The sequence below is a fragment of the Curtobacterium sp. AC268 genome (genome assembly GCF_979258745.1).
On sequence record NZ_OZ409878.1, the window covers coordinates 3,183,339 to 3,298,681 of the forward strand.

At 71.8% G+C, this 115,343-nt stretch carries 93 protein-coding genes, 4 tRNA genes, 1 pseudogene and 1 riboswitch (2 of these 99 cut by a window edge); of the genes and pseudogenes, 63 read left to right on the forward strand and 35 right to left on the reverse strand.

The window, feature by feature from the left end:
• Together ACZZ9K_RS15165 and ACZZ9K_RS15170 are read left to right on the forward strand one after the other, a co-directional pair.
• Window positions 1–3,131, forward strand: partial view of a PD-(D/E)XK nuclease family protein gene (locus ACZZ9K_RS15165; RefSeq protein WP_463444487.1) — the 3' portion only. 25 nt of this gene lie to the left of the window's left edge; the window shows 3,131 of its 3,156 coding nt (coding positions 26–3,156); its start codon lies off the left edge, out of view; the stop codon is at window positions 3,129–3,131.
• Window positions 3,128–6,421 (forward strand): UvrD-helicase domain-containing protein, encoded by a 3,294-nt coding sequence (locus tag ACZZ9K_RS15170; RefSeq protein ID WP_463444488.1) that lies wholly within the window; start codon window positions 3,128–3,130, stop codon window positions 6,419–6,421. The genes ACZZ9K_RS15165 and ACZZ9K_RS15170 overlap by 4 nt, the downstream gene beginning before the upstream one ends.
• 439 nt (window positions 6,422–6,860) lie before the next feature.
• Here the strand turns inward: ACZZ9K_RS15170 and ACZZ9K_RS15175 are convergent, their stop codons facing one another.
• Window positions 6,861–7,859: a phosphotransferase gene (locus tag ACZZ9K_RS15175; RefSeq protein WP_111090644.1), complete on the reverse strand. Its 999-nt coding sequence runs from the start codon at window positions 7,857–7,859 to the stop codon at window positions 6,861–6,863.
• Between the two features lie 116 nt (window positions 7,860–7,975).
• Here ACZZ9K_RS15175 and nudC point away from each other — a divergent pair, with 116 nt between their 5' ends.
• Both nudC and ACZZ9K_RS15185 read left to right on the forward strand, forming a co-directional pair.
• Complete coding sequence (nudC, locus tag ACZZ9K_RS15180) at window positions 7,976–8,911, forward strand: NAD(+) diphosphatase (RefSeq protein WP_440227646.1); 936 nt, start codon at window positions 7,976–7,978, stop codon at window positions 8,909–8,911.
• Window positions 8,908–10,674 carry an ATP-dependent helicase gene (locus tag ACZZ9K_RS15185; protein WP_185974128.1) on the forward strand — a complete coding sequence of 589 codons (1,767 nt, stop codon included), beginning with the start codon at window positions 8,908–8,910 and terminating at the stop codon, window positions 10,672–10,674. The genes nudC and ACZZ9K_RS15185 overlap by 4 nt, the downstream gene beginning before the upstream one ends.
• On the opposite strand, the gene ACZZ9K_RS15190 is transcribed toward ACZZ9K_RS15185, so the two are convergent.
• Complete coding sequence (locus ACZZ9K_RS15190) at window positions 10,565–11,422, reverse strand: TOMM precursor leader peptide-binding protein (protein WP_463444489.1); 858 nt, start codon at window positions 11,420–11,422, stop codon at window positions 10,565–10,567. The genes ACZZ9K_RS15185 and ACZZ9K_RS15190 overlap by 110 nt on opposite strands.
• A gap of 60 nt (window positions 11,423–11,482) precedes the next feature.
• Window positions 11,483–12,901 (reverse strand): zinc-dependent metalloprotease, encoded by a 1,419-nt coding sequence (locus tag ACZZ9K_RS15195; protein ID WP_071246537.1) that lies wholly within the window; start codon window positions 12,899–12,901, stop codon window positions 11,483–11,485.
• A gap of 152 nt (window positions 12,902–13,053) precedes the next feature.
• Here ACZZ9K_RS15195 and ACZZ9K_RS15200 point away from each other — a divergent pair, with 152 nt between their 5' ends.
• The 4 genes from ACZZ9K_RS15200 (at window position 13,054) to ACZZ9K_RS15215 (ending at window position 18,408) form a co-directional block, all read left to right on the forward strand.
• Entirely contained in the window at window positions 13,054–14,163 is a 1,110-nt protein-coding gene (locus ACZZ9K_RS15200; RefSeq protein WP_463444490.1) for a YlbL family protein, read from the forward strand.
• Between the two features lie 165 nt (window positions 14,164–14,328).
• On the forward strand, window positions 14,329–17,316 hold the full coding sequence (locus ACZZ9K_RS15205) for a UPF0182 family membrane protein (protein ID WP_463444491.1): 2,988 nt from the start codon (window positions 14,329–14,331) through the stop codon (window positions 17,314–17,316).
• A gap of 63 nt (window positions 17,317–17,379) precedes the next feature.
• Window positions 17,380–17,456, forward strand: a tRNA-Met gene (locus ACZZ9K_RS15210).
• A gap of 112 nt (window positions 17,457–17,568) precedes the next feature.
• A complete protein-coding gene (locus ACZZ9K_RS15215) occupies window positions 17,569–18,408 on the forward strand; it encodes a carbon-nitrogen hydrolase family protein (RefSeq protein WP_463444492.1) in 840 nt (279 codons plus the stop codon).
• Between the two features lie 32 nt (window positions 18,409–18,440).
• Here the strand turns inward: ACZZ9K_RS15215 and ACZZ9K_RS15220 are convergent, their stop codons facing one another.
• Window positions 18,441–19,649, reverse strand: coding sequence for an aminotransferase class I/II-fold pyridoxal phosphate-dependent enzyme (locus tag ACZZ9K_RS15220; RefSeq protein WP_463444493.1), 1,209 nt, complete (start codon window positions 19,647–19,649; stop codon window positions 18,441–18,443).
• A 191-nt stretch (window positions 19,650–19,840) separates the two neighbouring features.
• On the opposite strand from ACZZ9K_RS15220, the gene ACZZ9K_RS15225 reads away from it, so the two are divergent.
• The 5 genes from ACZZ9K_RS15225 to ACZZ9K_RS15245 all read left to right on the forward strand — a co-directional run bounded on the left by ACZZ9K_RS15225 (window position 19,841) and on the right by ACZZ9K_RS15245 (window position 26,053).
• Window positions 19,841–21,805, forward strand: coding sequence for a S1C family serine protease (locus tag ACZZ9K_RS15225; RefSeq protein WP_463444494.1), 1,965 nt, complete (start codon window positions 19,841–19,843; stop codon window positions 21,803–21,805).
• A 183-nt stretch (window positions 21,806–21,988) separates the two neighbouring features.
• Window positions 21,989–23,032 carry a glycosyltransferase family 2 protein gene (locus tag ACZZ9K_RS15230; RefSeq protein ID WP_110860507.1) on the forward strand — a complete coding sequence of 348 codons (1,044 nt, stop codon included), beginning with the start codon at window positions 21,989–21,991 and terminating at the stop codon, window positions 23,030–23,032.
• A 4-nt stretch (window positions 23,033–23,036) separates the two neighbouring features.
• Window positions 23,037–23,858: a CDP-alcohol phosphatidyltransferase family protein gene (locus tag ACZZ9K_RS15235; protein ID WP_027464591.1), complete on the forward strand. Its 822-nt coding sequence runs from the start codon at window positions 23,037–23,039 to the stop codon at window positions 23,856–23,858.
• Between the two features lie 44 nt (window positions 23,859–23,902).
• Window positions 23,903–24,778, forward strand: a complete 876-nt coding sequence (locus tag ACZZ9K_RS15240; RefSeq protein WP_138803468.1) for a glycosyltransferase family 2 protein — start codon at window positions 23,903–23,905, stop codon at window positions 24,776–24,778.
• Between the two features lie 42 nt (window positions 24,779–24,820).
• A complete protein-coding gene (locus ACZZ9K_RS15245; RefSeq protein ID WP_138802750.1) occupies window positions 24,821–26,053 on the forward strand; it encodes a CDP-glycerol glycerophosphotransferase family protein in 1,233 nt (410 codons plus the stop codon).
• Between the two features lie 47 nt (window positions 26,054–26,100).
• Here the strand turns inward: ACZZ9K_RS15245 and ACZZ9K_RS15250 are convergent, their stop codons facing one another.
• From ACZZ9K_RS15250 to ACZZ9K_RS15265, 4 genes are all read right to left on the reverse strand, one after another.
• Entirely contained in the window at window positions 26,101–26,403 is a 303-nt protein-coding gene (locus ACZZ9K_RS15250; protein ID WP_071405447.1) for a hypothetical protein, read from the reverse strand.
• A gap of 116 nt (window positions 26,404–26,519) precedes the next feature.
• Window positions 26,520–27,290 (reverse strand): ABC transporter ATP-binding protein, encoded by a 771-nt coding sequence (locus tag ACZZ9K_RS15255; protein ID WP_071405446.1) that lies wholly within the window; start codon window positions 27,288–27,290, stop codon window positions 26,520–26,522.
• On the reverse strand, window positions 27,290–28,114 hold the full coding sequence (locus ACZZ9K_RS15260; RefSeq protein WP_463444495.1) for an ABC transporter permease: 825 nt from the start codon (window positions 28,112–28,114) through the stop codon (window positions 27,290–27,292). The genes ACZZ9K_RS15255 and ACZZ9K_RS15260 overlap by 1 nt, the downstream gene beginning before the upstream one ends.
• 43 nt (window positions 28,115–28,157) lie before the next feature.
• Window positions 28,158–28,853 (reverse strand): phosphocholine cytidylyltransferase family protein, encoded by a 696-nt coding sequence (locus tag ACZZ9K_RS15265; RefSeq protein ID WP_110862735.1) that lies wholly within the window; start codon window positions 28,851–28,853, stop codon window positions 28,158–28,160.
• A 297-nt stretch (window positions 28,854–29,150) separates the two neighbouring features.
• On the opposite strand from ACZZ9K_RS15265, the gene ACZZ9K_RS15270 reads away from it, so the two are divergent.
• From ACZZ9K_RS15270 to ACZZ9K_RS15280, 3 genes are read left to right on the forward strand one after another with little or no spacing between them, the layout of a single operon-like run.
• Window positions 29,151–30,383 carry an ABC transporter ATP-binding protein gene (locus ACZZ9K_RS15270; protein ID WP_463444496.1) on the forward strand — a complete coding sequence of 411 codons (1,233 nt, stop codon included), beginning with the start codon at window positions 29,151–29,153 and terminating at the stop codon, window positions 30,381–30,383.
• Window positions 30,359–31,930 (forward strand): ABC transporter permease, encoded by a 1,572-nt coding sequence (locus ACZZ9K_RS15275; protein ID WP_463444497.1) that lies wholly within the window; start codon window positions 30,359–30,361, stop codon window positions 31,928–31,930. Before ACZZ9K_RS15270 ends, ACZZ9K_RS15275 begins: the two co-directional genes overlap by 25 nt.
• 54 nt (window positions 31,931–31,984) lie before the next feature.
• On the forward strand, window positions 31,985–32,245 hold the full coding sequence (locus tag ACZZ9K_RS15280) for a DUF3039 domain-containing protein (RefSeq protein ID WP_123313364.1): 261 nt from the start codon (window positions 31,985–31,987) through the stop codon (window positions 32,243–32,245).
• Window positions 32,246–32,438: 193 nt separating this feature from the next.
• Here ACZZ9K_RS15280 and ACZZ9K_RS15285 read toward each other — a convergent pair.
• A pseudogene (locus ACZZ9K_RS15285) lies at window positions 32,439–33,734 on the reverse strand (nicotinate phosphoribosyltransferase); the annotation flags it as partial.
• Window positions 33,735–33,843: 109 nt separating this feature from the next.
• Here ACZZ9K_RS15285 and murI point away from each other — a divergent pair.
• From murI to rdgB, 3 genes are read left to right on the forward strand one after another with little or no spacing between them, the layout of a single operon-like run.
• Window positions 33,844–34,689: a glutamate racemase gene (murI, locus tag ACZZ9K_RS15290; RefSeq protein WP_027464600.1), complete on the forward strand. Its 846-nt coding sequence runs from the start codon at window positions 33,844–33,846 to the stop codon at window positions 34,687–34,689.
• Complete coding sequence (rph, locus tag ACZZ9K_RS15295; protein WP_463444498.1) at window positions 34,686–35,423, forward strand: ribonuclease PH; 738 nt, start codon at window positions 34,686–34,688, stop codon at window positions 35,421–35,423. Before murI ends, rph begins: the two co-directional genes overlap by 4 nt.
• Window positions 35,420–36,013, forward strand: a complete 594-nt coding sequence (gene rdgB, locus ACZZ9K_RS15300; RefSeq protein ID WP_027464602.1) for an RdgB/HAM1 family non-canonical purine NTP pyrophosphatase — start codon at window positions 35,420–35,422, stop codon at window positions 36,011–36,013. The genes rph and rdgB overlap by 4 nt, the downstream gene beginning before the upstream one ends.
• A 120-nt stretch (window positions 36,014–36,133) precedes the next feature.
• On the opposite strand, the gene ACZZ9K_RS15305 is transcribed toward rdgB, so the two are convergent.
• The 3 genes from ACZZ9K_RS15305 to ACZZ9K_RS15315 all read right to left on the reverse strand — a co-directional run bounded on the left by ACZZ9K_RS15305 (window position 36,134) and on the right by ACZZ9K_RS15315 (window position 38,570).
• Entirely contained in the window at window positions 36,134–36,841 is a 708-nt protein-coding gene (locus tag ACZZ9K_RS15305; protein ID WP_434770328.1) for a DedA family protein, read from the reverse strand.
• A 144-nt stretch (window positions 36,842–36,985) separates the two neighbouring features.
• Window positions 36,986–37,066, reverse strand: a tRNA-Leu gene (locus ACZZ9K_RS15310).
• Window positions 37,067–37,283: 217 nt separating this feature from the next.
• The gene (locus ACZZ9K_RS15315; RefSeq protein WP_463444499.1) at window positions 37,284–38,570 is read right to left on the reverse strand and encodes an MFS transporter; all 1,287 of its coding nucleotides are present in this window, start codon (window positions 38,568–38,570) and stop codon (window positions 37,284–37,286) included.
• Window positions 38,571–38,626: 56 nt separating this feature from the next.
• Between ACZZ9K_RS15315 and mnmA the strand changes: the two genes are divergently transcribed.
• The 9 genes from mnmA to ACZZ9K_RS15360 all read left to right on the forward strand — a co-directional run bounded on the left by mnmA (window position 38,627) and on the right by ACZZ9K_RS15360 (window position 51,881).
• Window positions 38,627–39,733, forward strand: coding sequence for a tRNA 2-thiouridine(34) synthase MnmA (mnmA, locus tag ACZZ9K_RS15320; RefSeq protein WP_031259645.1), 1,107 nt, complete (start codon window positions 38,627–38,629; stop codon window positions 39,731–39,733).
• Window positions 39,734–39,799: 66 nt separating this feature from the next.
• On the forward strand, window positions 39,800–42,130 hold the full coding sequence (gene ligA, locus ACZZ9K_RS15325) for an NAD-dependent DNA ligase LigA (protein ID WP_463444500.1): 2,331 nt from the start codon (window positions 39,800–39,802) through the stop codon (window positions 42,128–42,130).
• A 435-nt stretch (window positions 42,131–42,565) separates the two neighbouring features.
• A complete protein-coding gene (locus ACZZ9K_RS15330; protein WP_463444501.1) occupies window positions 42,566–43,765 on the forward strand; it encodes an alpha/beta hydrolase in 1,200 nt (399 codons plus the stop codon).
• A 247-nt stretch (window positions 43,766–44,012) separates the two neighbouring features.
• Window positions 44,013–46,349, forward strand: coding sequence for a transglycosylase domain-containing protein (locus ACZZ9K_RS15335; RefSeq protein ID WP_463444502.1), 2,337 nt, complete (start codon window positions 44,013–44,015; stop codon window positions 46,347–46,349).
• Window positions 46,350–46,487: 138 nt separating this feature from the next.
• Window positions 46,488–46,787, forward strand: a complete 300-nt coding sequence (gene gatC / locus ACZZ9K_RS15340; RefSeq protein WP_017887005.1) for an Asp-tRNA(Asn)/Glu-tRNA(Gln) amidotransferase subunit GatC — start codon at window positions 46,488–46,490, stop codon at window positions 46,785–46,787.
• Window positions 46,788–46,798: 11 nt separating this feature from the next.
• Window positions 46,799–48,346, forward strand: coding sequence for an Asp-tRNA(Asn)/Glu-tRNA(Gln) amidotransferase subunit GatA (gatA, locus tag ACZZ9K_RS15345; protein WP_027464607.1), 1,548 nt, complete (start codon window positions 46,799–46,801; stop codon window positions 48,344–48,346).
• Window positions 48,346–49,851, forward strand: coding sequence for an Asp-tRNA(Asn)/Glu-tRNA(Gln) amidotransferase subunit GatB (gatB, locus tag ACZZ9K_RS15350; RefSeq protein ID WP_035807593.1), 1,506 nt, complete (start codon window positions 48,346–48,348; stop codon window positions 49,849–49,851). The genes gatA and gatB overlap by 1 nt, the downstream gene beginning before the upstream one ends.
• Before the next feature lie 111 nt (window positions 49,852–49,962).
• Complete coding sequence (locus ACZZ9K_RS15355; RefSeq protein WP_463444503.1) at window positions 49,963–51,162, forward strand: type III polyketide synthase; 1,200 nt, start codon at window positions 49,963–49,965, stop codon at window positions 51,160–51,162.
• Window positions 51,159–51,881, forward strand: coding sequence for a methyltransferase domain-containing protein (locus tag ACZZ9K_RS15360; RefSeq protein ID WP_111046336.1), 723 nt, complete (start codon window positions 51,159–51,161; stop codon window positions 51,879–51,881). Before ACZZ9K_RS15355 ends, ACZZ9K_RS15360 begins: the two co-directional genes overlap by 4 nt.
• 104 nt (window positions 51,882–51,985) lie before the next feature.
• Here the strand turns inward: ACZZ9K_RS15360 and ACZZ9K_RS15365 are convergent, their stop codons facing one another.
• Window positions 51,986–53,035: a zinc-dependent alcohol dehydrogenase family protein gene (locus ACZZ9K_RS15365; RefSeq protein ID WP_463444504.1), complete on the reverse strand. Its 1,050-nt coding sequence runs from the start codon at window positions 53,033–53,035 to the stop codon at window positions 51,986–51,988.
• Between the two features lie 80 nt (window positions 53,036–53,115).
• Here ACZZ9K_RS15365 and ACZZ9K_RS15370 point away from each other — a divergent pair, with 80 nt between their 5' ends.
• Both ACZZ9K_RS15370 and ACZZ9K_RS15375 read left to right on the forward strand, forming a co-directional pair.
• Window positions 53,116–54,081, forward strand: coding sequence for a DUF3097 domain-containing protein (locus ACZZ9K_RS15370; protein ID WP_463444505.1), 966 nt, complete (start codon window positions 53,116–53,118; stop codon window positions 54,079–54,081).
• A 410-nt stretch (window positions 54,082–54,491) separates the two neighbouring features.
• Window positions 54,492–54,806 (forward strand): hypothetical protein, encoded by a 315-nt coding sequence (locus ACZZ9K_RS15375; protein WP_463444506.1) that lies wholly within the window; start codon window positions 54,492–54,494, stop codon window positions 54,804–54,806.
• 302 nt (window positions 54,807–55,108) lie between these two features.
• Here the strand turns inward: ACZZ9K_RS15375 and ACZZ9K_RS15380 are convergent, their stop codons facing one another.
• Together ACZZ9K_RS15380 and ACZZ9K_RS15385 are read right to left on the reverse strand one after the other, a co-directional pair.
• Complete coding sequence (locus ACZZ9K_RS15380) at window positions 55,109–56,122, reverse strand: LacI family DNA-binding transcriptional regulator (protein WP_138802765.1); 1,014 nt, start codon at window positions 56,120–56,122, stop codon at window positions 55,109–55,111.
• Complete coding sequence (locus ACZZ9K_RS15385) at window positions 56,119–56,541, reverse strand: DUF3054 domain-containing protein (protein WP_221935163.1); 423 nt, start codon at window positions 56,539–56,541, stop codon at window positions 56,119–56,121. Before ACZZ9K_RS15385 ends, ACZZ9K_RS15380 begins: the two co-directional genes overlap by 4 nt.
• Before the next feature lie 125 nt (window positions 56,542–56,666).
• Between ACZZ9K_RS15385 and ACZZ9K_RS15390 the strand changes: the two genes are divergently transcribed.
• The 10 genes from ACZZ9K_RS15390 (at window position 56,667) to ACZZ9K_RS15435 (ending at window position 67,201) form a co-directional block, all read left to right on the forward strand.
• Entirely contained in the window at window positions 56,667–57,617 is a 951-nt protein-coding gene (locus ACZZ9K_RS15390) for a hypothetical protein (protein WP_138802767.1), read from the forward strand.
• A gap of 501 nt (window positions 57,618–58,118) precedes the next feature.
• Window positions 58,119–59,276, forward strand: a complete 1,158-nt coding sequence (locus tag ACZZ9K_RS15395; RefSeq protein WP_463444507.1) for an extracellular solute-binding protein — start codon at window positions 58,119–58,121, stop codon at window positions 59,274–59,276.
• Entirely contained in the window at window positions 59,273–60,307 is a 1,035-nt protein-coding gene (locus ACZZ9K_RS15400) for an ABC transporter permease (protein WP_463444508.1), read from the forward strand. Before ACZZ9K_RS15395 ends, ACZZ9K_RS15400 begins: the two co-directional genes overlap by 4 nt.
• Window positions 60,304–61,116: an ABC transporter permease gene (locus ACZZ9K_RS15405; protein ID WP_017886992.1), complete on the forward strand. Its 813-nt coding sequence runs from the start codon at window positions 60,304–60,306 to the stop codon at window positions 61,114–61,116. The genes ACZZ9K_RS15400 and ACZZ9K_RS15405 overlap by 4 nt, the downstream gene beginning before the upstream one ends.
• A gap of 26 nt (window positions 61,117–61,142) precedes the next feature.
• On the forward strand, window positions 61,143–62,219 hold the full coding sequence (locus ACZZ9K_RS15410) for an ABC transporter ATP-binding protein (RefSeq protein ID WP_463444509.1): 1,077 nt from the start codon (window positions 61,143–61,145) through the stop codon (window positions 62,217–62,219).
• Complete coding sequence (locus ACZZ9K_RS15415) at window positions 62,216–63,823, forward strand: inositol monophosphatase family protein (RefSeq protein ID WP_463444510.1); 1,608 nt, start codon at window positions 62,216–62,218, stop codon at window positions 63,821–63,823. Before ACZZ9K_RS15410 ends, ACZZ9K_RS15415 begins: the two co-directional genes overlap by 4 nt.
• Before the next feature lie 680 nt (window positions 63,824–64,503).
• Window positions 64,504–64,869, forward strand: a complete 366-nt coding sequence (locus ACZZ9K_RS15420) for a hypothetical protein (protein WP_463444511.1) — start codon at window positions 64,504–64,506, stop codon at window positions 64,867–64,869.
• Window positions 64,870–64,942: 73 nt separating this feature from the next.
• A complete protein-coding gene (locus ACZZ9K_RS15425) occupies window positions 64,943–65,296 on the forward strand; it encodes a hypothetical protein (RefSeq protein WP_463444512.1) in 354 nt (117 codons plus the stop codon).
• A 58-nt stretch (window positions 65,297–65,354) separates the two neighbouring features.
• Window positions 65,355–66,356, forward strand: coding sequence for an ATP-binding cassette domain-containing protein (locus ACZZ9K_RS15430; protein WP_463444513.1), 1,002 nt, complete (start codon window positions 65,355–65,357; stop codon window positions 66,354–66,356).
• Window positions 66,353–67,201, forward strand: a complete 849-nt coding sequence (locus ACZZ9K_RS15435; protein ID WP_051596514.1) for an ABC transporter permease — start codon at window positions 66,353–66,355, stop codon at window positions 67,199–67,201. Before ACZZ9K_RS15430 ends, ACZZ9K_RS15435 begins: the two co-directional genes overlap by 4 nt.
• 15 nt (window positions 67,202–67,216) lie before the next feature.
• Here ACZZ9K_RS15435 and ACZZ9K_RS15440 read toward each other — a convergent pair whose 3' ends face one another.
• Both ACZZ9K_RS15440 and ACZZ9K_RS15445 read right to left on the reverse strand, forming a co-directional pair.
• A complete protein-coding gene (locus tag ACZZ9K_RS15440) occupies window positions 67,217–67,879 on the reverse strand; it encodes a LuxR C-terminal-related transcriptional regulator (RefSeq protein WP_463444514.1) in 663 nt (220 codons plus the stop codon).
• Window positions 67,876–69,111, reverse strand: a complete 1,236-nt coding sequence (locus tag ACZZ9K_RS15445; RefSeq protein WP_463444515.1) for an ATP-binding protein — start codon at window positions 69,109–69,111, stop codon at window positions 67,876–67,878. The genes ACZZ9K_RS15440 and ACZZ9K_RS15445 overlap by 4 nt, the downstream gene beginning before the upstream one ends.
• 114 nt (window positions 69,112–69,225) lie before the next feature.
• Between ACZZ9K_RS15445 and ACZZ9K_RS15450 the strand changes: the two genes are divergently transcribed.
• The 4 genes from ACZZ9K_RS15450 to ACZZ9K_RS15465 all read left to right on the forward strand — a co-directional run bounded on the left by ACZZ9K_RS15450 (window position 69,226) and on the right by ACZZ9K_RS15465 (window position 74,021).
• Window positions 69,226–70,626, forward strand: a complete 1,401-nt coding sequence (locus tag ACZZ9K_RS15450; protein WP_463444516.1) for a PspC domain-containing protein — start codon at window positions 69,226–69,228, stop codon at window positions 70,624–70,626.
• An 11-nt stretch (window positions 70,627–70,637) separates the two neighbouring features.
• Window positions 70,638–70,961 carry a hypothetical protein gene (locus ACZZ9K_RS15455; protein WP_463444517.1) on the forward strand — a complete coding sequence of 108 codons (324 nt, stop codon included), beginning with the start codon at window positions 70,638–70,640 and terminating at the stop codon, window positions 70,959–70,961.
• A 154-nt stretch (window positions 70,962–71,115) separates the two neighbouring features.
• Window positions 71,116–73,017: an APC family permease gene (locus ACZZ9K_RS15460; protein ID WP_239001484.1), complete on the forward strand. Its 1,902-nt coding sequence runs from the start codon at window positions 71,116–71,118 to the stop codon at window positions 73,015–73,017.
• On the forward strand, window positions 73,014–74,021 hold the full coding sequence (locus ACZZ9K_RS15465) for a DMT family transporter (RefSeq protein WP_463444518.1): 1,008 nt from the start codon (window positions 73,014–73,016) through the stop codon (window positions 74,019–74,021). Before ACZZ9K_RS15460 ends, ACZZ9K_RS15465 begins: the two co-directional genes overlap by 4 nt.
• 70 nt (window positions 74,022–74,091) lie before the next feature.
• Here ACZZ9K_RS15465 and ACZZ9K_RS15470 read toward each other — a convergent pair whose 3' ends face one another.
• Complete coding sequence (locus ACZZ9K_RS15470) at window positions 74,092–75,774, reverse strand: long-chain-fatty-acid--CoA ligase (RefSeq protein WP_463444519.1); 1,683 nt, start codon at window positions 75,772–75,774, stop codon at window positions 74,092–74,094.
• 95 nt (window positions 75,775–75,869) lie between these two features.
• Between ACZZ9K_RS15470 and ACZZ9K_RS15475 the strand changes: the two genes are divergently transcribed.
• A complete protein-coding gene (locus tag ACZZ9K_RS15475) occupies window positions 75,870–76,796 on the forward strand; it encodes an oxygenase MpaB family protein (protein ID WP_463444520.1) in 927 nt (308 codons plus the stop codon).
• An 82-nt stretch (window positions 76,797–76,878) separates the two neighbouring features.
• On the opposite strand, the gene ACZZ9K_RS15480 is transcribed toward ACZZ9K_RS15475, so the two are convergent.
• From ACZZ9K_RS15480 to ACZZ9K_RS15490, 3 genes are all read right to left on the reverse strand, one after another.
• Entirely contained in the window at window positions 76,879–77,868 is a 990-nt protein-coding gene (locus tag ACZZ9K_RS15480; protein ID WP_463444521.1) for an aldo/keto reductase, read from the reverse strand.
• Window positions 77,865–78,431, reverse strand: coding sequence for a TIGR03086 family metal-binding protein (locus ACZZ9K_RS15485; RefSeq protein WP_027464629.1), 567 nt, complete (start codon window positions 78,429–78,431; stop codon window positions 77,865–77,867). The genes ACZZ9K_RS15480 and ACZZ9K_RS15485 overlap by 4 nt, the downstream gene beginning before the upstream one ends.
• A 660-nt stretch (window positions 78,432–79,091) precedes the next feature.
• Entirely contained in the window at window positions 79,092–79,652 is a 561-nt protein-coding gene (locus ACZZ9K_RS15490; protein WP_027464630.1) for a YceI family protein, read from the reverse strand.
• 199 nt (window positions 79,653–79,851) lie between these two features.
• On the opposite strand from ACZZ9K_RS15490, the gene ACZZ9K_RS15495 reads away from it, so the two are divergent.
• The 9 genes from ACZZ9K_RS15495 to ACZZ9K_RS15535 all read left to right on the forward strand — a co-directional run bounded on the left by ACZZ9K_RS15495 (window position 79,852) and on the right by ACZZ9K_RS15535 (window position 90,435).
• Entirely contained in the window at window positions 79,852–80,316 is a 465-nt protein-coding gene (locus ACZZ9K_RS15495) for a hypothetical protein (protein WP_463444522.1), read from the forward strand.
• A gap of 928 nt (window positions 80,317–81,244) precedes the next feature.
• Window positions 81,245–82,249, forward strand: coding sequence for an aldo/keto reductase family protein (locus tag ACZZ9K_RS15500; RefSeq protein WP_463444523.1), 1,005 nt, complete (start codon window positions 81,245–81,247; stop codon window positions 82,247–82,249).
• A gap of 217 nt (window positions 82,250–82,466) precedes the next feature.
• A complete protein-coding gene (locus tag ACZZ9K_RS15505; protein ID WP_463444524.1) occupies window positions 82,467–82,964 on the forward strand; it encodes a GtrA family protein in 498 nt (165 codons plus the stop codon).
• On the forward strand, window positions 82,961–84,496 hold the full coding sequence (locus ACZZ9K_RS15510; RefSeq protein ID WP_463444525.1) for a glycosyltransferase: 1,536 nt from the start codon (window positions 82,961–82,963) through the stop codon (window positions 84,494–84,496). The genes ACZZ9K_RS15505 and ACZZ9K_RS15510 overlap by 4 nt, the downstream gene beginning before the upstream one ends.
• Window positions 84,493–86,481, forward strand: a complete 1,989-nt coding sequence (locus ACZZ9K_RS15515) for an ArnT family glycosyltransferase (protein ID WP_463444526.1) — start codon at window positions 84,493–84,495, stop codon at window positions 86,479–86,481. The genes ACZZ9K_RS15510 and ACZZ9K_RS15515 overlap by 4 nt, the downstream gene beginning before the upstream one ends.
• Before the next feature lie 319 nt (window positions 86,482–86,800).
• Window positions 86,801–87,625, forward strand: a complete 825-nt coding sequence (locus ACZZ9K_RS15520) for a DUF4397 domain-containing protein (protein ID WP_176708366.1) — start codon at window positions 86,801–86,803, stop codon at window positions 87,623–87,625.
• A 99-nt stretch (window positions 87,626–87,724) separates the two neighbouring features.
• Complete coding sequence (locus ACZZ9K_RS15525) at window positions 87,725–88,879, forward strand: glycosyl hydrolase family 8 (protein WP_138802789.1); 1,155 nt, start codon at window positions 87,725–87,727, stop codon at window positions 88,877–88,879.
• On the forward strand, window positions 88,876–89,595 hold the full coding sequence (locus ACZZ9K_RS15530) for a class F sortase (protein ID WP_463444527.1): 720 nt from the start codon (window positions 88,876–88,878) through the stop codon (window positions 89,593–89,595). Before ACZZ9K_RS15525 ends, ACZZ9K_RS15530 begins: the two co-directional genes overlap by 4 nt.
• 45 nt (window positions 89,596–89,640) lie before the next feature.
• The gene (locus ACZZ9K_RS15535) at window positions 89,641–90,435 is read left to right on the forward strand and encodes a polyprenol monophosphomannose synthase (protein ID WP_138802791.1); all 795 of its coding nucleotides are present in this window, start codon (window positions 89,641–89,643) and stop codon (window positions 90,433–90,435) included.
• A gap of 147 nt (window positions 90,436–90,582) precedes the next feature.
• Here the strand turns inward: ACZZ9K_RS15535 and treZ are convergent, their stop codons facing one another.
• The 3 genes from treZ to glgX are packed head-to-tail and all read right to left on the reverse strand — an operon-like array spanning window position 90,583 to window position 97,063.
• Complete coding sequence (gene treZ, locus ACZZ9K_RS15540) at window positions 90,583–92,337, reverse strand: malto-oligosyltrehalose trehalohydrolase (RefSeq protein WP_463444528.1); 1,755 nt, start codon at window positions 92,335–92,337, stop codon at window positions 90,583–90,585.
• The gene (gene treY, locus ACZZ9K_RS15545) at window positions 92,334–94,835 is read right to left on the reverse strand and encodes a malto-oligosyltrehalose synthase (RefSeq protein ID WP_463444529.1); all 2,502 of its coding nucleotides are present in this window, start codon (window positions 94,833–94,835) and stop codon (window positions 92,334–92,336) included. The genes treZ and treY overlap by 4 nt, the downstream gene beginning before the upstream one ends.
• The gene (gene glgX / locus ACZZ9K_RS15550; protein WP_176708371.1) at window positions 94,832–97,063 is read right to left on the reverse strand and encodes a glycogen debranching protein GlgX; all 2,232 of its coding nucleotides are present in this window, start codon (window positions 97,061–97,063) and stop codon (window positions 94,832–94,834) included. Before glgX ends, treY begins: the two co-directional genes overlap by 4 nt.
• Window positions 97,064–97,191: 128 nt before the next feature.
• Here glgX and ACZZ9K_RS15555 point away from each other — a divergent pair, with 128 nt between their 5' ends.
• The 4 genes from ACZZ9K_RS15555 (at window position 97,192) to ACZZ9K_RS15570 (ending at window position 101,481) form a co-directional block, all read left to right on the forward strand.
• On the forward strand, window positions 97,192–97,512 hold the full coding sequence (locus tag ACZZ9K_RS15555) for a hypothetical protein (protein WP_027464636.1): 321 nt from the start codon (window positions 97,192–97,194) through the stop codon (window positions 97,510–97,512).
• An 83-nt stretch (window positions 97,513–97,595) separates the two neighbouring features.
• Window positions 97,596–97,707: riboswitch (TPP riboswitch) on the forward strand.
• On the forward strand, window positions 97,702–98,340 hold the full coding sequence (locus ACZZ9K_RS15560; RefSeq protein ID WP_027464637.1) for an ECF transporter S component: 639 nt from the start codon (window positions 97,702–97,704) through the stop codon (window positions 98,338–98,340). Its footprint overlaps the riboswitch before it by 6 nt.
• A gap of 2 nt (window positions 98,341–98,342) precedes the next feature.
• The gene (locus tag ACZZ9K_RS15565) at window positions 98,343–100,904 is read left to right on the forward strand and encodes an ATP-binding cassette domain-containing protein (protein ID WP_463444530.1); all 2,562 of its coding nucleotides are present in this window, start codon (window positions 98,343–98,345) and stop codon (window positions 100,902–100,904) included.
• Window positions 100,897–101,481 (forward strand): nucleoside/nucleotide kinase family protein, encoded by a 585-nt coding sequence (locus tag ACZZ9K_RS15570; RefSeq protein WP_266062865.1) that lies wholly within the window; start codon window positions 100,897–100,899, stop codon window positions 101,479–101,481. The genes ACZZ9K_RS15565 and ACZZ9K_RS15570 overlap by 8 nt, the downstream gene beginning before the upstream one ends.
• Before the next feature lie 109 nt (window positions 101,482–101,590).
• Here the strand turns inward: ACZZ9K_RS15570 and ACZZ9K_RS15575 are convergent, their stop codons facing one another.
• Entirely contained in the window at window positions 101,591–102,988 is a 1,398-nt protein-coding gene (locus tag ACZZ9K_RS15575; protein WP_463444531.1) for an MFS transporter, read from the reverse strand.
• Between the two features lie 102 nt (window positions 102,989–103,090).
• Between ACZZ9K_RS15575 and ACZZ9K_RS15580 the strand changes: the two genes are divergently transcribed.
• Entirely contained in the window at window positions 103,091–104,524 is a 1,434-nt protein-coding gene (locus ACZZ9K_RS15580) for an LLM class flavin-dependent oxidoreductase (protein WP_463444532.1), read from the forward strand.
• The gene (locus tag ACZZ9K_RS15585) at window positions 104,521–105,786 is read left to right on the forward strand and encodes an acyl-CoA dehydrogenase family protein (protein ID WP_463444533.1); all 1,266 of its coding nucleotides are present in this window, start codon (window positions 104,521–104,523) and stop codon (window positions 105,784–105,786) included. The genes ACZZ9K_RS15580 and ACZZ9K_RS15585 overlap by 4 nt, the downstream gene beginning before the upstream one ends.
• A gap of 29 nt (window positions 105,787–105,815) precedes the next feature.
• Here the strand turns inward: ACZZ9K_RS15585 and ACZZ9K_RS15590 are convergent, their stop codons facing one another.
• The 5 genes from ACZZ9K_RS15590 to ACZZ9K_RS15610 form a co-directional block, all read right to left on the reverse strand.
• The gene (locus tag ACZZ9K_RS15590; RefSeq protein WP_463444763.1) at window positions 105,816–106,160 is read right to left on the reverse strand and encodes a metallopeptidase family protein; all 345 of its coding nucleotides are present in this window, start codon (window positions 106,158–106,160) and stop codon (window positions 105,816–105,818) included.
• A gap of 180 nt (window positions 106,161–106,340) precedes the next feature.
• Window positions 106,341–106,416 (reverse strand) — tRNA-His (locus tag ACZZ9K_RS15595).
• Between the two features lie 75 nt (window positions 106,417–106,491).
• Entirely contained in the window at window positions 106,492–107,130 is a 639-nt protein-coding gene (orn, locus tag ACZZ9K_RS15600; protein ID WP_463444534.1) for an oligoribonuclease, read from the reverse strand.
• Window positions 107,131–108,040: 910 nt separating this feature from the next.
• Entirely contained in the window at window positions 108,041–109,282 is a 1,242-nt protein-coding gene (locus tag ACZZ9K_RS15605; RefSeq protein ID WP_463444535.1) for an MFS transporter, read from the reverse strand.
• Window positions 109,279–109,728, reverse strand: a complete 450-nt coding sequence (locus ACZZ9K_RS15610; RefSeq protein WP_463444536.1) for a MarR family winged helix-turn-helix transcriptional regulator — start codon at window positions 109,726–109,728, stop codon at window positions 109,279–109,281. The genes ACZZ9K_RS15605 and ACZZ9K_RS15610 overlap by 4 nt, the downstream gene beginning before the upstream one ends.
• A gap of 103 nt (window positions 109,729–109,831) precedes the next feature.
• On the opposite strand from ACZZ9K_RS15610, the gene ACZZ9K_RS15615 reads away from it, so the two are divergent.
• Together ACZZ9K_RS15615 and ACZZ9K_RS15620 are read left to right on the forward strand one after the other, a co-directional pair.
• Complete coding sequence (locus ACZZ9K_RS15615; protein ID WP_027464647.1) at window positions 109,832–110,122, forward strand: hypothetical protein; 291 nt, start codon at window positions 109,832–109,834, stop codon at window positions 110,120–110,122.
• Window positions 110,123–110,151: 29 nt separating this feature from the next.
• On the forward strand, window positions 110,152–110,412 hold the full coding sequence (locus ACZZ9K_RS15620) for a thioredoxin family protein (protein WP_027464648.1): 261 nt from the start codon (window positions 110,152–110,154) through the stop codon (window positions 110,410–110,412).
• Here the strand turns inward: ACZZ9K_RS15620 and ACZZ9K_RS15625 are convergent.
• Genes ACZZ9K_RS15625 through ACZZ9K_RS15635 form a run of 3 tightly spaced genes read right to left on the reverse strand, consistent with a single transcriptional unit; the run spans window position 110,356 to window position 113,617 of the window.
• Entirely contained in the window at window positions 110,356–111,960 is a 1,605-nt protein-coding gene (locus tag ACZZ9K_RS15625) for a DUF6716 putative glycosyltransferase (protein ID WP_463444537.1), read from the reverse strand. The genes ACZZ9K_RS15620 and ACZZ9K_RS15625 overlap by 57 nt on opposite strands.
• Before the next feature lie 26 nt (window positions 111,961–111,986).
• Window positions 111,987–112,859 carry an N-acetylneuraminate synthase family protein gene (locus ACZZ9K_RS15630; RefSeq protein WP_463444538.1) on the reverse strand — a complete coding sequence of 291 codons (873 nt, stop codon included), beginning with the start codon at window positions 112,857–112,859 and terminating at the stop codon, window positions 111,987–111,989.
• Window positions 112,856–113,617 carry an acylneuraminate cytidylyltransferase family protein gene (locus tag ACZZ9K_RS15635; RefSeq protein WP_463444539.1) on the reverse strand — a complete coding sequence of 254 codons (762 nt, stop codon included), beginning with the start codon at window positions 113,615–113,617 and terminating at the stop codon, window positions 112,856–112,858. The genes ACZZ9K_RS15630 and ACZZ9K_RS15635 overlap by 4 nt, the downstream gene beginning before the upstream one ends.
• A 152-nt stretch (window positions 113,618–113,769) precedes the next feature.
• Here ACZZ9K_RS15635 and ACZZ9K_RS15640 point away from each other — a divergent pair.
• Window positions 113,770–113,842: transfer RNA gene (locus ACZZ9K_RS15640), tRNA-Arg, on the forward strand.
• Between the two features lie 191 nt (window positions 113,843–114,033).
• Here the strand turns inward: ACZZ9K_RS15640 and ACZZ9K_RS15645 are convergent.
• Together ACZZ9K_RS15645 and ACZZ9K_RS15650 are read right to left on the reverse strand one after the other, a co-directional pair.
• Complete coding sequence (locus ACZZ9K_RS15645; protein ID WP_463444540.1) at window positions 114,034–115,194, reverse strand: hypothetical protein; 1,161 nt, start codon at window positions 115,192–115,194, stop codon at window positions 114,034–114,036.
• 89 nt (window positions 115,195–115,283) lie between these two features.
• Window positions 115,284–115,343, reverse strand: partial view of a hypothetical protein gene (locus ACZZ9K_RS15650; protein ID WP_017886047.1) — the 3' end only. 207 nt of this gene lie beyond the right edge of the window; the window shows 60 of its 267 coding nt (coding positions 208–267); its start codon lies off the right edge, out of view; its stop codon occupies window positions 115,284–115,286.

The window sequence follows — 115,343 nt, forward strand, 5'->3', positions numbered from 1 at the left end:
CTCCCGAGGACACCGGGTTCGCGCGCGCACTGGTCGACGACCCCTCGCAGGCCGCGGTGCTCGCGCTGCCGGACGGCCGACACGCAGCGGTGATCGGTGCGCCGGGCAGCGGCAAGACGACCACGCTCGCCCGGCTCGTCGCCGACCGGCTGACCCGTCCCGACGCGATCACCCTCGACGGGCACGCGACGGTCCTCGCCCTGACCTCTGCTCGGACGGCTGCAACGGCGCTGCGTGACCGGCTCGCGCGGGCGGTCGACCGGGTCGTGCCGGGTGCCCTCGCACGCACCGTGAACTCACTGGCGTTCCAGATCGTCACCCACGCGGCGTCGGTGCAGGGGCAGGAACCCCCGACGCTGCTGACCGGTGGGGAGCAGGACCGGATCATCGCCGACCTGCTCGCCGGGCACGAACTCGACGGCGCCGGACCGGCCTGGCCCGACCCGATCACCTCCGTGGTCCGGGAGCGAGCCGGGTTCCGCACCGCCCTGCGCGACGTCATGATGCGTGCGGTGGCCGCCGGCGTCGAACCCGACGACATGCGGGAACTCGGCGACGAGCTCGGACGGCCCGAGTGGCGGGCCGTCGGCGACTTCGTGGACGACTACCGGGCATCGGTCACCGCGTTCCGGCCGACCGGACTCGACTCCGGTGAACTCGTGGCGTACGCCACCGCCGCGGTGCTGCGGCACGAGCTCCCCGCCGGCATCGCCGCCCTGCGCCTGGTCGTGGTCGACGACACGCAGGAGCTGGTAGAGGGCGAGATCGCCCTGCTCGGGGCGCTCGCGCGCTCCGGCGTGCAGGTCGTGGCCTTCGGCGACCCGGACATCGCCGCCTCGGCGTTCCGCGGCGCCGAACCGGACGTGCTCGGTCGACTGGCCGTGCGACTCGGGGTCGACCGCGTCGACGAGCTGTTCCTCGGCGCGGTGCACCGGCACCCCGCCCCCATCCGCGCCCTGGTCACCGGCGTCACGGGTCGCATCGGCACCGCGGCGGCCGGTCGGCAGCGCAGCGCGTCGGCGGGCGACCAGGATGCGCGGTCCGACGCCGTCGTGCACCTCGAGGCCGCCAGCCGGTCCGCGCTCGTCGTGGCGATCGCCCGTCGACTGCGCGAACACCGGCTGCTCGACGGTGTGCCGTGGCACCGGATGGCCGTGGTCACCCGCAGCGGTGCTGCCATCCCCGAACTCGTTCGGGCACTCTCCGTGGCCGAGGTCCCGGCGACCGCCGGTGCCGCACCCGTCCGTCCGCGCGACGACTCCGCGGCGAGGGCGCTGCTCGACGCGGCCGCAGTGGCGCTCGACGTCCTGCCGCTCGACGCCGCCCTGGCCACCGCGTTCGCCACGGGGCCCCTCGGCGGGCTGGACACCCTGGCGATGCGTCGGCTCCGGCTCGCCCTGCGGCGCGAGGAGCTCGCGGGCGAGGGCAGCCGCACCGCCGACGAACTGCTGGTCGATGCACTCGGCGCACCGGAGCGCCTGGCGACGGTGGACGCCGGGTTCGCGCGACGGGCGACCCGGCTGGCCCGGAGCCTGGTGCAGGCGCGTGCCGACGCCCAGGCGGGATCGAGCATCGAGGAGATCCTCTGGGGCCTCTGGGAACGCAGCGGTCTCGCGAAGTCGTGGGGTGCCCAGTCCGCCGCCGGTGGGGTCGGCGCCGGGGAAGCCGACCGGCACCTGGACGCCGTCGTCGGCCTGTTCACCGCCGCCAAGCGCTTCGTCGAGCGCACGCCGGACGCCCCCGCGCGGGTCTTCGTCGACGACCTGCTCGGCGCGGACCTGCCAGAGGACTCGATCGGCCCCGACCGGACCGCCGGTCGGGTGAGGGTGCTGACGCCGTCGGCGACCATCGGACTCGAGTGCGACGTGGTCGTGGTGCTCGGTCTGCAGGACGGCGTCTGGCCGAACACCCGGGTGCGCGGCAGTCTGCTCGACCCGGACGGCTTGGTGCGCGCTGCTGCCGGGGTCGAGCGTTCGCCCATCGACGACCGTGCCGCCGTGGTCGCCGACGAACTCCGGCTGTTCGCCCGGGCCGTCTCGCGCGCCACCACCCAGGTCGTCATCGGCACGGTCGCGAACGACGACGAGTCGCCGTCACCCTTCGTCCGACTCGTCCCGGTGCCGCCGGACCGTCAGCCGACCGTCCACCCGCTGTCCCTGCGTGGGCTCGCCGGGTCGCTGCGCCGCCGGGTGGTGGGCTCCGGCGACCACGAGGCCGCGTCCGCGCTGGCCCGCCTGGCCGAGGCCGAGGTGCCCGGTGCGGCTCCGGACGAGTGGTACGGGCTCGCCGAACCGACCACGGACGACCCCCTGGTCGACCTCGACGCCGAGCCCGCCCCCGAGGTCGAGGGCGGCGAGCCGGTCGCTCCGGCCGTGTCGGTGTCGCCGTCGCGCATCGGCACCTTCGAGGAGTGCCCGGTGCACTGGTTCGCGCAGACCTTCGGCGGCGGTGCCCCGAGCCCGGCGATGGGCATCGGCACGATCGTGCACGAAGCGATGGAGCACGCCACCGAGATCGACGTCGAGTCGCTGTGGGAGCAGGTCGAGGCACGGTGGGACGAGCTCACCTTCGAGTCGCCCTGGGTCGCCGACCGCGAACGCGCCCGGACCCGGCGGATGATCGAGGGGCTGAGCGACTACCTCCGCACCTTCGCCAGTGCCGGCCGTCGACTGCTCGGCGCCGAGACCTCGTTCGCGCTCGTGACCGGCCCCGCCCGCATCCGGGGGAGCATCGACCGCATCGAGGTCGACCCCGAGGGCCGTGTCAGCGTCGTCGACCTGAAGACCGGCCGTTCGATGCCCAGCGAGAAGAACGACATGCCGGAACACCCGCAGCTCGGCGCCTACCAACTCGCGGTCGAGGACGGCGCGGTCGAGGGCGTGCCGGCGGGGTCGCCGATGACCGATGCCCGGCTGGTGTTCGTCCAGAACCCCCGCGGCGGACAGGCGTACTCCGAGCGGACGCAGCACGCGTTCGACGCCGAGGCGCGGGAGGCCTACCGCGAGCGGTTGCACGGGGTGGCGCGGGGCATGGCCGGCCGGACGTTCGTGGCGAACGTGGACGACCACTGCGAGAAGGCCCGGACCGGGGTCGAGTGCCGGATCCACGTGGTGGCGGAGGTGACCTGGTGAGCGACACCGCGGACACGACCGACACGGCGGACGCGACCGGCACGGCTGCTGCGGTTGACGCGGCCGACACGGCTGCTGCTGCGCCGCCCGTCATCCGGCACGGCGCCGACGCCCTCGCCGACGCCCTCGGCCGCCCCCGTCCCACCGCCCAGCAGCGCGCCGTCATCGAGTCGCCGCTCGTGCCGGCGCTGGTCGTCGCCGGAGCCGGCAGCGGGAAGACGGAGACGATGGCCTCGCGCGTCGTCTGGCTGCTGGCCAACGGACTCGTCCGACCCGACGAGGTCCTCGGACTGACCTTCACCCGCAAGGCCGCCGGCGAACTCTCCGTCCGCATCAACGACCGCATCCGCGCGCTCGAGGACGTCGGGCTGATCACCCCCGGGGACGCCTTCGAAGCGCCCACCGTCTCGACCTACAACGCCTTCGCCAACGCGGTCTTCCGCGAGAACGCCCTGCTCGTCGGGCGTGACGGCGAGTCCCAGGTGCTGACCGAACCCTCGGCCTGGCAGCTCGCCCGTCGCGTCGTGGTGGCCGCCCGTGACGACCGGCTCGCCGGACTCGACCGCGACGTCGACACCCTGACCGCAGCCGTGGTGGCGCTCGCCGGTGCCACCTCCGAACACCTCGTCGAGCCCGAGGACCTCCGCCGGTTCGCGATCGAGTTCTCCGAGTTGCTCGAACTCCCCGGCAACCGCGGCAAGCCGTACAGGGCGATCACCGACGCGGTCGCCGCGATCGGCGCCCTCGAACCCCTGGCCGACCTGGTCGCCGAGTTCCGGCGGCAGAAGGTCGACCGCGGGTTCGTGGAGTTCTCCGACCAGATCGCCCTCGCGCTCGCCGCGGCCGAGTCGGCCCCTCGCGTCGTCACCGACCTGCGTAGCCGGTACGGGGTGGTGCTCCTCGACGAGTACCAGGACACCTCGGTGGTGCAGACCCGGTTCCTCGCCCGGCTGTTCCGCGGGCACTCGGTGATGGCGGTCGGCGACCCGCACCAGTCGATCTACGGGTTCAGAGGTGCGAGTGCCGCGAACCTCGCCCGGTTCCCGCACGACTTCGGCGGCGACGAACACGGCGTGGCCGAACCCGTCACCTTCGCGCTGTCGACCAGCTGGCGGAACCCGGTGGACGTGCTCGCGGGGGCGAACGCGATCGTGGCACCGCTGTCCGAGGCGTCCGAGGTCGACGTCGAACGGCTCTCGGCCCGGCCGGGCGCGGACGCCGGCACCGTGCGGGTGGTGTTCCCGGAGACCCTGCCGGAAGAGGCCGACGAGGTCGCGGCGTGGTTCCAGGACCACCGCCGTCAGGACCCGACGGGCTCGATGGCGCTGCTGCTGCGCGCGCGGAAGGACCTCGCGGCGTTCACGGCGGCGCTCGGTGCCCGCGGCGTGCCGTACCACGTGCTCGGCACGGGCGGACTGCTCCAACGCCCGGAGATCGTCGACCTGGTGGCGTGCCTCCGGGTGCTGCACGACCCGGCGGCCGGCAACGACCTGATCCGGCTGCTCGCGGGTGCCCGGTGGCGGGTCGGGGCGGCGGACATCGTCGCCCTGCACCAGCTCGCCCGGTGGCTGTTCCAGCGCGACCACACCCAGCAGCGGCTCGACGACGACCTGACCGCGGCGTTCCGGGCGTCCGTTGCCGCCGGCGAACACGGGTCGATCGTCGACGCGCTCGACTTCGTCGCGACCGCGCCCGCCGAGCACGGCGCGCTCGAGGGCATCACCGCAGCTGGTCGCAGCCGGATGCGTGCGCTCGGCGGGCAGCTCGCGATGCTCCGGTCACGCGCGGGGAGCGACCTGGTCGACTTCGTGACGCTCGTCGTGCAGGAGATGCGGCTCGACATCGAGGTCGCCGCGCACGAACAGGGCAGCGGCGCCTACCTCGACGCCTTCATCAACGAACTCGCCGGCTTCGTCTCGACCGACGACCGCGCCGACCTCGGTTCGTTCCTCGGGTGGATCGACGCCGCAGCCCGGCGTGACGACATGGGCCCGCGGTCCGAGGAGCCCGAGGCCGGCACGGTGCAGATCCTGACGATCCACGGGTCGAAGGGGCTGGAGTGGGATGCCGTCGCGGTGCCCCGGATGGTCGAGGGCGGCCTGCCGGCACGCCCGCAGGAGGGCTCGTCCGGCTGGCTGGGGTTCGGCCGGCTGCCGTACGAGTTCCGCGGGGACGCCGCCGAGCTGCCACGACTCGCATGGCGCGGGCAGGAGACCCAGAAGGACGTCACCACGGCGATCGACGCCTTCAAGGAACAGGTGAAGGCCCGCAACGAGGACGAGGAACGCCGGCTCACCTACGTCGCCCTGACCCGTGCCAAGCACGACCTGCTGGTGTCCGGCTCGTTCTGGGCCGGCGGGGTCCGCCCCACCGAGCCGAGCCGCTACCTGCGCGACCTGGTGGACGCCGGCGTCATCGACGGTGCTGCGATCCCGGAGACGACGGTGCACGACGAGAACCCCATGGGGGAGAACGGCGCGACCCAGACCTGGCCGCACGTGCCGTTCGGGCAGCGTGCGCCGCGGGTCCTGGCCGCCGCGGAGCGGGTGCGGAACGCGAACCCCGGAGCGGCGGGGCGCTTCGCCGCCGACATCGACCTGCTGCTCGCCGAACGGCACGCCACCCGGAACGCGAAGCACTCGGTCGCCGTCCCGCACCGGGTGCCGGCGTCGGGCTTCAAGGACTACCTGACCGAACCCGACTCCGTGGCCGAGCGGCTCCGCCGGCCGATGCCGGAGCGACCGTACCGCGCGACCCGGCTCGGCACGCTCTTCCACCAGTGGGTGGAGCAGCGTGCGCGGAGCGGTGGCGCGCTCGAGACCCTCGACGTGTGGGACGGGGAGCTCGACCTCGATGTCGACGACCTCGCCGATGCGTCGCCGGACGCTGTGGTCACCGACGACGACGCTCGTCGACTCGCGGACTTCCAGGCGACGTTCGCCCGCTCCCGCTGGGCCGGGCTCACGCCGATCGAGGTCGAGCGCGAGATCCACATCCCGTTCCTCGGGCACAGCGTCGTCTGCAAGCTCGACGCCGTGTACGAGATCGACGGGCGTGCCGAGGTGGTGGACTGGAAGACGGGCAAGGCACCGTCCGGTGCGGACGACCTGGCCCGACGCACGCTGCAGCTCGCGCTGTACCGCGTCGCCTACGCCGAGTTCACCGGGCGGCCGCTCGACCAGGTCGACGCGGTGTTCTACTTCGTCGCCGACGACCTCGAGGTCCGTCCGACCGAGCTGCTCGACCGCGCTGGACTCGAGCGTGCGTGGTCGGAGGCCGTCGGCAGCTGACGTCCCGCGGAAGGCGCGTCGTGCTCGTGTCGTGCTCCGCCCGTGTCGTGCTGCGCCCGTCGCGCGTCGCGCGCTGCGCGCTGCGCGCTGCGTGCGAGGCGCGCCGCGCTCGTCGCGCGCTGTGCTCTGTCGCGCTGAGCCCGTGTCGAGCCGCGCCCGTGTCGTGCTCCGCCCGTGTCGTGTCGTGCTCCGCCCTGGAGGCCCGGTGCCGGTCCGCCGGGCCTGCACCGGGCCTCCAGGCGGTCGCTTCAGGTGCCCGCGCGGCCGTGACTGGTCACCACACCCCGCAGGACGCACAGCGAGTGGTCACAGACCGTCGGGTGGACACCCTGCGACCGACAGGTCGTGACCGCTCGGCGGAACTGAGCGGGGAGTCGTGACCACCGTGCGGCGGTGTGGACGAGAGGTGTGGGACGAGACGGTGCGGAACGAGACGGCGTCAGCCGTGACGGCGTTCGGTGGAGGACAACAGCTGCTCCACCTCGCCGATCTCCATCGTCTCCGGTGACACGGACTGCAGCGGTTCCGCACTCGGGGCGTGCACCGCGTCGACCAGGCGGTGCATCATCGAGACGGCGTCGTCGACGACCTCGGTGCTCTTCGCCTGCACGCCGTGCAGCAGCCAGTGCGCCGTCTCGAGCTCGTGGTGCACGCGCGCACGCTGAGCGAGCTGGCGGTCGCGTCCGCCGCCGTTCGCCTCGTAGGCGCTGAGGACGGTGTCGAAGGCGTCGCGGCGGCCGGCGAGCACCCAGGCGAGGTCCTTCGCCGGGTCGCCGAGCCGCAGCTCGCCCCAGTCGAGGACCCCGGTCACCGCATCGCCGTCGACGAGCAGGGCTCCGGTGCCGAGCGACCCGTGCACGACGGTCGGTGTGAACTGCCAGAGCTGCTGGTCGCGAGCGGCGCCCTCCCAACGTTCGACGAGCGCGGCGGGGACGAGCTTGGTCGCCACGGCGCGGTCCATCACCGAGACTGCGGACCGGAGCACCTCGAACGGCGTGAGCGAGGGCAGCCCGGCGTCGGAGACGAAGCTCGTCGGCAGCTGGTGGATCGAGGCGACGGCACGGCCGACGCTGGTCGCGAGGTCGGGACGCTCGACGAGCGACGCGAGGGTCGGGTGGGTCCCGGCCAGTCGGGTCGTGACGATGGCGCGCGTCGACCCGATCGGGGCCTGGCCGCGGTACTCGGCGACGCCGAACGGCAGCCGCGTGCGGATGCCGGCGCTCAGCGCACGGATGGCGACGAGGTCGGCTGACTGCCGGGCCTCGGCGCGCTGGTTCCGGGGGCGGCGGATGACGATCTCGGTGCCGTCGGCGTCGCGGAGGAGCGCCGACTCGTAGTCGCCGGCCGCGGCCGAGCCGAGCGTGCGCGTGCCCGTGACGAGGAGACCTGGAACGGCCGTCGTCGCCAACGCGGCTAGAGTGAACTGGGATCCCGCCATGCCCCTCAGGGTAGGCGCGTGACGCGTGCACGGCTGCACGCCACGCTGTTCGGCGGCCCGCACGCCCACCGCACGTCTCCTGCACGTCCGCACCCGATCCGAGGAGCTCTCCCGCCGTGACCGTCGAGTTCGCCGCCCGGCTCCCGCTCTCCCGCAACGAACTCGACCGCGACGCCGAGTTCCGCACGACCGACGACGTCGAGCGCGTCCTGCGCGAGGACGAGCACACCCGGTACCTGCCGGTGCGTGGTGCGGAGATGCTCCGGAACGCCGACGGCACCCTGCGCTTCGTGGCCGCGACGGAGATCCCGGTCGACACCGTGACCCTGTACCTCGGCCGTGCGGTGTCGGACGCCGCGGACGCCCCGGCGGGTACCCGCTTCGTCGCCGCCCTGATCGACAGCGCGACGGCCACCGCCATCGAACCCGACGACGACGCCTGGCAGAGCCTCCGGATGTTCGGCACCGAGCTCTCGCCGCGCGACCAGGGACTGGCGGTCGAAGCCGTGGCCATGGCCAACTGGCACGCCGTGCACGGCTTCTCGCCGCGCACCGGGTCGCCCACGGCTGTCGTCAGCGGCGGATGGGTCCGCCGCGACCCCGAGGGACACGACCTCTTCCCGCGCACGGACGCGGCGATCATCGTCGGGGTCGTCGACGCCGACGACCGGATCCTGCTCGGTTCCAATGCCGCGTGGGACGCCGACCGGTACTCGCTGCTGGCCGGGTTCGTCGAGCCGGGGGAGTCGCTGGAGGACGCCGTCCGCCGCGAGGTCTGGGAGGAGTCCGGCGTCCGCGTCGAGGAGCCCGAGTACCTCGGCTCGCAGCCGTGGCCGTTCCCCGCGTCGCTGATGGTGGGCTTCCGTGCCCGTGCAGCCGGCGGTGACCCGACGACCGCCCGCCCCGACGGCGTGGAGATCTTGGACGTCCGGTGGTTCTCGCGCGACGAGATCCGCGAGCGCGCCGGCGACACCCTGCTGCTCCCGGGACGCACCTCGATCGCCCGCGCCATCATCGAGGAGTGGTACGGCGGGCCGCTGGACCTGCCGTGAGCGTCGCCGGTCCGCGCGGCGCAACGGGCGCAGGGGCAGTCGAGCCCCGGCCGCCGTCGCCCGACGAACTGCTCGCCGCGCTCGACGCCGAGCAGCGGACGGTCGCCCGCACCCTGCTCGGTCCGGTCGCGGTGCTGGCCGGAGCCGGGACGGGCAAGACCCGTGCGATCACGCACCGGATCGCCTACGGGGTCGCCACCGGGACCTACGCCCCGAACCACGTCCTCGCGCTGACCTTCACGACCCGCGCCGCCGGTGAACTGCGGTCGCGCCTGCGCGCGCTCGGTGCCGGGACGGTCCAGGCGCGCACCTTCCACGCCGCGGCGATGGCGCAGCTCAGCTACTTCTGGCCGGACACCGTCGGTGGGCACGCCCCCAAGATCGTCGAGTCCAAGGGTCGGATGATCGCCCACGCCGCGGACACGGTCGGCATGCACGTCGACACCCCGGTGCTCCGTGACCTGGCCGCCGAGGTCGAGTGGCGCAAGGTGCAGATGCTCTCGCTCGACGAGTACGAGGCCGCCGCCGCGGGCCGGGTGATGCCGCGGGACACCACACCGCGCCGGGTCATCGACCTGATGAAGGCGTACGAGCGGTTGAAGGACGACCGACGGCAACTCGACTTCGAGGATGTCCTGCTGGCGACCCTCGGCATGGTCGAGTCCGAGCCCCGCGTGGCGTCGTACGTGCGGCAGCAGTACCGGTTCTTCGTGGTCGACGAGTACCAGGACGTCTCGCCGGTGCAGCACGACCTGCTGCGGGCCTGGCTGGGTGGCCGTGACGACCTGTGCGTCGTCGGCGACGCCAGTCAGACCATCTACTCGTTCGCCGGCGCCTCGAGCGACTACCTGCTCGGGTTCGGGTCGGAGTTCCCGCGCGGGTCGGTGCTGCGCCTCGAGCGGAACTACCGCTCCACCCGCGAGGTCGTGTCCGCTGCCAACACGCTGATGCGCGGCCAGCCCGGGGCACTCGACCTGGTGGCCCAGAGCCAGGAACCGGGCCCGGAACCGGTCGTGCTGGCCTGTGTCCACGACGGAGACGAGGCGCAGACCATCGCCCGCCGCATCGCCGAGCTCGTCGGAGCCGGAGCGTCCTACGGGGAATGCGCTGTGCTCTTCCGCGTCGGGGCGCAGTCCGCCGCGCTCGAGTCCGCGCTCGGCCGGAACGGCATCCCGTACCGCGTGCAGGGAGGTACCCGCTTCTTCAACCGCCCGGAGGTCAAGCTCGCCGTCCACCACATGCGCGGCGAGGCGATCCGGCAGACCGACGACGAGCTGACCCGACGGGTCCGGCTGGTGCTGCAGGTCAGCGGCTGGACGGAGACGCCGCCGGAGGGCACCGGCGCAGTGCGCGAGCAGTGGGAAGCGCTGCAAGCGATCATGGGCTTGGCCGAGGACGCCCCCGCCGGCACGACGATGCAGCAGTTCACCCAGGACCTGGTGGACCGTGCGGCGACCCACCACGAGCCCGAGGTCGACGCCGTCACGCTCGCGACGCTGCACTCGTCGAAGGGCCTGGAGTGGCCGCACGTGGTCATCGCCGGCGCCGCCGAGGGCCTCCTGCCGATCTCGCACGCGTCGACCGACACCGAGGTGGACGAGGAACGACGCCTGTTCTACGTCGGGCTGACCCGAGCCCGCCGATCCGTCACGATCACGTGGTCGCAACAGGGCTCCACGCGTGGGGGAGCCCGGGCTCCGAGTCGGTTCCTGGCAGCGCTCGGCACGCGCACCGCGGATGGGGTCGGACCGGCGAACGGCTGACCGACAGGTCGTCGCGCTCGAAGACGACCTGGTCGGGTTCGGCCTGTTGCGTCCGGAGCGGGAGCCGTTCCAGCAGCATCCGCGTCGCGGCGGCGGCCACCGCAGCCGCTCGCCACGGTGAGAGCGGTGCCGGGTGCCGGCCCCACACCTGGGCGGCGATGGCCGGCCAAGCCGGGTCGTCGTCGACGCGTGCGTACTCAGCGCACTGGAGGCACGGCCCGGCTCCCGGCACGACGAACGGACCGAGGCGGACGCGTCCGTCCCCGACGACGACCGCCAGGTGCGGCACACCCCGACGGGTCCACGCGGCGCGGAGCGCCGGGTCGACGACGTGGTCGGCCACCACAACGGCGAGGCGTGGTTCGGGCTCGGGCAGCACGATCGGTCCTCCGGCGGGTGCGGTGGTGCGGCTGACCGTCACGCCCTCGCCGGACAGGAACGCCGCCACGGTGTCGGCGAGGACACCGGCGCCGTGCACCTCGATGCGTTCGAGCGGTTCGGGCAGGACCTCGACCACCGCGGGCGACGCGGCACCGAGCACCCCGGCAGCACGTTCCGGGGAACACCCTGACGCGGTCGCGAGGCCGGACAGCACGTCGTGCCCGGTCTCTCGTCGGAGGCCGTTGAGGAACCGCTCTTCACCCGTGGTGGGCACCGCGACGACTGCGCGCGGGGGATCGACCCCGAGCTGGATCGTGGCGGGGTCACGCCAGACGAACTCGAGCGTCGGATCGATGCGGATGCCCATGACCCCACGGTGCCGGAGTGCGCGGCACGCGTGGGGTCACAAGAGGGATCTGTGGAGAACTCAGCGGGGCTGGTCGCCCGTGTCGTTCCCGGGCTCGTCGCCCGCTCCACCCTCGGGGTCGTCGGCCACGCGGCCGGACTCGTCCTCGTGCGGGCGCGCACCGGTCGAGTCGTTCAGCAGGTCCTCGAGGGCCTTGTCGAACGCGTCGTCCTCGTCGGTCTGGGACGGGTTCCGCAGCCGTGCGACGAGGGCGTCGGGTGCGTCGACGTCGTCCGAGGTCGGCACGAGGTCGAAGTGCGACCAGAGGGCGTCACGCTGCTCGGCACCGAGCTCGTCGGTCACCCGCTGCCACATCGCCGCGGCCTCACGCAGACGGCGCGGCCGCAGCTCGAGGCCGACGAGTGTGGCGAACGCCGACTCGGCGGGGCCACCGGCCGCACGGCGACGGCGCACCATCTCGGCGATCGCCCCGGCCTTGGGGAGACGGACGGTGGCAGCAGCGGTTACCGTGTCCACCCAGCCCTCGACCAGCGCGAGCATCGTCTCGAGCCGGGCGAGTGCGGCGTCCTGCTCGGCGGTGCGCGGCGGGATGAGGGCACCCGACGCGAGTGCGTCGCGCAGCTGCTCCTGGTTGGTCGGGTCGATGTCGGCCGCGAGTTCCTCGACGCGGTCGAAGGGGATGTGGATGCCCCGTGCGTAGTCCGTGATCGACGAGATGATGTGCAGCCGGAGCCACCGTGCCGACCGGAAGAGCCGGGCGTGCGCGAGCTCGCGGACCGCGAGGTAGATGCGGACCTCGTCCTCGGAGACGTCGAGGCCTTCGGCGAACTCGGCGACGTTCTGGGGCAGGAGCGCTGCGACCTGCTCGTCGAGGAGCGGCACGCCGACGTCACCGCCGGACACGACCTCCTTCGACAGCTGCCCGACGACCTGGCCGAGCTGGATCGCGAACAGCGCCCCGCCGATGCCGCGCATCGCCTTCGAGACGTCGCCGAGCATCGCCTTGAGCTGCTCGGGAGCGCGCTGGTCGATCGCCTCGGTCAGGGCATCGGCGATGCTGAAGGCCACCGGTTCGGCGATCTGCGTCCACACCGGGACGGTCGCCTTGGCCCACTGCTCACGCGTGTAGAGACTCGGGGTCGCGGTCAGTTCGGCGACGGTCGTGACCTCGTCGAGCCACAGTGCGGCGACCTGGAACGCCTGGTCGGCCGCCTGCGAGGTGGCCGGGTCGACGGGGTGGCCGCCGTCCCGAGCGATCGCGGTGGCGCGTTCGGCGGTGGCCGAGAAGTCGATGCCGTCACCGCCGGACTGGGCGGCGCGCTGGAGCTGGCTCATCAGGTTCGCCACGGAGGCCGGGTCGTTCGGCAGACCGGCGGCGCCGGCGAGCTGCGACGGGTCGATCTGCCCCTCGCCCGAGAGCAGCTTGCGCAGCATCTCCTGGAAGTCGTCGTCCGGCCCCGGCTGTGGTTCATCAGGCATGCCGACTACGCTAATCGCTGCTCACGGGGCCGCACCTGGGATGCCCCCGTGGGAACGCCCGAAGCGCTGCGCCCAGGGCGAACAGCCCCGTCGCGAGACGTGGGCGACCACCCTGCCGCCAGGCGCGGGTGCCCACCTCGGAAGGACCCCGCGTGACCCTCTTCGCCCCCGCGCCCCGTCGTCGCTCGCGTGCCCGGACCGTCGGGTGGGCGTTCCTGATCGGCGCGGTCGTCCTGGGCCTGTTGGCGAGCCTGCTGCCCAGCCCGTACCTCATCGAGGTCCCCGGGCCGGTCTACAACACCATCGGCACGCAGAAGCAGGGGACGGGCAAGGACGCGAAGGACGTCAAGCTCATCCAGGTGTCCGGCCACGAGACGTACCCGACGGCCGGTGCCCTCGACATGCTCACGGTCGGGATCCAGGGCGACGCCACGAACCGTCCGTCCTGGACCAGCGTCATCCGCGCGATCTTCACCAGGTCAGAGGCGGTCATCCCGGTCGAGGCGATCTACCCGAGCGGCACCACGACGGAGCAGGTGAACGAGCGGGACTCCGCCGACATGCAGGCATCGCAGCAGTCGGCCGTCGCCGCCGCGCTCATCCAACAGGGGAACGACCTGCCGACGGAACTCGAGGTCAGTGCCGTGCAGGAGGGCTCGGCGGCCGACGGCGCGATCGAGAAGGGCGACGTCATCACGGCGTTCGACGGCAGGTCGCTCACGACCAACGCCGACGCCTCGAGCCTCCGCGAGCTCGTTGCGAAGCACGGCACCTCGCGCCCCGCGACCGTCACCGTCGAACGGGACGGCGCGACCAAGGACGTCAGGGTGACGCCGCGCAGTGAGCAGGGCACGGCGCTGCTCGGGGTCGGTGTCACCGAGCGCTACGAGTTCCCCTTCAAGGTGTCGATCCGGCTGCAGGACGTCGGCGGTCCGTCCGCCGGCATGATGTTCGCGCTCGGGATCATCGACGAGATCACGCCGGGCAAGCTCAACGGTGGCAAGCACGTCGCGGGCACCGGCACGATCACTGCAGACGGCGAGGTCGGGCCCATCGGTGGGATCCGGCAGAAGCTCTACGGGGCGGCGGACGCGGGTGCCACGGTGTTCCTCGCCCCCGCGGACAACTGCGACGAGGTCGTCGGGCACGTGCCGGACGGACTCGACGTCTACAGCGTCTCCACGCTCGACCAGGCCGTCACCGACCTGCAGACGATCGCCGACGGCGGGAGCACCGCGAAGCTCGCCCGCTGCGGTTCCTGACCCGGTCCTGAGTCCCCGTACAGGTTCACGTCCGGTCCGGTCCCATAGGATCAGTGTCACTGACGGCCCGCCGCGAGCCGGGCCCGCCGGTCCGACACGTCTGGAGCACATCAAGTGACGACAACCTCGTCCACCTCGGGGCGGCGTTCGCCGCGGGTCCCCATCGTGGTCACGATCATCGTGCTGGCCGCACTGGTGATCGCCTTCTTCATCTTCGCCAGCCTGTACACCGACTACGCGTGGTTCGCGCAGCTCGGGTTCCAGCAGGTCCTCACGACCCGGTGGATCGCCGGGACGCTGATGTTCCTGGCGGGCTTCCTCGGCATGGCGGTCCCGGTCTTCGTGAGCATCGCGCTCGCGTTCCGGTTCCGGCCGGTCTACGCGAAGCTCAACTCGCAGCTCGACCGCTACCAGCAGGTCATCGAGCCCCTGCGGCGCGCCGTGATGATCGGCATCCCCGTGGTCCTCGGCATCTTCGCCGGGCTCTCGACGGCGGGGCGCTGGAGCATGGTCCTCGAGTACTTCAACCGCACGCCGTTCGGCAAGACCGACCCGCAGTTCGGACTGGACATCGGGTTCTACGTGTTCGAGCTGCCGTTCTGGCGCTCGATCGTGGCCTACTCGTCGGCCGTCGTCCTCATCGCCGGTCTCGCCGCACTCGCGGCGAGCTACCTCTACGGTGCGCTCCGCTTCGGTGGTCGTGAGGTCCGGATCTCCCGCGCCGCGCGCATCCAGCTCGCGGTCACGGCGGCGCTCTACATCGCGCTGCAGGCCGTCAGCCTCTGGCTCGACCAGTACGCGGCCCTGACGAAGTCGAACTCGCTCATCACCGGTGCCCAGTACACCGACGTCAACGCGGTGATCCCGGGTCGCGAGATCATGGCCGGCATCGCGGCGATCGTCGCGTTGCTCTTCATCGTCACGGCGGTCATCGGCCGCTGGCGCATCTCGATCGTCGGGACGGGCCTGCTGCTCGTCGCCGCGATCGTCGTCGGCGGCATCTACCCGTGGGTCGTCCAGCGGCTGCAGGTGAAGCCCTCGGAGCGCACCTTCGAGTCCGCCTACATCGAGCGGAACATCAAGGCCACGCGTGATGCCTACGGCGTCGCCGGCGTCCAGGAGCAGAACTACGACGCCACGACCGAGACGAGCTCGGGTGCGCTCGCGAAGGACGCGCAGACCACCGCCAACATCCGTCTCATCGACCCGAAGATCGTCTCCGACACGTTCAGCCAGCTGCAGCAGTACCGGCAGTACTACCAGTTCCCGAAGGAGCTGGACGTCGACCGCTACGACGTCAAGGGCGAGACCGAGGACACCGTGATCGCGGTCCGCGACATCGACCTCGCCGGGCTCAGCTCGGCCGCGAACACGCAGTACAACCGGGCGTTCGTCTACACCCACGGCTACGGCGTCACCGCGGCCTACGGCAACCAGCGCGCGAGCGACGGCAAGCCGGTGTTCCTCGAGTCCGGAATCCCGTCGAACGGTGCCCTGGGCGACTTCCAGCAGCGCGTGTACTTCGGTGAGACCTCGCCGCCCTACTCGATCGTGGGTGCCCCGAAGGGCACGAAGGACGTCGAGCTCGACTACCCGTCCGGCTCCGACGACGACAACGGTGGCAACGCGACCACCACGTACGCCGGCGACGGCGGTCCGAGCCTCGGCAACTTCTTCAACCGGCTCGTCTACGCCGCGAAGTTCCAGTCGGAGCAGATCCTGCTCTCGAACGCTGTGAACAAGGACTCGCAGATCCTCTACGACCGCGACCCGATCACCCGCGTGCAGAAGGCCGCGCCGTACCTGACCGTCGACAGTGACGCGTACCCGGCCATCGTCGACCACCGCATCCAGTGGGTGGTTGACGGCTACACCACGAGCGACGCGTACCCGTACTCGCAGAGCCAGAGCCTGTCGGACAGCATCGCCGGCGCCGAGTCGTCGACGTACCGCACCGACCAGGTGAACTACATCCGGAACTCGGTGAAGGCCACGGTCGACGCGTACACGGGCAAGGTGACGCTGTACACGTGGGACACGAAGGACCCGGTCCTGAAGACGTGGCAGAAGATCTTCCCGACGTCGATGAAGCCGGTGTCGAGCATGAGCGCCGAACTCCTCGACCACGTGCGGTACCCGACCGACCTGTTCAAGGTGCAGCGCTCGATCCTCGGCACCTACCACGTGACCAACGCCAACTCGTTCTACTCGGGTGACGACGCGTGGAACACCCCGCAGGAACCGACGAGCACGGCGACGTCGGACAGTGACGCCGACACCGCGGCGACGTCGACGAACGCGCTCGGCGCACAGACGACGACGACGGCCAACAGGGCGAACCTGCAGGACCCGTACTACCTGACGATGAAGGTGCCGGGTCAGGGGACCGCGTACTCGCTGTACACGACCTACATCCCGCAGCAGTCGGCCGGGGCGAACAACCGCAACGTGCTGACCGGCTACCTGGCGGTGAACTCCGACGCGGGTGGTGCCGGCAAGGGAGAGAAGGCGTCGGGCTACGGCAAACTCACGCTGTTGACGATGCCGAAGACCGACAACATCCCGGGCCCCGGACAGGTGCAGAGCCTCTTCAACGGTGACTCGACCGTGTCGCAGGAGCTCAACATCCTGAAGCGGGGCAACTCGACCGTGAAGCAGGGCAACCTGCTCACGCTCCCGGTCGGCGGCGGGTTCCTCTACGTGCAGCCCGTCTACGTCCAGTCGACCTCGAGTGGTTCGTACCCGCTGCTGCAGAAGGTCCTCGTGGCCTTCGGCGACAAGATCGCGTTCGAGGACACACTCGACGAGGCCCTGAACTCGCTGTTCGGCGGCGACTCCGGTGCGGCGGCCGGCGACTCCGGCGCGAGCGGTGGCGACAGCGGTTCCGGTTCCGGTTCGGGTTCCGACAGCGGGTCTGGCTCGGATACGGGCTCCGGCTCCGACACGGGCTCCGGCTCGACCGGCTCGACCGGCTCGACGGGTTCCGGCTCGGCCGACAACGACGCCCTGCAGAAGGCCCTGGCCGACGCCAAGGCAGCCCTGCAGGACCGCCAGGAGGCCTACGCCGACAACGACCTGGTCGCTGCGGCGGAAGCCGACCAGCGCCTCCAGGACGCGATCGAGGCCGCCACGGCAGCCGAGAACGGCAACTGACACACCGTGGCGGGGCACTCGATTTGTGTCCCGCCACGGCCCCGTGTAGGCTTCTAAACGTGCCGCGGGGTGGAGCAGTTCGGTAGCTCGCTGGGCTCATAACCCAGAGGTCGTAGGTTCAAATCCTGCCCCCGCAACCAAGCGTCACACGAAGGCCCCGGTCCAACAGGACCGGGGCCTTCTTCGTGTCCCCGGCCGCAAGGCGACCGCCCGCAGTCCTGCCCGCCGCACACCCCCGGGTACGCTCACCGCATGGCCACCCTCACGATCGCGGCGGCGCAGTTCGCCCCCGTGGACGACCCCGTCGCCAACCTCGACACCGTGCGCACCGCCGCCGTCGACGCGGCGGCCCGGGGCGCGGACCTCCTCGTCACGCCGGAGTACAGCTCCTACTTCACCGCCGACATCGACGATCGGTTCGTCGCCGCGGCGCAGCCCCTGGACGGTCCGTTCGTCTCGGGCCTCCGCGAAGTCGCTCGCGAGACCGGCATCGCCCTGGTCGTCGGGGTCGCCGAGTCGGCGGACACGCCGGATCGCTTCCGGAACACCCTGGTCGCGGTGCTCCCGTCGGGCGACGTGGCGGCGACGTACCGGAAGGTCCACCTCTACGACGCCTTCGGCTCGCGGGAGTCGGACCGCATCGAGTCCGGCGACCCGGAGCAGCTGCCGGTCTTCGAGCTCGGCGGCGTCCGCGTCGGGCTCGAGACCTGCTACGACCTGCGCTTCCCCGAGGTCACCCGGCGCCTCGCCGCTCCCGAGACCGGCGCGGCCGACGTCGTCGTCCTCCCGGCGGAGTGGGTGCGTGGGCCAGGCAAGGAGCACCACTGGCGCACGCTCCTCACGGCCCGCGCGATCGAGAACACCGTCTGGGTCGTCGGGGTCGGCCAGACGCCGCCCATCGGGATCGGCGGCTCGGTCGTCCTCGACCCGTCCGGCGTCGCGGTCGCCTCGGCGGGTGCCTCGCCGGGCACGCTCACCGCGACCATCGACACCACCGTCACGGACGCCGTCCGTCGGGTGAACCCGTCGTTGTCGCTGCGGCGGTACGACGTCGCACTGCGCACCCCGCCTGGAGGCCCGGGGCAGCGCTGACGCGTCCGTCGCGTCCCCGACGCGGTCGCGTCTCAGGCGCGGGGGCGCGTTCCGAGGGTCGCCAGGCGTGCGGCGGCGTCCTCCAGGACGCTCCGGCGCTTGCAGAACGCGAAGCGCACCAGCGACCGGTAGCCGGCGACGCGGTCCGGGCGGACGAACGCCGACACCGGTACCCCGGCGACTCCGGCCAGAGCCGGCAGTTCGAGGCAGAACGCGCGGGCGTCGTCGTACCCGAGCGGCGCGGCGTCGGCGAGCACGAAGTAGCCGCCGTGGGGTCGCATCACGTCGAAGCCCGCAGCCGTCAGTCCGTTCGCGAGCAGTTCGTGCTTCGCGCACAGGTCGGCGGCGATGCCGGTGAACACCGCGTCGGGCAGGCGGAGTCCCACGGCGACAGCCGGTTGGAAGGGTGCGCCGTTCACGAACGTCAGGTACTGCTTGACCGTCGTGATCGCGTCGACGAGCGCCGGGGGAGCGGTGAGCCAGCCGACCTTCCACCCGGTGGTGTTGAAGGTCTTGCCGGCGCTCGACACCGACACCGTCCGCTCCGCGGCACCCGGCAGGGTCGCGATGGGCGTGTGCGGGACGTCGAAGGTCAGGTGCTCGTAGACCTCGTCCGTGATGATCACCGCATCGCGCTCGGTGGCCAGGTCGACGATCGTCTGCAGCACCTCGGTGGGCAGGACCCGGCCCGTCGGGTTGTGCGGGGTGTTCACGAGCACCGCGCGGGTGCGGTCGGTGAAGGCCGCACGCAGCGTGCGCTCGTCGGGCAGGAAGTCGGGCGCGGTGAGCGGGACGGTGACGTGCACGCCGCCGGCCAGCCGGATGAGCGCCCCGTAGGCGTCGTAGAACGGCTCGAAGGTGATCACCTCGTCGCCGGGTTCGACCAGCGCGAGGAGCGCCGCGGCCAGCCCCTCGGTGGCGCCGGCGGTGACGAGGACCTCGCGGTCGGGGTCGACGTCGAGTCCGTACCACCGCTGCTGGTGCTCGGCGATCGCGGCTCGCAGGTCGGGGGTGCCCCGGCCCGGCGGGTACTGGTTCACGCCGTCGCGGATCGCCTGCACCGCGGCCTCGAGCACCTCGGCCGGCCCGTCCTCGTCGGGGAACCCCTGCCCCAGGTTGACCGCGCCGGTGCTGGCGGCGAGGGCGCTCATCTCGGCGAACACCGTCGGTGCGGGGACCCCGTCCGGTCCGAGCAGCATCGCTCCGTCGGCGGCTCGCAGCCACGGTCCTGCCTGGCGCATGTGGTTCCCTCCCGTGCGGGCGACGACGTGTCGCGCTGAACGGACCCCAACCTAGCTGTCCGCCCCGCGGCGGACCGGGGCACCGTGTACAGCGCACGCATAAGATCGCCAGGGGTGGCTCGCAGCCTCGCCAGAAGGACCGCTCAGGTGCTTGCGACAGACTGCACGAGCTTGAAAGGAGCACGTCCAGCATGACCGACACCACGCCCGACGGGCAGGGCGACGACCGCCGTCCGGACGATGCGGCTCCGCCTGCCGCCAGTGAGGACGCCGCAGCAGCGGCGACGAGAGGGAACACGTCGATGCCGAACGACTCCGACCAGCCGGACGAGACCCCTCGCCCGAACCAGAACCAGAACCAGAACGACGAGACGACCCCGGACCACACGGACGTGATCCCGTCGTCGACGGACCACCCGACCGACCGCTACACCGCGCCGTACCCGGCCGTCTCCGGCGAGTCCTCGGGCGCGCAGCAGGGCGGCTACGGCCAGCAGACGTCGCCGTACGGCCAGCAGGCGCCGCAGGCACAGAACCCCTACGGCCAGCAGCCCCAGCAGAGCCCGAACCCGTACGGCCAGCAGCCGCAGTACGGCCAGCAGGCGCCGCAGGCACAGAACCCGTACGGCCAGCAGTCGCAGTACGGCCAGCAGTCGCAGAACCCGTACGGTCAGCAGTCGCAGAACCCGTACGGTCAGCAGTCCCAGAACCCGTACGGTCAGCAGTCCCAGTACGGCCAGCCGGGTGCCGAACGCCCCCGCTACGGCGAGTACGCCCAGCCGACGTCCTCGTCCGCTCCGAGCTCGTCCTCCGAGTACGCGAACGCATCCGCGCAGGCCCCGCAGTCCGCAACGAGCGCCTTCGGCGACGTCGACGGTGCGAACCAGCGCAACGGGCACTACTTCAGTCACGACGCCTCGGGTGCCGCGGCGACCACGACGACCAAGGAGCGCTCGGGCCGCAACAGGCTGCTGCTGCCGATCATCGCGGCCGTCATCGCCGGTGGTCTGGTGGGCGGCGGTGCCGGGTGGGCCGTCTCCTCCGGCAACGACGGTGGCAGCGTGGTGTCCTCCGGTTCGTCGCAGGGCGGCAACCTGACCGTCAACGACTACGACTCCGCCACCGTCGTCACCGCGGTCGCGGCACAGGCGACACCGTCCGTCGTCACGATCAACGTGTCGGCGAGCAACGAGGCCGGCACCGGTTCCGGTGTGGTCATGAGCAAGGACGGCTACATCGTCACGAACACCCACGTGGTCACCCTCGACGGCGACAGCTCGAGCGGCCGGATCACGGTGACGACCTCGAACGGCAAGATCTACGCGGGCAAGCTCGTCGGCACCGACCCGACGGTCGACCTCGCGGTCATCAAGATCGATGCGACCGACCTCAAGCCGATGGAGTTCGCGGACTCGTCCAAGCTCAACGTCGGGGACACCGCGGTCGCGATCGGTGCGCCCCTTGGTCTGTCGAACACCGTCACCGACGGCATCGTCTCGACCCTGAACCGCAGCATCCAGGTCACCTCGAGCGCCCCGACCGAGGGCGGCGACTCGAACGAGGGGGGCAACGGCGGCTCGGGTCCCTTCGACTTCTGGGGCAACGGGGACAACGGCAGCAGCTCGTCGGCGAACACCACGGTGTCGCTCCCGGTCATCCAGACCGACGCCTCCATCAACCCCGGCAACTCCGGCGGTGCGCTGCTCGACTCCGACGGCAAGCTCATCGGCATCAACGTGGCGATCGCGTCCGCCGGTAGCTCCTCGTCGTCCGAGTCGGCAGCCGGCAGCATCGGCGTCGGCTTCTCGATCCCGTCGAACCTGGTCAAGCGGGTCGCGAACGAGATCAAGGACAAGGGGTCCGCCACGCACGGGCTGCTCGGCGCGACCGTCGGCGACGCCTCCGAGGACGCCAGCGCCACGCAGATGGGCGCGCTCATCAAGTCGGTCTCGTCCGGCGGAGCCGCGGCGAAGGCCGGTCTGCAGAAGGGCGACGTCGTCACGAAGATCGGTTCGGCGACCGTCTCCGACGCCACCGACCTGACCGCGCAGGTGCGCTACTTCGCGGGCGGCGCGTCCACGACGATCAGCTACCTGCGCGACGGCCAGACCCGCCAGGCCGACGTGAAGCTCGGGACGTACGACAGCAAGGGCTGACGCCACCACACGACGGACAGGAGGCCCGGGGCACGACGTGCGCCGGGCCTCCAGTCCGTCCCGGGGCGCGTCCCGCGCCGTCGCAGGTGGGCGGTTCGGCCTCTTGATAGGCTCATGGTCGCTCTGCGGGGCGGCACCGCCCCGGTGCGTCCCGTGCCGCCAAGCCAGCACCCCGAGGTACGCATGCAGTCAGACGGACAGCCCCTGCCGGGCGTCTCGTACGTGATGCCCGTGCTGAACGAGGTCACCGAGGTCCGGGCCGCCGTCGGCAGTCTGCTCGACCAGGACTACACGGGCCCGTTCGAGGTCATCCTCGCGCTCGGGCCGTCGATCGACGGCACGAACGAACTCGTCGCCGAGATGAGCGCTGCCGACCCACGGATCCGCGCGATCGACAACCCCGTCGGCTCGACGCCCGCGGGGCTGAACGTCGCGATCCGTGCGTCCGTGCACCCCGTCGTCATCCGCGTCGACGCGCACTCGGTCCTGCCCACCGACTACACGCGCATCGCGGTGCGCACGCTCCTGGAATCCGGGGCGGACAACGTCGGCGGCATCATGCGCGCCGAGGGCCGGACCCCCTTCGAGCGGGCCGTCGCCCTGGCCTACGGCAGCCGTGTCGGCCTCGGCGGCACGCCGCACCACGTGGGCGGCACAGCCGGCCCGGCCGAGACCGCCTACCTCGGCGTGTTCCGACGCGAGCGGCTGTTCGACGTCGGCCTCTTCGACGAGGGCATCAAGCGCGGCCAGGACTGGGAACTCAACCGGCGGCTGCGGCAGACCGGCGGGACCGTCTGGTTCACGCCGGAGCTCGTCGTCACCTACCGCCCGCGGCCGAGCCTGAAGCGCCTGGTGCGGCAGTTCGTCGCCACCGGGCTCTGGCGCGGTGAGCTCGCGCGTCGGTTCCCTGCCAACAACGGCCTGCGCTACTTCGTGCCGCCGGCGATGGTCGCGGCGATGGCGCTGGGCATCGTCGCCGGCCTCGTCGGCATCGTCGGCGCGGCGCTCGGCACCCCGCTCGCCTGGGCACTGCTCGGGTTCGTGGTGCCCGTCGTCTACCTGCTCTTCGTCGTCCTGGGGTCGATCGCGGTGGCGCGCCGCTCCGGGCTGCCGACGCTCCTCTGGCTGCTCGTCGTGCTGCCCTGCATCCACGTGGGCTGGGGGCTCGGGTTCATCATCGGGTTCCTGACCCGCACCTCCGAGCTGACCACCCACACGGGACGGTGACCGAATGACCGACCACCCCACGACCGGCCGCGGATCCGCACGGCCGACCTCGATCGCCGAACTCCGGGCCGTCGCCCAGCCGGACGAGGTCCGTGCGCGCGCCAACGCCGAGCACTGGACGGCCTCGCTGTACCTGCGCGACGTCTCGCCCTACCTGACCTGGGTGCTCCTGAAGACCCGCGTCAGCGCGAACCAGGTCACCGGCCTGATGATCCTGGTCGGCTGGAGCGTCGCCGCCGCCCTGCTCATCCCCGGCATCTGGGGCGCGGCGCTGGCGCTGGTCCTCGGCCAGCTGCAGATGCTCGTCGACTGCTCCGACGGCGAGGTCGCCCGGTGGCGCGGCACCAAGTCGCCCGCCGGGGTGTTCCTGGACAAGGTGGGGCACTACACGACCGAGGGGCTGATCCCGGTCGCGCTCGGCATCCGTGCAGCCACCTGGCCCATCCACGGCGCCGACTGGATGTGGACCACGATCGGCTGCGCGCTCGGCCTGGTCATCGTGCTGAACAAGGCCCTGAACGACATGGTGCACGTGGCCCGCGCGAACGCCGGGCTCGACAAGCTGGTCGACCGGCGGGATGCCTCCACCGCCCCGTCCGGCCGCAGGCTCGCCTCGCTCCGCCGCGTGGCACGCTTCCTGCCGTTCCACCGCCTGTACCACTCGGTCGAGCTGAGCATGCTCGCGTTCGTCTTCGCCCTGCTCGCCCTGGTGATCGGTGACCCGCTCGCCAGTCGGATCCTGGTCGGTGCGCTGTTGCCGCTCGCCGTGCTCGCGACGATCGGGCACTTCCTGGCGATCATCGCCTCGAAGCGGGTCAAGGCGTGACCGAGGACACGACCGCGCCCGGAACCCTGCGCCGGCACGCGGTGGTGCACCGCGGACGACCGCGCGTCGCCGTCGTGAGCCTGTCGCAGGGCACCCGGCCGGACGACCTGCGCCGCGGCGTCGACAGCGTGCTCGCCCAGCAGGACGTCGAACTCGACGTCGTCTGCGTCGGCAACGGCTGGGTACCGACGGGCCTGCCGGACGGTGTGCGAGCCCTGGCTCTGCCCGAGAACGTCGGGATCCCGGCCGGTCGGAACGCCGGGGCCGAGGTCGTCGACGGCGACTACGTGTTCTTCCTCGACGACGATGCCTCGGTACCGTCGCCGACGTTCCTGCGCGACGCGATCGCGATGTTCGAGCACGATCCGTCGCTCGGCCTCGTGCAGCCCCGGGTCGTCGACCCGACGGGTGCCGCGAACCCCCGCCGATGGGTGCCGCGGATCCGGAAGGGCGAGCCGGACCACTCGTCGCCGGTGTTCTCGGTCTGGGAAGGCGCCGTCGTGCTGCCGATGGACGTCTACCGGGCCGTCGGCGGCTGGGGGGCCGAGTACTTCTACGCCCACGAGGGCATCGAGCTCGCCTGGCGCGTGTGGGACGCCGGCCGTCGGACCTGGTACGCCGGCGACCTCGTCGCGCACCACCCCGCGATCGACCCGGCGCGGCACACCGAGTACTACCGGTTGAACGCCCGGAACCGGGTGTGGCTGGCCCGGCGCAACCTGCCCGCGGTGCTGCGTCCGGTGTACGTGGGGTCGTGGGCCGTGATCCAGACCGCGCGCTGGTGGCGTCACCCCCGCCGACTGGCCACCTGGTTCGGCGCGATCCGTGAAGGATGGACGACCGACTGCGGTCCGATCCGCCCGATGGGTTGGCTCACAGTCGCGCGGATGACCATCGCAGGGCGGCCGCCGGTCGTCTGACCCGCACGCCTCGTCCCACCAGAGCAGACCCGGAGAAGGACCATGTCGATCATCAGCGACCTGCGGACCGCCCTGCGGCTCGTCGAGCGACTCCTGACGTCGCGCCGGAGCCGTCGGCAGCTCGCACGGCGACTGCCGTCCGCACCCGAGCCGGCGCCCGGTTCGATCGAGATCGCCGTGTACTTCGCCGACGGGCCGGTCAACATGTACCAGGTGCGCCAGTGGTACGCGCCGCTGGCCGAGCTCGCGAAGACGCACCCGGTGGCGATCGTCTCGCGGAGCCCGGGGACCATGCTGACCCTGCTCGACGAGTCGCCCGTGCCCGCGGTCTACGCGCGGCAGGTGGTCGACCTCGAGCGCTTCGTCGACACCCAGGCGCCGAAGGTGGTGCTGTACGTCAACCAGAACGCCCGCAACTTCCAGATGATGCGGTACGGGCGGATCTGGCACGTCTTCGTCAACCACGGCGAGAGCGACAAGATGTACATGACCACGAACCAGTTCAAGGCGTACGACTACGCCTTGATCGCGGGGGACGCCGCACGCGACCGTCTGGCCGAGGCGCTGTGGGACTACGACCTGGACGCCCGGACCATCGCGATCGGACGCCCGCAGGCCGACCACTTCGCCGGAGCAGCCCCGTACCCCGATGACGAGCGGACCGTCGTGCTCTACGCCCCGACGTGGGAGGGCGACCGCGGTGCCGCGGCGTACGGGTCGATCGCGTCGCACGGCACCGTCATCGCCGAGCAGGTGCTCGCATCGCCCCGCCACCGTCTCGTGTACCGCCCGCACCCTCGAAGCGGCGTGCTCGACCCCGCCTACCGTGCGGCGCACGAGCGGATCGTCGCGGCGATCAGCGCGGCCAACGCCGCTGACCCGGCCGCGCACCATCTGTACGACGACGGCGGTGAGCTCGGCTGGCAGCTGGCGGACGCCGACGTGGCGATCACCGACATCAGCGCGATGATCTACGACCGGCTGGCGGTGGGCAAGCCGCTCATCGTCACGCGGCCGGTGTCGCCCGAGGCCGACGTCGACGAGCGCGGCTACCTGAGCGCCGCGAACTGGCTGACCGCGTCCGACGCCCCGTCGGTGCTGGCCCGGGTCGACGCGGCGGCGAGCGACGCCGAGGAGCTCGCGCGACTGCAGCACTGGGTCACCCGGTACTTCGGCGACACGACCCCTGGTGCCGCCACGGAGCGGTTCCACGCGGCGGTGGAGTGGCTGCTCGAGCGGTGGCGGACCGTCGCTGCCGAACGCGGCGGGCGCTGACGGTCGACCGTCACCCCGGGTGCTCCGTGCCGATCCCGCGTGCGGCGTCACGGCTGCAGCCCCGGCCCGACGAGTGACATCCGCCAGAGGTACTCGGACCGGTCGGGTCGGCGCCACCGGACGATGACGACCCCGGTGTCCTCGGGGTCGGCGCCGAAGACCGCCAGGGACAGCGATCGGCCCGGGTCGAGGCGGCGCACCGCGAGCGGCGGGCAGTACCCGTTGCCCAGGTGGGTGAGGGAGAGCCCGTCGACCGGCTCGGGACCGGTGTTGACGAGGTCGTACCGACGCGGTGCGTGCGATCGGTCGACGGCGAACGGGACGGCGTACGCGGTTGGTGGGTGGTGCATGGGGGGAACGCTAGGGGGAGGGTCCGACGGCGGGACCCCGGGGGCGGCCACGAGGGCTGGGGCTGTGGAGGGAGCCGGTGACGCGCGTGTTGGTGCAGGGGGAGTACCCCGGCCGGTCAGGAGCCGTAGTCGGCTGCGTACCGGGCCAGCGCTGCCTCGATGGTGCCGTCGAGCTGCAGACGACCCTTGTCGAGGTAGAGCCCCCGGTCGCAGAAGCGGCGCAGGTCCTTGTCGCTGTGGGAGACGAAGAACAGCGTCCGACCGCCGGCGAGGAGCTGCTCGATCCGCTTGTAGCACTTCTCGCGGAAGGCCTTGTCGCCCACCGCCAGCACCTCGTCGACCAGGATGACCGGTTCGTCGAGCCGCGAGATCACCGCGAACGCGATGCGGACCTTCATGCCGCTCGAGAGGTGCTTGTAGGGGGTGTCCACGAAGTCAGCGATCTCGGCGAAGTCGATGATCTCGTCGAAGGCGTCGCGGATCTCGGCCCGCGACATGCCGTGCAGGCCCGCCGTCAGGTACACGTTGTCGCGCACGGTGAGGTCGCCGACGAAACCACCCGTGATCTCGATGAGCGGGGCGACGCCGGCACCCACGTCGACCCGGCCCTCGTCGGGGAGCATGACCTGGGCCACGAGCTTCAGCAGGGTCGACTTGCCCTGTCCGTTCCGCCCCACGACGCCGATCGCCTCGCCCGGGCGGACGTCGAACGACACGTTGCGGAGCGCCCAGAACTCATCGGCACGCTTGCGGCGCCCGCGTCCGGCGAACAGGTCCTTGAAGTTCCGGCTCGCGCGACGGTTGCGTTTGAAGCAGATGCCGGCATCGCGCACCGAGATGACCGGGGCGACGGTCTCGGTGCGTCGGGTCTGGTCGGTCGCGGTCATCACAGCTCCTTCAGCACGCGGTGCTCGCTGCGGCGGAACACCGCGAAGCCGATCACCAGGACGACGGCGGTCACGACCAGCGAGGCGCCGACCTCGAGCCAGTCGAGCTGGCCGGGGAAGAACGCCGCACGGTACATGCCGAAGATGCCGGTGAGCGGGTTGATCGCGGCGATGTCCCGCAGGGCAGGCGGCAGCGCGTGCGTGCCGTAGATGATCGGGGACGCGTAGAACAGGAACCGCAGCACGAGCTTGGTGGCGCGCTCGAGGTCACGGAAGAAGACCACGAGTGGGGCCACGATGAGCCCCAGGCCGTAGACCAGCGCGCACTGCAGCACGATCGCCAGCGGGAAGAACACGACCTGCCAGTGCAGGTGGGCACCCGTCGCGATCGCGAAGACGGCCAGGACCGGCAGGCTCAGCAGGAACTCGATGCCCTTCGACGCGTCGATCCGTGCCACCCAGATCGTGCGCGGGATGGTGGTCGAGCGGATGAGCTTCGATTCCTTGATGAACGCCCGGGTGGAGTCCGAGACGCCACCGGTGAACCACATCCACGGCAGCAGCGCGGACAGCAGGAACACGATGTACGGATCTTCACCGACCGATCCGCGGTGGAAGACCTGCGTGAAGACGAACCAGTAGATCCCCGACATCACGAGCGGGTCGAGGATCGACCACACGTAGCCGAGCGCCGACGTCGAGTAGCGGACCCGGAGGTCGCGGACGGTCAGCAACCAGAGGGCCTGACGATAGCGCCGACCGGCGCTCCGGGCCTTCGCGGGTGCGGGAGCCACGGGCGCGGTCGGCGCACTCGCTGTGGTCACGGTTTCCCTTCGGGCGGAACCGCCGAGGGGTCCTGACGGTGGTTCAGGCGAACAGGTTGTTCGCGCGCTCGAGGTCCTCGGCGAAGTCGATCTCGACCGCGTACAGGTCGGAGATGTCGATCGGCGTCCAGCGTAGCCCGTCCTCGGCGATGGCAGCCTCGATGCCGCCCTCGAAGTACTCCTGGTCGTCGACGCGACCGAGCTGCCGGATGAGGGCCTGCTTGTCGGCGGCGGAGACGTAGTTGATCCCGACGGCTTCGCCGAGACCCCCGACGACCTGCTTCGAGAGCTTGTGGATGAAGCCCTCGGCGTCGACGGTGTACTTGACCTCTTCGTCGGAGACCTTGTCGGTGTTGACGCTGACGAAGGAACGGCCCTCGTCGATCATGTCGGCCGCACGGACGAGCGCCATCGGGTCGAAGACCACGTCGCCGTTCATCCAGAGCACACCGCTCTTGCCGGTGGCCTTGAGGGCACGCAGCAGGCTCTTCGAGGTGTTGGTGGAGTCGTACGACTCGTTGTAGACGAAGTTCGCGTCGGGGAACGCCTCGACGATGTGCTCCGACTTGTAGCCGACGACGATCGTCACGCGGGCGCTCGAACCGAACGCGGCGCGGATGTTGTCGAACTGCTGCTGCATGATGGTGCGGCCGTCACTGAGCTCCGTGAGCGGCTTCGGCAGGCTGCGGCCGAGACGGCTGCCCATCCCCGCTGCGAGGATCACGATCTGCGTGGTCATGCTGGTCCCTTCTGGTGTCCGCCCGCGCACCCTGGGGTACGGGCGGGCCTCGTCGAGTCTGCGCTTCCAACGTCCGAGTTGCCCGAGAACCGTTCGTGTCGACGTGGTCGTCGCTGCGAAGAGGCCGCCGGGATCGCCTGCTGGAGCAGGTTTCCAAGTGGTGAACACTCCTTCGTGCCCTGGTGAATGATACGGAAACACCCCCTCGCGGGGTACGGGTCTGCGCGCTTCGTACTCAATTCGTGACCCTGGCCGCGACGGTTCCCGACGGACGGAGAGCGTTGGTACGGTGGGTCGATGCCAGCGCGAGCAGAGAACGAGGACGTGTACGCCACGGCCGACGCTGCCTGGATGACCGAGGCGGGGGACGCCGACGAAGCGGACACCGCCGCGGCTGCTGCGGGCGACGCAGCCGACGACGACACGGGGGACACTGATGCGGACGACGCCGCCACTGATGACGCGATGACCGACGCGACGACGGACACCCGCTCCGACGCGACGACGGACACCCGCACCGACGACGCCACGACGGACACCCGCGCCGACGACACGACGGCCGCAGCGCCGCGCCCCGCGAAGGCGCGCACCGGCAAGGGACGCACCAGGCGCCCGACGAAGGCCGCCCCGCGGACCGACGCCGAGCCTCCCGTCCCGAGCGACACGGACGACGCGACGGACGACGCCGACCGGTCGACCGCCGCGGCCCCGGCCACGACGAAGAAGCGTGCGCCCCGCACCGCTGCACCGAAGCAGCCGCAGACACTCCAGCCCGTCGTGCTCGCAGCGAGCGGCCTGGTCAAGCGGTACGGGCAGACCCTGGCCGTCGACGAGGTCGACCTCGAGATCCGGCAGGGCTCGATCTTCGGCGTGGTCGGCCCGAACGGCGCCGGCAAGACGACGACCCTGTCCATGATCACCGGACTGCTGCGCCCCGACGCCGGCTCGGTGACGGTGCTCGACCACGACGTCTGGGCCGACCCGACGGCGGCGAAGCGCAGTCTCGGCGTCCTGCCGGACCGGCTCCGGCTGTTCGACCGGCTGACGGGTGCGCAGCTCCTCTACTACTCGGCCACGCTCCGCGGGCTCGACGGTGCCACCGCACGGAAGCGCAGCGCCGACCTCGCCGAGGCCTTCGGGCTGGGCGAAGCGCTCGGCCGCCAGGTCGCCGACTACTCGGTCGGCATGGCGAAGAAGATCGCCCTGGCCGCGACCCTGATCCACTCGCCGCGGGTGCTCGTGCTCGACGAGCCGTTCGAGTCGGTCGACCCGGTGAGCGCGGCGACGATCACGGACATCCTGCGCCGGTACACCCGGGGTGGCGGCACGGTCGTGCTGTCGAGCCACTCGATGGAGCTCGTGCAGCGCACCTGCGACTCGGTCGCCATCATCGTCGGCGGCAAGGTCCTGGCGTCCGGCACCATGGCCCAGGTCCGCGGGCGCAAGAGCCTCGAGGACAAGTTCGTCGAACTCGCCGGCGGTCGTGTCGTCGCGGAGAGCATGGAATGGTTGCACAGCTTCTCCGGCTGAGGGCGGACCTGCTCGCGGGCGAGGTCCGGGGCACCGCCCGCCGGTCCGTCGCCGTCGTGCTCGCCAGCCTCGTCGGACTCCTCGCCGCCGTGTTCGTCGCGTCGCAGACCATCGCCCTCGGTGACGCCGACCCGGACGTCGCCCGTGCGGTCATCGTGCCCGTCGGCACCCTGATCACCTTCGGGTTCACGGTCGTGCCGCTCGTCGTCGGCCGGAGCGACCAGCTCGACCCGCGGCGCTTCGCGGTGTTCGGCATCGAGCGCCGTCGCCTGACGATCGGGCTCGTCGTCGCCGGACTCGTCGGCATCCCGGTGATCGGCGTGGTCGTCGTCGCGGTCGGCCAGGTCGTCGCCTGGGCACGCGATCCCGGTCTCGGCCTGCTCGCGGTCCTCGGCGGGGTGCTCGGCGTCGCGACCTGCGCACTCCTGATCCGCGTCTGCTGCACCGTCGGCTCCCGGCTGATCGGGCCGGACCGCTCCCGCGACGCCGGGTGGCTGGTGGCCCTCGTCATCATCGCGCTCTCGATCCCGACGGTGGCGCTGCTGCTGCGCGTCGACTGGCTGGACCCGCAGGGCACCGAGATGCAGCGGGTCGCGGACGTCGCCGGCTGGACCCCCTGGGGCGCCGCGTGGGCCGTGCCCGCCGAGGTCGCGAGCGGCCACGTCGGCGCCGGTGTCGTGAAGCTCCTCGTCGCGGTCGCCGTCGTCGCGCTCCTCGCCTGGGCATGGTGGGCGCTCGTCGGCCGTGCGCTCGAGACCGTCGACGACCGCGCCCGGACCCGCCGCTACCAGGGCCTGGGCTGGTTCGACCGGTTCGGCTCGGCCCCGGTGTCGGCCGTCGCTGCGCGGGCGCTCACCTACTGGGTCCGCGACCCGCGGTACCGCACGTCGTACCTGATCATCCTGCTCGTGCCGATCGTCGTCATCCCGCTCGGTGTCGCCGGGGTCCCGTGGCAGTGGACCGCCCTCGTGCCGCTGCCGCTGATGGCTCTGATCGCCGGGTTCCTGCCGCACAACGACGTCTCGTACGACAACACCGCCGTGTGGCTGCACGTCGCGTCCGGTGCGCCCGGGTGGAGCGATCGGCTCGGTCGGGTCGTGCCCGTGCTGGTCGTGGGGGCGCCCGCGATCGTCGCCGGGGCCGCGCTGTCCGCGTGGCTGTTCGGTGACTGGGCCGCCTTCCCGCTGCTCATCGGCGTCAGTGCGAGTGCGCTGCTGTCCGGGCTCGGGTTGTCGAGCGTCCTGTCCGTGCTCATGCCCTACCCGACGGTGCGCCCGGGCGACCACCCGTTCCAGCAGCCGCAGGCGGCCGGCGTCACCGCCACGGTCGCGCAGGCGACCATGGTGATCGGCATCGCGCTCTGCACGGTCCCCGCCGCCTGCCTCGCCGTGCTCGCCGCCGTGCAGGGTCCGGAGCCCTGGTCGGTGCTGACGCTCCTGGTGGGCGTCGGGGTCGGTGCCGTCGTGCTCGTGATCGGTGTGTCCGCGGGCGGCCGTCTGTTCGACCGCCGCGGCCCCGACCTGCTCGCCGCGGCCCAGCGCAACTAGCGACGCAGCACAACGAGCGGCGCGCCCGAGGGCGGACCGTCGTACCCTGGACCCATGAGCATGACGGAACCAGGCGGCGGCCTCGACGTGATGGACCGGGAGCTCGAGAAGCTCCTCGAAGACGAAGCGATCGAACCCGGTGACCACGAGCGGTTCTCGCACTACGTGAAGAAGGACAAGATCCTGCAGTCGGCCATGTCCGGCAAGCCGGTCAAGGCCCTGTGCGGCAAGAAGTGGATCCCGGGTCGCGACCCGGAGAAGTTCCCGGTCTGCCCGGACTGCAAGGCCATCTACGAGAAGATGAAGGCCGAGTAGACGCGACCAGCAGACGGACGGGAGGCCCGTGGCGACGCCGCCACGGGCCTCCCGTCCGTCGTCTGCGTCCGCTGACCGCACATTGTGAGCAGAAGAGGTCGGGTCACCTCCGGACACCCGACCATTCCTGCTCGCGAAGCGGCGACGCGAACGCGACGCGGCGCGGCGCGACGCGACGCGCGGCGTACGGGCCCTAGATCACCAGGGTGGGGATGGCGGGGTCGCCGCGCCCGATGCGGGACGCGTCGGCGGGCAGCTCCGCCTTCGCGCGCTTGTGGTGCGCGCGTGCGGCCTCGACGCCCTGCGTACCGAGGAACGCCGGGTCGACCTCGCCGCCGGTGACGACGGGGACCAGCAGCGGCCGCTCGTCCGGGCCGACCTGCGCACCCGTGAGCACGATCTCGGCGGTCGCGACGCCGTTCCGGAGTCGTCGGCCCGCCTCCTTCCGGCCGCCGATCGACGCCTTGTCGGCCGACTTCTTGGCGACGGGGACCCAGTCGCCGCCGTCCGCGTCCCGGTGCGCGACGAGCTTGAACACCATGCCGGCGGCGGGGTGCCCGGAGCCGGAGACGACCGAGGTGCCGACGCCGTAGGAGTCGACCGGTGCGGCTCGGAGCGCGGCGATCGTGTACTCGTCGAGGTCGTTCGTCACCGTGATCTTCGTGCCCGTCGCACCGAGGCGGTCGAGCTGCGCACGCACGGCTGCGACGACGGACGGCAGGTCGCCGCTGTCGATCCGGACGCCGCCGAGCTTGCCGTCGGTGAGGCGGACGGCGGTCTCGACCGCGGCCTCGATGTCGTAGGTGTCGACGAGCAGGGTCGTGCCGCTGCCGAGCGCGTCGAGCTGCGAACGGAACGCCTGCTCCTCGGAGTCGTGCAACAGCGTGAAGGCGTGCGCGGCGGTGCCCATCGTGGGGATGCCCCAGGTGCGGCCGGCCTCGAGGTTGCTCGTCGCACCGAAGCCGGCGATGTACGCGGCACGGGCTGCGGCGACGGCGTTCCACTCACCGGTGCGGCGGGAGCCCATCTCGGCGAGCGGGCGGCCGTCGGCGGCGGACACCATGCGGGCGGCGGCCGAGGCGATCGCGGAGTCCGCGTTGAAGATGCTCAGGGCGAGGGTCTCGAGCACGACGGCCTCGGCGAAGGTGCCCTCGATCTGCAGGATGGGGGAGTTCGGGAAGTAGACCTCGCCCTCCCGGTAGGCGCGGACGTCGCCGCTGAACCGGTAGTCGGCGAGCCACGAGGCGGTACCGGCGTCGATGACGCCGCGGTCGCGCAGGAACCCGATCTCCTCGTCGCCGAAGCGGAAGTCGCCGAGGGCGGTGAGGAAGCGGCCGAGTCCGGCCGCGACACCGTAGCGGCGGCCGTCCGGCAGCCGCCGGGCGAACACCTCGAAGACGCATCGGCGGTCGGCGGTCCCGTCCTTCAGGGCGGCGTCCACCATGGTGAGCTCGTACTGGTCGGTGAGGAGCGCGCTGGTCACGTCTCCGACACTAGTGACGTGACGGTGGGGAGGCCCGGATCACCCCGGGCGTCCGGCACGCGTGGCGCGCGTGGCCGCGTCGGTGCTCGTCGGCGTGCGTCGGTACGCTGGTGCCGTGACGGATGCACCGATCGGAGTCTTCGACAGCGGGGTCGGCGGCCTCACCGTGGCCCGCGCCATCATCGACCAGCTCCCGCGCGAGAGCATCCGGTACGTCGGCGACACCGTGCACTCGCCCTACGGCCCGAAGCCCATCGCCGACGTCCGCCGCTACGCGCTCGAGGTCATGGACGACCTGGTCGAGCAGGGCGTGAAGGCCCTGGTCATCGCGTGCAACACCGCCTCGTCCGCCGTGCTCCGCGACGCCCGCGAACGGTACGAGCAGGCGTACGGCATCCCCGTGGTCGAGGTCATCCAGCCCGCGGCCCGCGCCGCCGTCAAGCAGACCCGCACGGGCCGCATCGGGGTCATCGGCACCGTCGGCACCATCGCGTCGCGCGCCTACGAGGACGCCTTCGCGGTCGCCGCCGACGTCACGCTGACCACCGCCGCGTGCCCCCGGTTCGTCGAGTTCGTCGAGGCGGGGGACACCTCGTCGCCGTCGCTGCGCGAGATCGCGGCCGGGTACCTCGACCCGATCCGTGCCGCCGACGTCGACACCCTCGTGCTCGGCTGCACCCACTACCCGCTCATGTCCGCCGCGATCCAGTTCGTCATGGGTCCGGAGGTCACGCTCGTCTCCAGCGCCGAGGAGACCGCGAACGACGTCTACCGCCGACTCGTGGAGCACGGGCTCGAGCGCACCGCGACCACCGCCCCGACGTACTCGTTCGAGGCGACGGGCGACGACAAGAACGGCTTCATCCGGCTCGCCCGGCGCTTCCTCGGTCCCGAGGTCTCGAGCGTCGGCCACCTCCAGACGGGGGCCATCACGCTGCCCCGCACCGAAAGGACCCCATGACCGACCACCTCCGCGTCGACGGCCGTACCGCCACCGACCACCGTCCCGTCACCATCGAGCGGGGGTGGAGCACGCAGGCCGAGGGCAGCGCGCTCATCTCCTTCGGCAACACCCGGGTGCTCTGCACCGCGTCGTTCACCAACGGCGTGCCCCGCTGGCTCGCCGGCAAGGGCACCGGGTGGGTCACCGCCGAGTACTCGATGCTGCCGCGGTCGACCAACGAGCGCATGCAGCGCGAGTCCATCAAGGGCAAGGTCGGCGGCCGCACGCACGAGATCTCCCGCCTGATCGGGCGTTCGCTCCGCGCGGTCGTCGACACGAAGGCCCTGGGCGAGAACACCCTCGTCATCGACTGCGACGTGCTGCAGGCCGACGGCGGCACCCGCACGGCGTCGATCACGGGCGCCTACGTGGCGATGGCCGACGCGATCGAGTGGGGCCGCGCCAAGGGCTTCATCGCGAAGAAGGCCACCCCGCTCACCGACAGCGTGCAGGCCATCTCGGTCGGCATCGTCAAGGGGGAGCCGATGCTCGACCTGGCCTACACCGAGGACTCCGCAGCGGACACCGACATGAACATCGTCACGACGGGTTCGGGCAAGTTCATCGAGGTGCAGGGCACCGCCGAGCACGCGCCGTTCGACCGGGACGAGCTGAACGTCCTGCTCGACCTCGGCCTGGCCGGCAACCTGTCGCTCGCGGCGATCCAGCGTTCGGTCCTGGGTCTGGCGTGACGTCCCGCGAGGTGGTGCTGGCCACCCACAACCAGGGCAAGGTCGTCGAACTGCGCGAGATCCTCGGGTCGGCGCTGGGCGAGGGTGTCGAACTCGTCGGGTACGACGGTCCCGAGCCGGTCGAGGACGGCGACAGCTACGCAGCGAACGCCCTGATCAAGGCTCGCGCCGCCGTCGCGCACACGGGGCTGCCGGCGCTCGCCGACGACTCCGGGATCGCGGTCGACGCCCTCGGGGGTGCACCGGGCATCCACTCGGCCCGCTACGCCGGCACCCGCTCGGACGCCGACAACATCGCGCTGCTGCTCACGAACCTGCAGGGTGTCGTCGAGCGGACCGCCGCGTTCGTGTGCGCAGCGGCCTTCGTGACGCCCGACGGCCAGGAGCACGTCGTCGAGGCGGTCTGGAACGGCGAGGTCCTGACCGAGCCCGTCGGTGACGGCGGGCACGGCTACGACCCGGTGTTCCGGCCGGACGACGCCGACCGCTCGTCGGCGGAGCTCACCCGCGACGAGAAGAACGCCTTGTCGCACCGCAGCAAGGCGTTCCGGGGCATCGCGCCGATCGTGCGGGAGCACTTCGGCGTCTGAGCGCCGGCGCTCTTTCCGTTCCGCACAACCGAAGTCGCCCCGAACCACGTGATCACGTGGCTCGGGGCGACTTTGGTTGTGCGCCGGTGTGCGGGTCCGGCGGTAGAGCCGGTGCTGCGGCTAGAGCGTCGGGTCGACCGTCGGGGCCGTGCTGGCCTCGGCCTCGTTCGTGTGCTTCGCCTTGCGGGCGTTGCGCAGGTACGTCAGCGCCATCGGCACGACGGTCACGACGACCGCGGCGAGCAGGATGATGTCGATGTACTCGCGGACGATGTGCGCCACGAAGGGGATGTGCCCGATGAAGTACCCGAGGAACGTCACACCGACGCCCCAGACCACGGCGCCGATCGCGTTGTAGAGCGAGTACTTCTTGTAGTCCATCCGGCCGACACCCGCGGCGATCGGGGCGAAGGTGCGGACGACCGGCACGAAGCGCGCCAGGATCACGGCGAGGGGGCCGAAGCGGTGGAAGAACGCGTTGGTGCGCTCGACGTTCGCCTTCGAGAAGAGCCCGCTGTCCTTGCGTTCGAAGATCGGGGGCCCGGCCTTCTTGCCGATGTAGTACCCGAGCTCACCGCCGAGGAACGCGGCGGCGCCGATCATCAGCGCCGCGACCCAGATCGGGATGCCGCCGATCTCGCCACCGCGGTCGAAGGCGAACAGGCCGGTGATGACCAGCAGGCTGTCGCCCGGGAAGATGAAGCCGATGAGCAGACCGGTCTCGGCGAACACGATCGCGCAGACCACCAGCACGGCGATGGCCCCGAAGTGGTCGAGGATGTACTGCGGATCGAGCCACGGGATCAGGGCGAGTGCGACGGAGTGCATGGTTCTTCCGGTCGTGGAGGCGGGGGTCACGGGGAGGACTCCCGCGGGATGAGGGTACCGCCCGGAAGTGACCGGGCCATCCCTCGCAGGGTTGACCTGCTCGAGGCGTGCGGATGACCGCAACGGTGCGCCTGGGGGACTCGGTGCGGAAGGAGGGACTCGAACCCTCACGCCTGGGGCACAGGAACCTAAATCCTGCGTGTCTACCGATTCCACCACTCCCGCGAGCAGCGGCAGTCTACCGAGCGCGGCGTGCGGGGCGGACGTGCGCCGGGCCTCCAGGCCGTGGGACGCACCGTGCGCGGTCCGCGACCCGGTGCGAGCTTGGCGGCTGGGTGCGGCGCTGTGGGTGCGCACGGTGCGGTCAACGGCGCACGGAGCGGAGGAGCGCGCACGGTGCGCCCTGAAGCGACGATGCGGCAGCGCGACTTCGCCGCCGTTGTCAGCGCAGCGGACGCGGCAGGTACCGGGGGACGTACCGGAGCAGGATGCCCGCGCCGACCAGGCCGAGCACGCCCATCACCCCGCTCGCGACCGCGATGGACGCGACGGCGGTCACGCCGGAGATGAGGAGCGGTGCCGCCGCCGACCCGAAGTCACCGGTGAACCGCCAGGCCCCCAGGAACGGTGCCGGGGCGTCGCGCGGTGCGAGGTCCGCGCCGAGCGTCATGAGGATGCCGGAACCGACCCCGTTGGCCAGGGACATGCCCATCGCGATCGCGACGAACCAGCCGACCCGGGCATCCAGGTGGCCGCTCCAGGCGAGCAGGAAGTAGCTGATGCTCAGGCCGAGCATGCAGGGCAGGGCGCTCGCGAGCCGTCCCCACCGGTCCATGATCTGCCCGCTCGTGTAGAACAGCGCGAAGTCGACGGCTCCGGCGATGCCGATCACGAGGGCCGCGGTCGAGTCGTCGAGGCCGACGCTCACCGCCCAGAGCGGCAGGATCACCTGCCGTCCGGCGCGCATCGCTCCGATCAGGCCGGCACCGCTGCCGAGCCGCAGCAGGACCGCCCCGTTCGCGCGGATGGTGCGGAAGAGGCCCTGCGCCTCCTGCTGGACGAACTGCGCGCCGGTGTCGGCGGGCGGTTCGGTCGCGTGGTCGGCCGAGCGCCGGGAGGCCCGTGGCGGCAACCGCAGGCCGCGTGTGCCCGTCCCCGGGTCGCGCAGCACCAGGAGTACGGTCGCCGCCGCCAGGCAGCAGACGACGTGGATCCAGAAGGCGCTGCTGGTGGTGCCGGTCAGGTGGATGACGCCGGCGGCGATGAACGGGCCGACGAAGTAGCCGAAGCGGAAGACGCCGCCCAGGCTCGACAGCGCCCGGGCCCGGATCCGCAGGGGGATCGCGGTGGTCATGTAGGCGTGCCGGGCGAGCGCGAACACCGCGGTGGAGACGCCGACCAGGAACACCCCGAGCGCCAGGACCCAGGCGTTCGCGGCCGTCGTGGCGACGACGAGCCCGACCACCGAGACGAGCGCGGCGCCGATCATCGCGTTCCGCTCACCGATGCGGGCGACGACGATGCCGGACGGCACGTCGCCGATGAGCTCGCCGACCAGGATGAGCGAGGCGACGAAGCCCGCGAACGCCAGGCTGGCGCCGAGGGAGTCAGCCGCGATCGGGATGATCGGGATGATCGCGCCCTCGCCGATCGCGAAGAGCGCGGCGGGCAGGAACCCGGACAGCAGGACGGACCGGAAGTCGAATGAGTCGTTCCCCGTCGTGGCCATCGCCCGACCAACGGTACGCCAGCGGTACCGCTTCGTCGGCGGGTTACCCTGGACGCATGCGTGTTCTTGCGGCGATGAGCGGTGGTGTCGACTCGGCGGTGGCCGCAGCCCGGGCGGTCGACGCCGGCCACGACGTGGTGGGCGTGCACCTGGCCCTGAGCCGGATGCCCGGCACCCTGCGCACCGGCAGCCGCGGATGCTGCACCATCGAGGACTCGATGGACGCCCAGCGCGCCGCGTCGGCACTCGGGATCCCGTACTACGTGTGGGACTTCTCGGCCCGGTTCAAGGAGGACGTCGTCGACGACTTCGTGGCCGAGTACCAGGCCGGCCGCACCCCGAACCCCTGCATGCGCTGCAACGAGCGGATCAAGTTCGCGGCGCTGCTCGAGAAGGCACTCGCCCTGGGGTTCGACGCCGTCGCGACCGGGCACTACGCCTCGATCGTCACCGGTCCGGACGGCTCCCGCGAACTGCACCGGTCAGCCGCGTGGGCGAAGGACCAGTCGTACGTGCTCGGGGTCCTGACCGCCGAGCAGCTGCAGCACGCGATGTTCCCGCTCGGAGCCACCCCGTCGAAGGACGAGGTCCGGGCCGAGGCCGCCGAGCGCGGGCTGACGGTCGCCCAGAAGCCGGACTCGTACGACATCTGCTTCATCCCGGACGGCGACACCCGCGGCTGGCTGGCGGACCGCGTCGGCACCGCCCCCGGCGAGGTCGTCGAGCGCGACGGCACGGTCGTCGGCTCGCACGAGGGCGCCACCGGCTACACCGTCGGACAGCGCCGCGGCCTGGCCCTCGGCCGCCCGGCACCGGACGGCAAGCCCCGGTTCGTGCTCGAGATCCGCCCGAAGGACAACACCGTCGTCGTCGGCCCGAAGGAAGCCCTCGCCGTCACCTCGATGTCCGGCTCGCGGTTCACCTGGGCGGGTACGGCCCCGGCCGACCCGGCGACGCCCTTCGCCTGCGACGTGCAGATCCGCGCGCACGCCGACCCGGTGCCCGCGACCGCCCGGGTGCAGGACGACGTGCTCGTGATCGACGTCGACGAGCCGCTGCACGGGGTCGCTCCAGGGCAGACCGCCGTGGTCTACGTCGGCACGCGCGTGCTCGGCCAGTGCACGATCGACACCACGGTCAGCGCCGTCCCCGTCGACGCCTGACCCCGCCGCTCCCGGGGCGCACGCTCGCTGCACGCCGCGTCGGTGGTGCACGGTAGAACTGATGCCATGAGCGAGACCGACGCGACGTTCGAGACCATCGACCCCGACGGGCTCGACGCCGCCCAGGCCGCGCGCGAGGTCGACCGGTTGCGCGCCCGCGTCAACGAGCTGCGCCACGACTACTACGAGGGCAACGCCTCGCCCCTGTCGGACGCCGACTACGACGCCCTGGTGCACCGCCTCGACGCGATCGAACGGCGGTTCCCGGAACTCCTGACGCCCGACAGCCCGACACAGACCGTGGGCGGGCAGGCGCAGACGACGCAGTTCGCGCCGGTCGAGCACGCCGAGCGCATGCTCTCGCTCGACAACGTCTTCAGCCCCGACGAGCTCACCGAGTGGGCCCTCAAGGTGCAGCGGGACGCCGGCGCCGAGCGGGTGCGGTTCCTGACCGAGCTGAAGATCGACGGCCTGGCCATCAACCTGCGGTACGAGCACGGTCGGCTCGTCTCGGCCGCCACCCGCGGTGACGGCGTGGTCGGCGAGGACGTCACCGGCAACGTCCGCACGATGGGCACGATCCCGGACCGCCTGTCGGGCACCGGCCACCCGCCCCTGGTCGAGGTCCGGGGCGAGATCTTCTTCCCGGTCGCCGAGTTCGACGAGCTCAACGCGAACCAGCGCGAGGCGGGGGAGCGCGTGTTCGCCAACCCGCGCAACGCCGCCGCCGGGTCCCTCCGCCAGAAGGAAGAGGGCAAGTCCGAGGCGAAGCGTGCCCTGATGGTCGACCGGCTGCGGCGTCTGCGGATGCTCGTGCACGGCATCGGCGCGTGGCCCGTCCGCGAACTCGAGCAGGGCACCGACGTCCGCAGCCAGTCCGAGGTGTACGAGCTCCTGCAGACCTGGGGGCTCCCGACGAGCAGCCACTACCGGGTGTTCGACACCATCGACGAGGTCAACGGCTTCGTCCGGACCACGGGGGAGCGCCGGTCGGCCGTCGAGCACCAGATCGACGGCGTCGTGGTGAAGGTCGACGACCTCGCCCTGCACGAGGAACTCGGGTCGACGTCACGGGCGCCGCGGTGGGCGATCGCCTACAAGTACCCGCCCGAAGAAGTGCACACCACGCTCACCGACATCGTGGTCAGCGTCGGCCGCACCGGCCGTGCGACCCCGTTCGCGGTGATGGCCCCGGCCGAGGTCGCCGGGTCCGTCGTCCGCCAGGCCACGCTGCACAACCAGCAGGTCGTCAAGGCGAAGGGCGTGCTGATCGGCGACACCGTCGTGCTGCGGAAGGCCGGCGACGTCATCCCCGAGGTGCTCGGCCCGGTGGTCGAGCTCCGTGACGGCTCCGAGCGCGAGTTCGTGATGCCGACGAACTGCCCCGAGTGCGGCACCGAGCTCGCCCCCGCGAAGGAAGGCGACATCGACCTGCGCTGCCCGAACGCGAAGAGCTGCCCGGCGCAGGTGCGCGGTCGGGTCGAGCACATCGCCTCGCGCGGGTCGCTCGACATCGAGGGGCTCGGCGAGGTCGCGGCCGCGGCACTCACGCAGCCGCTCCGCCCGGAGACCCCGCCGCTCGTCACCGAGGCCGGACTGTTCGACCTGACGATGCAGGACATCGTCCCGATCGAGGTCATCGTCCGCGACGCCGAGACCGGCATGGAGAAGGTCGACGACGACGGCACCCCGAAGCGCGTCACACCGTTCAGCCGGGCGCGCAAGAAGACCGACCCGCCGTTCGACCCCGAGGCACGGGGCGCCGACTACACCGGTGAGCCGAGCCGCTACCCGTCGAAGAACGCGTTCGAGATGCTCGCGAACATCGACGCCGCGAAGACGAAGCCCCTGTGGCGGATCCTGGTCGGCCTGAGCGTCCGCCACGTCGGACCCGTCGCCGCCCGAGCCCTGGCGAACCACTTCGGCTCCCTCGACGCGATCCGGTCGGCTTCGCGCGAGGACCTCGCAGCCGTCGACGGGGTGGGCGGCATCATCGCCGACGCCCTGCTCGCCTGGTTCGACGTCGACTGGCACCGCGAGATCATCGACCGCTGGACCGCGGCCGGCGTGCAGTTCACCACCCCGGGCCACCCCGGCCCGGGCGGTGCCGACGTCGAGGGCGGCGTGCTGAGCGGCGTCACCGTCGTCGCGACCGGGTCACTCGAGGGCTACACGCGCGAAGGTGCGCTGGAGGCGATCATCACCGCCGGCGGCAAGGCGGCGTCGAGCGTGAGCAAGAAGACCGACTTCGTGGCCGCCGGTCCGGGTGCCGGTTCGAAGCTCACGAAGGCCGAGCAGCTGGGCGTCCGGATCATCGACGCCGAGCAGTTCCACCTGCTCGTGACCGAGGGGCCGGCGGCGCTCGCCGAACCGGAAGCGCCGACGACCGAGGACTGAGACAGCAGGACCGAGCGGGATGCCCAGCACGCCCGGTCGCATCCGCTGAGCGCGGCGCGCCGTCGAACGCGCCCAGTTCGGGGGACAAGTTGCATCGCGCATGGATGATCCGCGGACATCTCCATAGACTCGACCGAGCATCACCCGTCGTCTGCAGGGGGACGTCGGGACGGCCTTCCCGGGGGAGACCCGAATGCTGCTCATCGCTGCGGCTCTGCTCACCGCCTCGGTGCACTCGCTCGGAGTGATCGAGGCCCCAGGCATGCCCCCGGCGCACCAGGTCACGGTCACCAGCACCGCCGCGAGCCGCATCGTCCCGGTCGCGGACCCCGCCGCCATGCTCCCGACGGCACCGGCGGCACCGGCGGCACCGGCGGTACCAGCGGCGTCGTCGTCGACATCGACATCGACATCGACATCGACGTCGACGACGGGGTGGGGGTCGACGACCTCGCCGCCGCGCACGGACGGGCCTTCGTCGAGGACCTCGGTGCACTCGGCGCGGCCGACCTGCGAAGCGCGGCCACCGACCGTCGTGTCGTGGCGACGGTGCAGGACGACCCGCCGCCCGCGCAGACCGTCGCGCAGTGGTGGTCGCACCTGCCGGCCGACGAGCAGGACCGGCTCCGGGTGCACGCACCCGCACTGGTGGGGAACCTCGAGGGCGTGCCGTACGCAGTCCGCGACCAGGCCAACCGCGCGACGCTGACCGCCGGCCTCGCCGACGCCGACCTCGGTGCAGCCCGGGCCGCGATGCTCGGGCAGGTCCGTGACTCCCTGGTGCAGGAGCCGGGCGACCCTCGGCGCTTCCTGGTGGCGCTCGACACCCGGGGTTCCGGGCGTGCGGCGATCAGCATCGGCGACCTGGACACCGCGGCCGACGTCACGGTCGTGGTGCCGGGCATGTTCTTCACGGTCACCGGGCAGATGACCGACTTCACGAACACCGCCAACGACCTGTCCCGCGAGCAGGCCACCCTGGCGCCGCTCGCCGCCACCGGCAACGGGTCGGGTGTCGCCGTCGTCGCGTGGATGGGGTACCGGACGCCGGACCTGTCGAACATCCTGTCGCTCGGGCTCGCACGGACCGGGGCGGAGCGGCTCGAACGGACCGTCGCAGGGCTGCGCGTGATCCGCGCGGGCGACCAACCACGGGTGAACATCGTCGCGCACTCGTACGGTTCGACCACGGCGATGACGGCCCTGGCGTCGGGGCGGATGACCGCCGACACCCTGACCGTGCTCGGGTCGCCGGGCAGTGACGTCCGGACCGCGGACGACCTCGCCGTCGCCACCGGGCAGGTCTTCGTCGGCGGTGCGCACAGCGATCCCATCGCGGGCTCCGGGTACTTCGGTACCGACCCGGGTGGAGCGTCGTTCGGGTCGACCGTCCTCGACCTGGCCGGGGGCGCCGACGCGCTGTCGGCCGGTGACGTGTTCCGGCGACCCGTGGGGCACAACGACTACCTCAAGCCGGGCACGGCATCGCTGCACGACGTCGCCTTGATCGGCATCGGACGCGGCGACCTGGTGCGCGAGCAGGTCCGACGCGGGAAGTCGGGTGGTGACGGCATCGTCGGCGCCTCGCCGGACATGTACCTCGTGCGCCCGCAGGACCTGCAGCCCCGTGACTGACCTGCCGTGCCCGACCGCCCCCTGACCGACCGGGCGGACCAGCCGGTCGTGGCGACGCGGTGGGCGTGACCCGATCGTGACCGGCGGCCGACGTGCCGGAACCGTCGCGTGCCTCCCGGCCGGATCGCTGCGCCCGTGCGGATCGCGACCCGTCCTCGGAACGGGCTGGGTGGCAACCTGAACGCGACCGCAGCCTGCACTCGTTCCAGGGCAGAACCAGTACAGCCCTGCTGCCTACGGTGCCGTCATGCGTGTGGTGCGATGGCCTGGTGCTCTCCTGATGTTCGTGGTGATGTCCGTGCTCGCCGGCATGCTCGTCGCCGTCGCGGTGACCCCGGCGGTCGCCGTCGCGGGAGAGGGGACCTCCGGGGCGGTCTCGTTCTTCGAGGACCTGCCGACCTACCTCGACGTGCAGACCCCGCAGCAGGTGTCGTCCGTGTACGCCGAGAAGGGCGGGAAGCAGGTCAAGATCGCCTCGTTCTACGCCGAGAACCGAACGAACGTGACGGCCGACCAGATGGCGGACACGCTCAAGCAGGCGGCGATCGACACCGAGGACCCGCGCTACTACGACGAGGGCGGCATCGACGTGCTCGGGACGCTCCGCGGCGTCGCCGCGACCGTCGTCGGCGGCGACGTGCAGGGCGGCTCGAGCATCACGCAGCAGTACGTCAAGAACGTGCTGGTGCAGCAGTGCGAGGAGCTCACCAGCACGGACCAGGCCGCCACCGAGAAGAAGGTCGAAGCCTGCTACGAGGACGCGGCCGGCGTCACCCCGCAGCGCAAGCTGCAGGAGATGCGGTACGCCATCGCGGTGAACAAGAAGTACTCGAAGGACGAGATCCTGACCGGGTACCTCAACATCGTCGGGCTCGGCGGGCGGGTCTACGGTGCCGAGGCCGGGGCCGAGTACTACTTCGGCGTGCACGCGAAGGACCTGTCGCTCGTGCAGTCGGCCACGCTCGTCGCGATCCTCAACAACCCGTCGAACCTGCGCATCGACGTGCCGAGCGACAAGGACAACGGCAAGGCCAACGGGTACGAGCTGACGAAGGAGCGCCGCGACTACGTGCTCCGCCGGATGCAGGCGCACGGGTCGATCACGAAGGCGGAGATGACGAAGGCGATCGCGACGCCGGTCACGCCGAAGATCACCGAGACCGCCAACGGGTGCTCGACCGCCGCGACGAACTACGACGCCGGCTACTTCTGCGACTACGTCCGCGACCAGGTGCTGCAGGACTCCGCGTTCGGCAAGACCGCGGCGGCACGCATCGCCACGCTCGACACCAAGGGCCTGCAGATCCACACCTCGCTCGACCTCGACCTGCAGGGTCAGGCACAGTCCGCCCTGTCCACCTACGTGCCGGCCACGATGGCCGGTGTCGACGTCGGCGGCTCGAACGTCACCGTGGAACCCGGCACCGGCAGGATCATGTCGATGGTGCAGAACACCACGTACACGCAGGGCGACAACGCCGGGGCCGGTGCCACGGCGGTGAACTACAGCGCCGACTCCGGGTACGGCAACTCGGGCGGGTTCCAGACCGGCTCGACCTACAAGGTGTTCACCCTGGCCGAGTGGCTCGCCAGCGGGCACACCCTGTCCGACTCGGTCACCACCTCGGAGCACCAGTTCGAGAACGCCGAGTTCACCAACACCTGCAAGAACGTCGCGGGCGGCACCTGGAACGTCGCCAACGCCGAGAGCGTGCCGTCGTCGATGTCGGTCGAGGCTGCGACGGTCGAGTCGATCAACACCGCGTACGCCCAGATGGGCAAGCAGCTCGACCTGTGCAAGATCGCCCAGCTCGCGCAGTCGATGGGCATCCACCGCGCCGACGGCGGTGACCTGACGCAGACGCCGTCCTCGATCCTCGGCGTGAACGAGCTGTCGCCGATCGACCTGGCCGAGGCCTACGCGGGCTTCGCCAACGGCGGCATCGTGTGCACGCCCACCGCGATCGACTCGGTGACCGAGGCGGACGGCACGAAGATCACCCCGACGCCGTCGTCCTGCACGCAGGGCGTCTCGGCGGACGTCGCGGGCACGGTCGACTACGCGCTGCAGGGCGTGCTGTCCGGGTCGGGGACGGCCGCGAGCGCGAACCCCGGGGACAGCGTGGCGAAGTTCGCGAAGACCGGCACCACCGACGGTGACGTGCAGAACTGGCTGGTCGCGTCGTCGACGAAGTACACGAACGCCACCTGGGTCGGCAACGTGCAGGGGAACGTGAGCCTGGCGAACTGGCCGTTCCTGCAGGGCACCACCGGGTACAGCGCGAAGTTCGGGGTCGGGAAGTCGATGATGGCGTATCTGGACCAGACCGTCGGCGGGGGAGCGCTGCCCGCACCGAGCCAGGCGATGATCGGGCAGGCGAGCAAGTCGTCGTCTTCGTCTTCGTCTTCGTCTTCGTCTTCGTCGTCGGGGTCCTCGTCCGGGCAGGGGACGGCGCAGGACGACCAGATGACGCCGACGGATGCGCCTGCCGCTCCCGCTGCGCCCGCTGCACCCGCTGCGCCGGCGCCCGCCGCGACGGTCGCCCCGGCGGCGCCGGCTGCAGGGGACCAGAACGGGAAGTGACCCGCTGCCCCCTGGGGGCCCGGTGCCGGTCCGGCGGACCGGCACCGGGCCCCCAGGGGCGTTGTCCACAGCCGCGCCTGCGCGCCCGACGCAGCCAATAGACTGTGGGGCATTCCACGAACCGATCGACGGAGCACCATGCCTGACATCACGAGCGAGCAGGTCGCGCACCTGGCGAACCTCGCACGTATCGCACTCACGCCCGACGAGATCGAGAAGCTGACCGGGGAGCTGTCGCACATCGTCGAGAGCGTCGCCAAGGTCGCCGAGGTCGCGACCGACGACGTCCCGGCGACGAGCCACCCCGTGCCGCTCGGCAACGTCACCCGACCCGACGTGGTCGGGACGACGCTGACGCAGGAGCAGGCGCTCTCCGGGGCGCCCGACTCCGACGGCGAACGGTTCCGCGTGACCGCCATCCTCGGCGAAGAACAGTAGGGCGAAGAACAGTGACTGACGACATCACGAAGCTGAGCGCCGCGGCGCTCGCCGACGCCCTCGTGGCGCGCGACGTCTCGAGCGTCGAGGCCACCCAGGCCCACCTCGACCGGATCGCCGCCGTCGACGGCGACGTGCACGCGTTCCTGCACGTCAACCAGAACGCCCTGGCAGTGGCGAAGTCGATCGACTCCCGCCGTGCCGCCGGCGACGACCTCGGCCCGCTCGCCGGTGTGCCGATCGCCGTCAAGGACGTCCTGTGCACGCAGGACATGCCCACGACCGCCGGGTCCAGGATCCTCGAGGGCTGGGTGCCGCCGTACGACGCCACCCCCGTCGCGAAGCTCCGCGCCGCCGGCCTCGTGCCGCTCGGCAAGACCAACATGGACGAGTTCGCGATGGGCTCGACCACCGAGTTCTCGGCGTACGGTCCGACCCGCAACCCGTGGGACCTCGACCGGATCCCCGGCGGGTCCGGCGGTGGCTCGGCCGCCGCGGTCGCCGCGCACGAAGCACCCTTCGCCCTCGGTTCGGACACGGGTGGCTCCATCCGCCAGCCCGGTGCCGTGACGGGCACGGTCGGCGTGAAGCCGACCTACGGCGGGGTGAGCCGCTACGGCGCCATCGCCCTGGCGTCCAGCCTCGACCAGATCGGCCCGGTGTCCCGCACCGTCCTCGACGCCGCGCTCCTGCACGACGTCATCGGTGGGCACGACCCGAAGGACTCCACGTCCATCCCGGACGCCTGGCCCTCGATGGCCGCCGCCGCACGCGAAGGGCTGCAGGCGGACACGCTCCGCGGCCTGCGCGTCGGCGTGGTGAAGGAACTCGCCGGGGGCGACGGGTTCCAGGCCGGTGTCACCCAGCGCTTCCAGGAGACGGTCGCGCTGCTCGAGTCGGCCGGTGCGGTCGTCGTGGAGATCGACGCTCCGTCGTTCGCGTACGCGATCAGTGCGTACTACCTGATCCTCCCGGCCGAGGCGTCGTCGAACCTCGCCAAGTTCGACTCGGTGCGCTTCGGCCTCCGGGTCACGCCCGAGAACGGTGCCACCGTCGAGGACGTCATGGCCGCCACGCGTGAAGCCGGCTTCGGACCCGAGGTCAAGCGGCGCATCATCCTCGGCACCTACGCCCTGAGCGCCGGCTACTACGACGCCTACTACGGGTCGGCGCAGAAGGTCCGCACGCTCGTGCAGCGGGACTTCCAGGCCGCCTTCGAGCAGGTCGACCTGCTCGTCAGCCCGTCGGCGCCGACGACCGCGTTCCCGATCGGTGAGCGCATCGACGACCCGCTGGCGATGTACCTCAACGACCTCACGACGATCCCGGCGAATCTCGCCGGCGTCCCCGGCATGAGCATCCCGAACGGCCTCGCGCCCGAGGACGGCCTGCCCGTCGGCGTGCAGCTGATGGCGCCCCAGCGTGAGGACGCCCGGCTCTACCGCTACGGTGCCGCCCTCGAGCGTCTGCTCGAACAGCAGTGGGGCGCGCCGCTCATCGCGTCCGTCCCGGACCTCGACCAGAGTCAGCAGTCCGCTGCGCAGGAAGGTGTGATCTGATGGCGCAGAAGGACGCGCTGATGGACTTCGACGAGGCGCTCGAGCGCTACGAGCCGGTGCTCGGCTTCGAGGTCCACGTCGAACTCGCGACGAAGACCAAGATGTTCTCGGACGCCCCGAACTTCTTCGGCGGCGAGCCCAACACGAACGTCACCCCGGTCGACCTCGGGCTGCCCGGGTCGCTTCCGGTCGTGAACGCACAGGCCGTGCGGTACTCGATCCAGCTCGGGCTCGCGCTCGGCTGCTCGATCGCCGAGTCCTCGCGGTTCGCCCGGAAGAACTACTTCTACCCGGACAACCCGAAGAACTACCAGGTCTCGCAGTACGACGAGCCCATCGCCTACGAGGGCGAGGTCGAGGTCGAGCTCGCCGACGGCACGATCTACAACATCCCGATCGAGCGGGCCCACATGGAAGAGGACGCCGGCAAGCTGACGCACGTCGGTGGTGCCACCGGCCGCATCCAGGGCGCCGAGTACTCGCTCGTCGACTACAACCGTGCCGGCGTGCCCCTGGTCGAGATCGTCACGAAGCCGATCTTCGGTGCCGAGCACCGTGCCCCCGAGCTCGGAGCAGCCTACGTGCAGGTCATCCGCGACCTCGTCCGGGCGCTCGGTGTCTCCGAGGCCCGCATGGAGCGCGGCAACCTGCGGTGCGACGCGAACATCTCGCTGCGCCCCCGCGGGCAGGAGAAGCTCGGCACCCGCACCGAGACCAAGAACGTCAACTCGTTCCGCGCCGTCGAGCGTGCGATCCGGTACGAGATCCAGCGGCAGGCCGCGATCCTCGCCGCCGGCGGCACGATCACGCAGGAGACCCGCCACTGGCACGAGGACACCGGCCGCACGTCGGCAGGTCGCCCCAAGTCGGACGCCGACGACTACCGGTACTTCCCGGAGCCCGACCTGCTGCCCGTCGTGCCGGACCCCGCCGTCATCGCGGAGCTCCGTGCCTCGCTGCCCGAAGCCCCCGTCGCACGCCGCCGTCGCCTGAAGGGTGACTGGGGCTTCGCCGACCTGGAGTTCCAGGACGTCGTCAACGGCGGCCTGCTCGACGAGGTCGAGGGCACCGTCGCCGCCGGCGCCGCACCCCAGGCCGCCCGCAAGTGGTGGACCGGTGAGATCAGCCGCGTCGCCAACGCGCAGGACGCAGCCCCCGGTGACCTGGTGTCGCCGAAGCACGTCGCCGAGGTCATCGCGCTCGTCGAGTCCGGCGACCTGACCGACCGCCTGGCGCGCCAGGTGCTCGAGGGCGTCATCGCGGGCGAGGGCTCGCCGGCGCAGGTCGTCGAGGCCCGCGGGCTCAAGGTCGTCTCGGACGACTCCGCCCTGACGGCCGCGGTCGACGAAGCACTCGCGGCGCAGCCCGACGTGCTGGCGAAGATCCAGGACGGCAAGGTCCAGGCAGCCGGCGCGATCATCGGTGCGGTCATGAAGGCCATGAAGGGCCAGGCCGACGCCGCCCGCGTGCGGGAACTCGTGCTGGAGCGCGCACAGCAGTCGTAGGCAGTTACACCTCGCAAGGGCACGGCACCGGTCGGTGCCGTGCCCTTGCGTGCGTCCCGGTCGCCGTGGGCATCCTGGGGACACGTCAGCGATCGGGTGACAGGATGAGTCGTGTCCGCAACGATCCGCGCCATCGGAACCGCCGTCCCCGAGACGACCCTCGACCAGCCCCGGGTGCGTGACCTCTTCTCCGCCCAACCCGACCTCGGGCGGCTCGGCAAACGGCTCGTCCCCGCCGCCTTCGACGGGTCGGCGGTCGACCAGCGGCACACCGTCCTCGAGGAACTCGACTCCGCACGTGCCGGTGGTGCGTTCCGTGACGACGACGGCACCCTGCGCTCGCCGTCCACCGGCTCACGCAACGACCGGTACCGCGAACTCGCCCCGCCGCTGTTCGTCGCCGCCGCCCGCGACGCCGTGGAACGTGCCGGCACCGCGCCGGAGACCGTCACGCACCTGGTGACCGTGTCGTGCACCGGGTTCACGCAGCCCGGGCCCGACATCGACGTCGTCGAGCAGCTCGGGCTCCCCGGTGGCGTCTTCCGGCACCACATCGGTTTCATGGGGTGCTGTGCCGCGTTCCCCGCGCTGCGGATCGCCGCGGCGTTCGTCGACCAGGACCCGGACGCCGTCGTGCTCGTGGTCTGCGGCGAACTCTGCACCCTGCACGTCCGCGCCTCGAACGACCCCGACCAGATCGTCGCGAACAGCGTCTTCGGCGACGGTGCGGCCGCCGCGGTGGTCGCACGCGACGGAGCCGGTCTGCGCTTCGACGACTTCACGACGGCCGTGGTGCCCGAGGGAGCGTCCGAGATGGCGTGGAACATCGGGGACGAGGGCTTCGAGATGGTCCTGTCCACCGCCGTGCCGAAGCTCGTCGGCCTGCACGTCCCGAGCGCCGTGCAACCGCTGCTCGACGGCGCGCCCGCCTCGGACGTGCCGGTGTGGGCGGTCCACCCGGGCGGCCGGGCCATCCTCGACCGCACCCAGGAGTCGCTCGGCCTGCCGGACAGTGCGATGGAGTCGAGCCGGCGGGTGCTGCGCGAACACGGCAACATGTCGAGTGCCACCGTGCTCTTCGTCCTGCGCGACGCCGTCGACGCCGGCCTCGAGGACGGCAGCGCCGTCGTCGCGCTCGCCTTCGGCCCCGGCCTCACGGTGGAGAGTGCGCGGCTCACCGCTGTGCGGACCGAGGCGTCGCCCGCGGCAGAACCCGCGGCGGAAGCTGCGGCGGAACCCGAGGCATTGCCCGCGGCGGAACCCGCCGTCGCAGCCGCCCGCGTCCCCGTCGCGACCACGGGCGCGGCGTGAGCCGTCAGGGCGGCGGCACCACGGGCCTCCCGGCCGTCGACCTGCGCACCCGCGCGCTCGACCTGACCGAACTGATGGACGACCCGGACTGCGACCCGCGTGCGCTCGCGCGCACGTTCCGGCGCTTCGCGGTCGTGAACGCGCTCGTGAGTGGTTGGCGTGCGGCCTGGCGCTCGCACGTCGTGCCGGCTCTGCCCGCCAGCGGCCGCGGCCGGGTGCTCGACCTGGGGTGCGGCGGCGGCGACCTGGCCCGCTCGCTGGTGCGCTGGGCAGCGAGCGACGGCTTCGACCTCGAGGTCGTCGGGGTCGACCCGGACGAACGCGCCATCGCCGCGGCACGGCGGTCGTCGCCGACCGGTGTGACGTTCCGGCAGCAGTCGAGCGGCGACCTCGTCGCGGCTGGTGAGCGGTTCGACGTCGTCGTGTCGAACCACGTGCTGCACCACCTGGGTGACGAGGAGCGGCGGGGGTTCCTGGCCGACTCCGAACTGCTCGCGAGCGGGCGCAGCCTGCACTCCGACATCCGGCGGTCGCCGGCGGCCTACCGGGCGTACGCGCTGGCGTCACCGCTCGTGGCGGCGGGGACGTTCATCCGGGTCGACGGCCTGCGGTCGATCCGCCGGAGCTTCACCGTGCCCGAACTCCGCGACGTGCTGCCCGGCGGGTGGCGGGCCGAGGCGGCTGCGCCGCACCGGGTGCTGGCGATCCGCGACGCCTGAGCGGGCGTCCGCTGCCCGACGCGACCAGATGACGGACGGGAGGCCCGTGGCGATGCCGCCACGGGCCTCCCGTCCGTCTGCCGCTGCGTCCACGACGCGCGCCGCTACGGCCGCAGCAGCACCTTGATGGCCCGGCGCTCGTCCATCGCGCGGTAGGCCTCGGCGGCCTCGTCGAGCGGCAGCTCCAGGTCGAAGACGCGACCGGGGTCGATCGCGCCGGACAGCACGTCGGGCAGCAGCTCGGGGATGTACTTCCGGGCCGGGGCCATGCCGCCCGCGATGGCGATGTTCGTGTCGAACAGGTAGCGCGTGCCGATCGTCGGCACCCCGTGCGGGACCCCGACGAAGCCGACGTTGCCACCGGCGCGCACCGAGTGCAGTGCCTGGTCCATGCTCTCCTCGGTGCCGACGGCCTCGACTGCGCAGTCGGCCAGGTCGCCGGCCAGGAGCTCCCGGACGGCATCGACGCCCTCGGCACCACGGGCGGCCACGATGTCGGTCGCGCCGAACTCGCGGGCGAGCGCCTGGCGGTCGGCGTGCCGGCTCATCGCGATGATGCGCTCCGCACCGAGCCGCTTCGAGGCGAGCACGGCGGACAGGCCGACCGCGCCGTCGCCGACCACGACGACGGTCTTGCCGGGGCCGACCGCTGCCGACACGGCGGCGTGGTGCCCCGTCGAGAAGACGTCGGACAGGGTGAGCAGCGACGGCACCAGGGCCGGGTCGACCGGGCCGGGGACCACGACGAGCGTGGCGTCGGCGTCCGGGATCCGCACGTACTCGGCCTGTGCACCTCCGACGGGGTCGCCGTATGCGTCCGTGCTGCCGAAGCCGGACAGGTGGTCGCAGCCGGTGGTCATGCCGTTGCGGCAGGCCTGGCAGGTGCCGTCGTTCATGGTGAAGGGGGAGATGACGAAGTCGCCCTCGTGCAGGCCGGTGACGTCGTCACCGACGGCGACGACCTCGCCGACGAGCTCGTGGCCGATCGGCCGCGGCTGCTTCGTCTCGGTGACGCCGCGGTAGGGCCAGAGGTCCGATCCGCAGACACAGGCCGCGAGGACCTTGACGACGACGTCCTTGCCGGACAGGAGCCCGGGTCGGTCGCGCTCCTCGACGCGGATGTCGTTCGGGGCGTGGATGATCGCTGCGCGCACGGGCGGGCCTTCCGTCGAGATGATGGGGAACCGGCGCGGTCGACGTCGTCCGGGCCGTCGTCGACAGTACCCTCGTGCGGGTGGACGACGACCGGTACGGCGGCGATGTGCTCTCGGGGGACTGGCGCTCGCGCGGAGTGAAGAAGGTGCGGCAGGTGCCGCTCGAACGGGACATGGTGCTCGAGGACCCGGACTCCGGGTGGGCCGGTGCCGTGGTGGGGCTCGAGGCGGGCAACATCGCGCTCGAGGACTGGAAGGGCCGCACACGCTCCTTCCCCTTCACCGGGCAGTTCCTGCTCGAGGGCGAACTGGTGACGCTGGGGCGGCCGTCGGCGCCGGTCGGGCGGTCGGCCGGGGCTGGTGCTGCTGGTACCGCTGGCCGCGCGGGTGCTGCTGGTTCCGTCGGTGCCGTGCACGCGGACTGGAGGCCCGGGGGCGCGCCCGCCGTGCGGCAGGCGTCCGACGGTGGTCGGCTCCGCACCGCGTCCGGATCGTTCGCCGTGGAGTCGCAGCGTGCTCGGGTGGCGCTCCCCAGCCGCATCATGGTCGAGGGCAAGCACGACGCGGAACTCGTCGAGAAGGTCTGGGGCGCCGACCTGCGCGTCGAGGGCGTCGTGGTCGAGGAACTCTCCGGCGTCGACAACCTGGCCGCCGTGCTCGACGAGTTCCAGCCGACGCGGGAGCGCCGGGTCGGGGTTCTGGTCGACCACCTGGTGCCCGGGTCGAAGGAGTCCCGCTTCGCCGACGCCGTCATGCGTGGCAAGTGGGGAGCGCACGTGCTCGTCGTCGGGCACCCGTTCGTCGACGTCTGGCAATCGGTCAAGCCGGCGCGGGTCGGGCTGCGGGCGTGGCCGACGATCCCGCGCTCGATCGAGTGGAAGGCGGGCATCTGCCAGGCGCTCGGCTGGCCGCACGCCGAGCAGGCCGACATCGCTCGGGCATGGCAGCGGATCCTCGGGCAGGTGCGCACCTTCGCCGACCTCGAGCCGGAGCTGCTCGGCCGTGTCGAGGAGCTGATCGACTTCGTGACGGAACCACAGGCCTGAGAACCGGTGGATTGCCCGACCGGCGCGGTGCGCCGGGGGTGATCCGCGCCTCCAGGCCTACTGTTGAGGGATGGACGGCATCGACGGTCGCGTGCGGGGCGCGGTCGACGTGTGGCTGCGCTGGCTGCCGCGCTGGCAGATCGGTACCGCCCGCCCGCGCACGCGCATCTGCCGGAAGTGCACCGGGTCCCCGATCGCCGCGGCCGCGGGGTTCGGACCCGACGTGCCGCACGCCGTCCAGCACGCGCTGATCGGGCGGATCTCGACGATCGTCGAGGACGCCGTCGACGACTACACGGCGAAGAACCTGCCGCTGCTGCAGCGTGAACTCGAGCGGGCGGCGGCCCGGAAACGGCACGCGGGGTACCAGCCGGCCGAGGGGGTTGTCGCCGGAGTTCCAGGGCCTCGACGTGGACCCCGAGCCGTCGCCGGGGTCGCCGTTCCTGTTCACGCTCGGCGAGCTGGCCGGCACCGGTGCGGGGGAGCAGACGCCGCGCGAGCCGTTGTCCGACGAGGCGAAGGCCGCGCTCCGACACGAGATCGCGCTGTCCGACGAGTGTGCGCGGTCGACCGGTACCGCGGTGTGCCTGGCGCTCATCGACCACCGGCCGCGGATCGCCGAGGCCGTCGAACGGCTCGTGGAGCCGCAGATCGAGGCGCTGGTGTCGGACATGTTCCGCGGGTTCGACGGGCCGGAGGACGGCCCGCGCAGCGGGTTGTTCTAGGCGCGGGCGGGCGGGCACTCGCTTCTGCGGGTGCGGCTGCGGCCGTGGCTGCGGCCGTGGGTCGAAGCCGCACGGTGCTGTCTGTGTCGGCCCGTGCGAGGTTGCCCGCTCGGTGCACGCTTGTAGCGCCGCACCGAGCCATCACGGTGGTACCGCTTGACGAACCTCGCACCGTGCGTGCTTCTCGAGCCTCGCACCGCATCACGAATCGTGCTCGGTTTGAGCGACCTCGCATCGTGCGCGAGGCCCGGAGCCTGCACGGGTTGAGTCGACGCGCACCGTGCGAGGTCGGCGGGTCGGCGTCAGCGGGGGAGCAGGGTGCGGCCGGGGATCACGGTGCCGCGCAGTGAGCGGTGCTCGACCGGGCGCGTGGGGTCGTCGATGCGGCCGATGACGAGATCGATGGCCTCGCGGCCGATGCGCTCGATCGGTTGCTCGAGGGTCGTGAAGCCGATCCAGTCGCTCGCCAGCGGGTACACGCCGTCGAACCCGGTGACGGAGAGGTCGCGCGGGACCTCGACGCCCCGGCGGGCGAGCGCCTCGCACACGTCGAGCATCAGCCGGTCGGTCGGGCACATCACCGCGGTCACGCCCGACTCCTGCACGGCGTCCACCAGGTCGGCGGCGAGGTCGTCGGGTGGCCGCACGAAGCTCGCGTCGATGTCGATCACCCGGACGCCACGTGCTCGGAGCCGCTCGAGCATCGCCGAGGATCGCGCGTGCTGCGTGATCGCGTTGTCGAGCGGGACGGTGAACACCACGGCTGTGGTGTGGCCGGCATCGGCGACGGCATCCGCGATGGAAGCCCCACCGTCGACCTCGTCGCAGTAGACGCTCGAGAGCGCCGGGTGCAGCTCGGGCCGACCGGCGACGACGGTGGCGATCCGGGCCGCGAACTCGGCGATGTCGGCGGACGGCATCAGGCCGCTGCACACGACGAGGCCGTCGACGCGCATCGACACGAGTGCGGCGAGGGCGGACTTCTCGTCCTCGACCCGACCGACGCCCGTCGTGGTGACGACGCGGTAGCCGAGCTCCGATGCTCGGCGCTCCATCACGGCGTGCAGTGCGGTGTAGACCATGGACGAGGCGTCCCGGACGAGCATCCCGATCGTGTTCGTGCGCCCGCTGACCAGCCCCCGAGCCATCGCGTTCGCGACGTACCCGAGCTCGGCTGCCGCTCGTTCGACGCGTTCGCGGGTCTCGTTCGAGAACCGTCCGGTCCCGGAGAGCACGCGGCTCACCGCCGACTTCGAGACCCCCGCACGTGCGGCGACGTCGAGGATCGTCGGCTGGGAACCGCGGCTGCCGTTCACGCGTCGGACGCTGCGGCGTCCCGTCGCGACCGCGACGCGGTGAACCGGAGCACGCCGCGGGCGATCGCGCGCCAGCCGAGCAGGAACACCCCGAGCACGATCGTCGCGACGATGACGAACGAGATCGGCAGCGGGTTGCCGTCGACGTCACCCTGGCCGGTGGCGACGCGGATGGCCAGACCGACGAAGACCGTGAGGATCCAGACCACGATGCCGGTCGGCCAGAAGCGCAGCGGTCGAGCCCAGGCCCCGCTCGTCACGTACCCGATCGCCCAACCGGCCAGGAACGGGTACGCGGTGGTCCAGAGCGCCAGCGCCGTGTTGGCCTCACCGTGCGACGAGCGCCCGATGAGTGCGAAGACGACGATGAGGACGACGTCGATGACGGCTGCGAGCCAACCCCAGGTGCGTGCGTTCACCCGCTCATTCTCGCAGGCCCCGGGCTGCTCGCTCATTCCTCCACAAGGTGCTCGGCGCGGCTGGTCCTCCACAGCAGTCCCCTGCGGTGCTGCTCCGAAGGCGGACGATCCGGAGCATCTCGAGTATGTCGATGAACCTCAAGCTCGCACCGGTCCCCGAAGTCCTCACGTTCCGAACGTCCGCCCAGCGCCCTGACGAGTCCGATGTCATCAGACGTCGGGCAGCTGCGGGGGAGCTCACCCGGGTAGCACGCGGGCTGTACGTGGAGTCGGCGGGATGGACCGCACTCCGCCCCAGTGAGCAGCACCACCTCCGGCTGCGCTCGTTCGCCGACCGGATCCGCCCCGGAGACCTGATCTCACACGTCTCCGCCGCCGTCGTCTTCGGTGTGCCCCTGCTCACCCCGCCACCGACACGGATCCACGTGACCTCGCGCGGAGCCGACCGGCGCACCACGAACGCGACCTTCGTGGTGCACGCCGACCTCGACGCCGAACGGAACGAGCGTCCGGTCGCCACGCCCGACGGACTGCTGTTGTGCGGACTCGATCGGCTGGCGACCGACCTCGCACTCACACTGCCGTTCACCGACGCAGTCGTGTCCCTCGATGCGCTCCTCCGGCGCGAGGTCGAGCGCGAAGACGTCCGGTCGGCGATCGAGCGGCGCGGGCAGAAAGGACGACGTCGCGCACTCCGGGCGATCGGGTTCGCCGATGCCGCATCGGACTCACCGGGGGAGTCGTACGCACGAGCACGGTTCGACCAGTTCGGGACACCACCGCCGGTCCTCCAGCACCGCTTCCGGGCGCTCGGCGAGCCGGACATCGTCGTGGACTTCTGGTTCCCGGATGCCGGGGTCGTGGTCGAGTTCGACGGAGCCGTGAAGTACCGGAGCGGTGCGTACCTGCGGGGACGGACGCCGGAGGAAGCGCTGTTCGACGAGAAGATCCGGGAAGACCGGCTCCGCGCGTTCCCCGAGGTGCGAACCGTGGTGCGGCTCACCTGGTCGGACCTGCGCAACGAGTGGGTCCTCCGCGCGAAGCTCCGCCAGGCCGGAGTCCGCATGTCGCGCTGAGGGGTATCAGTCACGCACCGTGCGAGATCGTTCGGCCTCTTGCCAGTGCGCACGGTGCGCGGTTCGTCGCCAACCGCGGACCTGGCTGCTCGGTGCGGGGTCATCGGCAGCGAACGGGGCCGCGCACCGTGCATCCTTCGCCGTTCGGGGGCGAGCATCTCGCTCGGTGCAGGGTTGTAGCCGGGCACGGAGCCGTCAACCTCGCACGGGTCGGCGGAACTCGCACCGTGCGCCACTCACCGCTCCGGGCGCACAGCATCGCGGTCGCACCAGAGCGAGACGCGCACGCGCCCGCGCCGCCCGCACCCGGAGTTCACCCGGCGGCGACGCCGCCCGCACCCGGAGTTCACCCGGCGGCGACGCCGGAGGCACCCGGAGTTCACCCGGCAGCGCCACACTCGACCCCGGCGCGGGAACGTTCCCACACTGCCCGCCCGCACAGCCCCGCACACCCCACCCCGCACGACCCCACCGCACCACCACGGAACAGGGAGAACCCACGTGAAGACCCGAGTCCTCGCCGGCCTCGCCATCGCGGCAGCCGCGACCGTCGCACTCTCCGGCTGCGTCCAGAGCGCCAACGCCTCGAACGCCGCAGACACCAGCGGCGGCAGCACGAACCTCACCGTGTTCATCAGCGGCGACACCAACGTCCAGGACCTCTGGGACAAGTCGCTCATCCCCGCCTTCGAGAAGGCGAACCCGAAGATCCACGTCAGCACGAGCATCGACCTGCACGGCGAGCACGACGCCCAGACCCAGGCGAACCTCGCCACCGCGGTCAAGGCCGGCAAGTCCGTCGCCTACGACCTCGTCGACGCCGGCTTCGTCACCACCGCCGGCAAGGCCGGGCTGATGGCGAAGGTCAGCGACAGCACCATCCCGAACCTGAAGGACGTCCCGGACGCCACGAAACAGCAGGGCGGCGACAGCGCCATCCCGTACCGCGCCTCGAGCGTGCTGCTGGCGTACGACGCGAAGAAGGTCACGGACCCGCCGAAGACCCTCGACGACCTGCTCGTCTGGATCAAGGCCAACCCGGGCGAGTTCGCCTACAACTCCCCGTCGTCCGGCGGTTCGGGTGGCTCGTTCGTGGCCACGGTGCTCGCGAAGTACCTGACGCCCGCCGAGCAGGAGACGATGCAGACGAAGTACGACAAGTCGCTCGAGTCGAAGTGGGACAAGGGCTTCGCGGCCCTGAAGGACCTCGGCCCGTCGACGTACCAGAAGGGCGTCTACCCGAACGGCAACGACCAGGTCGTGCAGCTGCTCGGCAGTGGCCAGATCGCGATGGCCCCGGTCTGGAGCGACCAGTTCATCACCTCGCAGAAGAGCGGCATCATCCCGAAGACGGTCAAGGCGGTGCAGATCGACGACCCGTCGTTCACCGGCAGCGCGAGCTTCCTCGGCATCCCCAAGACCGAGCCGAAGGCCAAGAAGGCGGCAGCCGAGAAGCTCGCCGACTTCGTGCTGAGCTCGAAGGGGCAGCAGCTCGTCGCGAGCGCCGTCTCCGGCTACCCGGTGATCCCGCTCGACAGCCTGCCGGCGTCGGTCGCCGAGCAGTTCGCCGACGCGAACCCCTCGCAGCTCCGCCTCGGGTTCCAGAGCGACTTCGCCGCCGACATGAACGCGGCGTGGGACGCGAAGGTCCCGCAGTGACCCAGACCGTCCAGGACGGCCCGGCAACCGGCCGGGAGGCCCGTGGCGACTCCGCCATGGGCCTCCCGCCCGTCCCGCCCCACGCCCAGGGCCCGGCGCACCCCGCCAGCGGGCGTACGGCGCAGGAGCGGCTGGCCCGCCGCCGGCGGTGGCAGGGCCTCGCCCTCGTCGCCGCCCCGGTGCTGGTCGTCGTCCTGTTCGTCGGCGTCCCGGTGGTGAACGCCGCCCTGTTCAGCCTCGGGTTCACCGGTGGCCTGAACCAGGCGCTCGCCGACATCGGCGGCGACACCGTGCGCGGTTTCTCGTTCGCGGTCTACGCCACCCTGCTCGGCAACGCCACGTTCCTGCGGGACCTGGTCGCGACGCTCGGCGTCACCGCACTGTCGACCGGCCTGACCGTGGGGCTCGCGGTCGTCGTCGCGGTGATCCTGCGGCTCCGCGGAGGCTTCCTCGGCAAGACCCTCAGTGTCCTGGCCGTGGTGCCGATCTTCGTGCCGGTGGTCATCGCGAGCTGGTCGATCCTGACCTTCACCGACGCGCAGGGGTTCCTCCGGAGCCTCGGTGCCCAGTTCGGCCTCGACGTCCCGGTGTGGGGCTACACCCTCGTCGCCGTGGTGTTCGGCAGCGTCTGGACCAGCCTGCCGTTCGCGGTGCTCATGATCGCCGGGGCGCTGCAGGGCACCCCGGACGCACTGGTCGAGGCCGCGAAGGATGCCGGGGCGAGCACCTGGCGCGTCGTCTGGCAGGTGCTCCTGCCGATGGCCGCGACCCCGCTCGTCATCGCGACGACGTTCACCGTGATCGGGGTCCTCGGTTCGTTCACCGTGCCGTACTTCACCGGTCCGAACGCCCCGACGATGCTCGGCGTCGACATCTCGAAGTACTTCCAGGCCTACAACCGTCCGCAGCAGTCGACGGCGATGGCGTTCATCGTGTTCGCGTTCGCCGCGGCCGCGAGCGTCTTCTACCTCCGCTCGACGGTCCGCTCGAACGCGGGCGAGCTCGACAAGAAGCGTCAGGAGCAGCAGTGATCAAGCGTCTGACCGGCAACGCCCTCGTCTGGGCGACCGCGATCGTGCTGGCCGTGTTCATCCTCGGGCCGCTCGTCTGGCTGGCCGCCCGTGCCTTCGCCACGACGTGGACCTACCCGAACCTGCTGCCCGACGGCTGGACCCTGCAGTGGTGGGGCACCGTGTTCGAGGACCGCAGCCTGGCCGTCGCGGTGCAGAACTCGCTCGTCCTCGCCCCGCTCACGGTCCTCATCGCCGCGGTGGTCTGCCTGCCCGCCGCGTGGGCGATCAGCCGCATCGAGTTCCCGGGGCGGCGGCTCGTGCTCGTCGGACTGTTCGCCACGAACGCGTTCCCGAAGATGGGCCTCTTCGTCACGATGTCGGCGATGTTCACCGCGCTGAACCTCATGAACACGGTCACCGGCATCCTCATCGTCCACGTGCTGGGCTGCGTCGTGTTCATGACGTGGTTGCCCGCCGCAGCCTTCTCGGCCGTGCCGCGGTCCCTCGAGGAAGCCGCCCGCGATGCCGGGGCGAGCCGCTGGCGCACCTTCTGGAAGGTGACGTTCCCGATCGCCTGGCCCGGGATCCTCGTCGCGATGGTGATGTCGTTCCTGGCGTCCTTCGACGAGGCGCAGGGCACGTACCTGGTCGGCGCCCCGACGTACATGACGATGCCGACGGCGATGTACTCGCTCGTCCTGAACTCCCCACGCCAGGTCTCGGCGGTGTTCGCGATCGCGTTGAGCATCCCGTCCGTGGTCCTGCTGCTGCTCGCCCGGAAGCACATCATGGGCGGCCGCCTGGCGGACGGCTTCCAGATCCGATGACCCACACCAGCACGAAAGGCGACCAGATGACGGACAAGGCGCTCGTCGCGGAACGCACACCGGGCCTCCAGGCCGACGGCAGCACGACGGACCGGACCCGCTCCGGCGGACTCACCATCCGCGGACTGCGCAAGACGCTCGGCGGACGCGACGTCGTCGCCGGCATCGACCTCGACGTCGCGAAGGGCGAGCTCGTCTCGCTCCTCGGCCCGTCCGGTTGCGGCAAGACCACGACGCTCCGCATGGTGGCGGGGTTCCTGCCCGCCGACGGCGGCGTCGTGACCATGGGGGGCCGCGACGTCACGTCGCTCGGACCGGAGCGCCGGCCGAGCGCGATGGTGTTCCAGAACTACGCGCTCTGGCCGCACATGACGGTGACGCAGAACGTCGCGTTCCCGCTGCGGACCCGACGGGTGCCGAAGCAGCGGGTCGCCGAGCGGGTGCGCGACGCGCTCGAGCTCGTCGGCCTGGGCCACCACGCGGGCTCGAAGCCGACCGCGATCTCGGGCGGTGAGCAGCAGCGCGTCGCCCTGGCCCGCGCCATCGTGCAGGAGCCGGACGTCCTGCTCCTCGACGAACCGCTGTCGAACCTCGACGCGAAGCTCCGCGTGAGCGTGCGCGACGAGATCCGCCGCATCCAGCAGCGCCTCGGCATCACGACCGTGATCGTCACGCACGACCAGGACGAAGCGCTCAGCATCTCCGACCGGATCGCCGTCATGCACGACGGCCGGATCGAGCAGATCGCGACCCCGACGGAGCTCTACGCCCGCCCCGCCACGAGCTTCGTCGCGTCGTTCATCGGGTCGACGAGCGTCGTCACCGGCCGGTTCCTCGCCGGCACGTCGGTCAGCCCGACGGCGGCCGACACGGTGGTGATCCGCCCCGAGCAGGTCGTGCTCACCGACGACTCGCCGATCCGCGCGACGGTCGCGCGGGTGCTCATGCGCGGGCACTTCGCCGAGGTCGTGCTCAGCACCGACGGCGCAGAACTCCGCGCCTACGTCACCGGGCCGCCGCCGGCGGTCGGCACCGAGACCGGGGTGCGCCTGGGCGAGGTGCTCGTCCACCGCGACGGCGTGCTGCTCGAGGTCGCCCGATGAGCGCCGGGGTCCCGACGTCGACGGTCTCCGCTGGGGCTGCGGTCGACCGTGTGGTCTCGGCCAGCCCGGACGCCAGGCCCGGCGTGCGTCCGCCACGCCTCGTCGCCCACCGCGGTGCGCCGCGCGTCCGGCGTGAGAACACCCTGCCCGCCATCGCGGTCGCCGAGGCGCTCGGCGCCGAGGTCATCGAGGTCGACGTCCGTCGCACCGCCGACGGCGTCGCCGTCCTGGTGCACGACGAGACCCTCGGCCGGATGTGGGGCGACGCCCGCCGGGTGTCCGACGTCGACTGGTGTGACGTCGCCCGGCTCGGCAACGGCCTCGACCGGATCCCGCGGCTCGACGGTGCACTCGAACGGCTCGACGGCTGCCGGTCCACCCTGCTCGTCGACCTGACCGACGCCGAGGACGCCCTGGTCGCCGCCCGCACCGTCGCGGGCTTCACCGGCTCCACCGCGGTGGCCTGGTGCGGGGCGCCGGCGGCGATGGCGGCCGTCCGCTCCGTGCTGCCCGACGCCGACGTCTGGCTGGCGTGGGAGTCGCTCGACCCGCCCGTCGCCGCGGACCTCGAGGCGCTCGACCCGTCGACGCTCAACCTCGACGTCGCGTTCCTCACCCCGCGCACCGTCGAGGTCGCGCACGCCCTGGGCCTGCGCGTCGCCGTCTGGACCATCGACGACGTCGAGCCCGCGATCTGGGCAGCCCGCCTCGGTGTCGACTCGATCACCACGAACGACGTCGGGTCCATCGGGGCAGCCCTGTCGGCGGCCGAGCGTGACGGCTGGCCCGAGCGCGACCGCGAGCCCACCGAGACCGAGGTCGCCTCGCGCGCCCAGGCCCTGGCCCACCGGATCGCCCACGAGGTCATCGCCTACACGCGTGAACACCCGGTCAGTGAGGTCCGGACCAAGGCGAACCCCGCCGACCTGGTCACCGACGTCGACCGCCTGGTGGAGCAGCACGTCCGCTCCCGCGTGCGGATGGTGTTCCCGACGCACGGGTTCACCGGCGAGGAGTACGGCGAGGCCCCCGGCGACCGGCACCGCTGGTTCCTCGACCCCGTCGACGGCACCACCAACCTGGCCAACGGCGTGCCCTGGACCTCGATGTCGCTCTGCCTGACCCGTGGCGGCCGCCCGCTCGTCGGGGTCGTCGCGGACCCCTGGCGCGGCGAGGTGCTCGAGGCCCGACGTGGCCGCGGCGCCACCCTGCGCGACCGCCAGCTCCGACTCGACGACACACCCCGGCCGCTCGCCGGCGCCGTCGTCGGCACCGAGCTCGACGGACACCGCCCGTGGCCGGGGTTCGGGGCGTTCCTCGACGCCCTGGCCGACCGGTCGTGCACGCTCCGGGTGCAGGGATCGGGCACCTTGACCATCGCCCAGGTCGCGGCCGGGCGCGGGATCGGCGGCTGCGTCTCGGCGTTCAACCCGGTCGACCACGGTGCCGCGGTGCTGCTCGTGCACGAGGCCGGGGGCGTCGTGTTGACGCCGTCCGGGCCCGTGGAGGGCTTCCCGCCCGTGGGGGAGCCGTTCCTCGTGGCGCACCCGGGTGCCGCGGACGAGCTGCACGCGGTGTGGACGGCGGCGCTGGCCGCGGGGTGAGCACGGCGCACGGTGCGGGGCCTGCGATCCGGTGCGGGGTTGGCTGCCGGGTGCGGGGCTGCGGGCGTGCACGGGGCTGGGAACCGCGCACGGGGTGTGCAGGTGGGCACGGTGAGGGGTCGGCGATCCGGTGCGGGGTTGGCTGCCGGGTGCGGGGCTGCGGGCGCGCACGGGGCTGGGAACCGCGCACGGGGTGTGCAGGTGCGCACGGTGCGGACTGGAGGCACGGTGCCAGGTGGGCACGCGCCTCCCGGCCGGTGGGTGGTGCGCACGGTGCGGGGGCCTGCGAACCGGTGCGGGGTTGGCTGCCGGGTGCGGGGCTGCGGGCGCGCACGGGGCTGGGAACCGCGCACGGGGTGCGCAGGTGCGCAGGTGCGGACTGGAGGCACGGTGCCAGCCCGGCACGCGCCTCCCGGCCGGTGGGTGGTGCGCACGGTGCGCACCTGCGATCCGGTGCGGGGTTGGCTGCCGGGTGCGGTGCTGCAAGCGTGCACGGGCTGGGAACCGCGCACGGGGTGTGCAGGTGCGCACGGTGCGGACTGGAGGCACGGTGCCAGCCCGGCACGCGCCTCCCGGCCGACTCTGAGCGGGCGCTCAGTCATCGAAGGCCGGCGGTTCGTAGTGTTGCAGTCCACGACGGGTCCGACCGGACCCACCGTGCACCCGAAGGAGCATCGACCATGGGATTCCTCGACCGCCTGCTCGGACGTCCGGAGCGTGACCGATCCGCTGACGCACAGCAGAACCAGTGGGGGCAGCCGCCGCAGCAGCAGGGCTACCGGTACGGCCAGCAGTCCTACCAGCAGCCGGCACCGGCCGCACCGCAGGGCGGCCAGTACGGCGTCCCGCAGTGGGGCGGTGCACCGACGCAGCAGCAGGGCGCGACGACCGACGACGAGCGTGCGGTCGAGCGCTACCGCTACCTGCTCCGCACGGCCCCGCCGGAGCGCATCGAAGAGGTCCACGCCGAGGCCTTCGCCAAGCTGACCGACGAGCAGCGCCGCATGGTCTACGACGAGTTCACCCCGGACCGCGCCTCCCGGTGAGGCGCCCCGTGGCGACGACCCGCGCTCGCTCGCCCAGTCGGCGACCCGCTCCGAGATCCGCCAGCCGGGCTTCATGGAGCGCTCGCTCGGCGGCGTCGGCGGTGCCGGCGGACGCTTCGGCGGCCAGCGCGGCGGCCCGTCGTTCGGCAGCATGATCGGCGCCTCGATCCTCGGGACGGTGGCCGGCTACGTCATCGGTTCGGCGATCATGAGCGCCTTCCTGCCGGACCCCGGTTCGTTCGATGGCGGTACCGACGCTGCGGGTGACGGTGGTTCGGAGGACACTGGTGCTGAATCCGGCGATGCCGGGGCGTCCGACGGCGGCGCATCCGACGGCGGCGGCTTCGACAGTGCGGGCTGGGGCGACAGCGGATCCGACTTCGGCGGTGGCTTCAGCGACTTCGGTGGTGGTGACTTCGACGTCTGAGTGACGTCCGTCGCTCCACCGGACCCCGGGTACCCACCGTGTCCGACGAAGGAGCGACATGGCCATCATCGAAGCCTCCGGGCTGACCAAGACCTACAGGTCGAAGTCCGGGCCGGTGCACGCGCTGGCCGGACTCGACCTGTCGGTGCCGCAGGGCACCGTGAAGGCGCTGCTCGGGCCGAACGGCGCGGGCAAGACCACGGTGGTGAAGGTGCTCACCACCCTCATCACGCCGGACTCGGGCACCGCGACGATCGACGGCATCGACGTGATCGCCGACCCGCAGGCCACCCGGCGGTCGATCGGGGTGTCCGGGCAGTACGCCGCGGTCGACGAGAACCTGACCGGGTTCGAGAACCTCGAGATGATCGGGCGGCTCTACCACCTGGGCCGCAGGACAGCGCGCGATCGTGCCCGGGAGCTCATCGACGTCTTCGACCTGTCCGAGGCGGGCGACCGTCCGGTGAAGGGCTTCTCCGGCGGCATGCGGCGACGCATCGACCTCGCCGGGGCGCTGGTGATGAACCCGCGCGTGCTGTTCCTCGACGAGCCGACGACGGGCCTCGACCCCCGCAGCCGGCTGGCGCTCTGGGGCATCATCGAGGACCTCGTGGCCGAGGGCGCCACGGTGCTCCTCACCACCCAGTACCTGGAGGAAGCCGACCGGCTCGCCGACGACATCGCGGTCATCGACGACGGGGCGGTCATCGCCGAGGGCACCGCGGACCAGCTCAAGGCGCAGGTCGGCGGGCACCGGGTGGTCGTCACCCTGGTCGACGAGGCCGACGGCGACGCGGCGACCACGGTGCTGCGCCGCTACGGGGTCGGCGAGGTCGAGACCTCGGGCGACGGCCGCACCCGTGCCATCGCGGTGGAGGCCGGTCCGGCAGCCCTGCAGCGCGTGCTCGCCGACCTGGGCGCGGCCGGCATCGAACTCCACGACGCCGGCATGCGACGCCCGACCCTCGACGACGTCTTCCTCCGCCTGACCGGACACGCCGCGACGGACGACGACGCCGACGAACCCTCGGCCAGCAAGCAGAAGGAGACGGCACGATGACCACCACGTCCCTCGCGCCGGGCCGCCAGCTGCCCGTCGTCGTCACCTCGCCGCTCGCCGTCTGGGTCGAGGACGGCTGGACCGTCACCAAGCGGAACCTCATCAAGCTCAAGCGGTCGCCGGACATGCTCGTGTTCGCCGTGCTGCAGCCGATCATGTTCGTGCTGCTGTTCAGCCAGGTGTACGGCGGTGCCATCCAGGTGCAGGGGACCGACTACACGCAGTTCCTGATGGCGGGGATCTTCGCGCAGACCGTGGTGTTCGGTGCGACGTTCTCCGGATCGGCGATGGCGCAGGACCTGAAGGAAGGGCTGATCGACCGGTTCCGGACGCTGCCGATGTCGGCGTCCGCGGTCCTGGTCGGGCGCACCAACTCCGACCTCGTCCTGAACTCGATCTCGATGGCGATCATGATGCTCACCGGCCTGGCGGTCGGGTGGCGGGTGAACTCGTCGCCGCTCGAGTTCCTGGCCGGCATCGCCCTGCTGCTGCTGTTCAGCTACGCGTTCAGCTGGGTGATGGCGCTGCTCGGCATGAGCGTCAAGACGCCCGAGGTCATCAACAACGCCTCGTTCATGATCCTGTTCCCGCTGACGTTCATCTCGAACGCGTTCGTGCCGAGCGACACCCTGCCGCTGGTGCTGCGCGTGTTCGCGGAGTGGAACCCGGTGTCGTCGCTCGTGCAGGCCGCGCGGGAGCTGTTCGGCAACGTCGGGTCCGCGCCGGTACCGGACATCTGGACGATGCAGCACCCCGTGCTGACGGTGCTGATCGGCATCGCCGTGATGCTCGTGGTCTTCGTCCCGTGGGCGGTGAACAAGTACACCCGCATCAGCGCGAAGTGAGACCGGCGTGGACGCTCAGAGCAGCTTGCGCTGCAGCGCCCACGCGGTCAGCTCGTGCCGGTTCGACAGCTGGAGCTTCCGCAGGACCTTCGACACGTGTGTCTCGACGGTCTTCACCGAGATGAACAGCTCCGTCGCGACCTCCTTGTAGGCGTACCCGCGCGCGATGAGTCGCATGACCTCCTGCTCGCGGGCGGACAGGCGGTCCAGCTCGGCGTCGTGCTGCGCCGTCTCGCCGCTGACCGCTCCGAAGGCGTCGAGCACGAAGCCGGCCAGGCGCGGCGAGAAGACCGCGTCACCGTCCGCCACGCGGGCCACGGCCTCGGCGACCTCGGCACTCGACGAGCTCTTCGTGATGTACCCGCGGGCGCCGGCCCGGATGACCCGCACCACGTCGTCGGCGGCGTCCGACACACTCAGCGCGAGGAACCGGGTGTCCGGGTTCCCCGGTACGGACCGCGTGATGACCTCGGCACCGCCGCCGCCGGCGCCGCCCGGCAGGTGCACGTCGAGCAGGACGACGCGCGGGCGCGTGGCCGCGACGAGCGTCACGGCTTCGTCGACGGTCGCCGCCTCACCCACGACCTGGAGGCCCGGTGGCAGCCCGGCGCGCACGCCGGCTCGGAAGATGGAGTGGTCGTCGACGATCGCGACCGTCAACGGGGCGGGTTCGGTCATGCGTGCTCCTCGTCGTGGGCCGCGGGTGCGAGCGGCAGGGTCAGCCGGACCTCGGTGCCGGTGCGGCCCGGCCCCGGCGCGATGGTCGCGTGGCCGCCGAGGCGCTGCATCCGGCCGATGATCGACTCGCGGACGCCGTACCGGCCCGCGGGCACGGAGTCGACGTCGAAGCCCGGGCCGCGGTCGCGGATGCTGAGCTCGACCCGGTCACCGGCGGTCTCGGCGTACACGCTCACGGTGCCACCGGCGTGCCGGGCGGCGTTGAGCATCGCCTCGCGGGCGGCGGCGACGAGCCCGTCCGGCAGGTCGCTTCGGGCGGGGCCGACCGCGATGACCTCGATGCGGGCGGGGTACTCGGCCTCGATGTCCACGGCTGTGTCCCGCAGCTGCGCGCCGAGGTCGCGCGCCGGTTCAGCCCGCTCGGTGAAGAGCCACGACCGCAGTTCGCGCTCCTGCGCCCGCGCCAACCGTGCCGCGTCCGAACCCGGCTCGGCCTTCTGCTGGATGAGGGCGAGGGTCTGCAGCACCGAGTCGTGCAGGTGTGCCGCGAACTCGGCGCGCTCGAGGTCGCGGACGCGGGCGGCGCGTTCCTCGGCGAGGTCGCGGACGAGTCGGACCACCCACGGGGCGACCACGACGGCGACCCCGACCAAGACGGCGACCGCGGCGGTCAGCACGGTCCAGACGTTCGGGCGGCTGCTCGTCGTGAAGAACAGCAGGATGCCGAGCACGACGAGCACCAGGGCTCCGAGCGCCCGGACGACCAGGGCGGAGGACCCGGCGGTGCGGACGTTGCGGAGCGCGTCGAACTGCCGCCAGGCGAGTGCGGCGCCGGTGACGACCACGACGCCGGGCACGACGACCTCGAGGGGGACCGCCGCGCCCATCCGCGCTGCGACCACCGCGCCGGCGGCGGCGAGCAGGGCCACGCCGAGCAGGATCTCGACGACCGGGGCGCGGCGGGCAGACGCGGTGGGCTCGTCCTGGTCGACGTCGGTGGCAGGGGTCAGCACGGACTTGAGCGGTGTGCTTCCGACGGCTGCCCCGGCGGCTGCGCTCGGCACGGTCGCCCAGAGCCAGGCGTACAGCAGCAGCCCGGCGCCGCCGCAGACCACCAGGACCGCGGTGGCGAGCCGGACGGCCCCGACCGGCAGCCCGGTGTGCGCCGCGAACCCGCTGCAGACCCCGCCGACGACCCTGGGGGTCGGGCGCGTCATCGTCGCGGTGGCCATGGGGCAATCCTGGCACCCGGACGGCGGTCACAGCAGGATCCGGGGCCGGGATCAGGGACCGGTCAGGGGGAACCCCGATGGTGCCGGCGCAGCACTGCCGGGATGCTGGTGGCCATGACCGATCACCAGCACGACTCCGCTCCCGGCACCGCCGCCGGCAGCGCCGACTCGACGACCCGGTTCTTCGACTGGGTCCGCGGCCTCGGCATCGCGCGCACCGACGACCGCTGGCTCGCCGGCGTGTGCGGCGCCGTCGCCCGCCGCACCGGGCTCGACCCCCTCGTGGTCCGCGGCGTGACGATCGTCGTCGCGCTGCTGGGCGGACCGGTCTTCCTCGCCTACGCCGTCGGCTGGGCGCTGCTGCCCGACACCGCCGGACGCATCCACGTCGAACGGATGATCCGCGGGGTCCTCGACCCGGCGCTCATCGCGATCGCCGCGCTCGTGGCACTGACGTTCGTGCCCGCGGCCCGGGGTCTCTGGTGGCAGGGGGTCCCGGACGCCTGGGGGATGCCCGGCTGGCTCGAGGCGACCCTCGCCACCGGGTGGAGCATCGTGCTCGTCGGCGGGATCGTGTGGCTCATCGTGGTCCTGGCCCGACGCGGGGTGAACGGTGATCGGACAGTGGGCACCGGCACCGGCACCGGCACCGACCCGACCGCCGCACCGCGGGGCGACTTCTGGACCAGCCCCGAGGAGCCGCGCCCGGCCCGGGACGCGTGGACCGCGGAGGCGACCGGCGCGCTGGACGCGGGTCGGGCCTCCTGGCAGTGGGGTGCACCGGTGAGCCCCGAGGACCGTCGACGGCAGCACGAGGAGCGGCTGCGCGCGGAACGCGAGCGGACCGCCGAACGGCGGGCGGAGCGGGCCGAGCGACGCCCCGGGGCGTCGTACGTCGCCGTGTCCCTCGGACTCGCACTCGTCGCCGGAGCCGGGGTCGCCTTCTGGGCGCAGCAGGCCGGGTGGTCCGTCCCGGTCCTCGGGATCGCCGCGGCGCTCGCGGTTCTGGCGATCGCCACGATCGTCGCGGGGATCCGCGGCCGTGACGACGACGTGCTCGGATTGTTCTCGACGATCGCCGCGGTGGCCCTGGTGGTCACCGGGGTCCTGCCAGCCGGCACCCAGGTCTCGCTGATCGGCGGCACGACGTGGCAGGTCGAACGCGCCGCCTCCGGGACCGAACGGGACTTCGCCATGCTGGCGGGCGGTCCCACCCTGGACCTCCGCGGACTCGAGGCGTCGGCCGTCGGGGGCGACGTGAGCCTCTGGCTGGGCGCCGGCGGAGCCGAGGTGCTGCTGCCGACCGACCTGCCGGTGCGGGTCGAGGTGAGTGGTGTCGGCTACGGGATCGACACCGGCGGGGGCGACGACGACGGCACCGGTGGGGTGCTCCGGACCACCACGCTCGAGAACCGTGCGGCACGCACGGCCGATGCGGACGAGACGACGACGGTGCACCTGTGGATCCTCGGCGGTGGCGTCGAGGTGCCGCGGGCGACCACGGTCGGCGAGTGAGGAACGGGACGATGACGACGGACAGCACGACCAACGACAACCCGACGGACGACGGCTCGACGAACGACGGTGCCACGAACGACGCGGCGACTGCACCGGTGGCCTCCCCGGTGGCTCCGGACCGGCCCGCCTGCCGGCCCCGACGTGGTGGTGCACGCTTCGGCACGATCCTCTGGGGCGTGCTGCTCCTGGTGTTCGCCGGAGCGATGGCCGTGAGTGCGCTGCCGATGTTCTCAGTGGACACCACGACCCTGCTGTTGGCCGCCTGCATCGCCGCCGGTGTGCTGCTGGTCGTGGCGGGGATCGTGGCGGCCCTGTCCCGCACACGGCGCTAGTCGGACCGCTCCGTGCGCCGGGCTGTCCAGGTGTGCACGGGGGTCACCCGGACGGCTTAGCATCATCCACGTGACCGCGACAGACGCCGAGCGGGCCGCCCAGCGCGACGCCACCGAGCAGCCCCTCGACCGCAGCACCCGCCTGCGCCGGTGGATGCTGCACGGGGCCGACCAGGGCGCCTCGCACCAGGGCCCGCACCAGGTCGAGGTCGAGAAGACCCACCCGTGGTGGCGGGTCATGTGCCTGACCGGCGTCGACTACTTCTCCACCCTCGGGTACCAACCCGCCATCGCCGCGCTCGCCGCGGGGCTGCTGTCGCCGATCGCGACGATCGTCCTCGTGCTCGTCACGCTGTTCGGGGCGCTGCCGGTCTACCGTCGGATCGCCCACGACAGCTTCCGGGGCGCCGGGTCGATCATGATGCTCGAGAAGCTCCTGCCGTGGTGGGCGGGCAAGCTCCTCGTGCTGGTGCTGCTCGGGTTCGCCGTGACGGACTTCATGATCACGATGACCCTGTCGGCGGCCGACGCCACGGCGCACATCGCCGAGAACCCGTACACGCCGCACTGGTTCACCGAGATCCCGGTGCCGCTCACCCTGGCGCTGCTGCTCCTGCTCGGCATCGTGTTCCTGCGCGGGTTCAAGGAGGCCATCGGCATCGCGGTCGGACTCGTCGCGGTGTTCCTCGCCCTGAACGCCGTCGTCATCATCGTCGCCCTCTGGCACGTGTTCGAGAACCCGATGGTGGCGAGCGACTGGTGGTCCGGGCTGACGGCACAGCACAGCAACCCGCTCGTGATGGTCGGCATCGCCCTGATCGTGTTCCCGAAGCTCGCGCTCGGGCTCTCCGGCTTCGAGACCGGCGTCGCGGTGATGCCGCAGGTCCGCGGCGACGCCACCGACGACACCAGCGACCGCCCCGAGGGCCGGATCCGCGGAACCAAGCGACTGCTGACCGTCGCGGCGCTCATCATGAGCTCGTTCCTCATCACGTCGTCGATCGTGACGACGTTCCTCATCCCGCAGCACGAGTTCCAGCCGGGCGGCGGTGCGAACGGCCGTGCCCTGGCGTACCTGGCGCACGAGTACATGGGCGGGGTGTTCGGGTCGATCTACGACTTCTCGACCGTCGCCATCCTGTGGTTCGCCGGCGCGAGCGCGATGGCGGGGCTCCTCAACCTGGTGCCGCGGTTCCTGCCCCGCTACGGCATGGCACCGCAGTGGGCGCGTGCGGTGCGTCCCCTCGTGATCATCTTCACGCTCATCGCGTTCGTCATCACGATCATCTTCCAGGCCGACGTCGACGCCCAGGGTGGCGCCTACGCCACCGGCGTGCTGGTGCTCATCACGAGCGCCGCGGTCGCGGTGACGCTGTCCGCGCGCCGCAAGCAGCAGCGCAAGCGCACCATCGCGTTCGGTGTGATCTCGGTCGTGTTCGTCTACACCACGGTCGCCAACGTCATCGAGCGGCCCGACGGCGTGCGGATCGCCGCGATCTTCATCATCGCGATCGTCGTGGTGTCGCTCATCTCGCGCGTGCGGCGTTCGTTCGAGCTCCGTGCGTCGTCGATCGAGCTCGACGCGACCGCCAGGCAGTTCGTCGAGGCCGACGCCGACCAGTTCAGTTCGGTCTGCATCATCGCGAACGAGCCCGGTGCCGGCACGGCCGAGGCGTACCGGGCGAAGGGGCGCGAGGAACGCCGCGACTCCGGCATCCCGGCCCGCGTGCCGACGATGTTCCTCGAGGTCCTGCCCGCCGACTCCTCCGACTTCGAAGAGGACCTCGTCGTCGAAGGCCACGTCATCCACGGGTTCCGCGTGCTCAAGGTCCGCTCCGGCAACGTCCCGAACACCATCGCGTCGACGCTCCTCGCCATCCGAGACCTCGCCGGGGTGGTGCCGAGCATCTACTTCGAGTGGAACGAGGGCAGCCCGATCCGCAACGCCCTGCGCTTCGTGTTCACCGGCGCAGGCGACGTCGCCCCCGTCACGCGCGAGGTCCTGCGCGAAGCGGAACCCGAGGTCAACCGACGGCCCAGCGTCCACGTCTCGTGAGGCACGGACCGGGCGCGGGGCGTGCCTCCAGGCCCGTCGGCGGCCTGGCGGCGATCGCCGTCGCCGCAGCGGTCTGGGGCACCACCGGGACCGCGACGCACTTCGCGCCCGGTGTGCCGGCGTTCGTGTTCGGTGCGGTGACCTTCGGGCTCGGCGGCCTCGTGCTCGCCGCGACCGCGGGCCGGGGCACGCTGCGTGCCGTCGCCCAGCGCCGCACCCGCGGCTGGGCACTGCTCGGTGCCGCATCGCTCGTGGTCTACGCGGTTGCCTTCTACGCGGCCCTCGCCGACGCCGGGGTCGCGCTCGGTACGACCCTGGCCATCGGGTCGTCGCCCGTCTTCGCCGGCCTGGTCGAGTGGGTCGTCGACCGCAGAGGCGTCACCCGTCGGTGGGTCCTCGCCACCGTGGTGAGCGTGGTCGGCATGGTCGTCGTCACCCTCGCGCGCTCCGAGCACGACGGCGGCGGGCGGTCACTCGTGGTCGGGGTCGGCAGCGCCCTGGTCGCCGGTCTGACGTACGCGCTGTACTCGTGGGCGGTGGCGCGGGGGATGCACGCCGCGACGAGCCGGATGCCGATCGCCGTCGTCCGCGCGGAGTCCGACAGCATGCGTGTCGGCGGGGACGTCGGGGTCGCCGCCGCACGGGCTGCCCGCGGGCCGAACGAACGCGGGCTCGTCGGTGCGGTGTTCGGGGTGGCCGCGGTGCCGCTCGTCGTGCTCGCCGTGGTGGCGGGTGGGCCGTTCCTGACCGACGCCGACAACTGGCCGGTGTTCCTGTACCTGGCGCTGGTGCCGACGGTGATCGGCCACTCGCTGTACGCGCTCGGGCTCCGGACGGTGACGGCGTCGGTCGCGACGCTGCTGTCCCTGCTCGAGCCCGTCGTGGCCGCGGTGCTGGCGGTGCTCGTGGTGGGGGAGCGCCTGGGGACCGGCGGATGGGCCGGGATCGTGCTGGTGGTGGCCGGGCTGTCCGTGCTGGCGCTGCCCGATCGGCGCGGCCGCTGATCAGCGGCGGCGCGCGCTGACCAGCAGCGGCGCCCACGCGTCAGCCGGACCGGCGCCCGGCGCCCACCCGTCAGCCGTCGAGGATCTGGTCCCGCACCTTCCGCCGCAGCACCTTGCCGATCATCGAGCGCGGCAGGTCCTCGACCACGACGACCCGGCGCGGCACCTTGTACGCCGCCAGGTGCTCGCGCGACCAGGCCCGGAGCGCGGCCCCGTCGAACGTCGCGGGGTCCTTCGGCACGACCGCGGCGACGACCTGCTCGTTGCCGCCCTGCGTGATGCCGACGACCGCGACCTCCTTGACGCTGGGGTGCTTCAGCAGGGTGTCCTCGACCTCGGACGGCGACACGTTGAAGCCGCCGGTGATGATGAGTTCCTTGAGGCGGTCGACGATCCGGACGTACCCGTCGGCGTCGATGGCCACGATGTCGCCGGTGCGGAACCAGCCGTCGGGCGTGAAGACCTCGTCGGTGGCCTCGGCCTTGCCCCAGTAGCCGCGGAACGCCTGCGGGCCACGGACCTGCAGTTCGCCGGGCTCGTCGATGCCGAGCACCTTCGTGTCATCGTCGGGGTCGACCACCCGCGCCTCGGTGGAGGACAGCGGCAGGCCGATCGATCCGAGTCGACGCTCGGGGGAGACCGGGTTGGCCATCAGGACCGGGGAGCACTCGGACAGGCCGTAGCCCTCGACCAGGTAGCCGTCGGTCCGGGCCTCCCACGGTTCGACGATGTCCTGTGACAGCGGCATGGCGCCGGAGATGCCGATCTCGATGCCCTTGAGTGACACCTTCGCCGAGTCGGCCGCGTGCTGCAGCCGGGCGTAGATCGGTGGCACGGCCGGCAGGAACGTCGGCGGGTGGCGCTTGATCGCCGTCAGGACCAGGGCGGGGTCGAACGCGGGGAAGAGCACGAGCCGCGAGGCCATGCTCATCGCGAAGGTCAGGCAGAGCGTCAGGCCGTAGGCGTGGAACATCGGCAGCACCGCGTACACGACGTTGTCGCCGCGGCGGATCTGCGGCACCCACGCCCGGGCCTGCGCGGCGTTCGCCAACAGGTTCCGGTGGCTCAGCACCGCGCCCTTCGGCGTCCCGGTGGTGCCGGACGTGTACTGGATCAGCGCGACGTCGTCGGTGGCCGGCCGCGGGTGCCGCTTCGACAGCTTGCGGGTGTCGGCGAGGTCGTCCCACTTGACCGTGCCGCGCACCTTCGCCGTCAGCTTCGCGCGGGACTCGCGGGCCTTCGCGACCGGCAGCGCCAGGGCGAGTCGGGTGCTCCGGGGCATGGCGCGGGTGATGTCGACCGAGACGATCGCGTCGAGGTGTACGTCGGCCGGGAAGTCCTGCAGCGTCGCGACGGACTTGTCCCACGCGATGGCGACCTTGGCGCCGTGGTCCTCGAACTGGTGGCGGAGTTCCCGCGGCGTGTACAGCGGGTTGTGTTCGACCACGATCGCGCCGAGCCGCAGAACCGCGTAGAACGCCACGATGTGCTGCGGGCAGTTCGGCAGGACGATGGCGACGCGGTCGCCCGCGCCCACGCCGAGCTTCCGCAGGCCGTTCGCCGCGCGGAGGATCTGCTCCTCGAGGTCGGCGTAGCTCGTGGTGCGCTTGAAGAACTCGAGGGCGACCTGCCTGGGGAACTTCCGGGCCGACTGCTCGACCAGGTCGTACAGGGAACCACTCTGTTCCTCGATGTCGTGCGGGACCCCCGGGGCGTACGAGGCAAGCCAGGGACGAGGCGTGTCGATGCTCACCCGACCCAACCTAGTGGGCGACCCCCGTGCACGCTGGGAGGGCCACTTTGCGCGATGCCACCCCCGCGCCCAGGTGACGGACGGAACATGACGACATGTCCACTGTCTCCGATGTCTTCCGGTCCCGCCTCAACCAGACGTTCACGGGTGGTTCGACCGGCACGGAAGCCTGGATGGACGACCTGGAACACGGCACCGACGCGGGCTTCTTCGGTCCGGGCTCCGCCACGTGGGCGGTACACGGCGGGAGCCACGGCATCGTCGCCGGCGTGCGGGCACTCCTCGTCCAGGCACTGCACCCCGGCGCGCTCGCCGGCGTCGCCGACCACTCCCGGTACCGCGAGGACCCGTTCGGTCGTCTGGCGGGCACCAGCCGGTGGATCGCCACCGTCACGTACGGCGACCGGCAGACCGCCCGCAGCGGCAGCGACTGGGTGCTCCGGCTGCACGAGCGCGTCCGTGGGCAGTACGTCGACGCGCACGGCACCACCCGTCCCTACGCGGCCAACGACCCGGACCTGGCACGCTGGGTGCACCTCGCCTTCACCGACGCGTTCCTCCGCGCCGCCCAGTGCTGGGGCGGCCCGATCCCCGGAGGCGCGGACGCCTACGTGCGCGAGTGGGCCGAGGCCGGGCGCCTCATGCGCATCGTCGACCCGCCCGAGTCCGAGGCGGAGCTCCGTGCCCAGATGAACGGGTACCTCGACCGCGGCGAACTCCTGGTCGACTCGCGCACCCGAGACGTCGTCCGGTTCATCAAGGACCCGCCGCTGTCCCGCCTGCTCCGACCCGGCTACCGCGCCGTGTTCCAGGGAGCGGTGTCCACGCTCGACCCGCGGCACCGGTCGCTCCTCGGCCTCCGTGCGCCGATCGTCGGCCCGGTGGAGCTGCCGGTGGTCCGCACCACGAAGCTCGTGCTCGACGGGATCGGTGCGGTGCTCGACGACCAGACCGGTTCCGAACGAGCCGCGCGGCGGCGCATCGCGCGCCTGCAGCGCACTGACGGCAGCGCGGTCGCCTGACCACGGCCGTCACCGCGACCACCTGACGGACGGGAGGCACGGTGCCAGCTGGCACCGTGCCTCCCGTCCGCTCGTGGGGGCGTCAGAAACCCGACGGCACCCGGGGCGTGTACGCGGACTCGAGTCGCGTGACCTCGTCGTCGGTGAGCGTCAGCGACGCTGCGGCCACCGCGTCGTCGATGTGGTGCTCCTTCGTCGCGCCGACGATGGGCGCGGAGACCGCGGGCTTGCCGGCGACCCAGGCCAGGGCGACCTGCGCCATCGGGACACCACGTTCGGTGGCGACGGCCTCGACCGCATCGACGATCGCGCGGTTGGCGTCCTCGTCCTGCTTGTAGAGGGTCTTGCCGAACTCGTCGGTCTGCGCGCGCGAGCCCGACCCGGAGGCGTCCCAGGGGCGCGTGACGCGGCCGCGGGCGAGGGGGCTCCACGGGATCACGCCGACGCCGGTGTGCTCGCAGAAGGGGAGCATCTCGCGCTCCTCCTCGCGTTCGAGCAGGTTGTACTGGTCCTGCATGCTCACGAACTTCGTCCAGCCGTGGCGTTCCGCGGTGTGCTGCATCTCGGCGAACTGCCACGTCCACATGCTGCTCGCGCCGATGTAGCGCGCCTTGCCGGCCTTCACGACGTCGTGGAGGGCCTCCATGGTCTCCTCGATCGGCGTCACCGGGTCGAAGCGGTGGATCTGGTACAGGTCGACGTAGTCCGTGCCGAGCCGGCTCAGGGAGGCGTCGATCTCGTGCATGATCGCCGCGCGGGACAGCCCCGCGCCGTTCCGGCCGGGACGCATCCGGTTGAAGACCTTCGTGAAGACCTGGACGTCCTCGCGCGGGGCCAGCTCGGCGAGGAGCGTGCCGGTGATCTCCTCGCTGCTGCCGTCCGAGTAGACGTTCGCGGTGTCGAAGGTCGTGATGCCGGCCTCGAACGCGCGGCGGACGAACGGGCGGGCCTCGTCGATGCCGACGCTCCAGGCGTGCGAGCCCCGGTCCGGGTCGCCGTACGACATCATGCCGAGGACGACGCTGCTGATCTCGAGCCCCGAGTTGCCGAGGCGCTTCGTGTCGGTGGTCATGCTGTCACTCTGGCATCGCGGCCTGTGACGGCGAGCAGGCGGACCTGGAGCGGGGAGTCCTCGGTGACGTCGACCGGGGGTGCGTAGAGGCCGGTGGCGGCGAGGTCCTCGATCTGCGGCTCGAAGTACTCCCACACGGCGCGGACGAGCTCGTCGGGCAGGGACTCCTCGGTGCCGGTCGCCCGGGCGAGGTCCCACGTGTGGATCGTGATGTCGCTCGTCTGCTCGGTGAGGTACTGCGCGGCGGGCACGACGTCGGTGCTGAGGTGCACGGGGGTGTCCTGCGGGGCGTTCCGCCAGGCGTCGGTGGCCGCGGTGGCGAACCGGTGCCACTCGGCCACCAGGTCGTCGCCGATCGGCTCGAGGTCGGCCTGGGCCTGGGCGTAGTCGCACCCGGTCAGGAGCTTCGGGATCCAGCGCTGCTCGTCGACGACGTGGGCGACGAGGTCGCGGGTGGTCCACTCGGAGTCGGGGGTGGGGGCGTCCCAGTCGGTGACGGCGGCGACGCGGCGGCCGAACTCGGCTGCCGCGAGGGCCTGCATCGCGATCCAGTCGGTGGCCATGGTGGTGCTCCTGTTCGTCGTGCGGGCGTGTGCGCTTGGTGCAACTCGGGGTCCGGAGTGCGGATTCCCCGCGCTGTTGTCGTACGTGCCAACGTTACGCGGGGGCGGCGCTCGGCCGTCGCTCGTCCGGTCGTTCCCTGCTGGTGCGCTGCCGCTGCCGCTGCCGCTGCCGCTGCCTCGCCTTCGTGCCCCTCCGTGCGCCCCTGTGCGCGACGTGCCCCGGTGTGCGAGCGGGCGAAATGCCGCACTTCTCCCCGCCGGGTCCCGGGCATTCCGCCCGCTCGACCGCGCTTCCGATCTCGGCCGGGGTCGCTCGCACCCTCCGCTCGAGTCCTTGCGCGAGCGGGCGAAATGTCCGGCGTGCCACAGAGATCGGCGTGGTGTTTCGCCCGCTCGTGGGCGTGGGCGTGGGCGTGGGCGTGGGCGCGCGGCGTGGGCGTGATTGCGGCGATCGGCCTCGACTTCGGTGCCCGTCATCGGCGAGCGGGCGGAATTCCTGACGAGCCAGGACGAAGCTCCGGGGTATTTCGCCCGTTCGTGGTCGGCCGGACCGGCGCGGGCAACGAAGAACGCCCCGACTCCGTGCGGAGTCGGGGCGTTCTTCTCGGGTTCGGGGAGTGCTGCTCGGTGCCCTCAGTCAGGCGTTGAGTCAGAGGTGGCTCAGGCCGCCTGGAGGACGAACTGGACGTCGAGGTTGATCGTGACGTCGTTGCCGAGCGTGAAGCCGCCGGCCTCGAGCGCCGCGTTCCAGTTCACACCGAACTCGGTGCGGTCGATCTTCGTGGTCGCCTCGGCGCCGAACTTGACCTGGCCGTAGCCGTCCGTGGTGAAGCCGCCGAGCTCGGCCTTGAGGACGACCGGCTTGGTGACGCCGCGCAGGGTCAGGTCGCCCGCGATGTGCAGGTCGTCGCCCTTCGCCTCGATGCTCGTGGAACGGAAGGTCAGCTGCGGGTGCTCTTCGGTGAGGAAGAAGTCGCTCGTCTTGAGGTGCTGGTCGCGCTGCTCCTGGCCGGTGTTGATCGACGCGACGTCGATGTTGGCCTCGACGGTCGACTCGAGCGGGTTCTCGGCGGTGACGACGGTGGCGTCGAACGTCTCGAACTTGCCCTTGACCTTGCTGATGGCGAGGTGGCGGACCGAGAAGGTGACCTCGGAGTGGGTCGGGTCGATCTTCCAGGTGCCGGTCTTGTAGCCGGGAACGGTGTCAGCGGTGAGCGTCATGGTGGTCCTTCTTCCGAACGAGAGTCTGCGGTGCGACGCGTTCCATGCGCCTGCATCGAGTTGATACTACGACAGTGTGCACCGTTTTGGTTGAAGCGTCAACCATTGTTCACCCAAGTGTCGCAAACCGCGTGTCATGCGCTCCTCTGGCACCGACCTCGAGCAGTCGACGGACGCGGTGCACGAAACGCTCGACCCCGTGACCGAGGTCGTCTGCTGTTGCTCTGACGAGCCACCAGTCGACGTCCTTGAGGTGCTCGCCGCGTGTGAGGTCCTTCCGGAAGCTGGCTGGATCGGTGCGGTGCAGATCGCTCTCGTACTCGATCGCGACCCTGGCATCGGGGTAGGCGAGGTCCACACATGCGATCCACTGGCCGTCGACGACGACATCGTGGTTGAGCGCCGGTTCCGGGAGTCCGCGGCGGATGAGTGCCAGCCGTGTCCGGGTCTCTCCGGGGGACCGAGATCCTTTCCGGATCTCATCGAGCGCGAAGCGGAGCTTCACGATCCCACGGATGCCACGTCGTCGTCGGACGGCCTGCGCGAGTTCGTCGAGCTTCGTCCAACCGAGCCACCCCACGAGTGCATCGCCCGCGACGATGAGTTCGTCGAGCGTCAGCATCGAGCCCAGAGCGACGAACGTGTCGGCCGGAGTGGTCAGTGACACTCCTCGTGCGATCGTCGCGCGGACTGATCCGTACCGAGCCCGGTGGCCGACGGTGCCGCGAACCCGGATCGCTTGATCGGTCCCGATGGTCGTGACGTGCAACCGCTGGTCGCGTTCGAGGCGTCTGGGCAGCGGGACGCCGATGATCGCTGCTGCAGTGACGTGGCTGAACACCTGATCGGGGCGGAGCCGAGGAGCGAGCGCCCTCGCACGTTCCTCCACGGACACCGGTGGGAACGCCGATCGGATGCCGTGGAACGGGCGGATGAGATCGCGAGCGTCGAGTCGGCCACGCGAAACGCCTCGGTGCAGCGCATCGCGGACTCGGAACGAAGCGTCGCGGAGTGCCATCGGGAGTCGCCTTCGTGCGGTCATGTCCACAGCGTGACGGCGAGCCGGTCTTGCGGACATGAGTCGGGCCTCCTTTGTGGATGGCTGGCTCGCTCTCGCCGCTGTGGAGGGACGGTTGCTTCCGCCAGCGGGCGAAACACCGTGCCTGCCGCCTGGCCGCACGGCGGTGTTTCGCCCGTTCGCGCGGCCCGCTCGCCCACAGGTCTGGGACCGTCGCTCGGGACTGCTGCCCGGAAGCCGCCTCCGGGGTGGGGCCCGAGGCGAGCAGGCGAGCAGACGAGCGGGCGACATGTCCGGGTGTGCCGTCGGGGCACTCTGGCATTTCGCCCGCTCGCGCGCGCCAGCCCTGCGCTCCCTCCTCGCGCACCCCTCCACGCGCGCTACCCCGCGCTACCCCGCCCTACCCCGCGCTGCCTCGCGCGCTCCCGCCTCCGGGCCACCTCCGCCCCACGCCCCGCCCCACGCCCCACCTCCGCCCCACGCTGCCCCACCGCCCCACCGCCCGCCCACCGCGGCCCCGACAGGCACTCGCGGGACCCCTCACGTGCGCGCTCACTCCAGTAGCGTCGGGACCATGGAATTCAGGTACCTGGGCAACTCCGGACTCAAGATCTCCGCGATCACCTACGGCAACTGGCTGACGCACGGCTCGCAGGTCGAGAACGACGTCGCCACCCAGTGCGTGCGGGCAGCGCTCGACGCCGGCATCACCACGTTCGACACCGCGGACACGTACGCCAACACCGCCGCCGAGACCGTCCTCGGCGAGGCGCTCAAGGGCGAGCGGCGCCAGTCCCTCGAGGTCTTCACGAAGGTCTACTGGCCGACCGGCCCGAAGGGGCACAACGACGTCGGCCTCAGCCGCAAGCACATCATGGAGTCGATCAACGGCTCGCTCGAGCGACTGCAGACCGACTACGTCGACCTCTACCAGGCACACCGCTACGACTACGAGACCCCCCTCGAAGAGACGATGCAGGCCTTCGCCGACGTCGTCCGCCAGGGCAAGGCGCTCTACATCGGCGTCAGCGAGTGGTCCGCCGAGCAGATCCGCGCCGGTGCCGCACTCGCCAAGGAGCTCGGCTTCCAGCTCATCTCGAACCAGCCGCAGTACTCGATGCTGTGGCGTGTCATCGAGGGCGAGGTCGTCCCCGCCTCGAAGCAGCTCGGCCTGTCGCAGATCGTCTGGTCGCCCATCGCGCAGGGCGTCCTGACCGGCAAGTACAAGCCGGGTCAGCCCCTGCCCGAGGGCTCGCGAGCCACGGACGAGAAGGGCGGCGCGGACATGATCAAGCGGTTCATGCGCGACGAGGTCCTCGAAGCCGTGCAGCGCCTGCAGCCCGTCGCCGACCAGGCCGGCCTCACGCTGGCGCAGCTCGCGATCGCGTGGACCCTGCAGAACGAGAACGTCGCGAGCGCCATCGTCGGCGCCTCGCGTCCGCAGCAGGTCACCGACAACGTCAAGGCCGCCGGCGTCAAGCTCGACGCGGACGCCCTCGCGGCGATCGACGAGGCACTCGGCGACATCCCGGAACGGGACGCCTCCAAGAACGTGTCCCCGTCGTCGCGCCCCGCGTAGACGCAACCGACCGACGGACGGGAGGCCCGGTGCCAGCTGGCACCGGGCCTCCCGTCCGTCGTGGCTGCGCCCCTGACCACCGCAGCTGACGGATCGTCAAGATGAACGGCATGTGTCGCGCATCTGGCAGAGGCCTGGCAAGTCGCGTACCCCGCCCAAACCACCCAGCCGCGCCCCCCGAATCGGGGGCATGACCCGAACTCATACCCCCGTTCTGGTGTCACCCGACACCGGTGCGGTGCGGGCCGTGCGCCCTGGCACGGTCCCGCGCCTGCTCGCCACCGCGAGGCAACTCGCGTCGTTCGGCACCATCGGTGCCGTCTGCTTCGTCATCGACCTGGGCGTCTACAACCTGCTCCGCGCCACCGTCATGTCGGACGGTCCCATCGCCGCGAAGATCGTGTCGGCCATCGTGGCGACCTCGGTCGCGTGGATCGGCAACCGCTTCATCACCTTCCGCGCCCAGCGCCAGACCGGCCGCCGCGAGACCGTCCGCGAGGGGTTGCTCTTCGCTGCCACGAACCTCGTCGGCCTCGGCATCGCCGCTGCCTGCCTGTTCGTCTCGCACTACGTCCTCGGCTTCACGTCCACCCTCGCCGACAACGTCGCCGGCAACGGCGTCGGCCTCGTCCTCGGCACCGCGTTCCGGTTCGCCGCGTACAAGGCCCTCGTCTTCCGGTCCACCGACACACGTCCGAAGGGGTTCCCCGAATGACCATCTCAGCCGTGTTGCTGACGGCCGCAGGGCCGCTGCTCCAACCCGACAACGACACCGGGACGACGGGGGACGTCCCGAACCGAGGGACCACGGACGTGCCGACGGGAGGCTCGGGGCAGCTCCCACAGGCCGCCTGGTCGCTGGGCGAGTGGCTCGGCTACTCGACCCTCATCGCCCTCTCCGTGCTGCTCACGATCATCGCGTTGACCACCCTCTGGTGGATGCTGCACGCCTGGCGCTCGCGGGACGCGCTGAAGTCCACCAGCTTCAGCCAGACCCCGCGTCCGGCGACGCACCGGTTCACGCTCCTGGTGCCCGGTCGGCACGAGCAGGACGTGATGGGGCAGACGCTCGACATGCTCGCGACCCAGGACCACCCCGACTTCGAGATCATCGCGATCGTCGGGGAGGACGACCCGGAGACCGACGCCGTCGTGCGTGCTGCAGCGGCTCGGCACCCCTCCCTGATCAAGGTCGTGGTGGACGACACCCTGCCGAAGAACAAGCCGAAGGCGATGAACCTCGCGCTCCAGCACGCGACGGGTGACATCGTCGGGGTGTTCGACGCGGAGGACGAGGTCTACCCGCGGCTGCTCTCCCTCGTCGACTCGCGGTTCCAGGAGACCGACGCCGACGTGGTGCAGGGCGGCGTCCAGCTCATGAACTTCCGGTCGAGCTGGTGGTCGCTGCGGAACGTCCTCGAGTACTACTTCTGGTTCCGCTCGCGCCTGCACTTCCACGCCGGGTCCAAGTTCATCCCGCTCGGGGGCAACACCGTCTTCGTGACGAAGGAGCGCCTGGAGTGGTCGAACGGCTGGGATGCACACTGCCTCGCCGAGGACTGCGAACTCGGCGTGCGGCTCTCCGCCGACGGCGCGACGGTCGTCGTCGCCTACAGCCCCGAGGCCGTCACCCGCGAGGAGACCCCGCCGACCTTCGCCTCGCTGCTCAAACAGCGCACGCGGTGGAACCAGGGCTTCCTGCAGGTGCTGGGCAAGGGGGAGTGGAAGAAGCTGCCGTCCTTCCGGCAGCGGTTCTTCGCCCGCTACATGCTCACGATGCCGTTCATCCAGGCGGCCACCGGGCTGCTCATCCCGCTGAGCCTCCTGATGATCCTGTTCGTCAAGGTGCCGACGGCGATCGCCCTCGTGTCGTTCGTGCCGGTGGCGCCGACGCTCATGCTGCTCGCCGTCGAGATCGTCGGGCTGAACGAGTTCGGCCGTCTGTACGGCGAGAAGGTCCGGCTCCGCGACTACGTGCGGCTCGTTCTCGGCCTGGTGCCGTACCAGGTGTTCCTCGCCGCCGCGGCGGTCCGGGCAGTCGTCCGGCACGCCAAGGGCCAGAACGGGTGGGAGAAGACCGAGCACACCGGCCAGCACCGCACCGGACAGGTGGTCGGCTTCGCCTCGGACCTGGACGGGTCGGGCGCAGCGTCGTCCGCAGGCGCCGGATCGGGCGCAGCGTCCTCCGCGGATGCAGCGTCGTCCGATCGTGCGTTCGCTGGCACCACCACGGGAGGCACCCGATGACCGCCAGCATCACCGACACCACGGGCATCCCGATCCGTGGTGGAGCAACCACGCACCGATCCGGCATCGGGGCGTGGTTCCGCCGGCACGCGGCCAGCCTGACGTGGTTGCTGCCCGTCGTCGCGGTGACCGTGCTCGTCCAGGCCTGGAACATGTCGGGCACACCGCAGCGCATCGACGACGAGGGGACCTACACCGCACAGGCGTGGGCGATCACGAACCTCGGCGAGCTCACCCACTACACGTACTGGTACGACCACCCGCCGCTCGGATGGATCCAGATCGCCGGGTACACCGGGTTGACCGGGGCGTTCGCGCGGTACCCCTTCGCGGTGGAGGCCGGGCGCGAGGCCATGGTGTTCTTCTCCGCCGTCTCGAGCATCCTGCTGTTCGTCCTGGCCCGACGTCTCGGCGCCGGACGGATCACGGCGGCCGCGGCCGGACTCGTCTTCGCGCTGTCACCGCTCGCGCTGCAGTACCACCGCACCGTGTACATCGACAACGTCGCGACGCCCTGGCTGCTCGCCGCGTTCGTCCTCGTGCTGAGCCGTCGCCAGCAGCTCGCCGGGTTCGCCGGTGCCGCTGCCTGCCTCGGCATCGCCGTGCTGTCCAAGGAGACCTACCTGCTCGCACTGCCGTTCCTGATCTGGATGGCCGTGCGTCGTGCCGACAAGAGCACCCGCCGGTACACGCTCAGCGTCGCCGGGGCCGTGCTCGTGCTGATCGGCGGCGGGTACCTGCTGCTCGCCGCGGTGAAGGGCGAACTCGTGCCGGGCAACGGGCGAGTCAGCCTGTGGGAGGGCGTCACCTACCAGCTCGGGTCGCGGACCGCGTCCGGATCCGTGTTCGACGGGGGCAGCCTGGCGAACGAGGCCGCCGCGCAGTGGTGGGCACTCGACCCGGTGTTCATCGTGCTCGGTTCGGTCGCGGCCGTCGTCGGGCTGTTCCTGCGACGGGTCCGACCGATCGCCGCGATGCTCGTGTTCCTGCTCGCGGTGATGTTCCGGCCGAACGGGTACCTGCCGGTGCCCTACGTCATCATGCTCATCCCGTTCGCAGCGCTCCTCGTCGCGTACACCGTCGAGCGTGCCGTCCTGACGATCGCCGGTCGGGTCCACACCCGGGGCCGGTTCGGCCCGAGGGCACGGCGCGGCCTCGGCATCACCTGGGCCGTCGTCGCGGCTGCGGCCCTCGTCGTCGCGGTGCCGCTGTGGGGGACACAGCTGCGGGGCTTCCTGCTGGGCAACCTCGACCTGCCCATGCAGCAGGCCGAGCAGTGGGTGGGGGACAACGTGCCGAAGTCCTCGCGTCTGCTGGTCGACGACGCCATGTGGGTCGACCTCGTGGACGACGGCTTCGCCCGGAACAACGTCGTCTGGTACTACAAGCTCGACACCGACGGAGCAGTGGAACGGCAGTCCCCGAACGGCTGGAAGGACTCGGACTACGTCATCACGACGGACTCCATGCGCACCGGCGGCAACTCGTCCACCGACGTGCGGCAGGCGATCGAGAACTCCACGGCCGTCGCGACCTTCGGCACCGGTGACCAGCAGGTCGAGGTCCGCCGGATCCACGCCGAGGGAGCCAGCGCCGCCGAGACGGCGATCACCCGGGCCACCGACGTCCGGAAGACCCTGGGAACCGAGCTCGCGTCGAACCAGGCCCTGCGTGCGGACGACGGCACGAAGTCGCAGTTCCGTGCCGGACAGGTCGACTTGCGGGCGATGATCGCGCTCGGACAGGTGCTCGCCGACCAGGACGTGCGGGTCGGCCGGTTCACCCCGCGCACCGGGGAGACCGGCCAGCCGTTCCGCACCGTCGTCCTGCACACGAGCGACGATGCCTCGGCAGCACGGGTCGCTCGGACCTTCGACGCCATGTCCCAGGCGTTCCGGCCGGACTCGGTCGAGCGCGAGGGAGCACGGCTCACGGTGACGTACACCCCGGCCGACCCGACGACGACCGCGACGAGCGCCTCGTGACCCCCGATCGCTCGGCCGCGCTTGCGCCGGGCGAGCTGGTGTCCCGCGAGCGGGCGTCCCGCGAGCGGGCGAAATGCCCGGGGGACTCCGGCGCACACCCGGGTATTCCGCCCGCTCGCCGGAGCGGGCGCGGAACCGTTCCCCGCGAACACGTCGGGGCGGGACGCCCGCTGGACGAGCGGGCGAAATGCCCGGAGGGCTCCGGCGCTCACCCGGGTATTCCGCCCGCTCGCCCGGCGGCCCGGACGACAACCCCACGAACCCCACCTCGACACGACACCCGCACGCCAACCGCACCTCGACCCGAAGGAGCACCATCATGACCGCACGCACCACGAACCGCCGCCGCACCGTCGTCATCGGAGCGCTCGCCGCCACACTCGTCGCCGCGACCATCGGGCTCGCCGCCCCGCAGACCGCTTCCGCCGCGACGGCCGACCAAGGCTGGCTCCGCGTCGGACACCTGTCGCCGGACACGAAGGGCGTCGACGTCGAACTGTCCAGCCTCGCCGGGGGGAAGACCGTCTTCGAACTCGACGACGTCACCTACGGCCAGGTCAGCCCGTACGAGAAGCTGCCGGTGGGCACCTACGTCCTGTCGATGCGCGCCGCCGACGCCCCGGGTTCCACCCCGGTCATCTCCACCGACGTCACCGTGCAGAAGGGCGACGCCAGCACCGTCGTCGCCTACGGCAAGAACGACGGGCTGAAGACGACCGCGTTCACCGACGACCTGCAGCAGCCCGGCGACGGCAAGGCGAAGCTCCGGCTCGTGCAGGCCGCCACCACCGCGAAGCGCGTCGACGTGCAGACCTCCGACGGCACCCCGATCGCCGAGGACGCCACCTTCGGCACCGCCACCAAGTACGCGACGGTCGACGCCGGCAAGTGGTCGCTCGACGTCTCCGGCAGCGGCCAGCGGGGCACCGCGAAGGTCGACCTCGCCGGCAACACCGTCTCGACCCTGTTCGTCCTCGACGACAGCAAGGGCAACCTGACGGTCGTGCCCGTGACGGACGCCGCCGCGACCGCCGCCACCCCGTCCGGCGGGGTGCAGACCGGCGGTGGCGGCACAGCCGCTGACCGTCCCGTGACCGAGGCGTTCCACGCGGCCGTCGCGATGCTCCGCTCGCTGTTCCGCTGACGCCCCGGACTGGAGGCGCGGATCACGTGCGCTGCACGGCCCACGTGATCCGCGCCTCCTCTTCGACCCCCCCCACCATCCCCGGAGAGGCAGGCCAGCATGACCCGCAGGACCTGGATACCGGTCGCCGCCGCGGCGGCCGTCATCGTCGCCATCGTGGTCGCGATCGTCGCGGTCCGCCCCTGGTCGTCGAGCACCACGACCGCCGCTCGCGGCACGGCGACCCCGACCTCGACCACCGCGCCCGACGCGGCGCGCTCGCCGCAGCAGCTGCGGTCGGCGTTCCTGGACCGCTACGTCGAGGACGGTCGCGTCGTCCGCACCGACCAGGGTGGTGACACCGTCAGCGAGGGGCAGGCGTACGGCCTGCTCATCGCCTACGCGAACGACGACCGTGCGCGCTTCGACGCGATCTGGGAGTGGACGAAGGACCACCTGCTCACCGACGACGACCTGCTGGCGTGGCGGTGGACGTCCGACGAGGGCGTCGCCGACGAGCAGTCCGCGAGCGACGCCGACCTCGACGCCGCCCGGGCCCTCGTGCTCGCGGGGAAGGCCTGGGACGACGACCGGTACACCGCCGCGGGGAAGCGCATCGCGGCGGCGATCCTCGAGCACGAGACGGCCCGGACGGACCTCGGCACGATCCTGCTGCCCGGACCGTGGGCGGATCAGGAGCCCTACCGGTACAACGCCTCGTACGCGTCACCCGTGGCCTTCTCGGTGCTGGCGGACGCCACCGGGGACGACCGCTGGAACGCGCTGAACCGGGGTTCGCGCGCCGTGACGGCCGCCGTGCTGGACGCCTCCGACCTGCCCAGCGACTGGTCCCAGGTCCACGCCGACGGATCGGTGGACCCGATGCCGGCCGTCGGTGGGGACGGGCGCGTGCTCTACGGGTACGACGCGATGCGGACGCCGCTGCGGTACGCCGAGGCGTGCTCGGCGTCCGACCGGGAGCTCGCGGCGGCCCTCGCGCCCACGCTCGGACGGACGACGAGGCTCGCCTCGCAGCTCGACCTCGGTGGCACCCCGGTGACGCAGGACACGAACGCGCTGGCGTACACCGCGCGGGCCGCTGCCGAGCAGGCCGCGGGTTCCTCCCGTGCGGCTGCCGACGACCTCGAGCGGGCCGACCGGACGGCGGCGACCACACCGACCTACTACGGGGACGCCTGGTTGGCCATCGGTTCGACCATGCTGACCTCCGACGTGCTCGGGGGCTGTGCCAGCGACGTCGGAGCCGGCTCGTGAGCGGCCGACGGAGCGCCGGGCGCGTCTCGGCCGTCCGACGCCGAGGCGTGGTCATCGGTGCCGTGGTCGCCGCCGTCGTGGTGGTCGGGGGCGTGGCCGGGGTGGCGGTCGCGTCGACGGTCGGCGGCGGGGAGGGGGAGCGCGCCGCGTCGTCGGCGTCGGCGTCGGCGGCCCCGTCGCAGTCGTCCTCGTCGCAGTCGTCTTCTCCGTCGTCCTCGGGTTCCGGCACCGACGGGTTCCAGGACCCGGCCGCACCCGAGGCCCGCTCGACGGCCACACCGGTCAGCGTGTCGATCCCGGCCATCGGCGTGCGGTCCTCGCTCGAGGACCTGCACCGCGGCGCTGCCGGAGAACTCGACCCGCCCGTCGACTGGGACAGCGCGGGCTGGTTCAGCGACGGGATCGTCCCCGGCGAGGTCGGCCCCGCCGTCATCGCCGGTCACGTCGACAGCCCCACGAGCGCCGCGGTGTTCTTCCGGCTCGACGAACTGGTCGCCGGCGACGAGGTCCACGTCCGGATGTCCGACGGCAGCACCCGCACCTTCACCGTCGACCGTTCCGAACGCGCCGCCAAGTCGGCGTTCCCGACGAGCGACGTCTACGGCCCCACCCCTACTCCGCAACTCCGACTCATCACCTGCGACGGCACGTTCGACACCGCCACCGGGCACTACACGGACAATCTGATCGTGTTCGCAGACCTCTCGTCGGATTGACCCACCAAGCCAGCGATACATTCGACTGCGAGCACGAGGAGCACCATGAGCGAGACCCTGGTCATCATCCCGACCTACGACGAAGCCGAGAACGTCCGGCCGATCGTCGAGCGCACGTTGGCCGCGACCGACGACTCCGTGCACGTGCTCGTCGTCGACGACAACTCACCCGACGGCACCGGCGACATCGCGGACGCCATCGCCCGCGAGACCGATCGGGTGCACGTCATGCACCGCACCGTCAAGGACGGCCTGGGCGGCGCGTACCTGTCGGGCTTCGCATGGGGCCTGGAACACGGCTACGCCAAGCTCGTCGAGATGGACGCCGACGGCTCCCACCACCCCGAGTACCTGCCGTGGATGCTCGAGCTCGCGGACTCGAACGACCTGGTGCTCGGCTCCCGGTGGATCAAGGGCGGCAAGGTCGAGAACTGGCCCTGGTACCGCCTCCTGCTCTCCCGCGGTGGCAACCTGTACACGCGTCTCGCCCTGGGCATCGCGGTGCGCGACGCCACCGGCGGGTTCCGGGTCTTCACGTCGCGGGCGTTCGAGCGGATCGACCTCGCCGGTGTGGCGTCGAAGGGGTACTGCTTCCAGGTCGACCTGTGCTGGCGTGCCCTCGAAGCGGGTCTGCGGGTCGTGGAGACGCCGATCACCTTCACCGAGCGGGAGTTCGGCGTCTCGAAGATGAGCGGCAACATCGTGCGCGAGAGCCTGGCGCTCGTGACGAAGTGGGGCATCGACCGCCGGATCCGCGAGACCCGTTCCCTGCTCAAGGACCACCGCAAGCTGCCCTCGGTGCGGAAGAACGCGCACGCGGTCTCCGACCACGTCGCTTGAGGCCGGCGGACACGAGAACGCACGAACGGCGACGGACCCGATGGGTTCGTCGCCGTTCGTGTGTGCGGAGCTGCGGCTCGCGGTTGGCTCGCGCAGCACGCGGTTCGCTCGCGCAGCACGCGGTTCGCTCGCGCAGCACGCGGTTCGCTAGCGCAGCACGACCACGCCGCGGCCGCGGAACCGGACGACGCCTGCGTCCACCTCGGTCGCGCCGAAGCCGTAGAGCTCCTCGCCCACGGCGTCGGGCACCGTGACCTCGGCAGCGTCGTCGGCGAAGTTCACCACGACGTGCACCGGCGCCACGTCGGGGCCGAGCAGCCCGCGGGTGAGCACCAGCCAACGACGGTCCTCGCTGAAGCGGACGGCGTTCGCCTCGTAGCGGTGGTCGACGAACGCCTGGTCGGTGCGCCGCAGGGCGATGAGCACCCGGTAGGCACGAAGGATCGCCGCACCGCGCTCCGAGCTGACGTCGGACCAGTCGAGCTTGGAGTTGGTGAACGTCGTCGGGTCCTGCGGGTCCGGCACCGCTGACTCGTCCCACCCGTGCTCGGCGAACTCGGCGATGCGCCCCTCGGCGGTGGCCTTGCCGAGCTCGGGCTCCGGGTGCGAGGTGAAGAACTGCCACGGTGTCGAGGCCGCGAGCTCCTCGCCCATGAACAGCATCGGCGTGAACGGCCCGAGCAGCGTCAGGGCCGCGGCGATCACGAGCCCCTCGTCGTCGAGCGTCGCGGCGAGCCGGTCGCCGGCGGCGCGGTTGCCGATCTGGTCGTGGTTCTGGTTCGCGACGACCAGGGCCGTCGCGGGGGAAGTGCCGCGGTCGATCGGCCGGCCGTGCCGCTTGCCGCGGAACGACGACCAGGTGCCGTCGTGGAAGAAACCGTCCTCGAGCACCTTCGCCAACGCCGACAGCGGAGCGAAGTCGGCGTAGTAGCCGTTCGTCTCACCGGTGAGTGCCACGTGCACGGCGTGGTGGAAGTCGTCCGACCACTGCCCGGCGAGGCCGTACCCGGCGGCTTCGCGCGGCCGGAACATCACCGGGTCGTTGAGGTCGGACTCGGCGATGAGCGACAGCGGACGCCCGATGAACGACGAGTAGGCGTCGGTCTCGTCGGCCATCGAGGCCAGCACGTGCGGGCGGGTGGTGTCGCGGATCGCGTGCACGGCGTCGAGCCGGAGCCCGTCGACGTGGTGGTCGCGGAACCACATGCGCACGTTGTCGAGCACGTACCGCCGGACCTCGGGGTGCTCGACGTTCACCGAGTCACCCCAGGTGTTGCCGAGCCCGGCCAGCAGGTACGGGCCGTACAGCGGCAGGTAGTTGCCGCTCGGACCGAGGTGGTTGTAGACGACGTCCTGGATGACCCCGAGACCCAGCGCGTGCGCCGTGTCGACGAACCGGTCGTAGGCGTCCGGGCCGCCGTACGGGGCGTGCACGGAGAACCAGCCGACCCCGTCGTAGCCCCAGTTCCACTCGCCGTTGACGGCGTTGACGGGGAGCAACTCGACGAACTCGACCCCGAGCTCGACCAGGTGGTCCAGCTTCTGGGCGGCAGCGTCGAGCGTGCCCTCGGGCGTGTAGGTGCCGATGTGCATCTCGTAGATCACGGCGCCGCGGGCCGGGCGTCCGGTCCACGACTCGTCGGTCCACGCGAACCGTGCGGGGTCGACGACCTCGGACGGGCCGTGCACGCCCTCGGGCTGGTACCGGCTGCGCGGGTCCGGTCGGACCGCGTCGTCGTCGTCGATGCGGAACCCGTACCGTGCGCCGACGACCGGCATCACGGCGTCGGTGGACCACCAGTCGTCGTCGCCCTTGGTGAGCGGGTACTCGACGTCGTCGACGACGAGCCGGACCCGGTCCGGCTCGGGCGCCCAGACGGCGTAACGGTCAGGTGCGGTCATGCGTGACCCTCCAGGATGTCGATCTCGGCCTGCGCGTCGGTCTCGGTGGCGTCGGGCATGCGGCCGGCGGCGGGCCGGGAGGCACCGCTCGCGTCGGACACGGCGGTCACCGCGTCGACGTGGCCGGCTGCACCGACCGCGTCGGCGGGCACGAGCAGCGCGACCGGGTAGGTGGTGAGCAGGTCGGCCAGCGCGATCCCGCGGTCGGCGGGGACGCGTCGGCCGGTGAGCAGGTCGATGCGCTCGACGGGGACGGCGTGCACCAGGGTGTCGCCCCAACCGCCGACCCGGCCGAGGCCGATCGGCAGACGCGTCGCGATGGTCACGGCACCGCCGCGGTCGAACGCGATGACGTGGTCGGCCGCGCTGCCGGTGGCCTCGAGCTCCAGGTACCGGGTGAACAGCTCCGGGTGGTCACGACGGATGCGCAGTGCGCGGGTCGTGACCAGGAGCTTCGCGGCACCGTCGATGCCGATGGTCGGCAGGTCCTCGGGGCCGTCGTCGTCCGGGCCGTCGAGCTCGGCGAGCACGTGACGCCGCTCGGCGTAGTCGACCGGACGACGGTTGTCGGGGTCGACGAGCGAGCGGTCCCAGAACTCGGTGCCCTGGTAGACGTCGGGGACGCCCGGGGCGGTGAGCTGGACGAGCTTCTGGGCGAGACCGTTCGACCACCCGGCGGCGTCGATCTGCTCGTCGAGGGCGTCGAGCACGGCGACCACGTCCGGGTCGTCGAACGCGGCATCGACGATCGCGTGCATCTGCTGCTCGAACGCCTCGTCGGGCTCGGTCCAGGTGGTGCTGTCGCCGGCTTCGCGGGAGGCCTTCTCGGCGTAGGCGTGGAGACGCTCACGGCTCGCGGGTCGGGCGCCGACGATCGCCTGCCAGAGCAGGTCGGCGAACACGCGGTCCTGCAACGGCACGAGCGACTGCAGACGCTCGAGGGTGGCGGCCCACTCGTCGCCGAGCTCGGCCAGCACGGCGATGCGGGCGCGGGTGTCCTCGCTGCGCTTCGTGTCGTGCGTGGTGAGCGTCGTCATGGTGTGCGGCCAGCTGCTGAGCCGTTCGCGCTGGGCCTGGTGGAAGTCCGCGACCGAGACCGCGAAGACGCTCGGGTCGCCGCCGACCTCGCTCAGGGACGACAGGCGCGAGGTGCGGTAGAACGCCGTGTCCTCGACGCCCTTCGCCATCACCATGCCGCTGGTCTGCTGCAGTCGGACCGCCGCGGCGTCCGTCGGGTCGACGAGTGCCGGTGCGATCCGGTCGATGACGTCGTCGAGGTCCGGGCGGGCCTCGGCGGCGCGCTCGAGGGCGGTGATGAGGTGGTGGGCGCCCTCGGGCAGGTACGTGCGGTACACGTCGAACGAGGCCACGATCTCGGCGACCGCGTCGACGATCCGCTCGTGCGTGATCGCGTCCGTCACGGCGCTCGGTGCGAGCAGGCGTGCGAGCCGCTCGACCTCGCTGCCGAGGATGCCGTCCGCGATGCCCCGTCGTGTGTCGTGCGTGAGCTGCTGCCAGTCGGTCGGTTCGGCGCCCGACGCCGCGGTCAGCGCCTGCTCGCCCGCGGGGTCCACGAACACACGGTCGAGCACCCCGAGGGCGTCGTACCCGGTGGTGCCGTCGACCGGCCACGAACTCGGCAGCTGCTCGCCCGGCTCGAGGATCTTCTCGACGAGGGTGTAGGCCCCGCCGGTCAGCTCCGCCAGGTCCTGCAGGTAGCCCGCCGGGTCGTACAGCCCGTCCGGGTGGTCGATGCGCAGGCCGTCGACGAGTCCGTCGCGGAACCAGCCGCCGATGACGCCGTGCGAGGCCGCGAAGACCTCGGGCTCCTCGACGCGGATCGCCGCGAGGGTGTTCACCGCGAAGAACCGGCGGTAGTTGAGGTCGTGGTCGGCGCGCTTCCAGTGTACAAACGCGTAGTGCTGGCGGTCGTGCACGGTCTCGACGGTGTCGCCGTCGTGCACCGTTCCGGGGGCGGTCGGGTAGGCGGTCTCGCCGACGCGGAGCACCGGACGCTCGGCGTCGGACGTGTCGAGCGTGACGGCGTCGAGCAGCCGGTCGTCGAGCACGGGGACGCGGAGCTTGCCGTCGCCGGCTTCCCAGTCCACGTCGAAGGCCCAGGCCACGGGGGAGCCCTGCCCGAGTTCGAGCAGGGACCACCACCACGGGTTCGACTCGGGGGTCGCGACGCCGACGTGGTTCGGCACCACGTCGACGATGACCCCGAGGCCGACGGCGTGCGCGGCCTCGGCCAACGCCCGCATCGCCTGGTCGCCACCGCGGTCGGTGTCGACCCGCGTGTGGTCGACCACGTCGTAGCCGTGGTTCGACCCGGACTCGGCCTGCAGCACCGGCGACAGGTAGAGCCAGTCTGCTCCGAGGTCGTGCACGTAGTCGACCAGGTCGCGTGCGGCGTCGAGGTCGAAGTCGGCCGAGACCTGCAGCCGGTAGGTCGACGCGGGGACGCGGTTCGCTGCGCCGGGCGTTCCGGCGGTCATCGGGCGGTTCCGCTCGGTGCGGTGGAGCCGGCCGGGTTCACCGGTGTGACGGCGTCCTGCGGGGCGTCCGGTGCGGGGGCGCCGTCCTGCTCGGCGTCGACCGGGGTGCTGGTGACCTCGTGGTCGGGCTCGGCACGCAGCACGATCATCGACCGTGCGGGGACGTCGAGCGGGGTACCCGCGTCGAGCACCTCGTCGCGGGCGCCGGGGTCGGCGGTGTCGATCCGGACGGTCCAGCCGGGGGAGTACTCCTCGGGTGGGAGCGTGAAGGTCACGACGTCGTCGTGGGCGTTGAAGTACGTGATGAAGCCGACGTCGGTGACGCGCTCACCACGTGCGTCGCGACCTCGGATGCCCTCGCCGTTCAGGTACATGCCGACGCTCTTGCCGAAGCCGGAGTCCCAGTCCTCGGGGTCCATCGCGTCGCCCGAGGGGGTCAGCCACACCACGTCGGGAAGCGGCTCGCCCTCGCCACGTCGGACCGGACGGCCGTTGAAGTACCGGGTCCGGCGGAACGTGGGGTGGTCGTGCCGCAGCTTCACCACGTCGGCGGTGAACTGGATGAGGTCCTCGTCCGCGCTGTCCCAGTCGATCCAGCTGAGCTCGGAGTCCTGCGCGTAGACGTTGTTGTTGCCGGACTGCGACCGGCCGAGCTCGTCGCCGTGCGCGATCATCGGCACACCCTGACTCAGGAGCAGGGTCGCCAGGAAGTTCCGGCGACGCTGCAGCCGCAGTGCGTTCACGGCCTCGTCGTCGGTCGGGCCCTCGGCCCCGGAGTTCCACGACCGGTTGTGGCTCTCGCCGTCGTTGTTGTCCTCGCCGTTGGCCTCGTTGTGCTTCTCGTTGTAGGCCACCAGGTCGTACAGCGTGAAGCCGTCGTGCGCGGTGATGAAGTTGATGCTCGCCTTCGGCGTGCGGCCGTCGTGCTCGTACAGGTCGGCCGAGCCGGAGATCCGCGAGGCGAACTCGCCGAGCGTCGACGACTCGCCGCGCCAGAAGTCACGGACCGTGTCGCGGTACTTGCCGTTCCACTCGGACCACTGGGGCGGGAAGTTGCCGACCTGGTAGCCACCGGGGCCGACGTCCCACGGCTCGGCGATGAGCTTGACCTGCGACACGATCGGGTCCTGCTGCACCAGTTCGAAGAAGGCCGACAGCCGGTCGACCTCGTAGAACTCGCGGGCCAGCGCCGAGGCGAGGTCGAAGCGGAACCCGTCGACGTGCATCTCGGTCACCCAGTAGCGGAGCGAGTCGAGGATGAGCTGCAGCGAGTGCGGGTGCCCGACGTTGAGCGAGTTCCCCGTGCCCGTGTAGTCCATGTAGAACTTCTTGTCGTCGTCGACCAGGCGGTAGTAGGCCGCGTTGTCGATGCCGCGGAACGACAGCGTCGGGCCGAGGTGGTTGCCCTCGGCGGTGTGGTTGTAGACGACGTCGAGGACGACCTCGATGCCGGCGCGGTGCAGCTCGCGCACCATCGTCTTGAACTCCTGGACCTGCTGGCCCTGGTCGCCCGACGACGAGTACGCCGAGTGCGGCGCGAAGAAGCCGATGGTGTTGTAGCCCCAGTAGTTCGACAGCCCCTTGTCCTGCAGGGTCGAGTCGTTCACGAACTGGTGCACCGGCATGAGCTCGAGCGTGGTGACGCCGAGGCGCTGCAGGTGCTCGATGACCGCCGGGTGGGCGACGCCGGCGTAGGTGCCGCGCTGCTCTTCCGGCACGTCCGGGTGGGTCTCGGTGAGCCCCTTGACGTGTGCTTCGTAGATGACGGTCTCGCCGTACGGCGTGCGCGGCGGACGATCCCCCTGCCAGTCGAAGAAGGGGTTGATCACGACGCCCTTCATCATGTGCGACGCGGAGTCCTCGTCGTTGGTCGAGTCCGGGTCGCCGAACGTGTACGAGAAGAGCGACTGGTCCCAGTCGATCTCGCCGCTGGTCGCCTTGGCGTACGGGTCGAGCAGGAGCTTCGACGGGTTGCAGCGCGCGCCGGAGTCCGGGTCGTACGGGCCGTGCACGCGGAAGCCGTACTGCTGCCCGGGGCCGATGTTGGGGAGGTATGCGTGCCAGACGTAGGCGTCCACCTCGAGCAGGCGGACGCATTCTTCGTTGCCGTCGGAATCGAACAGACAGAGTTCGACGCGCTCGGCGACCTCGGAGAACAGCGCGAAGTTCGTGCCGCTCCCGTCGTAGGTCGCCCCGAGCGGGTACGGGTTTCCGGGCCAGGTGTGCAAACGGTCCTCCAGGTGTGGGTGCGGCCAACATATCGGCGGCGCTCGTCCGCGTCCGCAGACAAGCCCCAGCTGTGGATGCGTGATGCGCCCCGCGGCCTGTGGAGGAACGGACGAGTAGCGTCGCGCGCATGGCCAACATCGTCTCGAAGATCGCAGACCAGGTCCGCCCGCTCGGGGTCTCCACGAACTACGGAGAACCCGTCGAGGTCGGCGACCAGACCCTCATCCCCGTGTCCGTCAGCTGGTTCGGCTTCGGAGGCGGCGGGGACGACGAGAACGGTGGCGGCGGTGGCGGCGGCCTGTCGGCCCCCGTCGGCGCCTACGTCCGCCGCCCGGGCAAGGACCTCGTGTTCGAGCCGAACCCGATCTCGCTGATCGTCGTCGGCATCCCCTTCGTGTGGGTGGCCGGGCGTGTCCTCCGCAAGCTGGTGCGCGCGCTCAAGAAGTGACCACCTGACGCAACGGGAGGCCCGTGGCGACGCCGCCACGGGCCTCCCGTTGCGTCACGCGGTCGCGACCGCGTCTAGACTGCTGGCACACACACGGGAGTCCGGGACCGCCGGGCTGAGAGGGAGCGATCGGCGCTCCGACCGTCGAACCTGATCCGGATCATGCCGGCGCAGGGAGGAGTCAGCAGCATGCCTTCAGGCACGTCCACAACCGTCACCACCGCTCCGCGGCGATCGCTGCGTTGGCGGGTCGTCGACATCGTCGTCGCGAGCGTCCTCGCGGTGGCCCTCGGAGTCGTCTTCCGGCTCTGGGAGTTCGGCTACGAGCCCATCAGCGCCGTCATGGACCTCGTGCTCCCCGGCACGAAGGCCCTGTTCGGCGGGGTCTGGCTGCTCGCCGGACCGATCGTCGCGATCGTCGTCCGCAAGCCCGGCGCCGCGCTCTACGGCGAGATGGTCGCCGCCTCGGTCGAGGCGTTGTTCGGCACCCAGTGGGGATGGCTCACGCTCGAGGCCGGACTCGTCCAGGGCCTCGGTGCCGAGATCGTCCTCGCGCTGTTCCTGTACCGCGTCTACCGCCTGCCGGTCGTCGTGCTCGCCGGTGCCGCGGCCGGCCTCGCGCTCGGCATCAACGACACCGTCCTCTGGTACCCGGGGCTCGACGTCGCCTTCAAGGTCGTCTACGTGATCTGTGCCGTGATCTCCGGTGCCGTGATCGCGGGGGCGGGCTCGTGGCTCATCGTCCGGGCTCTCGCCCGCACCGGGGTGCTGTCGTCCTTCGCGGCCGGCCGCGAGCACAGCCGCCGCGAGCCCCGCGCCCTGGTGTGACCGTGCGCGCTCCGTCGGCGACGTCCCCTTCCACCGGCGGCGACGCCGGCGCAGGTGCCGGCGTCCGCGGGGCGCGCATCGTGTTCCGTTGCTGGGGCTGGCGGTACCCGGAGCGAGACGCCTGGGCCGTCCGTGACGTCGACCTGACCGTCGAACCGGGGGAGCGGGTCGCCGTCGTCGGTCCGTCCGGCGCCGGCAAGTCGACGCTCCTGCGAGCGGTGGCCGGCGTGCTGCCCGACGAGCCCGACGCCACCGACGACACCGCTGCGTCGGTCCAGGGGACACTCCTGGTCGACGAGGCCGAACCCCGCGCGGTCCGCGGGCGTGTCGGTCTCGTCATGCAGGACCCCGAGGCACACACCGTGATGTCCCGCGTGGGCGACGACGTGGCCTTCGGCTGCGAAAACGCCGGCGTCCCCCGCGACGAGACCTGGGACCGGGTGCGGACGGCGCTCGACGTCGTCGGCCTCGACCTGCCGCTCGACCGTTCCACCGCCCAGCTGTCCGGTGGGCAGCGGCAGCGGTTGGCGCTCGCGGGCGTGCTCGCGATGCGGCCGGGTGCGCTCGTGCTCGACGAACCCTGCGCGAACCTCGACCCGGACGGCGTGGCGCAGGTGCACGACGCCGTCCGGGCACTGCTCGACGAGACCGGGGCGACGCTGCTCGTGGTGGAGCACCGGATCGGCACCTGGCTGGACCTGGTCGATCGGCTCGTGCTGCTCGAACCAGGCGGCGGCGTGGTCGCGGACGGTCCGCCGGCCCGGGTGCTGGCGGACCACGGCGCGGCGCTCACGGCGGCCGGGGTCTGGGTGCCCGGCGCCGAGCCGGCGCGTGGTTCGGCCCGTCAGCTGCGGCGTGCGCTCGGACGAGCGGGCGAAATGCCCGGGGCGTCCGGCGGCGCGACCGCGGCATTCCGCCCGCTCGGCGAGGGGGCGCTCGGCGAGGGGGCGCGTGACGACGCTGCGGCGGTGCTGCTCGAAGCCCGGGGGCTCGGCACGGCACGGGGGAAGCAATCGGTCGGGAACGGCATCGACCTCGGGCTCCGGGCAGGGCAGGTCCTCGCGGTCACCGGCCCGAACGGCGTCGGCAAGTCGACGCTCGGGCTCACCCTCGCGGGCCTGCTGGCACCGGCCGCCGGCGAGCTCGACGCCACCGACACCCTCGCCGACGGTCTCGGCGCAGCGCCGCACACCTGGACGAGCCGCCAACTCGCCGCCCGGATCGGCACGGTGTTCCAGGACCCCGAGCACCAGTTCGTCGCCCGCTCCGTCCGCGAGGAGATCGAGGCCGGCCCCCGAGCACTCGATGCGCCTGACGCCGCCGAACGAGCCACCGCGCTGCTCGACGAGTTCGGGCTGGCACACCTGGCCGACGCCAACCCCTTCACCCTGTCCGGGGGCGAACAACGACGACTCGCGATCGCCTCGGTCATCGCAGCCCGGCCGCCGGTCGTCGTGCTCGACGAACCGACCTCCGGCCAGGACCGAGCCACGTGGCAGGCCGTCGTCGGGCGGCTCGGGGCCCTGGCTGACGATGGCACCTCGGTGGTGGCGGTCACCCACGACCGCGATCTCGTCCGGGCACTCGACGCCGACGAGGTCGTGCTCGGGCCGGACGGCGCCCGGACCGCCGGGCGCGACCAGGGGCCGTCAGTCGCGACCGTCCCGGAGACGGGACCGACAGCCGGGAGCCGCCCCGGGCCTCCAGACCGGACCGACACGGACGACCGGACGGACGCGGCGGATGCGGCGGATGCGGCGGATGCGGCGGACGGAACCGACCGGACGGACCCGGCGCGACGACCGCTGCCGACCCGCGCGACCGGCATCCCCGGCGTCCAGCCGGTCGCCTCCCTGATCGGTGTGCTCGCCCTCGGCGTCTGCCTGGTGCTCAGTCTCGACGTCGTCTCCGCCGCCGTCGCCCTGGCGCTCGAACTCGTGCTGCTGCCGCTCCTGCGCCTGCCGGTCCGGACCCTGCTGCTCCGACTCGCACCGGTGCTCGTCGCGGTGCCGCTGACGGCGGTGAGCATCGCGCTGTACGGCAGGCCCTCGGGGCGGGAGTGGTTCGACCTCGGGTTCGCGCACGTCACCGACGGGTCGCTGGCACTCGCGTTGGCGACGGCACTCCGGGTCCTCGCGGTGGGCGTGCCGGCCATCGCGCTCTTCGTACGGGTCGACCCGACCGACCTGGCCGACGGGCTCGCACAGGTGCTCCGGCTGCCCGCGCGGTTCGTGCTCGGAGCGCTCGCCGCCGTCCGGATGATGACCTTGCTCGTCGACGACTGGCGACAGCTCGCGATGGCCCGGCGTGCCCGAGGACTCGCGGACTCCGGGCGGCTCCGCCGCGGAGCGACCATGGCGTTCGCGCTGCTCGTGCTCGCGTTGCGCCGGGCGACGACGTTGGCGGTGGCGATGGAGTCACGGGGGTTCGGTGCTCCCGGACGGCGGACCTGGGCGCGGGTCGCACGGTTCGCCGGGCCGGAGTGGGCGACGGTGGCGGTGCTGGTCGGCATCGGCGTGGTGTCGATCGCCGTCGCGGTGAGCGTGGGGACGTGGCGTGCCTGACGCGACGCCTGCAGCCGGCACGACGGACGGCGAGCGCGCGACGGGTACGACCGCCGGTGACCTCGCCCCCGGCCTGGCCGCTGCTGCTGCCGGTGTCGCCGCTGCCACGGGCCGGCGCGCCGTCGTGCTCATCGACGGCCGGTCCGGCACGGGCAAGACCACCCTCGGAGCACAGGTCGCGGAGCAGCTCGGTGCGCAGCTCGTGCACCTGGACGACCTGTACCCGGGGTGGGACGGCCTGCGCGCGGCTGCCGATGCCGTGGTGACGGACGTCCTCGGAGCGCCGAGCGGGTACCGACGCTGGGACTGGGCGGCCGACGCGCCCGCGGACTGGGCGTCGGTGGACCCCGACCTGCCGATCGTGGTCGAGGGCTGCGGGGCGTTGTCCCGGGCGTCGGCGCCGCTGGCGTCCCTGCGGGTGTGGCTCGAGGCCGACGACGCCGTGCGGTGGGACCGGGCGATCGGCCGCGACGGCGAGGTCTTCGCACGCGAGTGGGACCGCTGGGCCGCGCAGGAACAGGCCTTCATCGCCGCCGAGGACCCGGCTGCCCTGGCCGACGTGGTCCTGCGGACGTAGGGCGCGGGCCCGAGCCGCCCCGCGGCGGCCGGCGGCGAGCATCGAGGTTTCGCGCTCAGCGACTCCTCACGGCCTTCGGAAGGCGAGAACTGTCGCCCAGCGCGAAACGTCAGCCCGCAGCGCCACCCGCGCCCGCCGCGCCCGCGCCGCCGCCCGCGCCCGCGCCCGCCCGCGCCTCCCGCCGCGCCACCGCCCGCGGATCCACCGCGAACACCGCCGCCACGATCGTCAGCACCGCGTACACCCCGAGGTACCCGCACAGGATCCACGGCGACCCGCCCCCGAGCTGCACGAACACCGCGGCCAGCAGTGGCGTCAGCCCCACCGAGAAGATCGACCCGATCTGGTACCCGAGCGACATCCCCGAGTACCGCCGCCCGGTCGGGAACTGCTCCGCGAACCACGCCGCCTGCGGCCCGTAGATGCTGTCGTGGAACACGCACATCCCGATCAGCGCCACGAGCGGCAGCAGCACGAGCGGCCCGGCGTCGAGGAACGCGAAGAACGGCCAGATGAGCACCGCGATGCCCACCGCCGACCAGATCGTCAGCACCCGCCGCCCGACCCGGTCCGACAGCCATCCCCAGAACGGTGTCGACACGAGCGACACGGCCGAGATCACGAGCACGGCCTGCAACCCCGCGTCCGAGCCCGATGGCCCGCGCACGTTGCCGAGGTAGGTCAGCGAGTACGTCGTCAGGATCGAGTACAGCGCCGGCTGCACGAGGCGCAGGCCCGCCGTCACCAGGATCGACCGCGGGTGCTGCCGGATCGCCTGCCACACCGGGAACCGTTCGACCCCGCCCGAGGCGCGCAGCTCCTGGAACACCGGGGCGTCCTGCACGCCGAGCCGGATGACGAGCCCGACCGCCACGATCACCGCCGAGAACAGGAACGGCAGCCGCCAGCCCCAGGCCAGGAACGCCTCGGTGCCGAGCAGCGACCGCACGAGCGTGAAGACCCCGGTCGCGAGGAGCATCCCACCGGCCGACCCCATCTGCGTGAACGCCCCGAACAGCCCCCGGTGCCGCTCCGGCGCGTGCTCGACGGACAGCAGCGCCGAGCCGCCCCATTCCGCGCCGGCCGCGACGCCCTGCAGCAGCCGCAGGAACACGAGCGCCACGACGGCACCGACCCCGATGGTCGCGGCGGACGGGATGACCCCGATCAACGTGGACGCGATGCCCATCAGCACCAGCGACGCGACGAGCAGCTTCTTCCGCCCGATCCGGTCACCCAGGTGGCCGGCGATCACACCGCCGAGCGGCCGCGCCACGAACCCGACGCCGTAGGTCGCGAACGACGCGATGACCCCGACGGCCGGCGTCACGGACGGGAAGAACGTCGGTGCGAACACCAGCGCCGAGGCCGTCGCGTAGAGGTAGAAGTCGTAGTACTCGACGGTCGTCCCGACGAACGACGCGAGGGCGACCCGACGACGGGTCGCGGTGGTCGACGGTGCGGCGGGACGGCCTGGAGGCGCGGTGACGGTGGTCTGGCTCGGCATGCCTCAGGAGCATGGTCGCGTCCAGGGCCGCGGGGAACACCGCGCGTAACGGGAGGTCACGTCGCTGTCGTCGGGCGGTGCCCGCCGACCACGATGGGACGCATGAGCGATGCACCGAACCGCCCGCTGCGCTTCGCGGCCTTCGTCATGAACACGACCTCGCACATCCAGCACGGCCTGTGGCGGCACCCCGACGCCCGGCAGGCGGACTTCGACGACGTGACGCTGTGGACCGACCTGGCGAGGACCCTCGAGCGCGGCAAGTTCGACGCGATGTTCTTCGCCGACGTCGTCGGGACCTACGGCCCCGGTCGCGGCGACTACTCGACCAACCTGCGCGAGGGGCTGCAGATCCCCTCGAACGACCCCTCCGTGCTGCTCTCCGCGCTCGCCGTGTCGACCGAGCACCTCGGGCTCGCGTTCACCTCGAGCGTCATCCAGGCGCACCCGTTCGACTTCGCCCGCAAGGTCTCCACGCTCGACCACATCACCCGGGGCCGCATCGGCTGGAACGTCGTCACGAGCGCCCTCGACAGCGCCGCCCGGAACTTCGGGGCCGACCGGCTCGAGGAGCACGACGAGCGCTACGTGTGGGCCGAGGAGTACCTCGAGGTCTGCGCGAAGCTCTGGGAGGGCTCGTGGGAGGACGGCGCCGTGCTGAAGGACCCCGTCCGCGGTTACGCCGACCCCGACAGGGTGCACCGCATCGACCACCACGGCAAGCGCTACGACGTGCAGGGGCCGCACCTGTCGGCACCGTCGCCACAGCGGACCCCGGTGCTGTTCCAGGCCGGGTCGTCGCCCGCCGGTCGGGCCTTCGCCGCGCGGAACGCCGAGGCCCAGTTCATCCTGACCTCGAACCGGGACGCCACCGAACAGCTCATCCGCGAGACCCGCGACCTGGCCGAGGCCGCCGGCCGCCAGCGGGACGACATCGCGTTCTTCCTCGGCCTGACCTTCGTCACCGGATCCACCGAGGCCGAGGCGAAGGCCAAGGAAGCGGAGATCGACGAGTACCTGGCCGCCGACGGGTTCCTGGTGCACTCGAACCTCGGCTTCGACCCCGACACCGGCGAGCCCCTCGACCCGGACACCCCGCTGTCCGAGGTCTGCACCCACGCCGGGCAGTCGCACCTGCAGTGGCTCCGCGAGGCCGCCGGGGACCGCGAACCGACCATCGCCGACCTGGCTCGCCTGTCCGCCAAGCTCCGCGCCCGGGTCGTCGGGACGCCGGAGCAGATCGCCGACGAGCTCGCCGACTGGCAGCGGGTGGGCGTCGACGGCGTCAACGTCATCAACTGGACGGTGCCCGGCTCGTACGAGGAGTTCGTCGACCACATCGCGCCGACCCTGCAGGAGCGGGGGCTGATGCAGTCCGAGTACCGCGAGGGGACCCTGCGCGAGAAGCTCTTCGGCCACGCACAGCTGCCGGACTCGCACCCCGCCAGGCGGTGGCGCGGAGCGTTCACGGGCGGTGCCGGCGCGACCGCGACCCACCCGGACGACGCGACCCGTGCGGTGGAGGTGCCCGCATGACGGCCGCGACGACGACCGACGGAGCCGTGACGGGCCTCCCGGCCGACCGTCTGGCGACCCTGCGCGAACGCTTCGCGCCCGTGTTCGCGACCATCCGCGACGGCGCGGTCGAGCGTGAGCTCGCGTCCGGCACCCCCGGTGACCGACCGCTGCCGCACGCCGAGGTCCGGGCGCTCGCCGACGCGGGGTTCGGGCGGCTGCGCGTGCCGGAGGACCGCGGCGGCTTCGGCGTGACGCTGGTCGAACTCGCGCACCTGGTGGCGGACCTGGCGGCAGCGGACTCGAACATCGCGCACCTGTGGCGGGGACACTTCGGGTACACCGAACTCGTGCTGCTGCGGCCATCGTCGGCCTCCCGTGATGAGTGGCTCGAACGGATCGTCGGCGGCGCGATCATCGGGAACGCGACCTCGGAGCGGACCGGGACGACCCTGGCCGACATCTCGACGACGGTGACGCCGTCTGGCGGTTCTCTCCGCCTCGACGGGCGGAAGTTCTACTCGACCGGCACGCTCTACGCGGACTGGATCTACCTGGCGGCGGACCGTGACGGGGAGCGCGTGACGTTCGCCGTCGACGCCTCCGCGCCGGGCGTCAGGAGCATCGACGACTGGGACGGGTTCGGGCAGCGGTTGACGGCGTCCGGCACCACCGTGTTCGACGGGGTGTCGGTCGACCCCTCGGTGGTGTCGGCGTACCGGGACGCCCCGCTCTCGCACATCCAGGCCTTCTACCAGCTGTACCTGCTGGCGGTCCTCGCCGGGATCGGGCAGGCCGTGTCCGACGACGCCGTGGCCTTCGTGCGACCCCGGACCCGCACGTACATCCACGCCAACGCGGCCGTGCCGGGGGAGGACCCGCAGGTGCTCGCGGTGCTCGGGCGACTGTCGGCCGGGGCGTTCACCGCCCGGTCACTCGTCGTCGCCGCCGCGGGGTTGCTCGACGGGGTCGTCGCGACGAACGAGCCCGGGGTCGGCGTCGACCGCGTGGTGCTCGACGCGGCCGAGAACGCCGTGTACCAGGCGCAGGTCGAGATCGGGCCGCGGGTGCTGCGGTCGGCGTCCGAGTTGTTCGAGGTCGGCGGGGCGTCCGCTGCCGACCGGACGCGTGCGCTGGACCGGCACTGGCGGAACGCCCGGGTGGTGGCGTCACACAACCCGGCGGTCTACAAGGAGCGGATGGTGGGGGAGTACGCGCTGCACGGGCGGGGGCCGGTGGGGGCGTGGGAGAAGTACCACGAGGTGGGGCCGACGCGGTTCTGAGGGGCTGCTGGCGGGCGCGGGGCTGGCCGCTACGCCCAGCCGAGCTCGTGCAGCCGCTCGTCGTCGATCCCGTAGAAGTGACCGATCTCGTGCACGAGGGTGGTGTGCACCTCGTCCTTGAGCTCCTCGACGGTGTCGCACTCGGCCAGGTGCTGCTTCCGGAACACGACGATGCGGTCGGGCAGCTCGCCGAAGCCGTACTGCCCGCGCTCGGTGGCCGCGATGCCGTCGTACACGCCGAACAGCTCTTCACCATTCTCGGGTTCGTCCTCGACGACGAAGACCACGTTGTCGAGCCCGTCGACCATCTCGTCGGGCAGCAGGTCGAGTTCGTCGCTCACGAGTTGCTCGAACGCGTCGGCGGACATCTCCATCACGCAGGGATCGTCCCACACCGCGCTGACCACTCGCGGCTGAGGCCTCGCGGCTGAGCACTTGCGGCTGACCAACCGCGGCTGACCCCTCGCGGCGAAGCCGCACGGCGCCGGAGGTGCCCAGACAAACACTGAGGGAGAGCCCCGGTTGCGTCACACGCAACAGGACTCTCCCTCGACTGGGGTGAATAACGGGTCTCGAACCCGCGACCTCCTAGACCACAACCAGGCGCTCTACCAACTGAGCTATATCCACCATGTTCGAACCGGCGGACCGGCGCGACCACTCAATAGTAGTACATGCGGGACGGGGTGCGGACCACCCGTGTCGCTACTCGGCCTCGGGCTGTGCCAGCCGTGACTCCCACTTCGCCACGACGTCGGCCTGCACGGCCCGCACGTCGTCGGTGCTCGGGCCGGGCTCGGCGACGAAGCCGGCGCGGCGGTAGTACTCGAGCTCGCGGATCGACTCGAGGATGTCCGCGAGGGCCCGGTGCCCACCGTGCTTCTCCGGTGCGTTGAAGTACACGCGGGGGAACCAGCGGCGGCAGAGCTCCTTGATGCTGGACACGTCCACGCTGCGGTAGTGCAGGTGCCCGTCGACCCGCGGCATGTACTTCGACAGGAACGCGCGGTCGGTACCGATCGTGTTGCCGGCCAGGGGGGCGGAGCCCTCGGCGGGGACGTGCTGGAGGATGTACTCGAGCACCTGGTACTCGGCGTCCGCCAGGCTCACGCCGTTCGGGATCTCCGCGAGGAGCCCCGAGGTGACGTGCATGTTCGTCACGAACTCGTTCATGTTGTCGAGCGCCGACTGGTCCGGCTTGATGACGATGTCGAAGCCGGGGTGCACGGGCTCGAGGTCGAAGTCGGTGATGACCACGGCCACCTCGACGAGTTCGTCGACCTCGAGGTCGAGGCCGGTCATCTCGCAGTCGATCCAGACGAGGCGGTCATTCGCGGTTGCCATGTCCTCGATCCTATTCCCGCCCCGCGTGCCTCCCGTACGTGCCGCTGCGCCCGCCCTGCCCGTGCCTGCCCGTGCTCGGTCACCCGTGCTCGGTCACCCGTGCTCGGTGGTCGGTGCTCGGTCACCCGTTCCTCGGGTCCCATCCGCGAGCGGGCGAAATGCCGCGGTCGCCTTGCGGACGTACTCGGATGTTCCGCCCGCTCGTCGCTCACGTGAGCCGCATGCGGTGCGGGCGACCGCCTGGAGGCTCAACGCGACTCCGCAAGCCGCCCCGCGCCTCCAGGCAGTCACTTCCACCCCGCCTGTCGCACCGATCCCGCCTCCTCGCCCCGAGCGGGCGATATGCCGCGGTCGCCCTGCGGACGGACCGTGGTGTTCCGCCCGCTCGCCGTCGGCCGCGCCCGGTCGCGCCTTCGCACGGCTGCGCCCAGCCGAGCGGGCGAAATGCCGCCGTTGCCCTGCGGACGCACCCCGATGTTTCGCCCGCTCGCCCGCGGCGCGAGCTGCGTGCGGTGCAGGCGACCGCCTGGAGGCTCGCCGCGACCCCGTCAGGCCGGCCCGCGCCTCCGGGCAGTCCCTTCCACCCCGCCTGCCGCACCGTGCCTGCCGACCGTGAGCCGACCGCGCGAGCGGGCGAAATACCCGAGTCGCCCTGCGGACGAACCCGGGCACTTCGCCCGCTCGCGCGGGGGAGGCGGGGCGAGCGGGAGGCGGGGCGAGGGGGAAGAGGGGCGAGGGGGGAAGAGGGGCGAGGGTGAGGGGCGAGGGGGAGAGAACCCGCGCGGGGAAGCCCGCGGACGCACGAACGGGCGAAATGCCGGCGTTCCCAAGGGGGGGACACTCCGGCATTTCGCCCGTTCGTGGGGAAGGGGGAAGTGGGGCGCGAGTGGAGAGAGCGCGCGCCCGGCGGCTAGGCCATGTCGCCGGCGGTGATGGCCTCCGCCTCGACGCGCTCCGGCTCGGGACCGTCGTCGACGCGGCGCAGGACCCTCGTGGTGCAGAGGATCACGACGAAGGCGACCGCGACGGACGCACCCGCGAACACGTACGCCGCCGAGGGCGAGTACGCGTCGGCGAGCAGGGTCGCGACGGGCGGGGCGATGGCGCCGCCGATGAACCGGACGGCGGAGTAGGCGCTCGAGGCGACCGAGCGGGGGAGGTCGGTGGCCTCCATGACGCACTCCGTGAGCACGGTGTTCAGGACACCGAGCACGAGTCCACCGATCACGACGCAGATGATCAGGCCGACCTGGGAGCGGACGACGAGGGCCGCGCCGAACAGGTCGAGCGCGAGCAGGGGCAGCGCGATCTTCAACACCGTCGTCCTCCGGAGACGGGCGGTGAGCATCGGGGCGACCCACACCGACGTGATCGCGAGACCGACACCCCAGCCGAAGAACGTGAACCCGATGCCGAGCGCGCCGAAGCCGAGCGGGAACGGCGTGTACGCCAGCAGGACGAAGAAGCCGATGTTGTAGAACAGCGCGGTCGCGGCCAGGGCTGCGAGTGCCGGACGGGTCAGGGCACGGAAGGGTGCGGAGAGCTTCGTCGGCGTGGGCTTCTCGAGGCTGCCGGTCTTCAGCAGCGCGACGATGGCGATGAACGCGACGGCCATCAGGGTCGTGACGCCGAAGAACGGGCCGCGCCAGCTCACCGAGCCGAGCAGACCTCCGACCAGGGGGCCGACGGCGATGCCGAGGCCGAGTGCTGCCTCGTACAGGATGATCGCCGAGGCGGTGCCGCCCGACGCTGCCCCGACGATGGTCGCGAGCGCGGTGGAGATGAAGAGCGCGTTGCCGAGGCCCCAGCCGGCGCGGAAGTCGATGATGCTCCACACGCTGTTCGACGTGGCCGCGAGCACCGAGAAGAGCACGATCAGGGCGAGTCCGATGAGCAGGGTGCGCTTCGCGCCGATGCGGCTGGAGACCCAGCTGGTGAAGAACATCGCGACACCGGTGACGGCGAGGTAGCTCGTGAAGAGCAACTCGGTCTGCGCGGGGGTCGCCTTGAGGGACGCCGCGATCGCCGGGAGGATCGGGTCGACGAGGCCGATGCCCATGAACGCGACGACGCAGGCGAAGGCGATCGCCCAGACCGCGGACGACTGCTTGAGGATGGAGCCGGACTGGCCGGCGGGTGCGTGGGCGTTCACGCGGGGATCTCCGTTCCGTTGGGGGTTGTCCGGGTGCGCTGCGCGATCAGGTTCGCCGCGTGGTGCAGGACGTCCCAGTCGTCGTCGGTCAGGTCGGCGAACAACGGACCGACCGTGCTGGTGAGGGTGGAGCGCCAGGAGGCGAGCCGTTCGCGTCCGGCCTCGGTCAGTTCGATGAGCTGCCCGCGGGAGTCGTCGGGGTCGACGCTGCGGCTGATCAGGCCGTCGGCGAGCATGCCGGCGACGAGTCGGGTCATGGTGGGCTGCGCCACACGGGAGGCGGTGGCCAGTTCACCGAGTCGCAGGGGCTCGTCGGTCTCGAGGATGCCGAGCGTGCGCCAGAGCGCCGCGGACGTGGTGTTGCCCGTCGACTGGACGGCGCTGCGGATCAGGCGGTTGACGGAGACGAGGAGGGTCTCGATCGTCTGCTCGCGCGGTGTTTCCATAGCCGAACTATATAGCCGCGCTATGCAAAACGCAACGGCGGTGCAGCCGAGCAGCGACGGGCCCGAACAGACTGCACCAGCCGCCGCCTGGTAGAAGGGAGGCATGAGCGACATCACCATCCACGAAGGCGACGAGTACACCGCGATCTTCCACGGCGGCCCCTTCGACGGCACGACCGACACCCGCACCGCCACGAGCGACGCGCTGGACGACGAGGTCACGGTGTTCGCCGACGTCGAGGGCCTGCAGACGGCCTTCACCTACCGCGCCACCAAGTCCCGCCAGGTCCTCGACCAGATCTCGGTCGAGTTCACCTACGAGCCGGAGGAGTCCGACCCGGTGGACGACCTGCAGGACCGCGGTGACCGCAGCGGCGAGTTCGACCGGGAGTAGAACCCCCACCCGCCGCGTTGCAGGACCACATGCAGCTCGACCTCTGGACGTCCGCCTTCTGTGCGCCGTGTGCCGCCGCCCGCCGGGTGTCCGCCGAGGCCTCGGCGCTCGTCCCCGGGCTCACCGTGACCGAACGCGACGTGGCGGCACACCCCGACGACGCGGAAGACCTCGGTATCCGGTCCACGCCCACGATCATCGTGCGGCAGGACGACGGCACCGAGGTCTTCCGTTCACCCGGCGTCCCGACCCGTGACCAGCTCCTGCTCGCGGTGGCCAAGGCGCTCTGAACGAGCGGCCGCAGCAGCAGGCGCCGCAGCCGCAGCCGCCGGAGCGGGCGTCCCAGCGGCGGCCCCCGGCGCAGGCACGGCGGCGCGGACCTCCGCGCGCTGCGACGTCGGCGCCGCCACCACCACGGGTGCCGGCGGATCGACCATCGCCCGCATACGTCGCACCAGTCGCTTCGCGCCCCGGATCGGCGCCCCGATGCCCAGCGCCACCAGCCCGAGCGGGCTGCGATCGGCCCCGCCGAGGGCGTTCTTCCGCTCCCACGCGCGGCGCAGTACGCCACCGCGACTCCGCCGAGCCGGCGCCCGGTCCACCAGGGCTCCGGCGTCCCGTCGGGCCATGAGCTCCACGAGCCGGTGCTGCCAGTCGTCCTCAGAAGCCGGATGGAAGTAGTTGTCCCGCATCCACTCCGGCCGGACGACGCCGAACCGTCCGTCGACCAGGTCGACGGCGTCGCCCTCGAGGCCGCTGCCCACGAACACCTCGTTGATCAGGTGCCGCCCGATGCCGAAGTCGGTCAGCGTGAGCGCGGGGACGCCCCGTGCCGCCGCCTCGAGCACCGCGGTCGAGCTGATGGTCACGAGTGCCACCGCCCGGTCGAGGTGGTCGGCCATCGGCCCGCTCTCCACCACGAGGTTGGTCGGCGCGTCCGCGGGCACCAGATCCGGGTAAGGGTGCTCCTCGCGGTGCGTCTGGTGCTCGCCGGCCGCAGCGCGCGTCTTGATGACGACGCGCCACTCCGGGTGCGCCCGTGCCGTCTCGACCAGCCACCGCACGACGAGCGCCCGGTCTGCCCGCTCGAACGGCACACTCGGCTGCGCCGCGAAGACGACGGAGTCGCGGGCGGTCGCGCCGACACCGTCGACAGGATCGGTCGCGCCGGAACTGCCGGTCGATCCGGCACTGCCGGTCACCCCGGCACCCCGCGCGAACGGCAGCGTGGCAAGCGCGAAGTGCGGCTCGACCCCGCCCTCGCGCGCCATCTCCTCGTACGCGCGGACCTCACGGTGGCTGTGCAGCACGAACAGGTCGGCCCGGGCGCGGAAGAAGATGCCCTTCCACTTTGCGGGGAACGAGATCCCCGGCAGCCCCGACACCAGCACCGGCCGGTGGGGGATCCGCCGGTGCACCTCGTCGATCACGAGTTCGGCCACCGGTCCGATCAACGACACCAGGACGGCGTCGGGTGGGTCCTGTCGGAGCTCCTCGACGACGACGTCGACGTCCTTGGGCGCGGGTGGTTCGCGGTGCAGGTGGGCGAGTCGCCGGTCGAGCCCGCGGAACGCCGACCGCAGCTGCTTCGGACTCGCCGACCGCGGGGTCGCCACGGCGCGCAGCTCCAGGTCCCAGTCCGCCGGGGCGCTCGCCAGCAGGTGGGCGCCCCACTTCGCGAACGAGTCGGTGTCGACCAGGCCGACCACGCGTCGGACGCGCGGTGACGCGTCGGACGGGAGGCGCGCCTCCAGTCCGTCCGTCGGCGCACCGCCGTCACCCGGCCCGTCCAGGGCGCGGGTCCCGTCGACCGGGCCGGTCACGTGCGCTCCGCTCACGTGCGCTCCGCTCACGTGCGCTCCGCTCACGCGCCGACGCGACGCAGCTTCGCGAGCGGTGCCTGCTCGCCGGGGAAGATCCTCTTGATGCCGTCGCCGAGGGCGGTCTCGATGATGCGGATGTCGCGGGCGAGCGTCTTCAGGCCGTGCGGCTCGAGCGACGCGGCGTGGTCGGAGCCCCACATCGTGCGGTCGAGCGTGATGTGGCGCTCGACGGCCGTGGCGCCGAGGGCGACCGCGGCGATGGAGATCTGCAGGCCGGGCTCGTGGCCGGAGTACCCGACGGGGACGCCCGCGTACCGGTGGGCGAGGGTGTCGATCATGCGGAGGTTCGCCTCCTCGGCCGGCAACGGGTAGGTCGACGTCGCGTGCATGAGGACGAGACGGTCGGTGCCGAGGGTCGCGACGGCGGCATCGATCTGCTCAAGCGTGGACATGCCGGTCGACAGGATGACGGGCTTGCCGGTCGCGGCGACGGCGGCGAGCATGCCGAGGTCGGTGACGGACGCCGAGGCGATCTTGTAGGCGACGACGTTGAGGTCCTCGAGGAAGTCGACCGACGGCTCGTCCCACGGCGACGCGAACCAGTCGAGGCCGCGCAGGGTCGCGTGGTCACCGATCTCGATGTACTGGTCGCGGTCGAACTCGACACGGTAGCGGTAGTCCAGGTAGGTCATGTCGCCCCACGGGGTGCTGCGCGGGGTGTTCTTCATGTGCTCCGGCGTGGAGATCGCGGGGGTGCGCTTCTGGAACTTCACGGCCTGCAGGCCCGCGTCGGCAGCGACGTCGATGAGTTGCTTCGCGATGTCGACGTCGCCGTTGTGGTTGAGGCCGATCTCGCCGATGAGGTACGCGGGGTGGCCCGCGCCGATCGTGGACGTACCGATGGTGACGGTCATGGTGCTCCGTTCGGTGCGGGGGTGGCCCGCGTCGGGGATGGGTCTCGGGTCGTGGTGGATGTCGGGGCCAGGGCTTCGGCGAGTGCGTCGGCGAGTGCTTCGGCGAGGGCCAGGTCGGCCTCGTCGTCGATGTCGATCGCACCGGCACCGTCGACGACGGCCAGCTCGACGCGGCCGTGGAACCGGTGCCGGTTCTCGAGGAACCCCGCCGTCCGCATCACGTAGAAGGCGCCGGTCTCGCGGTACTCGGGCTCTCGGTCCTGCCGACGGGGCCTGGTCGCAGCGTCGTGGTTCACCGCGACCGCCGTGCCGTCCGGGGCGGTCCGCCACAGGAACGCGTGTGACGGAGCGGCGGCGAACACCGCGTCGGCGTGCCCGTCGACCACGCGCGCGACGGCGGCGTCGAGGTCGGCCGGGTCGATGAACGGCGAGGTCGCCTGCAGGAAGACGAGGACTTCGGGCAGCGGCGTGCTGATCGCGTCGAGGACGTGCAGCAGCGCCGACTCCGAGGACGCCTCGTCGCCGGCGAGCTCGGGTGGACGGCGGACCACGGCGGCACCGGCGGCGACCGCCTCGGCAGCGATGGCGTCGCCGTCGGTCGTGACGAGCACCTCGTCGATGCGCGTGGTACGTCGTGCTGATTCGACCGCGCGACGGACCAGCGAACGACCCGCGACCGTGCGGAGGTTCTTGCCGGGGATCCCCTTCGACCCGGCACGTGCGGGCACGACGGCGAGGACGGAACCGGTGGTGCGCATGCTCCGGACGCTACGAAGCGCGGGTGTCGCGGAGGGGAACGGGGAGCAGACGGCGGCCGACCGTTGGGCGACCGCCGAGCCATGTCGCGGCGACGCGGCGGGGCGTGCATCGAGCGTCTGAGGGTCGCTCGCCGCTACAATCGACGCTGCTCGCCTCCGTAGCTCAGTGGATAGAGCAGGTGGTTTCTACCCACCGTGCCGCGGGTTCGATTCCTGCCGGGGGCGCCGAAGACGAACAGGGCCGCCATCCTCTCCGGATGGCGGCCCTGTTCTCGTCGTGCTGGCTGCTGCTCGTCGTGCTGGCTGTTACTCGTCGTCGTCCGCGGCGCGGCGGCGGAGTTCGGCGGCGCTGATCGGCTGCGTGTACGGCGCCTCGGACGTCTCGTTCGCGTCGGCCGGCTCCGCGGGGGCCTGGTTCAGCCGCGTCGGGACGGACGTGGTGTTCGTCGCGCCGGGGGTGTCGACCCGGGGTGCCGAGGCGGGCGGGACGTCGTTCGCGGGTGCCCGGTTGACGTGTGCGTCGGCTGCGGTGGGCGTCGCGACGGGGCGGTCGGACGAGGACGGACGGTCGTTCCGCGGTGCGCGGTCGCTGTCGCCGAAGGCGCGGGTGGCGCTGGCGTCGTCCACGACCTCGGTGTCGTCCGTGCCGCGGCCCTGGGGGAGCGGGCGGGCGAGGTCGGGGTACCGAGCGTCGGACGGACCGGTGGTGCAGCCTCGTCGTCGCCGTAGACGCGGGTGGTGTTGTCGCCGAAGGAACGCGTGGCGTTCGGGTCGGTGGTGCCGCGGTTCGGGTTCGTGCCCGCACCGCGGTTCACCGAGAACGACGGGGTCGTCCCGCCGGCAGCACCGGCTGACGCAGCACCGGCTGACGCAGCACCGGGCGCGGGAGCGGCCGCCGCCGGAGGGGTCGAGGGTGCGGACGCGGGGCGCTGCGCCGGACGCAGCGAGGTCGTCGTCGGGGTGGGACGCTCGGTGGGAGCGGCCGGGGCCGGGGCCTTTGCCTGCGCCTGCGTACGCGGGGGTTCGGCCTGGTCGGCGTTCCAGTCCTGCTGGCGCTTGATCAGGTCGGCGTCGGGGTCCGGGGACTCGAACTTCCAGCGCTCGAGGTCGGCCTTGAAGAGCTTGCGCGCGCGGCTCGGTCGCGCCTGCCAGTCGAGCAGGCGGTCACGGAACTCGGCGAGGGACTGATCGGCCTGGAAGCTGAACGTCGACGAGTTCTTCTTGATGTCGGCGATCTCGTGCTGTGCCCAGTTGGCGGCCAGCGGCGCGCCCTGCACGGGGAGCAGGCGCAGCCGGATGTCGGCGTCCTCGGCGAGGTGGTCGGCGTAGGCCCGCTCGTCGTGTCCGAGCGATCCCCATGCAGCTGCCTTGCGCGCAGCCGTCAGGATCGCGGCCACGGCCGCGTTCTTCGATTCCCGCTCCTGCAACGCCACGACCCGCTTGGTCGCGCTGCGCCCGATGAGCGCCGCGATGACGCCCGCCACGACGATGGCGACGAAGGGGATCACAGCGCCCGAGAGCACCCGCCAACCCGTGTCGGACGAAGTCCAGTCGGTCAGGTCGTTCCACCAGTCCATGCGCGCACCATACCCACGGAACGGTCAGGCGTCGGGGAGGTCGGACGGCGTTCCGTGCATCCCATCGCAGATGATTCCAATCTGGAACATCATGACCAGCGCAGGGTGTCCACGGCGTCGTCGGCGGACCACACGCTCGGCAGCTCGAC

What these genes read in the sequence shown, in the direction of transcription:
- ACZZ9K_RS15440 (WP_463444514.1), bottom strand. Translation starts at nt 67,879, where the DNA reads ATGACCGAACCCGCCCCGTTGACGGTCGCGATCGTCGACGACCACTCC.
- ACZZ9K_RS15645 (WP_463444540.1), bottom strand. Translation starts at nt 115,194, where the DNA reads ATGGACTGGTGGAACGACCTGACCGACTGGACTTCGTCCGACACGGGT.
- ACZZ9K_RS15245 (WP_138802750.1), top strand. Translation starts at nt 24,821, where the DNA reads ATGTCGATCATCAGCGACCTGCGGACCGCCCTGCGGCTCGTCGAGCGA.
- ACZZ9K_RS15415 (WP_463444510.1), top strand. Translation starts at nt 62,216, where the DNA reads ATGAGCGCCGGGGTCCCGACGTCGACGGTCTCCGCTGGGGCTGCGGTC.
- ACZZ9K_RS15500 (WP_463444523.1), top strand. Translation starts at nt 81,245, where the DNA reads ATGGAATTCAGGTACCTGGGCAACTCCGGACTCAAGATCTCCGCGATC.
- ACZZ9K_RS15275 (WP_463444497.1), top strand. Translation starts at nt 30,359, where the DNA reads ATGGTTGCACAGCTTCTCCGGCTGAGGGCGGACCTGCTCGCGGGCGAG.
- ACZZ9K_RS15190 (WP_463444489.1), bottom strand. Translation starts at nt 11,422, where the DNA reads ATGGGCATCCGCATCGATCCGACGCTCGAGTTCGTCTGGCGTGACCCC.
- ACZZ9K_RS15430 (WP_463444513.1), top strand. Translation starts at nt 65,355, where the DNA reads ATGGCCATCATCGAAGCCTCCGGGCTGACCAAGACCTACAGGTCGAAG.
- treY (WP_463444529.1), bottom strand. Translation starts at nt 94,835, where the DNA reads ATGACCGCCGGAACGCCCGGCGCAGCGAACCGCGTCCCCGCGTCGACC.
- ACZZ9K_RS15630 (WP_463444538.1), bottom strand. Translation starts at nt 112,859, where the DNA reads ATGACCGTCACCATCGGTACGTCCACGATCGGCGCGGGCCACCCCGCG.
- ACZZ9K_RS15280 (WP_123313364.1), top strand. Translation starts at nt 31,985, where the DNA reads ATGAGCATGACGGAACCAGGCGGCGGCCTCGACGTGATGGACCGGGAG.
- ACZZ9K_RS15515 (WP_463444526.1), top strand. Translation starts at nt 84,493, where the DNA reads ATGACCGCCAGCATCACCGACACCACGGGCATCCCGATCCGTGGTGGA.
- gatC (WP_017887005.1), top strand. Translation starts at nt 46,488, where the DNA reads ATGCCTGACATCACGAGCGAGCAGGTCGCGCACCTGGCGAACCTCGCA.
- ACZZ9K_RS15575 (WP_463444531.1), bottom strand. Translation starts at nt 102,988, where the DNA reads ATGCCGAGCCAGACCACCGTCACCGCGCCTCCAGGCCGTCCCGCCGCA.
- ACZZ9K_RS15590 (WP_463444763.1), bottom strand. Translation starts at nt 106,160, where the DNA reads ATGGAGATGTCCGCCGACGCGTTCGAGCAACTCGTGAGCGACGAACTC.
- ACZZ9K_RS15525 (WP_138802789.1), top strand. Translation starts at nt 87,725, where the DNA reads ATGACCCGCAGGACCTGGATACCGGTCGCCGCCGCGGCGGCCGTCATC.
- ACZZ9K_RS15480 (WP_463444521.1), bottom strand. Translation starts at nt 77,868, where the DNA reads ATGACCACCGACACGAAGCGCCTCGGCAACTCGGGGCTCGAGATCAGC.
- ACZZ9K_RS15555 (WP_027464636.1), top strand. Translation starts at nt 97,192, where the DNA reads ATGGCCAACATCGTCTCGAAGATCGCAGACCAGGTCCGCCCGCTCGGG.
- ACZZ9K_RS15265 (WP_110862735.1), bottom strand. Translation starts at nt 28,853, where the DNA reads ATGACCACGCAGATCGTGATCCTCGCAGCGGGGATGGGCAGCCGTCTC.
- ACZZ9K_RS15425 (WP_463444512.1), top strand. Translation starts at nt 64,943, where the DNA reads ATGGAGCGCTCGCTCGGCGGCGTCGGCGGTGCCGGCGGACGCTTCGGC.
- ACZZ9K_RS15510 (WP_463444525.1), top strand. Translation starts at nt 82,961, where the DNA reads ATGACCATCTCAGCCGTGTTGCTGACGGCCGCAGGGCCGCTGCTCCAA.
- ACZZ9K_RS15220 (WP_463444493.1), bottom strand. Translation starts at nt 19,649, where the DNA reads ATGCGCCAGGCAGGACCGTGGCTGCGAGCCGCCGACGGAGCGATGCTG.
- ACZZ9K_RS15225 (WP_463444494.1), top strand. Translation starts at nt 19,841, where the DNA reads ATGACCGACACCACGCCCGACGGGCAGGGCGACGACCGCCGTCCGGAC.
- ACZZ9K_RS15175 (WP_111090644.1), bottom strand. Translation starts at nt 7,859, where the DNA reads ATGGCGGGATCCCAGTTCACTCTAGCCGCGTTGGCGACGACGGCCGTT.
- gatB (WP_035807593.1), top strand. Translation starts at nt 48,346, where the DNA reads ATGGCGCAGAAGGACGCGCTGATGGACTTCGACGAGGCGCTCGAGCGC.
- ACZZ9K_RS15455 (WP_463444517.1), top strand. Translation starts at nt 70,638, where the DNA reads ATGACGACGGACAGCACGACCAACGACAACCCGACGGACGACGGCTCG.
- rph (WP_463444498.1), top strand. Translation starts at nt 34,686, where the DNA reads ATGACCGACCACCTCCGCGTCGACGGCCGTACCGCCACCGACCACCGT.
- ACZZ9K_RS15230 (WP_110860507.1), top strand. Translation starts at nt 21,989, where the DNA reads ATGCAGTCAGACGGACAGCCCCTGCCGGGCGTCTCGTACGTGATGCCC.
- ACZZ9K_RS15535 (WP_138802791.1), top strand. Translation starts at nt 89,641, where the DNA reads ATGAGCGAGACCCTGGTCATCATCCCGACCTACGACGAAGCCGAGAAC.
- ACZZ9K_RS15580 (WP_463444532.1), top strand. Translation starts at nt 103,091, where the DNA reads ATGAGCGATGCACCGAACCGCCCGCTGCGCTTCGCGGCCTTCGTCATG.
- ACZZ9K_RS15410 (WP_463444509.1), top strand. Translation starts at nt 61,143, where the DNA reads ATGACGGACAAGGCGCTCGTCGCGGAACGCACACCGGGCCTCCAGGCC.
- ACZZ9K_RS15615 (WP_027464647.1), top strand. Translation starts at nt 109,832, where the DNA reads ATGAGCGACATCACCATCCACGAAGGCGACGAGTACACCGCGATCTTC.
- ACZZ9K_RS15235 (WP_027464591.1), top strand. Translation starts at nt 23,037, where the DNA reads ATGACCGACCACCCCACGACCGGCCGCGGATCCGCACGGCCGACCTCG.
- ACZZ9K_RS15635 (WP_463444539.1), bottom strand. Translation starts at nt 113,617, where the DNA reads ATGCGCACCACCGGTTCCGTCCTCGCCGTCGTGCCCGCACGTGCCGGG.
- ACZZ9K_RS15315 (WP_463444499.1), bottom strand. Translation starts at nt 38,570, where the DNA reads ATGGCCACGACGGGGAACGACTCATTCGACTTCCGGTCCGTCCTGCTG.
- ACZZ9K_RS15450 (WP_463444516.1), top strand. Translation starts at nt 69,226, where the DNA reads ATGACCGATCACCAGCACGACTCCGCTCCCGGCACCGCCGCCGGCAGC.
- ACZZ9K_RS15335 (WP_463444502.1), top strand. Translation starts at nt 44,013, where the DNA reads ATGCGTGTGGTGCGATGGCCTGGTGCTCTCCTGATGTTCGTGGTGATG.
- ACZZ9K_RS15435 (WP_051596514.1), top strand. Translation starts at nt 66,353, where the DNA reads ATGACCACCACGTCCCTCGCGCCGGGCCGCCAGCTGCCCGTCGTCGTC.
- ACZZ9K_RS15420 (WP_463444511.1), top strand. Translation starts at nt 64,504, where the DNA reads ATGGGATTCCTCGACCGCCTGCTCGGACGTCCGGAGCGTGACCGATCC.
- mnmA (WP_031259645.1), top strand. Translation starts at nt 38,627, where the DNA reads ATGCGTGTTCTTGCGGCGATGAGCGGTGGTGTCGACTCGGCGGTGGCC.
- ligA (WP_463444500.1), top strand. Translation starts at nt 39,800, where the DNA reads ATGAGCGAGACCGACGCGACGTTCGAGACCATCGACCCCGACGGGCTC.
- ACZZ9K_RS15560 (WP_027464637.1), top strand. Translation starts at nt 97,702, where the DNA reads ATGCCTTCAGGCACGTCCACAACCGTCACCACCGCTCCGCGGCGATCG.
- ACZZ9K_RS15445 (WP_463444515.1), bottom strand. Translation starts at nt 69,111, where the DNA reads ATGGCCACCGCGACGATGACGCGCCCGACCCCCAGGGTCGTCGGCGGG.
- ACZZ9K_RS15215 (WP_463444492.1), top strand. Translation starts at nt 17,569, where the DNA reads ATGGCCACCCTCACGATCGCGGCGGCGCAGTTCGCCCCCGTGGACGAC.
- ACZZ9K_RS15610 (WP_463444536.1), bottom strand. Translation starts at nt 109,728, where the DNA reads ATGGAAACACCGCGCGAGCAGACGATCGAGACCCTCCTCGTCTCCGTC.
- ACZZ9K_RS15520 (WP_176708366.1), top strand. Translation starts at nt 86,801, where the DNA reads ATGACCGCACGCACCACGAACCGCCGCCGCACCGTCGTCATCGGAGCG.
- ACZZ9K_RS15460 (WP_239001484.1), top strand. Translation starts at nt 71,116, where the DNA reads ATGCTGCACGGGGCCGACCAGGGCGCCTCGCACCAGGGCCCGCACCAG.
- ACZZ9K_RS15305 (WP_434770328.1), bottom strand. Translation starts at nt 36,841, where the DNA reads ATGCACTCCGTCGCACTCGCCCTGATCCCGTGGCTCGATCCGCAGTAC.
- ACZZ9K_RS15270 (WP_463444496.1), top strand. Translation starts at nt 29,151, where the DNA reads ATGCCAGCGCGAGCAGAGAACGAGGACGTGTACGCCACGGCCGACGCT.
- ACZZ9K_RS15390 (WP_138802767.1), top strand. Translation starts at nt 56,667, where the DNA reads ATGTCGATGAACCTCAAGCTCGCACCGGTCCCCGAAGTCCTCACGTTC.
- ACZZ9K_RS15255 (WP_071405446.1), bottom strand. Translation starts at nt 27,290, where the DNA reads ATGACCGCGACCGACCAGACCCGACGCACCGAGACCGTCGCCCCGGTC.
- ACZZ9K_RS15475 (WP_463444520.1), top strand. Translation starts at nt 75,870, where the DNA reads ATGTCCACTGTCTCCGATGTCTTCCGGTCCCGCCTCAACCAGACGTTC.
- ACZZ9K_RS15195 (WP_071246537.1), bottom strand. Translation starts at nt 12,901, where the DNA reads ATGCCTGATGAACCACAGCCGGGGCCGGACGACGACTTCCAGGAGATG.
- orn (WP_463444534.1), bottom strand. Translation starts at nt 107,130, where the DNA reads ATGGCAACCGCGAATGACCGCCTCGTCTGGATCGACTGCGAGATGACC.
- ACZZ9K_RS15250 (WP_071405447.1), bottom strand. Translation starts at nt 26,403, where the DNA reads ATGCACCACCCACCAACCGCGTACGCCGTCCCGTTCGCCGTCGACCGA.
- ACZZ9K_RS15620 (WP_027464648.1), top strand. Translation starts at nt 110,152, where the DNA reads ATGCAGCTCGACCTCTGGACGTCCGCCTTCTGTGCGCCGTGTGCCGCC.
- treZ (WP_463444528.1), bottom strand. Translation starts at nt 92,337, where the DNA reads ATGACCGCACCTGACCGTTACGCCGTCTGGGCGCCCGAGCCGGACCGG.
- ACZZ9K_RS15485 (WP_027464629.1), bottom strand. Translation starts at nt 78,431, where the DNA reads ATGGCCACCGACTGGATCGCGATGCAGGCCCTCGCGGCAGCCGAGTTC.
- ACZZ9K_RS15585 (WP_463444533.1), top strand. Translation starts at nt 104,521, where the DNA reads ATGACGGCCGCGACGACGACCGACGGAGCCGTGACGGGCCTCCCGGCC.
- ACZZ9K_RS15490 (WP_027464630.1), bottom strand. Translation starts at nt 79,652, where the DNA reads ATGACGCTCACCGCTGACACCGTTCCCGGCTACAAGACCGGCACCTGG.